Raw genomic sequence first — 114,689 nt, 5'->3', positions numbered from 1 at the left:
GCGCGTGATCAAGCCCTTCGAGGTCGCCGACCTCATTGCCCTGCTGCACGGCATCCTGGAGAAGAAGAAGGAAGTGGTCGCGCCGCGCGCGTAAGCAGTGCCTCGCCCCGGAGTCCGCCAGCCGCGCGGCTGGTCCCCAAAATCCTGAAAAATCCACGGAACCTTTTTCCCTGGCGTGCGTCTTATATACAAACCCCCAGTACCTCAAAGTGGGCATGTCGGGGTTACAAGCTTCGGCTTGCCCACCCCCTCTTTTTCCAGTCGTGCAGCGATGTTGCAGGACTGGAACCTCGCGTCAGCGGTGTGAGATTTTCTTCGCAGCTTTGGCCTTGTTCCGGCGCACCCAGCCGGGCTTGTTGACCTGGCGGCCGCGGGCGATGGCGAGCGCGCCCGCCGGGACGTCTTCCGTGATGGAAGAGCCGGCGCCGATGTAGGCGCCGCGTCCCACGCGCACCGGAGCTACCAGCGTGGTATCGCTGCCGATGAAGGCGCGGTCTTCGATTACCGTCACGTGCTTGCGCGCGCCGTCATAATTGCAGGTGATGGTCCCGGCGCCCACGTTGACGCCCGCTCCGATCTCCGCGTCGCCGAGATACGTCAGGTGGTTGGCCTTCGCGCCGCGTCCCAGGCGGGCCTTCTTGGTTTCCACGAAGTTGCCCACGTGCGCGCCTTCGCCCACGTCGGTTCCCGGACGCAGATGGGAATAGGGGCCGAGGATGGCGCCGCGGCGCACGCGGGACTGGTCCAGAATGCAACCGGGGCGGATGGTCACGCCGCTTTCGATCTCGCAATCGCTGATCACGCTGTAGGAGCGGATGCGACAGTCGCTGCCGATGCGCGTCTTGCCCAGTATCTGCACGAAAGGTTCGATGACCGTGTCCGGAGCGATCTCGACCTCGGCATCAATGACGCAGGTTTCGGGCTGGAAGATGGTCACGCCGGATTCCATGAGTCGCGCACACTTCTCGCGGCGCAGCAAAGCGTCGAGTTCGACCAGTTCCGCACGCGTATTGGCGCCGAGAACTTCCTCGCTGCTTTCGACGCGCAGGGCCACCACGCGCTCACCGGCCGCCGCCAGGATGGCCGCCATGTCCGTGAGGTAGAGCTCGCGATGATAGTTGGCCGTGGAGAGGCGGCCGATATGCCGGAAAAGCGGGGCCACGGCGAAAGCGTAAATCCCGGAATTGATCTCTCTCGCGTTCTGCTGTTCGGGAGTGAGCGCGCGGGCTTCCACGATGGCGGAGACCTCGTCACCGTAGCTGCGGATCACACGGCCGTAGGCGGCGGGGTCGGGAGGCTCGGCAGTCAGAATGGTCATGGCGGCGCCTTGGGCCAGGTGAAAGTCGCGCAGGCGAGCGATTGTTTCCGGACGCACCCGGGGGACATCGCCGGAAAGCACCAGCACGTGGGTGTACGCCGCAAGCGCGCGCCGAGCCACCATGAGGGCATGACCGGTGCCGCGCTGCGGCTGCTGCAGGACGAAGCGCACGCCGGTCGCCTCCACGGCCTCGCGTACGCGCTCGGCCTCGTGGCCGATGATGACGTGAATGTCGCGGGCGGGAACGACCCGGCGTGCAGCGTCAATCACGTGGGCAACGAGCGGCTTGCCCCCGACCGGATGCAGCACCTTGGGATGCTTCGACTTGAGCCGCGTCCCTTTGCCGGCCGCCAGAATGGCGACGGCGAAGCGCGCCTTGCCGCGTGTGGCCATGGACGCACTATCTTAGCAGGGGCTTTGTCCGGCACCGCTCGCGGCCACGACAAACCTTGGTCCTAACTTCACGCCCGTCGCTGGCGAACCAGGTCGAGCAGCAGGGCGGCAAGACGGCTGGAGCTGTGGCGGGCGACGCCGTCGGGCTCGAGCAGGTCGGCCAGCACGGGGCGAACGCCCAAGGCAGCGATGGCGTCCAGATCGTTGACCACCTGGGCCGCCCCCTCCAGCGCATAACGCGCGCGCAACTCCGGAGAAATCGGCTTGGAGTTGAGCACCGCGAGGTCGAAGATCTTCCTGCCGGCGTGCTGGAAAATGGCGCGGATGTGGTCGGCGGCGCTGAGGCCCAGGCTTTCATTGGCCTGGGTCATCAGATTGCCGACGTAGACCTTGAGCGCGGGCGCGGCGGCGATGGCTTCCGGGATGCCGTGCACGCACAGGTTAGGGATGAGGCTGGTGAACAGCGATCCGGGCCCCACGGTGATGAGGTCGGCGGCGGCGATGGCGGCCAGGGTCTGCGGCAAGGGCTGCGCGTCGGGCGGCACCAGGTAGAGCTCCTTGATGCGACGCGAGCTGGCGCTGATGGCGGTCTCGCCGCGCACGCGCGAGCCGTCGTCCATCAGCGCTTCGAGTTCGACATCGGCCGTAGTGGAAGGGAAGATGTGCCCGTGCGCCGCGAGGATGCCGGAAGAAAGCCGCACGGCTTCGGCGAAATCACCCGTGATTGACGTCAGGGCGGTGAGAAACAGGTTGCCGAAGCTGTGTCCTTCCAGGCCCGAGCCGGAGGCGAAGCGGAACTGGAACAGGCGGCTGAGCAGCGCCTCATCCTCGGACAGCGCCACCATGCAGTTGCGGATGTCGCCGGGCGGAAGCATGCCGAGCTCGCGCCGCAGACGGCCGCTGGAGCCCCCGTCGTCGGTGACGGTGACCACGGCCGTGAGGTCGGCCACCGGGAACGGCGAGCGCACCGGGGAGGTGGCGGTCGTGACATAGTGCTTCAGCCCGCGCAGGACGACGGAGAGTCCTGAGCCCCCGCCGAGCGCCACTACGCGGCAGCCGTGGGCGGCAGACGATTCCGTTGGTGCCGGGGAACCCATGCAGGGGAAAAAGGCGAGTGCCAGTTTACCGCCGGCGGCCCTCCGCCGGGAGTGGCGGCGGGAGGTCAACGCCTTCCTCTGGGTAGAGCAACTCCGTGAAGCGGGGATCGTCGAACAGGTTCTGAAAGTCGGGGTCGTTGCGGGCCTGCAGGCGATTGCCGGGGTTCATGCGGATGGCGCGATCCAGGTTGCGCAGCGAATCCTCCACCCGGCCGGTAAGACAGTCGAGCACAGAGAGGCCGTAGACGGCGTAGTCCGCCTTGGGGTGCTGCTTCAGGATCTTCTCCATGTGGCTGCGGGCCTCCTGGTAATTGCCGGCGTTCATCAGGGAGATGGCGTAGTCGTAGTGCTCCTCGGGCGTCTTGAAGCTGGTGCCGGCACGCGCCAGGTGCTGGCTGCAGGTGTTAAGGTGAACCGCGGCGCGATCGGCCAGCTCACGACTGGGACCCTTCACCACCTTCTCGAAGTAGGCCTTGGCCCGCTCAAACTTGTGTTCCTGCATGGCCTTCAGGCCGGCCTCATAATTTTCCACAATCTGCCCGAGCGCTGGGTCGTCGAGTTGGGCCACATGCTGGAGGGGTTGGGTCCGGGTGGTTTGGGCATGGCCCTTTGCACGCACAGGCCCATTTGTTTTCTTGCGCTTAGGTCCGGAACGCTTGAGTTTTCCTGCGCTTTTTCTTTTCATCTCAACGCTTTCCGTAGGGAAGCTGCAATTATGCGCGTGTGCACGGCTGTGGAAAACCGGCCGGTGCAGCGCACCCCTCGAGCACGGTAAGGAACCAGCGAGGAGCCCTTATACGCGCAAGCAGGCGGACGCGTCAACTGCACAACAAATGGTGCAACTCTATTGGGCGGAGCCGGCCTTCTGCAGATCGATCTGCTGCCAGTCGCCGCGGATGATGCCTTGGCGAATCTGGGCCGCTGTCTTCTTCTGCCTGACCATCTGGTCGATGTAGAAGACTTCTTTCATGCAGGTGGCGCAGTGAGCGCCGTGCGCGCTCTCAAAGCAGGAGCGCAGGCTGCCGTGTCCGACGCTGCGGTCGCAGAAGCAGTAGCAGGGCTCCTGGTAGAGCACGCTGCTGTGCTTTTCCGCCAGCTCGTAGGAGCGGGCCTGGAAGGGGTAGCGGAAGTTGTCGCCCACGCGCTCCGCGGCCGGAAGGATGGGCGGCAGGTTCGCGCTCTTTGCCGGAGGCTGCGCGTGGTAGGCAGGGATGTTGGAGGCCTGGCTGGTCCACTGAGCCGAAGTGGCGGCAGCGACCAGAGCCACAAAAGCAAGCGTCAGGACACGTCGCATGAGGGGCTCCAAACGGTCATTGTACTGCAGGCTTAGATGAAAGCGGAAGCTGAACGGTTACCAAAAGGACAGGCCTGCCGGGATTACCTTTGTGCCGGCGAATTCATCTAAAATCAAGCGGAACCCATGACCCAAGAAGGCGGCCATTCGGAAGCCCAGTCGGCGACGGCGCCGAAATCCATCTGGCGCACCTGGGTACGCGATCTCCTGATGGCCTGCGGCATTGCCGCCTTCATCATCCTGTTCCTGTACCAGCCGGTGAAGGTGGAAGGCAACAGCATGCTGCCCAGCCTGGAAGACCAGCAGCGCATCTTCATCAACAAGTTCGTGTACCGGCTGGAGGCCATCCATCGCGGGGACATCGTGGTGTTCCGGTATCCGCGCGATCCCTCGAAAAGCTACATCAAGCGCGTGATCGGCGTACCGGGGGACCGGGTGCAGGTGGTGGCCGGACGGGTGCTGCTGAACGGCGCCTTGCTCGACGAGCCGTATGTGCCCAAGCAGTATTGGGATTTTCGCTCGTATCCCGAGGTGCTGGTGCCGCCAAGGGCGTACTATGTCCTGGGGGACCACCGCCTGATGTCGAATGACAGCCGCGAGTTCGGTCCGGTCACCGAGGACCAGATTTACGGCAAGGCGGTGTTCGTGTACTGGCCGGTGGCGCGACTGGGCGCGCTGCACTAGCAAACACCGCAGTCCGATGGCCCAAGACGACGCACTGGGGGAATTGTGGCGGACGAACCGCAAGCGGGACAGCCGGAGCAGACTCAAGAGCAGGTCCAGGATCAAGAACAGGAACGCCGCGGCCAGGGCACGGTGGTCGGCGCCCTGATACTGGCGATCCTGGGCGCGTTCCTGTCGTTCTTCACTGTCGTGCTGATTACCCTGCTGGGGCTCTTGCTCACCATACGCGATACCTCCCAATGGGCAACGCCGATTCGCAACGTCATCGTGCAGGTGGCAGGACCGACTGCACTGGTCGTGTTCTTCATCACCCTGGTACTGATGCTGCGCCGCCTGCGCTGAGCAACGGCTTGGCGCTTCCGCGATTGCCTGCTAGAATTCATAAAATCCAGTTCCCGGAGCGCGAATGGAGGCCATCCTGGCGCTGGAAGACGGACGCGTCTTCCGCGGCAAAGGGTTCGGTGCAAAAGGCGAGTGCTACGGGGAAGTCGTTTTTAATACCGCCATCACCGGCTACCAGGAGATCTTCACCGACCCGTCCTACGCCGGGCAGATCGTAGTCCTCACCAACCCTCAGATAGGGAACTACGGGACCAATCCTGACGACCAGGAGTCCACGCGGCCCTACATCGAAGGGCTGGTGGTGCGCGAGTTCTCCCGCATCAGCTCCAACTGGCGCTCGCAAGAAGTAGCGGAAGAATACCTGGAGCGCTTCAAGATTCCCGTCATCGCGGAGATCGACTCGCGCGCCGTGGTTCGCCACCTGCGCGAGCATGGCGTGATGCGCGGGGTGATCTCTTCGCTTGAGACCGACGCCGAAAAGCTCATTGCCAAGGCGCTCTCCATCCCCAAGATGGATGGCCAGGATCTCGCCAAAGTGGTCACCACGAAACAGCGCTACGTCTGGGAAGTGGGTGAGCGCTCCCACGAGCCGACGGAAGTAGTCGGCGTGAAGGACGAGCCGGCGCGCTTCCACGTGGTGGCCTACGACTACGGCATCAAGCACAGCATCCTCAGGAAGCTGGTGGCCAACGGCTGCAAGGTCACGGTGGTGCCGGCAGAGACACTCGCCGAAGACGTGCTGGCGCTCTCACCGGACGGCGTGTTTCTCTCCAACGGCCCCGGCGACCCGGAGCCGTGCACGTACGCGCAGGAGAACATCCGGCGGCTGGCGGGGCGCGTGCCCATCTTCGGCATCTGCCTGGGACACCAGTTGATCGGCTTGGCCCTGGGCGGCAAGACCTACAAGCTGAAGTTCGGCCATCACGGCGGCAACCATCCGGTGAAGCAACTGGCGACGGGAAAGGTGGAGATCACCTCGCACAACCACAATTTCGCCGTGGACCCGGACTCGCTGCCGGCGAACGAGGTCGAGTTCACGCACATGAACCTGAACGACCAGACGCTGGAGGGCCTGCGCCACAAGAACCTGCCGCTGTTCTGCGTGCAATACCACCCCGAAGCGGCGCCGGGCCCGCATGACTCGCATTACCTGTTCGGGGATTTCGTGAGGATGATGGAGGAGTGGAAGCAGTGAGGAACCGGGCCCTTGTCGTTAGGGCGGCAATATTGGCGCTTGCTTCTGCTGCGTTGAACTCTGCAGTTTCGCAGAATACCCCGAGTGGAACAGACTCGGATGAAATCAAACTTCTGGACTTGGGGCCGTGCGAGGGCATTCACCTTGGGAGCTGTGTGAAGCTAAGTTGCACGACGATCCGTGTCGTAGACGAAAAGGGCGTGGTCATGAAGGGTCAGAAGCTGCGACTGCGCACACTCATGATCACGTGGCCCACAAAGGGTATTTCAGCCTTCCAAGTCGGCATGAGCAAGCCCATTGCGAAGCTAAGGACAGACGAAACAGGAAATTTCAGTTTGGTCAGAATTCCCGAGGGCAAGTACCTGCTCGAGGCTCCCACGCCGAACGGGTCTGCCTTCATTACGCTTGTTCTGGAGAGGCAGCGAACATCCGAGGAGTGCTCTGTACGCCTACAGTTAAACAAGGGGAAATCGACTCTCACAATCTTGGAACCATGCTAATGCCGCGTCGCACGGACATCTCGAAGATCCTGATGATTGGAGCGGTACCGGTTGTACCTCAGCGGCTAAAGCCGCAGATTGGGGGCGGCCGTATCGGCGGGCCTGAAGGCCCGCCCTTTCAAGAAGTAAGGGAGTCCGACCGGGATTGCCTCATGAAGTTCTTGACGGACAGGGCGGGGAGATTTGAAAGGGCGCGGCTTCAGCCGCGCCGTAAGGGCGGGCGAGGTGGACGGCTTTAGCCGCTGAGGGAAATGAGACCAAAGCGAGAGCCAGCGACGGAGAACCGGCAGACCTACATGGTCTCCTCGACCACTTGGGGTCGACGGGGCCTTTTTCGGGCCGAGCGCTGGGCCGTGCTGCTTGTCGATACTCTCTACCACTATCGCGGATCGGCGTATCTGCTGCACGAGGTCGTGGTCATGCCCGACCACTTCCACGCCATCATCACTCCTTTGACCAGCCTGGAGAAGGCAGTGCAGTTTATCAAGGGCGGGTTTTCGTATCGGGCGAAGAAAGAGCTTGGGTCGAACATGGAAGTCTGGCAAAAAGGTTTCAGCGATCATCGGGTTCGGGATGAGGCGGACTATGCGGTGCACGTCGACTATGTTCATCAGAATCCAGTGAAGGAGAGGCTTTGCGCGAATCCCGAGGAGTATCCCTATTCCTCCGCCTATCCGGGATTTGCCTTGGACCCGATGCCCCAGCGGCTAAAGCCGCAGATTGAGGGTGGCTCTTGCGGCGCGGCTGAAGCCGCGCCCTTTCAAAGCGAAAACCCTGGGCGGCGAAAGCCGTGCTCCGAAAGGGGCAGTTACGGCGCAGCTAAAGCTGCGCTTTTTCAAGGACTAAGCAGCAATGGAGAAGACCGCTGAATGCCCCGTCGTACTGACATCTCGAAGATTCTGATCATCGGCTCGGGGCCGATCGTCATCGGGCAGTCGGCGGAGTTTGATTACTCCGGGACGCAGGCGTGCAAGGCTCTGAAAGCTGAAGGATTCGAGGTGGTGCTGGCGAACTCGAATCCGGCCACCATCATGACCGACCCGGAGTTCGCCGACCGCACCTACATCGAGCCGCTCACCAAGGATTACCTCGACGAGATCATCCGCATCGAGGCGGAGATGTGCGCTGGGCGCGGCTTCGCGCTGCTGCCCACAGTCGGCGGACAGACGGCGCTGAACTTGGCGGTGGAGCTGGCCGACTCAGGGATCCTCGAAAAATACAACGTCGAGCTTATCGGAGCGCAGCTCAGGGCCATCAAGATGGCCGAGGACCGGCTGCTGTTCAAGGACGCGATGACCCGCATCGGCCTCGACGTCCCGAAATCGGCGCTGGTCAACAACCTGAAGGACGGCTTGGAGTTCAGCGGCAAGATCGGGTTCCCGGTCATCATCCGTCCGTCGTTCACGCTGGGCGGCACGGGCGGCGGCATCGCCTACAACCGCGAAGAGCTGCTGGAGTTGCTGGCGCGCGGGCTCGACCTCTCGCCGGTGCACGAGGTGCTGATCGAGGAATCGGTGCTGGGCTGGAAGGAGTACGAGCTGGAGGTGATGCGAGACCTGGCGGACAACGTCATCGTCATCTGCTCCATCGAGAACTTCGATCCCATGGGCGTGCACACCGGCGACTCCATCACCGTCGCTCCCGCGCAGACGCTCACCGACCGCGAATACCAGGCCATGCGCGATGCCGCCATCGCGGTGATCCGCGAAGTGGGCGTGGAGACCGGCGGGTCGAACATTCAGTTCGCCGTGAACCCCGCGACGGGGCGCATGGTCGTGATCGAGATGAACCCGCGCGTCTCGCGGTCCTCGGCGCTGGCTTCCAAGGCCACTGGGTTCCCCATCGCGAAGATAGCGGCTCGCCTCGCGGTGGGCTATTCGCTGGATGAGATCCCCAACGACATCACGCGCAAGACGCCGGCCTGCTTCGAGCCTACGCTCGACTACGTGGTGGTGAAGATTCCCAAGTGGCAGTTCGAGAAGTTCCCCGGCGCGGATGAGACGCTTGGGCCGCAGATGAAGTCGGTCGGCGAAGTGATGGCCATCGGGCGCACCTTCAAGGAAGCGCTGATGAAAGGCGTGCGCTCGCTGGAGACGGGCAGGCGGCCGGGCTCAGAGAAGATCGAGCCGCGCATCCTGACCCAGCGTCTGGTCACGCCCCATCCCGAGCGCCTGAGCTACCTGCGCTATGCGCTGCGCCAGGGGCACACGGTCAAGGAACTGGCCAAGATGACCGCCATCGATCCGTGGTTTCTCTATCAACTGAAAGAGATCACGGAGATGGAGATGGAGGTGGAGAAACACCCGCTGGAATCGCTGCCGGCTCGGGTGCTGGCGGCGGCCAAGCGCGCCGGGCTTTCCGACGCCCGGCTGGGCGTGGCGTGGCGCATCCCGGATGGCCAGGCCGCGGCCAGCAAGATCCGCCATCTGCGCAAGAAGCATGGGGTCGCGCCGGTGTACAAGCGCGTGGACACCTGCGCTGCCGAATTCGAGAGCTACACGCCCTATCTCTATTCGACCTACGAGGAAGAGGACGAAGCCACGCCCACCGACCGCAAGAAGGTAATCATCCTGGGCTCCGGGCCGAACCGCATCGGGCAGGGGATCGAGTTCGATTACTGCTGCTGCCACGCCTCGTTCGCGTTGCGCGAGGACGGCTACGAGACGGTGATGGTCAACTGCAATCCGGAGACGGTCTCCACCGACTACGATACCAGCGACCGGCTGTACTTCGAGCCGCTGACGCTGGAGGACGTGCTGGCGGTGTACGAGCACGAAGCCTCGCGCGGCGCGCCGGTGGGCGTGATCGTGCAGTTCGGCGGGCAGACGCCGCTCAACCTGGCGCTGCCGCTCAAGGCAGCGGGCGTACCGATCATCGGTACGTCGCCTGAGTCCATCGACCTGGCCGAAGACCGCAAGCGCTTCGGAAAGCTGCTGGAGGAACTCGATATCCCGCAGCCGCGGGGCGCCACCGCCACCAGCGTGGAGCAGGCCGTGGCAGCGGCGAATCAGATCGGCTACCCGGTTCTGGTGCGTCCGTCGTACGTGCTGGGTGGGCGGGCCATGGTCATCGCCTACGACGACGACTCCGTCATCCGTTACATGAAGGAGGCGGTGGACTATTCGCAGGAGCGACCCGTGCTCATCGACCACTTTCTCGAAGACGCCACCGAAGTGGACGTGGACGCGCTCTCCGACGGTGAAGACGCGGTGATCGCCGGCATCATGCAGCACATCGAGGAGGCCGGCATCCACTCCGGCGATTCCTCCTGCGTGCTGCCTGCCGTGGATATCCCGCAGGCGGCCATCGAAACCATGCGCGAGTACACCTTCCGCCTGGCGCGCGCGCTGCATGTCGTCGGGCTGATGAACATCCAGTTCGCCATCCAGCGGGAGAAGGTGTACGCGCTGGAGGTCAACCCGCGCGCCTCGCGCACCGTGCCCTACGTTTCCAAGGCCACCTGTGTGCCGCTGGCCAAGATTGCGGCGCGGCTCATGGTGGGCCGCAAGCTGCGGGAGTTCCTGCCCGAGCACGTCGAGCGCGGTACGGACCTCACGACCAGCGGGTGCTACTTCGTGAAGTCGCCGGTGTTCCCGTGGTCGAAGTTCCCGGGAGTGGATACCGTCCTGGGTCCGGAGATGAAGTCTACGGGCGAGGTGATGGGCGTGGCGGACACGTTCGGGGAGGCCTTCGCTCGCGCGCAGCTCTCCGCTGGCTTGACGCTGCCTACGGCGGGCACGATTTTCCTGAGCGTTACCGATCGCGATAAGCCGGCTGCCGTGCCCATCGCACAGCGCTTTTCCGAACTAGGCTTCCGCATCGTGGCCACGCACGGCACCGCCGACGCGCTGGAGCAGGCTGGGCTGGTGGTGGACCGCGTCTACAAGGTCAAGGAAGGGCGCCCCAACGTGGTGGATCTCATCAAGGGCGACAAGATCCAACTGGTCATCAATACACCGCACGGCGCTGAACCGTGGTTCGACGAGAAAGCCATCCGCCGCGCCGCCGTGACTCACCACGTACCGACCATGACCACGCTCTCGGCGGCCCGCGCCGCCGCGGAGGGCATCGCCGCCCGCCAGCGGGGCGAGATCAGCGTGCGGGCCCTGCAGCAGTTGCATGCCGGGCGGGAAGTTGAGGCGCTTGCGCGGCGTCTGAGCCGCGCGCCGAAATCCTGAGCGAAGCCAAGGACCTACCCAAGTAATTCCTCGCCACAGAGGCACAGAGACACAGAGCGTTCTTCGCTTGTCCCGAGCGAACGAGGGACCGCTAGTCCTGTACAGTTCCCCGGGATTGTTACAATCGGCGCCTCGTGAGGTGGTGCATGAAACGTGTGCTCTTGATCGGAATACTGCTGGGCGTCTCTGGTGCGGATTTGGCTGCGCAGCAAACGTCGCCGCGGCCCTTGCGCCCTGTCTCCACCTACTCCATCGTGGCTCGCGATCCGCAGACGGGAGAGATGGGCGTGGCGGTGCAATCGCACTGGTTCTCGGTGGGGCAGATCGTCCCGTGGGCGGAAGCCGGTGTGGGTGCAGTGGCCACGCAGTCGTTCGTCGATCCGAGCTACGGCAAGTTGGGGTTGGAGTTGATGCGGGCGGGGAAGAGCGCGCCCGAGGCCCTGCGCGGGTTGCTGGCGGCGGACGCCGGCCGCGAGGTGCGCCAAGTAGCAATGATCGATGCCCAGGGGCGCGTGGATGCCTACACCGGCAAAAATGACATTCAGGCGGCGGGGAACATCGTTGGGGCGCAGTTCTCCGTCCAGGCCAACCTGATGGCCAACGACAAGGTCTGGCCCGCCATGGCCAAGGCATATCAGGAAACCAAGGGCGACCTGGCCGACCGCATGCTGGCGGCTCTGGAGGCGGCGCAGGCGGTGGGCGGAGATATCCGCGGGATGCAGTCGGCGGCGCTCATCGTGGTCAAGGCCAAGTCGTCCGGCAAGCCCTGGGAAGACCGCATCTTCGACCTGCGCGTGGATGACAGCGTGGAGCCGCTCAAGGAGCTGCGGCGCCTGGTGACGCTGCAGCGCGCCTACAACCACATGAACGCTGGAGACCTCGCCGTCGAGCACAAAGACAACGAGGCCGCGCTGCGCGAGTACGCCGCCGCAGAAGCGCTGGCGGCGAACGCGGAGGGCATCCCCACAAGCCGCCTGGCGGAGATGACCTACTGGCATGCCGTGGCGCTGGTCAATATGAAGCGCGTGCAGGACGCGCTGCCGCTGTTCGAGAAGGCCTTCAAGCTGCAGCCAAGCTGGCGCGAGCTGACGCCTCGGCTGCCCAAGTCCGGCCTGCTGCCGGATGATCCGCAACTGATCGAACGCATCGTGGGGCTGCCGCCGCTAGCCGAGTTGCAGCATCCGCCAGGACTAGCCGTATGTAGGGTCCTGCCGCACAAGAACTGCTACGGCGGGATGGGGCAGGATCGGGCAGGCCGGAACTTCCACTTCTGTACCTGCTAGGTTGGCGCTATTGTTCCTGCACTCCCGGCGTCTCTTCCAGCAGGTTGATTCGCTCCGGTTCGCCCTCGATTTCGACCTCGAGGATGTTGTATTGCCATTCGCCGGCTTGCTTGACCGCGTCCACGTGGATGGTGCCCTTGCCGCGCGGGCCAGAAATGGGAATGCCGATCTTGGCCTCGCCGTGCTCGGGCGTGACGTTGAACGAGCCGGTGAACATCCAGCCTTCTTCGATGGGTGTGCCCAGCTTCTGCACGACGGCGGGATTGGCGCGCGCTCGCGCCACAGACTCCTTGTAGATCTCCTCATTCTTCATCGAGCCGAACACCACGGCGAGGATGAGGGCGACGAAGGCGAAGATGAGCACGATGAAACCGAAGCAGCCCACGGGGACGACCCACTTCCAATTGCGTCCCAGCCAGCTCTTCTGGGGCACGCCGGGCAGGCCCGGCGAGACCGGACCGCCGGCAGGCTTTTCGCTCAGCAGGCGCCCGCAGCCGGGGCACACCGTGGAGCCCGCAGGAATGTCGATGCTGCAACTGGGACATTGCATGGGTCACCGCCCTCAAAAGGATGGGGCCGGACTGTACCGCGAATGGGGCCCCGAAGCAATGGGCGCATTGGTTTCGTGGACCTCTCTGTGTATGCTGGATATGCGGCGCAGCCGTTAGTGACGACTGACGACCGAAGACGACAACTGTGCTCCTCCACGGCATTTTCCCACCCATCACCACGCCGTTCTATCCGGATGGCGCGGTGTACTTCCGCAAGCTGGAGGCCAACGTCGAGCGCTATTCGAAGACTCCCGTCGCCGGGCTCGTGGTGCTGGGCTCGACGGGAGAGGCTCTGATGCTCAGCGACCAAGAACGGCGCGAGGTGCTGCGCGTGGCGCGCGAGGCCGCGGCGCCGGAAAAAGTGCTGATTGCGGGCACGGGGATCGAGTCGGCGAGCGAAACGCTGCGACTCACCGAATACGCCGCCGGGCTGGGCTACGACGTCGCCATGGTGCGCACTCCGCACTACTACAAGCGCCAGATGCAGCCGGCCAATATGCTGGCCTTCTATCGCACGGTCGCGGACCGCTCGCCGCTGCCGGTAATCATCTACAACTTTCCGCAGGCCACGGGGTATGACATCCCGGCGGAAGTGGTCATGGCGCTGGCCGAACATCCGAACCTGATCGGGATCAAGGAATCGAGCGGCGACGTAGCCAAGGTGAAGGCCATGGTGGAGGGCACTCGCCACGTGCGGCGTACCGCAACGGTGACCGAGGTCTTCGCCGCAGTGACGGGAAGGATGCTGTCGTCGCCGGCCGCGGCAGGAGACGCGGGGTTGATTGCAGCTTCGGTCCTCACGGGCGAGGGCGGAGGCGCAGCCGTCCAGGCGCCTCCGATTCGGAAAACCCGCACAAAAGAGGTCGGCTTCCAGGTGCTGGTGGGCTCGGCGCAGACCTTGAAGGATTCGCTCGACGTAGGCGCCGTGGGAGCCATCCTGGCGTTCGCCGACTGCGCACCCACCGCCTGCTACGAGATCTACACCGCCTGGAAGGAAGACGACCAGGCGCTGGCCAAGGAGAAGCAGCAGCGCATCGCCGAGGCGGCGAAGAAGATCGTGGGTGAGTTCGGGATTCCCGGCGTGAAATACGCCATGGACTTCAACGGCTACTACGGCGGGCCTCCGCGGTTGCCCCTGCTGCCGCCCACGGCGGATGTCAGGCAAGAGATTGAGCGGCTGCTGGCCGGGATCAGGAACTGAGCGTGGAGCGCCGACCTAAGGCCACACGAACGAATGTGCTGCCCGCCACCCCGCGCCGCCGGATGTCTCCAGGCGCGAACCGGCCGGTCCTGTTGCCGGTTTCCCAGGAGATGAAGCACTGGGCGGCCATGCTGGGCGGAGAACTCGAAACCTGGCCCGGCGTAAGCACCAAGCCCATGTTCGGATTCCTCAGCTTCTATCGCGGCAAGACCATCTTCGCCGCCCTGCCCAAGACGCGCTCCGTGGGCTCGTCCCACTCGTTCATGTTCCGGGTAGGTGAAGACTCCCGGCTGAAGGCCAGGGCCGCGCAGGATTCGCGCATCGGATCAGCGGACATCTCGAAGTCGCGCTGGCTGACCTTCGAGGTGCAGTCTGAGGCCGACCTGCGGGATGCCCTCACCTGGCTCGACCAAGCCTACCTGGCGGCCGGCAAGCCGCGCTTGACGAAACGGGGACGCAAGGCCTAGAATATCGAACGTTCGTTCGAGTAGCCTTGCCCACTGCTGCCACTCATCGCTCCGAATCTGCTGTCCTCGCCGACCGCCGGTTTGACCGGCGTCTTGCCGAAATCCTGGCCCACGCCACCGAGGTCTTCTGCCAGAAGGGCTATGAAGGCGCTTCCATGCGCGACCTCTCCCGCGCCACGGGCACGTCGCTGGCCGGCCTCTATTACTACTTCGAGAGCAAGGAGAAGCTGCTCTACCTCATCCAGAAGCACACCTTCTCCACCATCCTGGAACGTTTGCAGGAGCGCCTGGAAGGGGTGAAGGATCCGGAGCAGCGGGTGCGCGTGCTGGTGGAGAACCACCTCGACTATTTTCTGGCGAACGGGGCGGCCATGAAGGTGCTCTCCCACGAGGCCGATGTGCTGAAGAACGCCTACGGAGCCGAGATCGCCGCCATCAAGCGCCAGTACTACCGCACGGCGATGGAGCTGCTGGAAGACCTGAAGCGCTCCCAGGGGCTAGAATTCAATGCGCGCATCGCGGTGCTGAGCCTGTTTGGCATGATGAACTGGATCTACACCTGGTATAACCCGCGCGTGGACGCCGGCGCCGGAGCACTGGCCCGGCAGATGGGCGATCTATTCTTGCGCGGCATTCTGGGCTCTGGTCGCGCCCGGCGCAACGGCCGGCGCTGAGCGACATTTCCACCCTGGATACAGGGAATCTTGGGAAGGAGTTTTTCGATGGTGACCGCAACGGAAACTGCAGCGAAGCCGCTCATCAATTATCGCGTGGAGCAGGGCGTGGCTGTGATCGAGATGAACGATCCCCCGGCCAACACCTACACCTACGAGATGAACCGCCAGCTCGACGAAGCCATCCTCAAGGCGCGTATGGCGAACGACGTCCACGTCATCGTCCTGACCGGCGCGGGAGACAAGTTCTTCTCCGCGGGCGCCAACATCAAGATGCTGGCCAGCGTGGATCCTGTTTTCAAGTATTACTTCTGCCTGCATGCCAATGAGACGCTGCTGCGCCTGGAGCACACGCCCAAGCTGGTGATCGCCGCGCTGAACGGGCACACCGTGGGCGGCGGCCTGGAGATCGCCATGGCTGCGGACCTGCGCATTGCGCGGCGCGATGCCGGCAAGATCGGCCTGCCGGAGATCAACCTGGGCGTGCTGCCTGGCACCGGCGGAACGCAGCGGCTGTCGCGCATCGTCGGCAAGTCCAAGGCCATCGAGCTGATGGTGACCGGCAACACCTTCTCCTTCGAGGAGGCCAAGGAGTTGGGCCTGGTGAACGACATCTTCGAGCGCGAAAACTTCATGGAGAGCGTGATGGAATACGCCCGCCAGTTCTGCCCGCCCAACAAGGCGGCCATGGCGGTGGGCCACATCAAGCGCTCGGTGCAGACCGGCTGGGAGATTCCGCTGGAGTCGGCGCTGGCCGTCGAGCGCGAGCTGCAATCGCTGCTGTTCAAGAGCCAGGACGCCAAGGAAGGCCTGAACGCCTACGTGGAGAAGCGTCCGGCGGAGTTCAAGGCAAGGTAGATGAAAGCCTTCACAGTCTCCTTGAATGGCAGGAGGTTGTGCACCGCGGGCGTGGGCGGTGACGGCGTCCTGACTGCGATAGTGGCTTTCGTCGCTGGCCACCGCGACGAAGAGTTGAACGTGAGCGTGGGCGGCCTGCGCACTGCGGGCCAGCACGCACACGTCGATTGGGTAAAGAAAAACCTGAAGGTTGGCGACGAAGTACACGTGAAGATTGTCGAGACAGTCTCCATAGACCGCCCCGTCCGAACGAAGCGTCGGAATCGCGCAGCGGAGATGAGGGCCGACAAGCGCTTCGTTCGGGAGGGCGCTAAGAAGTACGGATGGAAGATCGTCAAGAGGACGGCAAGTTCCCACTGAAAGGCAAGTGAATGATTGCAGCCACCAAAGCGAAGCTCGAGCCCGGCAAGCTGCTCATCGGCGGCGAGTGGCGGGACTCTTCCGACGGCAAGACGTTCGAGACCGTGAACCCCGCCACGGGCGAAGTGCTCACGCACATCTCCCAAGGGACAGTGCAGGACGTGGACGCGGCGGTCGCGGCGGCGCGCAAGGCCTTCGACGACGCGAACGGCCCGTGGCAGAAGATGACGGCTAGCGAGCGCGGCAAGGTGCTGTGGCGTATCGCCGACCTCATCGAGCGGGACATCGACGAGATCGCCGAGATCGAAACCCTCGATAACGGCAAGCCCATTTTCGAATCCCGCTACGTGGATGTGCCCACCGTGGCTGAGGTCTTCCGCTACTACGCCGGCTGGGCTACGAAGATCCACGGCGAGACCATCAACTCGCGCGCCAACGCTTTTACCTACACCCTGCGCGAGCCAGTGGGCGTGGTGGCGGCCATCGTGCCGTGGAACTTCCCCCTGCTGCTGGCAGCCTGGAAGATCGCTCCGGCGCTGGCGACTGGCAATACCGTCATCTGGAAGCCGGCCACGCAGACGACGCTTTCCGCGCTGCGCATCGGGAAACTGATGCTGGAGGCCGGTGTGCCCGCGGGTGTGGTGAACATCCTGCCGGGACAGGGCTCGGTAGTCGGCATGGCCCTGGTGAAGCATGCCGGCGTGGACAAGGTCGCGTTCACCGGCTCGACCGTGGTGGGCAAGGAAGTGATGCGCAGCGCGGCCGACACCGTGAAGCGTCTGACGCTCGAACTGGGCGGCAAGTCGCCGAACATCGTCTTCGCCGATGCCGACATGGAAGCCGCCATTCGCGGCGCCGCCAACGGCATCTTCTACGGCAAAGGCGAAGTCTGCGCCGCGGGTTCCCGCCTGTTCGTGGAGAAGAAGGTCCACGACCAGTTCATGGAGAAGCTGGTGGACCGCACCAAAAAGCTCAAGCCCGGGGACCCGCTCGATCCCAAGACCCGCCTGGGCGCCATCGTCAGCGAACAGCAGATGAAGACTGTGCTGGGCTACATCGAAAAGGGCAAGCAGGAAGGCGCCAGCCTGGTGGCCGGCGGCAGCCGCGCGTCCGTGGACGGCGGCCAGGGCTACTTCATCGAGCCCACGATCTTCGATGCCGTGGATAACAAGATGACCATCGCCCAGGAAGAAATCTTCGGTCCGGTGCTGGCCACCATCAGCTTCGAAGATCCCGAAGAAGTCGCTGCCATGGCCAACCAGAACATCTACGGTCTGGCGGCAGCGGTCTGGACCAACGATATCAAGAAGGCGCACACCGTGGCGCGCCGGCTGAAGGCGGGCACGGTATGGGTGAATGCCTACAACCTGTACGACGTGGCGCTTCCGTTCGGCGGTTACAAGCAGTCCGGATTCGGCCGCGAGCTGGGCATGCACGCCATCGAGCACTACACGGAGCTCAAGAGCGTGTGGGTGAATCTGTAATGTAGGAACTGTAGAGACGTTGCTTGCAACGTCTCCGCGAGAACTGACGGTAAGGAGACGCAGCAAGCTGCGTCTCTACGAAGAAAGAGGATAGAAAGCCAGATGCCGGGAAGAGTCTTCAAGATCGGAACCTTCAGCGATTGGGCGGGCCTGTTCGAGGAGTGGCGCAAGGAGATCGGCGTCAACCCCAAGGAGATCGCCGAGTTCAAGTTCGAGACCCTGTACGGGGCCATCGAGACCAACGAGATCCAGTTCGGCCACTACAAGGGGCGGCCGAAATGGGAGAACGTGCGCCAGATGCCCACGCAGAACATGCGCGACGCCCTGCTGAACATGATCGTCTACCAGGGCGACACCGAGTTCGCCAGCGTCGAGCAGCAGCGCTTCCTGTTCGAGACCGCGCCCAGCGACTACGATCGCAAGGCGCTCACCCGGGTGATGATCGAAGAAATGCGCCACGGGTGGCAGATGTGCGCCCTCCTGATCGAGCACTTCGGCCAAACCGGCAAGGTGGAAGCGCAGAAGATGCTGGAGCGCCGCGCCTTCGAGAACAAGCGCCTGCTCAACGCCTTCAATGAGAACGTGGACAACTGGATGGACTTTTTCACCTACACCGACTTCGTGGACCGCGACGGCAAGTTTCAGCTCCAGATGCTGAAGTATTCCGGCTTCGCTCCGCTGGGACGTTCCATGTCCTACATGCTGCGCGAGGAGGCTTTCCACATGGGCACCGGCAACGACGGGATCCGCCGCGTGGTGGAAGCCGGGGTCGTGCCGGGCTGGTTGATTCAGAAGTATCTGAACAAGTGGATATCGGAGTCCTACGATCTGTTCGGCACGGACAACTCGTCGTCCGCGCACTGGGCGTACGTGTGGGGCATCAAGGGACGCTATGACGAACCCGCCAACAAACTGGAGCCGCAACTGGACGACCTGAACGACTACAACCGCCAGCTCTACCGCGACGAGGTTGCCGGCCTGGTGGCGCGTTTCAACAACAGTCTGAAGCCGGGACAGCCGAGGCTCTACGCGCCGCACATCAGGTTCAACCGCACCATCGGGCGCTGGGCCAACCAGAGGTTCCACCCGCAGACCGGCGAGCCGGTGGAAGAGAAGGCCTACGAACAGCAGCTTCCCGAATGGCTGCCCACGGCAGCGGACAAGAAGCTGCTGCTGGAGATCATCGGTTCGGAGAAGGGCTGGATTGCGCCCAAAGAGGGCGGCCGCGACCCGCTGGCGACCATCGGGGAAGTGCGCAAGGCCGCGATTCAGTAACGCGCCGCGAGGACCGGGAAGCTGAGGGGCACGGCACGGTCCGTGCCCCGTTTCACAAGGCAGAGACAAGATCGGCCGTGACCACGACTTCCATTCCCGACGTCTCCGCCCGCTCCGGCTACACGCTGGGTGAGCTGATGGTGGCCGCGGCAGCGCGCGAGATCCGCGACGGCGAGATCGTCTTCGTCGGCATGCGCCTGCCGCTCATCGCCTTCGTGGTGGCCAAGAAGACGCACGCTCCCAGCGCCATCGGCCTGTTTGAGAATGGCGTAGTGCGCTCCACCCCGGCCCAGGAGCTTATCTACACCATGGCCGACCCGCCCAATCTGCTGGGCGCAACCCAGTGCCTGGATATGCTGAGCGTGATGAGCCTGCTGCAATCGGGACGCGTCGACCTGGGCTTCCTGGGCGCAGCCGAGGTGGACCGCTTCGGCAACCTGAACTCCACCCGGGTCGAGAACAAGAACGGCTTCGTGCGGCTGCCGGGTTCGGGCGGAGCGTGCGACATCGCTTCGCTGGCGCAGCGCTTCGTCGTCCTGCTGGAACACGACAAACGGCGGCTGCCGGAGCGCGTCAGCTATGTGACCAGCCCAGGCTACGGAGACGGCCGCGGGTGGCGCGAGCGCGCCGGCCTGCCACGCGGAGGTCCCAGCGCCGTCATCACCAGCAAAGCTGTGCTGCGCTTCGGCGAGGACGGTGAGGCCTTCCTTGACTCCGCGCATCCCGGCGTCACCGTGGAGGACGTGCGGGCGAACACTGGGTGGAACCTGCGTGTCGCCGAGCGCATATCCGTCACCCCGGAGCCCTCGGCCGCCGAGCTCAAGGCGATTCGCGAGTACGATAAGAAGGGATTCTGGACGAGGTAACTGACATGGCCGCAACCCCACTGACCCGCATGACCCACACGAAGATTTGCCTCGAGCTGGCGCCGCCCGTGGCGCGCATCAAGCTCAGTAATCCGCCGCTCAACGTCATCGACATCCCCATGATGGATGAGTTGAAAGAGGCGCTGGCAGAGATCGAGCAGCGCGCCGACATCAGCGTAATCGTCTTTGCAGGTTCGGAGAAGGCCTTCTCCGCCGGCGTGGATGTCGCCGCGCACACCCCGGAAAACGTGCGTGACATGCTGACCCGCTTCCACGCCGCCATCCGCGCCATCGTGGCCAGCCGCAAGGTCACCGTCGCCGCCGTGCGCGGCCTGTGCCTGGGAGGCGGCGCCGAGCTGGCCATGGTCTGCGACCTGGTCTACACCGCGGACGGCGCCACCTGGCAGTTCCCGGAGATCAAGCTGGCCTGCTTCCCGCCGGTGGCCGCTGTGGCCCTTTCGGCGCTCATCGGCCAGAAACGGGCGGCGGAACTGGTGCTGACCGGCCGTTCGCTCAAAGGGCCGGAGGCCGCGGCCATCGGGCTGGCCAACGGCGTCACTGCCGAAGACGACCTCGAGGCGATGGTCCAGCAGGCCGTCCATCACCTGGAGCAGTTGAGCCCGGCCGCGCTGGCCGTGACCAAGAAGGCTTTCTACGCCTGGGACGCCATCCACTTCGACAAAGGTCTGGCCAAGGCCGAGCAGGTCTACTTCGAGGAACTGATGAAGACCGAGGATGCCGTTGAGGGCATCCAGGCGTTTTTGGAGAAGCGCAAGCCGGTGTGGAAAGGGAAATAGGTGACGCGTAGGCGAACAATCGTCGTCGATTCTGACGCCATCACGACGAGTATGTTCGCAGCGCTTTTCGTGCTCACTGTACTGGCGATGGTTTCGAGTGTTTGGGAGCTGATTGACGGGGTATTCCCGATACGATCCGTAAACAAGAATACGTACTTGAGTGCGGTGGTTGGCCTGTTTGGGTTGTACGGCTTTAGACACTCTCGCTTACTTCAGCTCGCATGTGGTCTGATGCTCGTCGGCGCGTCTGTAAGGCTGGCGCTTCACTGGGCAGGTGCCTCTGGCGACGCGCAGAAGCTCGCTGCCGCTGGCCTGACCCTCCTCAGCATTATGCTATTCATGACGTTTTCGAGCTTTTTCATTCAGTACTTTAGAGCGAGAGTTCGCGTGGTGAACGATTCTGACGAGGGGCTGAATTGAGCAAGCTCTTCCCCCTGCACGATGCCATCGCCGAGCACGTCCCTGACGGCTGCTCGCTTGCCATGGGGCTGCAGCTGGAGCAGATGTTGAGGCGGTTTGCGGGCGTGAGCATAGCCGAAGGCGAAGCGGGAGCCCGCAGCCGAAATCCTGAGCAGAGCGAGGGAACTCTATCATGTCCAAGCTGATGACGATGCGCGAGGCGATAGCCGAGCACATCAGTGATGGAACCCACATCGCTTTTGGCCTGCAGTTGGAGCAGATGATTCCTTTTGCCGCTGGCCACGAGATCATCCGCCAGAAGAAGCGCGGGCTGACGCTTATCGGGCCGATTTCGGATGTGCTGTTCGACCAGCTCATCGGCGCCGGTTGCGTGGAGCGCGTCATCGCTGCCTGGGTGGGCAACGTGATGATGGGTTCGGCCTACAACTTCCGCCGCGCCGTCGAGTCGGGCAGCGTCAAGGTCACAGATATGACCAATTTCGGTGTCGCGCTGGCTCTCCAGGCGGCCGCCATGGGAGTTCCGTTCCTGCCCGCGCGTACCGCTCTGGGCTCGGACGTCGCCCGTGACAACGAATTCTTCACGGAGTTCAACTCGCCCTTCACGGGAGAAAAGCTACACGCGGTTCGCGCTATCGTCCCGGATGTCGCCATCGTCCACGTGCAGCGCGCCGACGCAGAGGGCAACGCCCACTGCTGGGGCAACTTCGGCGTGATGCTGGAAGGAGTAAGGGCGGCACGGCGCGTCATCGTGGTAGCGGAGAAGATCGTCGAGCCGGAAGTGATTTCGAGCGATCCCAACCGCACCGTGATCCCCGGCTTCCTGGTCAGCGCCGTGGTCGAGTGCCCCTACGGGGCGCATCCTTCGCCGGTGCAGGGCTGCTACAAGCGGGACGACGCAGCTTTCCAGCAGTACCACGAGCAGACCAAGACTCCGGCAGACTTTGCGGCGTGGCTGGAGCGCTGGGTGCTAAGCGTTGCGGATCGAGGCGAGTACATGAACCGCATCGGCGCGTGTCGCCAGCAGGAGCTGGCGGTGGAGAAGCATGCCTACGCGGCACAAGTGGATTTTGGATATTAACGCTTGTCATTCCGAGCGAAGCGAGGAATCCCTCTGCTCGGAACGGCATGGCGGGAGTAGGGATCCCTCGGCTGCCTGCTTCCTCGCAAGGCTCGGTCGCAGGCGCTCGGGATGACAAGGGAACGAAAACGGACTTCGAGATCACACCCGAACAAGTGAAGGCCCTGGCCGAAAACGGGTCACGGTTCACGCTGCTCGACGTGCGTGAGCCCTGGGAAGTGCAGACGGCGAGCATCGCCGGCTCGACGCTCATCCCCATGTCGGACGTGCCCGCGCGGGCCCACCGGGAACTGGACCCGGAGGAGCACATCGTGGTCGTATGCCATCACGGCATCCGCTCCGCCAACGTATGCGCCTGGTTGCGGCAGCAGGGATTCGAGAAGGTGCAGTCCATGCGCGGCGGCATCGACCAGTGGTCGCGTACCATCGACCCCAAAGTGCCGCTCTATTGATTCTGAGAACTGAGAACCGAGAACTGAGAACTTGAAGAAGGAACTCATCGAACTGCGCGTGAACGGGCGTCGCCACGAACTGGCGGTCGAGCCCTCGAAGCTCCTGCTCGACGTCCTGCGCGAAGACCTGAAGCTTACCGGCTCCAAGCGCGGCTGCGACGACTCTTCCTGCGGCGCCTGCACCGTGCTGCTGAACGGCGTGCCGGTGCTTTCCTGCACCATGCTCGCCGGCAGTTGCGCCGGTGACGACCAGGAGGTGACGACCATCGAGGGCGTGGCCGAGCACGGCGCGCTGGCCGCCATCCAGAAGGCCTACGGTGACTGGGGCGGCGCGCAGTGCGGCTACTGCACTCCGGGCTTCCTGATGACCGTGAAGGCGCTGCTGGCGGCCAACCCGGAGCCCACCGACGACGAAATCCGCAACGCCCTCAGCGGCAACCTCTGCCGCTGTACCGGCTACACGCAGATGTACCAGGCGGTGAAGGCGGCAGTGGAGGCGGAGCAGAAGGGGAGAGAATCGGCGGTGAACCCATGACCTACGTGGTGGTCACCATCAAGAAGATTAAGGACCTCGAGGCGTTCCGTGAATATGCCGGCCGCGTGCGACCGCTCATTGAGCGGCACGGCGGCCGTTATGTCGCCGTGGACAGGGCGCCTGTCGTGCGCTCGGGCGAGTGGCCGTTTGTGCGCACGGTGATTGTTGCCTATCCCGATTTTGCGGCGGCACAGAGATGGTACGACTCCCCGGAGTACCAAGAGATCATTCCCATACGCATGCGGGCGATCGACGCCAACATCGCCATGGTGCGCGATCCCGAAGAGGCGGGAGTCGACATGGATCCCCGGAAGAGCGGAGCATGAGCCAATCTGCCATCAGCGAAAAAAGGGAAGTAGAGACGTTGCTGCAACGTCTCCCGGAAGACGCAGCGAGCTGCGTCTCTACGAGGGGCCAATGCCCGTAGCGGGTGTCGAGCGTTGAGCTGACAGCTAGTAGCCAGCAGCTAGGAGCTAGAGGCCGTAAAGCCAAGAGCCCGAAGCTAATGGCTCACAACCAAACGGTTAAGTCAAGATCGAGCAGAACATGAGCGATTTCTCCATCATCGGCAAATCCGTCGCGTTCGTGGACGCAGCGGAAAAAACCACCGGCTCGGGCAAGTACACGGACGACCTGTCGCTGCCCGGCATGCTGATCGGCAAGATCCTGCACTCGCCGCATCCCCACGCCCGCATCAAGCGCATCCATGCCTCGAAGGCCCTGGCGCTGGAAGGCGTCGTCGCGGTGGTGACCGGCCAGGATGCGCCCAACAAGTACGGCATCCTGCCCGTCGGCCACGACGAAACCGCGCTGGCCGTGGACAAGGTCCGTTACATCGGGGACAACGTGGCCTGCGTCGTCGCTGTCAGTGAGGCGGTGGCGGAACAGGCGCTGGAGCTGATCGAAGTCGAGTACGAAGTCCTGCCCGCGTATTTCGATCCGGAAGAATCCATGAAGGCCGAAGCCGACCTCATCCACGATCACAAGCCGCACAACATCGAGAAGGATTACCACCACGTCTTTGGCGATCCGGAAAAAGGCTTTGCGGAAGCCGATCACATCGCCGAGGCTCGCTTCATCGCCAACGAGGTGACGCACGCGGCCATGGAGCCGCACTCCACCCTGGCCTCGTTCGACTTCGACCCGCACACCGGCAAGCCCGGGCGCTTGACGGTGTGGTCTTCGACCCAGGTGCCGTACTACCTGCAGCACAAGCTTTCCATCGTGCTGGAGATGCCGATGGCGCAGATCCGCGTCATCAAGCCGCTGGTAGGCGGCGGCTTCGGCGGCAAGAGCGAAGTCATCCCGCTGGAGATCATCGCGGCGGTAGCGGCGCGCGCAGCCCGCGCGCCGGTCAAGATCACCTACACCCGCGAGGAAGTGTTCTGGGCGCACCGCGGTCGTCCGCGCACCATCATCGATCTGAAGACCGGCGTGAAGCGCGACGGCCGCATCACCGCCGTCGCTGCCAAAGTGATTCAGGATGGCGGTGCCTACTGCTCGTATGGCGTGGTGACCATCCTCTATTCGGGCGCGTTGCTGGGCGCGCTCTACGACATCCCCAACATCCGCTATGACGGCTATCGCGTGCTCACCAACAAACCCGCCTGCGGGGCCATGCGCGGCCACGGCACCGTGAACGTGCGCTTCGCTTTCGAGTCGCAACTGGATGAGATTGCCGCGGCGCTCAAGCTGGACCCGGCCGAGATCCGCCGCGTCAACCTGCTGCGGCCGCCTTGCATCACGGTCAACGGGCTGCGCGTGCAGAGCTACGGCCTGCCGGAATGCATCGAGAAGGTGGTAGAGCGCTCGGCCTGGCGGGAGCGCCGGGGCAGGCTCGGCCGCGGGCGCGGCCTGGGCCTGGGTTGCAGCCACTACGTCAGCGGCGCGGCCAACTCCATCATCCGTTCGGACATGCCACACTCCACCGTGAACATCAAGGTGGACCGCGACGGCGGCGTTGTGGTCTACACCGGGGCGTCCGAAATTGGCCAGGGGTCGGACACCATGACCGCGCAGATTGCCGCCGAAGTCCTGGGCTGCTCGCTCTCGCGCATCAAGATCGTCGCCGCCGACACTGACCTTACGCCCATCGACATCGGCTCGTACTCCAGCCGCGTTACTTTCATGGCCGGCAACGCCACCATGCGCGCCGCCGACGAGGTGAAAAAGCAGATCGTCGCTGCCGCCGCGCGCAAGATGAACTGCGCCCCCGAAGACGTCGTGATGCGCAACGACCTGGTTTTCAAGAAAGGCATGGCGGAAAGCGCGGCGCAAACCGAGGCTCGCATCGCCCGCGAGCAGGCGGCCGGCCGCGTGGAAGAAGGCCAGATCCTGCGCGGCTCCCTGCAGCAGAAACGCAAGGAAGAAGGCCCCAAGGACTGGATGACTTTCGAGGAAGCGGTGGTTGCAGCCATCGACTTCCACGGCGCTCTCACCGGAACCGGTTCCTATGCGCCGCCGCAGGAAGCGCGCGGCGGCAAGCACAAAGGCGCGGGCGTGGGGCCGTCGCCGGCCTACTCCTATGCCGCGCAGGTGGCCGAGGTCAGCGTCGATGAAGAAACCGGCGTCGTAACCGTGCACAAGATCTGGGCCGCGCACGATTGCGGACGCGCCCTCAACCCCGTCTCCGTCGAGGGCCAGGTCATTGGGTCCGTCTGGATGGGACTGGGCCAGGCGCTCCAGGAAGAAATGGTCTGGAAAGACGGCCTGCTGATGAATCCCGGCCTGCTCGAATACCGCTCACCCTCGGCAGTGGAGTCGCCGGAGGTCGAATGCATCATCGTGGAGAGCGTGGACCCGGAAGGTCCCTTCGGCGCAAAAGAATGCAGCGAGGGCTCTCTGGCCGCGACCATTCCCGCCATCGCCAACGCCATCTACGACGCCGTGGGCATTCGCCTGCATGAAGCGCCGTTCACGCCCGAGCGGGTGCTGGCGGGGCTGCGCGCCCAAAAGGGCGCAAAGAAACTCGACCTGACGGAAGGCGTCGACCCCGCAGCTCCAACCAGGTTCCGCGAGCACGGTGGCGCATTGTGGTATCGCGGCAAGGGCCCGGAGCGCCACCCGGACGATCCGGCACGACGCTTGCAGACAACAAACGAGTCGACGGGCGAGTAGACAATGGGTCCCTCAACTATCGCGCTACTGAAGGCGTACCTGCCTGGTTTCGAGCCGGAGGTGGTCACTGGGCCACACGGCTGGGAGACAGTGTACCTGCCACGCGCTTCAGGAGCCGATTATGCGTTCTCGGTTCATGAGGAACCAGGTGGGGAGCGGCAGATCGGAGCGGATAGGACAGGCGGCAGGCCCGGGGAATACTTCTGGTGGTATCCGTTCGAGATGGCTCAATTCCGTGGTGATGCCGAGGAGCTAGCGGAGGCGTACCTGGATGCATTGAAGCGGTTGATCTGTCACGAAACCCAGATAGTTCAGAAAAAGGGGCTAGTGTGGTGGAGCCTTGCCTGCGAGTACCTCGAAGACGGGAAGTGGAAGAAGCTCAGTGGCCACTTGGGGCTTCGTTTGTTCATTAGTGCTCCTACTATGACAGGACGAGTCGCAATCTATCGGTCCATGCCATTGGCGAAGGGCATGCACGCATGAGCCTCCCTGAATTCAAGCTGCTGCGCCCTCGCACCATGACTGAGGCGGTCGACCTGCTCGGCACGCACGCTCCCGACGTCCAGATCATTGCTGGCGGCACCGACCTCATCCCCTCGCTGCGCCAGCGCCTGTTCGCCCCGCGGTACGTGCTCGACATTCGCAGCATCGCCGAACTCAACGGCATCCGCGTCATTCCCGGCCAGGGCGTGGAGATCGGAGCGCTCACCACGCTCACCGCGATCGAAGACTCCGAATTTCTGCGCCGCAACTATCCCGTGCTGCGCGAGGCGGCCATTACCGTGGCTTCGCCCATCCTGCGCAACATGGGGACCATCGGCGGGAACATCTGCCTGGACACGCGCTGCCTCTGGTACAACCAGTCGCTCGCCTGGCGCAAGTCTTGCGGTTTCTGCATCAAGAAGGATGGCGACCTCTGCCACGTGGCGCCCGGCGGCGCCAAGTGCTGGGCGGCGTTCTCGGGCGATACGCCTCCCGCACTGCTTTGTTTGAGTGCAGAGATCGAGCTAGCGAGCCCGCGCGGCACCCGCCGCTTACCACTGCGAGATTTCTACACCAACCTGGGCGATGCGCGCATCCAATGCGAGCGGGACGAGCTGCTCACCCGCGTGTTCCTGCCGGAGACTATGGCGGGCTGGCGAGGCGCCTACATGAAGCTGCGTATTCGCGGTTCTATCGACTACCCGCTGGCGGGCGTCGCGGTGGCGCTCAAGAAGTCGAACGGCACGGTCGAGGACGCGCGCGTGGCCATCACCGCCGTCAATCCAGCGCCGTTGCTGGTGCCGCAAGCCGGCGATGCCCTGGCCGGGAAAAAGGTGGATGAGCACGTGGCCGAAGTGGTCGGCGAGCTGGCGGCCCGGATTGCCAAGCCGCTCACCACCTCGGCGCTGACGCCGGAGTATCGCCGCGAGATGATCCGGGTATTCGCCAAGCGTGCTGTCCTGGCCGCCGCCCGGGGTTAGAGGGGATAACCGTCGCACTAAATGTAAGGAGGAGAGTCGTGGACGCAAGCAAGCAGTGGAAGTTCTGCAGTTTTGCAATCTTGATGGTGCTGGTGCTTTCGACCCTGGCCGCGGCGCAGGATTCGCCTGTGTCGGACCCCACCGTGCCCGCGAACTATGACAAGGAATTCGCCCTCCGCTATCTGGCCGAGACGCGGGAGAAGTTCCTGGCCTCGATCAACGGCCTGAGCGAGGCGCAGTGGAAGTTCAAGCCTGCGGCGGACCGCTGGTCGGTGGGTGAAGTCTCGGAGCACGTCACCAAGGCGGAGGAGATGTTCCAGGGCATGGTGCGCAAGATGATGGAGTCGCCCGCGGACCCAGCCCAGGCGAAAGAGGCCACCCTCAAGGAGGCCAATATCGTTAAGATGGTTCCCGATCGTTCCACCAAGTTCCAGGCGCCGGATCCGCTCAAGCCGACCGGCCGCTGGCCGACGCAAACCGCACTGGTCGCCGATTTCGAGCGCATGCGCAAGGAAAACGCCGACTACCTGGCCGCAAATTACGACGGGATGAGGCAGCGTGTGCAGGCCGGCCCGCCGGGCACCATGGACGGCGTCCAGTGGATGGTCTTCATGGCCGCTCACCTCAAACGTCATACGGCGCAAATCGAGGAAGTGAAGGCCGACCCCGCCTTCCCGAAGAAGTAAGTGCTAGGATACCGGCGCCCGGGCTGCACTATGCCGGGCGCCGCCACTCTTATGGGGTGACGGTTTTTCTAACCACTGACCACTGACCACTGCCTTGATCACTGACTGCCACGTCCACATCATGCCCATGCACCTCTTCAAGCCGGAGGCCATGGCTGCCATGAAGAGGAAACGCAGCGACTTCGAGCACATTGAAGCCCTCTGCCGCTCGCCCAAGGCCTTCCTCGAGCATCTGGACGCAGTGGGCGTGGAGCGCGCCGTCCTCATCAATTACGTAGCGCCGGAAGTCATCGGGCTCACCTCGGAGGTCCACCATTTCGTCGCCCAGTATGTAAAAGAAGACCCGCGGCGGCTCATTCCCTGCGGCGGGTTGCATCCGCGCCACAGCGCCAACGTCCTGCGGGATGTTGAAGAACTCCTGCGGCTCGGCATCCGCATGTTCAAGATCCACCCCCCACACCAGCTCCTCTATCCGAACGATTACCTGAAGGGCGTCAAGGAGCTGGAGATCATCTATCGCGCCGCCGAGGCCAACGGCATCCCGGTCATGGTCCATACCGGAACTTCCATCTTCCCCGGCGCCCGCAACAAGTACGGCGACCCTATTTACGTGGACGATGTCGCGGTCGACTTCCCCAAACTGAAGGTCCTTTTGGCGCACGGGGGCCGCCCCCTGTGGATGGAAACGGCCTTCTTCCTGGTCCGGCGGCACCCGAACGTTTATCTCGATATCAGCGGCATCCCGCCCAAGGCCTTGCTGCGCTACTTCCCGCGCCTGGAGGAAATCTCTTCCAAGACGCTGTTCGGCACAGACTGGCCCGGCCCGGGCGTCCCGGACATGAAGAAAAATCTCACCGACTTCCGTGCCTTGTCGCTCCCGGAGGCTGTCAAGGAGCAGATTCTCAGCCAGACCTCACTCGCCATCTGGCCCGGCTGAGCAGGGTGGGGAAACGGGGTTGCCACGGTGGGAGAGCGGGGCTTGGTGGCTCGGGCCTTTAGGTCCGACTCGCGCAGCGACCCCGCGTCCCGAGCGCATGAAGAAGGGCTTTAGCCCGGGGATTTGCAGATCTGTCCTTCGTGGAAAACCCTACTGCCTTCGCGTCCTTCCCCTCCGCGCCGGCCTCGGTTTCACGCCCAGCAGTTCATCCGCCAGCCCGGTCGCTCCATACACCTTGCGCAGCGCCTCCTGGATGGCGCGAACGTCCACGGCGATGGCCCTTCCCAGCTTGTCGGAGTAGGCGAAGTTCCACGAAAGGGAATAGATGTTGCCATCGAAGATGATGCCCACGAGCTCTGCGGCGGTATTCACCACCGGGCTGCCGGAGGAGCCGCCGATGATGTCGGCCGTCGAAACGAAGTTGAACGGCGTGGCCGCCCGCAGCCGGGCACGGTTCTTGGTCCAGCTTTCCGGCAGCTTGTAGGGCGGCTGGTTGCCGTGGTCGGCTGCATGCTTGAACGCGCCGCCGATTGTGGTGAAGAAGGGAACCGGCTTGTTGTTCTCCGTGTAGCCGCGCACCGCGCCATAGCTCAGGCGCAGGGTAAAGGTGGCATCGGGCGGCTCGGCCGTCCCGCTGATGCTGAAGCGCGCCTTTGCCAGACGCGCTCCCGCCTGGCGCAGCACGGAGTCCACATTGTCGTCGTAGGTCTTGCGGGCGGCCCGCGCTTCACGATCGATGTCCCGCATCAGGACGATCAGCGGATCTTTGCTGTCCTCCACCGCCTTCTTGCCGCCTTCATAGAGCTGGCGTCGCACGTTCACGTCCTGCAGCTGCGTGCCTTCGATGGCCGCGTGCGCCACCTGCTCCGGCGACTGTCCCTTCAGCACCCGCTCCACCACCACGTTGCGTGCGCCCATCTGCTCCCGCATCTCGTTCAGCGAATGGGCGAGCATCGCCGTCTCCAGAGACTTGTAGACGGGTGCCGTGGAGAACAGGTCCAGCTCCAGCGAAGGCAGGGCGGAATCGCGGTACTCCCGCAAGCGTTCGCTGTTGGGCCGCGGCCGCTCGCTGGCTGCACGCACCAGGGTGCGCGCGTAATCGGCCAGTTTCCCGCGGAATCCGGCCCGCCGCTCCAGGAAGATGTAGGAGAGAAAGATGGTCCGGTAGGTGTCCATCGCGCGGTCGATGTCCTTCCACGCGTCGCCCACTTGTTTCTTCAGCTCCGGGTTGGCGTCAATCGCCGCGCGCAACCGGTCTTCGTCGGCCTGCTTGGCGGCCATGATTTCCGCATTGTTCAGTCCGTCCTGGTAGCCGGTCACCGCCTTCAGTGAGTTCTCCAGGCTGTCCAGGTCGTCCTTGGCGATGCGCGCGTTCTCCTCCGACTCCGACGAAAACTTGCGCAGCATCTCGATGCGTCCCCGGTAGGACGCCAGACTGAACGGGTAGAAGACGTCACGCAGGAATTCCAGCTCGTCCATGGCCTTCAGGCGCCCGGTCGAGCCGGGATGCCCGGAAACGAAGATGAGATCGCCCTCCCTCAACGGCTTCGCTGACCACTTCAAGTAGTGGTTCAGGACGACGGGCTTATCGTCCTCATAAACACGGAAAAAGGCCACGTCCAGATCGTATCGGGGGAAATTGAAGTTGTCGGGGTCCCCGCCGAAGAACGCAATGTCCTGCTCGGGCGCGAACACCAGCCGCACATCGGTGTACTTGCGGTAACGATAAAGGTGATACGCGCCCCCGGAGTAGAAGGTCACGACGTCGCAGCGCAGGCCGGTCTGCTTGACGCAATCGGCCTCAAGGGTTGCCATGGCCGCTCGCTGCGCCCGGCCCGCCTCGGCGTCGTTCATGCCCGGCTTGACGGCGGCGTTCACCTGCGCCGTCACATCCTGCAAGCTGCCCAGTACGTTGAGTTCCAGGCCCGGGCACTTGGCCTCTTCCGCCCGGCTGCGCGCCACGTACCCGTTCTTCAGGAAGTCCTTGCCCTCCGACGAGAGCTGGTGGATGCACTCCGCCGCGACGTGATGGTTGGTGAATACCAGCCCATCGGCCGAGACGAACGAGCCCGACCCGCCGTTGTTGAAGCGCACCGACGATAACCGCAAATGGTCCAGCCATTCCTGGCTCGGCCTGAACTTGTGCCGCGCCTGGAGCTGTTCCAGGGGCGGCGCGCTGAACAGCCACATCCCTTCATCGGCCACGGCTGCGGCCGGGAGCAGGCCAAGACAGAGCAGGCAGGCGACGATTCTCATAGGGGATTCCCGACTCGGCATCAGGGTTTGCGCCTCCGGGGAGCCCACTATACAGGGCCTCCAAACAGCCTCGCAAACAGGGAGAACACAGGCCTGTGACTGCCGTCACTTCGCGAAGTGCCCCGATTTGGAGTATAAAAAAGGGAGTAGCGCAGCGCCCGATTGCGCGCTCGAGCTGAGGCAACGTTATGACTACCGCAACGGCGGCCAAAGGGCTGGAAGGAATCGTCGCAGCCAATTCCAGCATTTGCTATATCGACGGGGAGCGCGGCATCCTCGCGTATCGTGGATATGACATCCACGACCTCGCCGACAACTCCTCCTTCGAAGAGACCTGCTACCTGTTGTGGTTCGGCAAGCTGCCCACGCGCAGCGAGCTCGACGACTTGAAGGCGCATCTTGCGGCCGAACGCAAGCTCGACCCGGCCATCATCAGCCTGTTGCGGCAGGCGCCGCGCAGCGCCGTCCCTATGGAGGTGCTGCGTACCGCGGTCTCCGCGCTCTCCTTCTACGATCCGGACGCCCACCACAACGACCCGGTCGCCAATCTGCGCAAGACCTATCGCCTCACCTCGCAGATCGCCGAGATCGTCGCCGTCTACGATCGCGTCCGCAAAGGGCGCGCCGTGGTCGAGCCCGACCGCTCCCTGTCCCATGCCGCCAATTTCCTGCTCATGCTCAATGGCGAGAAGCCTTCTCCCACCGCCGAAAAGGCCATGGATGTGGCTCTCATTTTGCATGCCGACCACGAGCTGAACGCCTCCACCTTTGCTGCCCGCGTCACTGCGGCCACGCTTTCCGACATGCATTCCGCTATCACCTCGGCCATCGGCGCGCTCAAGGGGCCGCTCCACGGCGGCGCCAACGAAGAGGTGATGAAACTCTTGCATGCCATCGACGAGGCTGGCGAAGACCCGGTCGAGCACGTCAAGGCGATGCTGGCCAGGAAGCAGAAGGTGCCTGGCTTCGGCCATCGCGTCTACCACACCGAAGACCCGCGCGCTACCCATCTGCGCCAGATGTCCGACGATCTCGGCCGGTCCAGCGGCCAGCACAAGTGGTTCGAGATGTCCCGCAGGATCGAGGAGTTCATCAACCGCGAGAAGAAGCTCAACGCCAACGTCGACTTTTATTCCGCCTCCACCTACACGGCGCTGGGCCTCGATATCGACCTGTTCACGCCCATCTTCGCGGTGTCGCGCATCAGCGGCTGGACCGCCCACGTGCTGGAGCAGCACGCCGACAACCGCCTCATCCGCCCCCGCGCCGAGTACCAGGGCCCGCTGCCGCCGGTCCCGTACGTCCCCATCGACCGGCGCTGAGTAGCCGCGCCGGTCGCGCTTCAAACCCGACTCTCCGGGCGACCGTGTCAAAATATCCGGGTCAGACTGAACGGGAGTTGAGCCGCAGGAGAAAGCGATGAAGCGTACGTGGACCATCATCGGTGTTGCTGATGTTGCTCGCAGCTTCAAGTGGTACCAGGCGCTGTTTGGCCAGCCGGAAACGAATCCTGAACATGAGGACTTCGGGCAAATCCTGGACACCGATGGAACGGTCTTGCTTTGCCTTCACCAATGGGGAGCTCACGGACATCCGCCACTGACCAGTCCCGATCATGCGCCGCCTGGCAATGGACTGCTCCTGTTCTTCCGTGTGGACGACTTCAATGAGACGCTGGTTCGAGCGCGCGCCCTTGTCACTCGACTGGACGAGGAACCCCATTTGAACCCCAATACCGGCACCCGGGAATTCGCACTCCGTGATCCCGATGGGTATTACGTCATGGTCAGTGCGCTCGCTGCCGCCTAGCCTACATGCAAGCCGACGCCACTTCCCCACTTGGCTGCTTTGCGGCTTCAAGAATTCGGGACGGGCGCCGCGTCTCTGCGCATTGCCGTTCCGGCAAGGGTGGGAGACGAGCTGGCGCGAAGGCCGACGGGCACCGCGCGACCTCGCAGCGATTCCTCTTGACACCTTACGCTCATCGTGCTAATATTCAAGTGTTTGTATTATCTAGGAGAATACATCGAGGTGCACGACCTCTAACCCGTTTCCTTTGACTATTTTGCCTCTAACCCCTTTGCCTTGAATATTTTGCCAAACCCAAATCGGCCAAGCCCTTTGTTAAGACGATTTTGCAGAGAAATAGGGAGGGGGGAGGGTCACCAGCCGGGCCAGCCCCGCCGGGCGTAGAATATGAGCATGCGCCGCGTCTATCTCGATAACAACGCCACCACCCCCGTCCTGCCCGAGGTGTGGGAGGCCATGCGTCCCTATTTTGCCGATCAGTTCGGCAACGCATCCTCCATCCACCGTCACGGCCAGCAGACCCGGGCGGCGGTGGAACGGGCTCGGGAATCGGTCGCCGTGCTGCTCGGCTGCCGCCCCGCCGAGGTGGTTTTCACTTCCGGCGGCACCGAGGGAGACAACTTGGCGCTTTTCGGCCTGGTTGAGCCGGGCGATCATCTGGTCACTTCCACCATCGAGCATCACGCCGTTCTGCATTCCGCCAGGCAACTGGAGCAGCGCGGCTGCGAAGTCACCTTCGTTCCGGTGGATGGCCGCGGGCTGGTGGACCCCGACGACGTACGCCGGGCACTGCGGCCGAATACCAAGCTCATCTCCATCATGATGGCCAACAACGAAACCGGCGCCATACAACCAGTCGAGGAGATTGGCCGCATCGCTGCCGAAGCCGATGTCTACTTCCACACCGACGCTGTGCAGGCGGCCGGGAAGATTCCCCTTAATGTGCAGAAGATCGGATGCGACCTGTTGACCATCTCCGGCCACAAGATGCACGCCCCGCAGGGAACCGGCGCGCTCTACGTACGCCGCGGGACGCTGTTGCGCCCGTTGTTTTACGGCGGCAATCACGAGCGCGGACGCCGCGCCGGCACCGAGAACGTGCCCGGCATCGTCGGTCTGGGCCGGGCGGCCGAGCTGGCCGGCGACAGCCTGCGCAACGGTCAGATGGCGCGCCTCCAGGAACTGCGCGACCGCATCGAAACCACCATACTCGCGGAATTCGAGGGCGTGGGTGTGAATGGCGCCGGGGCGCCGCGCGTCCCCACTACGACCAACATCTTCTTCGATTGGATTGAGGGCGAAGCCCTGGTGATTGCGCTCGACCTCAAGGGCCTGGCGGTTTCCACCGGAGCCGCATGCTCGTCTGGTGCGGTCGAGCCTTCCCACGTGCTGACTGCCATGGGCCTTGCTCCCGAGCGGGCGCGCGCCAGCCTGCGCTTCAGCTTGGGGAAACAGAACACGGCCGAGGACGTGGACTTTGCCCTTTCCGTCCTGCCGGAGGCCCTGGCGCGGCTGCGAGAACTCTCACCCGTGTACCAGAAGCGCCGGGCAACCGTCAGCACTTAGCAGTTAGCAATTAGCGCCTAGCCCTGGAGCGCAGGTGGCAGCCCCGGTCCCAGTCCCGGACATTAGAATGAAAGCTTAGGGGCTAAATGCTAACTGCTAATTGCTAATTGCTAGTTGCTTATTGCTTTTTGCTTATGGCTGCATCCACCATCGCCGTCGCCATGTCGGGCGGAGTCGACTCCTCGACCGTCGCAGCCTTGCTCCGCTCCGAGGGACACTCCGTCGTCGGGCTGACCATGCAGTTGTGGGACCAGCGCCGGCTGGCCGGATATCCCGGAATGCCGGAAGCTGTGCACGGGCGCTGCTGCTCCATCGACGACGTGCATGACGCGCGTCGTGTCGCCGAGGAGCTGGGGATCCCGCACTACGTTGTGAACCAGCAGGCGCGCTTCGAGCGCGATGTCGTCCGGCCCTTCGTCAACGAGTATCTGGCCGGACGCACGCCCATTCCGTGCAGTCTGTGCAACAACCACCTGAAGTTCGACCAGTTGCTGATCGTTGCGCGGCAGATCGGCGCCGAGCTACTGGCCACCGGCCACTACGCCCGCGTCGAGTTCGATTCCGCCGGCGGCCGCTGGTTGTTGCGTCGCGGCGCGGACGAAACCCGCGACCAGAGTTACTTCCTCTTCGGTCTCACCCAGGAGCAGTTGAGCCGCACGCGCTTCCCCTTGGGCAGCCTGCGCAAGACTGAAGTCCGCGAGCTCGCGCGGCGTCACGGCCTGGCCGCCGCTGATAAGCCGGATTCCCAGGAGATCTGCTTCGTTCCCGGCGGTGACTACAAGCGGTTCCTCGAGGCCTATCTCGAGGAGCAGGGAGAGCCCCTGCCGGATTCATCCGGCGAGCTGGTAACGTCGGACGGAACCGTGGTGGGGCACCACGCCGGTGTCCACCAGTTCACCGTCGGCCAGCGCAGGGGCCTGGGTGTGGCCAACGGCTCGCCGCTCTACGTGCTGTCCATCGACCGGCGGACCCGTTGCGTCACCGTGGGCGATGAGTCCAAGCTCTACTCGCGCACATTGCGCGCCCGCGACGTGAACTGGATCGCCATGGCGAGGCCTGCCGGTCCGCTGAACGCCGCGGTGAAGATCCGCCACCGGCACGAGCCTGCTCGCGCCCGCATCGAGCCGGTCGGCGAAGGCGAAGTCCTGGTGACCTTCGACGAGCCGCAGCGCGCCATTACTCCCGGCCAGGCCGCCGTGTTCTACGACGACGATATCGTCATCGGCGGTGGCTGGATCGCCTGAAGCAGCACTTAGCAGTTGGCATGTGGCACTCAGGCAGCAGGAGCCGCGCCATGGCGGCCTTGTTCCGCAATGGAGGATCGAAGCGGGAAGGGAACGAACGATTTGTTGGCCAAATGCTAACGGCTAATCGCCAACTGCACGATTCTAGATGAACATCTCTTCTTCCTGCGCGTCTCTCGCCGCCTCGCGGGGCGCGCCGCGACGACGGGAGCGCCCGAAGAACGTGTCGATACCCACGCCCAGTCCCTGCACCAAGGCAGCGAGCTGTCGCACGGGCGAAATGACCGTTTCGTGCATCAGGTCGGTAGTTTCTTCCACTTTGTCCAGCGCCCGGGAAACGAGTTGGTCGGCGCGGATCACCTGCAGCCGTGTGCGGTCGAGGGCGTCTTCGGCCAGTTCGTCCAGGCGTCCCGCTTGCTCCTTCAACGTCGCGGTGGCAGTGGCTAGGTCGCTCGTGATCGAGGCGAGGTTGGGCCGAACTTCCTGCAGAATTGCGGTCGCGCCGTCCAGCAGGGGAAGCCCGCGCTTCTGGATCTCATCCGCCAGCCCGTCGATGCGGGCGGCGGTGCGCTTGACGCTGAGGAACAGTCCGATGAGGATCCCCATCTGGATGACGACGGCGATGGAGGTCGCCGCCACAAACAGCATGAGCAGTGTCTGCGTGGACTGATCCATGGGGATGCGCCCAGTTTGTCGCCGGCCTTTGCCGGCACCTCACCAGCTACGAGGACTTCTTGCTCGCGCCCTCGGTCACACTCTCGCGGTACGCCTGCTTGCCGGCCTCAACCGCCGCGGCCAGTTGTTCCTTCTGCCGCGCCACGGCTTCGCGTCCGCGCTCGGCCCACTGTTCAGCCTGCTCGCGCGCCTGGCGTCCGCGAGTGATCAGGTAATCCCGTCCTTCTTCTGCTTTCAGGCGGAGCGATTCCCGGGTCTCCTCGCCCGAGCGGGGAGCGTAGAGAACGCCCAGGAGGGCTCCCAATCCGAGTCCTGCAATGAACCACATGAAGCTGTTGCCGCCATTGTCCTGCGCCATGACTGCCTCCTCGAAAAGAGCTGGGAAGGCCATGCTAGCACCCGTCCGGACCTTTTACAAACGCGCCCGTCACGGCTTCTGGGTCGGCCGGATGAGGACCTCGCTGGTGAAGGCCTGCGGCGACTGCGTCACCATCATGGCCACCACGTGGGCGATGTCTTCCGGCTGCAGCAGCCGGGCAGGATCCTTGCCGGCGTGCGGGCCGAGCTCGGTGTGGGTGGAGCCGGGGCAGATCAGGGCCACGCGGATTCCGTATGCGCGGAGTTCCTCGGCCACGGAGATGCTGAGCCCGTTCAGGCCCCATTTGGAGGCGGCATAAGCGGCGCCTCCGGGGAGCGGGTTCTTGGCGGCCAGCGAGGAAATGTTGATGATGTGACCGCGGCGGGCGCGGATCATCAGCGGGGCGAAGGCCCGGATGGTGAGGTAGACGCCCCGCAGGTTGGTCTCCAGAATACGGTCCCATTCCTCGGGATGCAACTCGTGCAACGGTTGGCCGAAACCCCCGACTCCGGCGTTGTTCACCAGGACGTCAGCCCGGCCGAATTCAGCTTCGACGCGAGCAGCCAGCGACTCGACGGACTGCCGCCAGGTGACATCGCACTCCACGGCCAGGGCGCGGCCGCCAGCCGCGTGGATGGCCGCCGCGGTAGCCTCCAGGGATGCCCGCGACCGCCCGCAAATCACGGCCGTCGCTCCCATAGCTGCCAGGCGGCGGGCAATGGCGGCGCCGATGCCCCGGCCACCTCCGGTTACGATCGTCACCTGCTCCCCCAGTGGTTTCGCGTTCGCCATGTCCGTGGCCATCCCTGCGGTGTCCATAGCTTAGCGTAAGGGCGGATGGAGGAATGATCCCGGCCATCTTCGGCCGGTGCAAGGGCATCTTATCTTGCGTGAGACCTGCTGATGTTGCTTGCGCCGGGCGGGGCGGGTTCCTATAATGTCGCATCCGCGGCTGGCCCGCGCACGGCCGGGAGGGGCTGGCAGGCCGGCAAAGTCGGGTCCGGTTCCCGGTCTCGAATCGCGGGGTCCCCTTGCGGCGACACGCCCAGGGCGGAAGCCATCGCCGCATTTCCCAAGTCCGAAGGAGCACCGATGAAGAAGTCGTACGTGAGATTTGCGCTGGCCCTGACGGTAGGCCTGTTGGCCGTCGTGGCGGAGCCGGCGCGGGCCCAGAGCATCAAAGACCCCGCCGAGTACAACGCTTATGTCGGCGCTCTGAACCAACAGGATCCCCAGGCGCGCATCAGCGCCCTGGAAGGCTTTCTGATCCAATACCCCAACACCGTGGCCAAGGAAGACGCCCTGCTGGGTTTGCTGGGAGCGTACTTCCAGACCCAGAACCAGGCCAAGGCCATCGAGACTGCGAACCGGCTGGTGGCCGTGAACCCGAACAGCCTTCGAGGTCTGGTGGTGCTGGTTTCCACCAAGCGGGCCGCCGCCCAGGCGAACCAGAACCCGCAGCAGAATCTGGCCGAGGCCAGGCAGCTCGCCGAGCGCGGCTTGCAGGCCCTGCAGACGGCCAAGCCGCGAGAGGGCGAACCGCCGGCAGACTTTGAGACGCTCAAGACCCAGGCCGGCGCCATCTTTCATGGCGCCATCGGACTGGCGGCCATGCAGGAGAAGCAATACGACGTTGCGCAGAAGAACCTGCGGGCGGCGGTGGAGGCCAATCCGAACGACGTGAACGACGTCTACGCTCTAGCCACTGCATACCTTTCGTCCAACCCGCCGGACGAAGTGAACGGGCTCTGGTTTACGGCGCGCGCCGCCAACCTGGTGGCGGGTTCGCCCGCGGAAAAGCAGATCTCCGACTTTGGCCGCAAGCGCTATCGCCACTACCACGGGAGCGAGGAAGGCTGGGCGGAACTGCTGGCGCAGACCAAGTCCACGGCGATGCCGCCGGCAGGATTCACCATCAAGCCCGCACCCACGCCGGCCGAAATGGCGCAGCAGATGGTGGACAGCAAGAACGTGCGGGAGATGAACTTCGCCGAGTACGAGTTCATCCTGGGCGTGGGCGGGGCTCCGGCGGACAAGGTGTGGGCCGAAATCCAGGGCAAGCCGCTGCGCTTCCAGGGCAAAGTCATCGCCGCTTCGCGGACCGTGCTGCGGCTGGCGGCCACCCAGGATGCCATTGACGAGAACCGGGCCGACGTGGAGTTGACTATGGCGGGCGCCATTCCACTCCGCCAAGTGCCGAAAGCGGGCGCGGACATCGCTGTCGAAGGCGAGCCGACCGCGTACGAGGCCAAGCCGTTCGTGATGAAGATGCAGAACGGGGCCCTTCTGCAAACCGGCGGAGCGGCTCGTCCCCGCGGCCGCTGAGCCAGCGGGATACGCAAACGGCAGCCCTGGCGGGCTGCCTTTCTTGCTGCAGCGCAAAGCAGTCTAGCGAGCCGCCTTGCGTTCGATAGGAGCCGGCCGGGCGCTGCGCGGAGGGCGGCGGACGCCGTTGCGCAGAGCGCGAATGTCCAGCTTCAATTCCTGGATGGTGCGGGCCAGCGTGTTGCGGTGCATGCCCAACTGGCGGGCCGCCCGGCACTGATTCCCCTGGTTCTCCATGAGGACGGTAAGGATGAAGCGCTTCTTGAACTCACGCACGGCTTCCGAATAAAAGATCCCGCTGTGGTACATCTGCGAAACCAGAGCTTCGAGTTGGTCTTTCACCTCGGGCCTCTCTTTCCCATGGGCTCGGTTGCAGCAGCGAACTCGGTCACTTCCTGTTCGAATCCTGGCCGCGACCTTCTTCCCGGTTCCCGCCGCCAGCGACTTTCAGAAAGCGCTCGCGGACTTCTTGCGGCGCCACTCGGGCCACCATGCGTCCGGCCTTGAGGACGTACGGTCCGAAGACCGAGCCGGCCAGCACGCGGGACTCGGGCACGAATGCCGCCAGCACCATGATCACGACGGTGGCCACCACGACGCCGCGTACCAGGCCGAAGACGGCGCCCAGCAGACGGTCGATCCAGCGCAGGCCGGTTTCCTTCATCATCCCGCTCAGAAATCGGCCCAGCATCCCGGCCAGCACCATCACCAGCACGAACACGGTGAGGAATCCGGCGGCGTCCGCGACGGCGTCGCTTCTCACGTGGGGAGCGAACCACGCCGCCACCCGCGCGTGCTGCCAGGCGGCCAGCCAGTACCCCACCACGGCCCCGCCGAGGGAAAAGAGCTCGACGAACAAGCCCTGACCCGCGGCCATCAGAACTGAAACCAGCACAACCGACAGGATGAGCCAGTCCAGACTGGACACCGGCGGCTACACCTCCAGCTCGCGGCCGGTCAGTCGGCGATAGGCCTCCTGATACTTTTCGCTGGTCTTTTGCGCCACATCGGCGGGCAACGCCGGCGCCGGCGGCTGCTTGTTCCAGCGAATGGACTCCAGGTAATCCCGAACATACTGCTTGTCAAACGATTCCTGCGGGCCGCCCGGGCGATACTTGTCCGCGGGCCAGAACCGGGAGGAATCCGGCGTCAATACTTCATCCGCCAGCACCAGCCCGGCGGGCGTGCGCCCGAACTCGAACTTGGTGTCGGCAATGAGAATGCCGCGTTCGGCGGCGTAGTCGGCCGCCTTGCGGTAGATGCGCAGGGTCAAGTCGCGCAGGGTTTCACTGAGTTCCGGCCCGGCGCGCTTCACCATTTCAGCGAACGGAATGTTCTCGTCGTGTCCGCTGGTGGCCTTGATGGCCGGGGTGAAGATGGGCTCCGGAAGCTTGTCGGATTCACGCAAGCCGTCACGCAGCTTGATGCCGCAGACCGAGCCACTCTGCGTGTATTCCTTCCAGGCCGAGCCGGAGACATAGCCGCGCGCCACGCACTCGATGGGCACCATGTCGGCCTCGCGGACCAGCATGGAGCGGCCGCGCAATTGCTCCGCCCAGGGCTGCACGGCGGCGGGATAGTCCTTCACCTGGGCCGTGATCAGGTGGCTGGGCACGAGGTCCTTCAGAAACTCGAACCAGAAGAGGGAAAGCTGGGTCAGTACTTTGCCCTTGTGGGGAATGCCGCTGGCCAGCACGTAATCGAACGCGGAAATGCGGTCGGTGGCGACGAACAGCAGCGTACCGTTGAGGCGGTACAGGTCGCGCACCTTGCCGCTGGCATGCAGCGGCAATCCCGGAAAGTCGGTGCTCAACAGAACGTCTGGTTGTGAGGTTTGCGTGGTCACGGTCGGAAGAAACTCAGCAGGAAAAACGAAGCGTATTCTAGCCTTCGAGAAAGATTTGTCAACGGAAGCGCGGAAAATCTTGACCCCGCGCGTGACCCGCACAGGATGAAAAACAGTTGACAGAAGCGCAGGAGTGGTGCGAGCCGCGTCCAAAGCGGCTGCACTCCACCCCGGTGCTGTGGAAAACTCAGGCCGTGCGGGAGTGGACCAGGTGGTCCCCGAATTTCACCGAGACCAGTTTCGAGACGCCCGGCTCCTGCATGGTGACGCCGTACATGGTCGGCGCCATGTCCATGGTCCGCTTGTTGTGGGTGATGATGACGAACTGGGTCTGCGCGCTCATCTCGCGCACCAGTTCGGTGAAGCGTCCCACGTTGGCTTCATCCAGCGGCGCATCCACTTCATCGAGCACGCAGAACGGGCTGGGCTGATACTGGAAGATGCCCACCAGCAGCGCGAAGGCGGTGAGCGCCTTCTCGCCGCCGGAGAGCAGGAGCACGTTCTGCAGGCGCTTGCCGGGCGGCTGGGCGACGATGTCGATGCCGCTCTCGGCGGCGTTCTCCTCGTCCGTCAGCCGCATGAAGCCCTGCCCCCCGCCGAAAAGCTTGCGGAAGGTCATCTGGAAGTTCTCGTTAATGCGTTCGAAAGCCTCCTGGAACCGCTGGCGTGAGAATTCGTCGATCTCGCGGATGGTGTTCTGCGTGTTCGCAATCGATTCCAGCAGGTCTTTGCGCTGCGACTCCAGGAAGGCGTGGCGCTCGGCGGTCTCCTTGTATTCATCCAACGCCATCATGTTGACCGGGCCCATGGCCTCCAGGCGGGCGCGGAGCTCACGGTGGGCGGCGTCTTCGGCAGCCAGCGCTTCGCCGCTCAGGCGGACGAGAGCGGTATCGGCGCGGAGGTCAGCGGCGCTGACGCCCAGTTCATTGAGGCAGGTTTCCGCCAGATGTTCGGTGTCGGAATTCAGCTTGGCCAGCAGGGCGGACACTTCGCCGCGGCGGTCGCGGGCGGCGTCCAGGGTGTGGCGGGCGGCACGCAGCTCCTGGTCGATGGCCAGCAGCCGTGCCCGTGATTGCTCGGCTTCGGTGCGCCAGACAGCTTCGCGCGCCGCGAGTTCCTCCCGCTCCGCTTCGAGCGCCTGGACGCGCGCCGCCAGTTCGACGTTTTCGGCTTCGCGTTGCCTGCGCTCCGCAAGACCAGAGGCGATCTGCGCCCTGAGGCCCTCGACGCGGGTTGCCATCTCGGCAACCAGAGCCTCGATGCGGCCGACGGATGCGGCCGCTGCCACGCGGCGCTCCTCGAGTCCGGCGACGCGCACCGCCATTTCACCCGCTGCCTGGGCGGAGCGGTCGCGGGCCGCCTTCAGGGACTCCAGTTGCGTCTGAGCCTCGGCCAGTTGCCGCTCCAGGAGGCTGCGCCGGGCTTCCGCCGTCTCCAGCTCCTTAGACCGGGCGGCCAGTTGCGTTGCGACCCCCGAGATTTCGCTCAGGCAGCGATTCCGCTCGGCTTCGTAGGTGGCTCGTCGTTCGGTCAGCCGGGCGACTTCGGAGTCCACCTGCTGCAGCGTGTGACCGGAGGTCAGCGCCTGACGTTCGGCTTCGCGCCGCTCCTCTTCCAGTCGATCGAGCAGGGAAGCGAGCGACGCGGCTTCGCGAGTGAGTTCGGCCAGCCGCCGTTCCTCCTGCGCGATCTCTTTTTCCATGTGGCGCAACTGCCGTTCCAGTTCCCGCAATTCACGCTTGAGAGTGAGGGGACCCTGGGCGGAGGGTTTCCCGCCGGTGACGGTGACGTTGTGGAAGCACTCGCCGGCCGGAGAAAGGAAGAAGGCGTTGGGGTTCTCCAGCGCCAGGCTGCGGGCCGCAGCAGGGTCGGGCGCGATATAGCCGTCGCGGAGCTTGGGCAGAATGACTTCGAGCGAGTTGCCGAAGCCGTTCAGCACGCGGATGCAACGGGTGAGGGGAACGATGGAGCCCCGTGGCGGGGCGGGCCGCGTGGCTTCGTCCACCGCGAAGGAGAAGCGCGCCTGGGCGTCATCCGGATGCACCAGGAAAGTGGCGCGGCCGTCGACGTCGCTGCGCAGCAGGCGCAAACCCTCATCGGCGGCGTCCCAGGACTTGACCACGATGTAGTTCAGTTCATCGCGCAGAAAGTCTTCCACCACGCGTTCATGGGCATCGTCCACCTCGAGGAAATCGGCCAGGACGCCCACCGGCCGGAAGTCGCTGGTGCCGCCGGAGCGCATCAGACGTTTTACCGACTCGGTGGAGTAGGTGTGTTCGTTGATGACGGCCTCAAGCGACGAACGGCGACCCGTGGCGGCAGCGAATTCCGCTCGCAGCCCGTCCAGACGCGACTTGGTCCCAATTTCAGCGGCCCGCAGTTCTTCCAGACGGCGCCGGGACTCGTCGGCTTTGAGAGTGAGGGCCGCCACCCGCGCGCCCGCCGACTCGAACTCCAGGGCCAGTTGGCCACGGCGTGCCGCGAAGGCGTCCAGATCGGTACGGGTGATGGCAAGGTCCTGTTCCAGACGGCCCAGCTCGCGCTCCAGCGCCGCTCGGTGCTCGGAGGCCTGGGCCATCTGGTTGCGCACTTCTGACGCAGCGGCAATCGTCTCCAACGTCCGCGCGCGACGCTGTTCCTGCAACTGCTCCAAATCGGCGAGAGCGGCGGCGGCGGCCAGCGCCTCCTGCTGGCAGGCGGCGGCTTCCTGCTGGGCCGCCAGCGCATGGTCTTCGGCGGACTCGAGGATGGCGCGGTTGGAGTCGCGCTCCGTTTCGAGCGCAGCCAGGTTGGCCATGGTCGGAGCGAGCTCCGCTTCCGCCTGGACGGCCCGTTGCTCGAGGTCGGCACAGCGTTCACGGTTGTGACTCTGCTGGGCCAGGGCGCGGTCGATCTCCAGAGCGATGGCGCCGGCTCGTTCGCGCGCTTGCGCCGTTTCCCGATCCACGGCGTAGCTGCGCTCGGTGAGCGCGGTGTGTTCATTCTCGAGCCGGTCGACCACCGCTGCGGTGGCATTCATCTCGGCCGCGATGGTTTCCAGCTCTGCGCCGCGGGCGGCCGTCTCCTGCGCAAACTGCGCCAGCTTGCTGGCCAGCACCACACGCAGGCGAGCGCGCATCTCCTCGCGCAGCCGCACGTAGCGCTCGGCCTTCGAGGCCTGCCGCTTCAGCGAGTTCATCTGGCGCGTGACTTCTTCGAAGATGTCATTCACCCGGGCCAGGTTTTGCTGCGCCTGCTCCAGCCGGGCCTCAGCCAGCCGCTTCTTGGTCTTGAACTTGGTGATGCCGGCCGCTTCTTCCAGGATGGCGCGCCGGTCGTGCGGCTTGCTGCTGAGGATCTGCCCGATGCGTCCTTGTTCAATGATGGCGTAGGACTCGGGGCCCAGGCCGGTTCCGAGGAAGATGTCCTGGATATCGCGCAGCCGCGCCAACTTGCCGTTGATGAGGTATTCGCTATCGCCGGAACGAAACAGGCGGCGTGTCACTACGATCTGTCCGGCGCGCGTTTCCAGCTTCTTCAGGCGACGGCGGCGCACCTTGAGCACGACCTCCGGCGGAGCGCTGCCGTCAAGGTCCGCGCCCACTTCGGGGTCGTCTTCTTCCCGGGCTTGACCGGGTTGCAGTTGGCGCGTGAAGGTCTCGGTCTCTTCGGCAGCGCGGGCGCGCAGCGCGGCTTCGTCCCAGTCGTCGCAAGGCAGCTCATCGCGCACTTCCACTTCGACTTCGGCGGCCAGATCCGTCAGCGGGCCTTCGTACACCTCGGGATCGATCAGGGTGAGCGAGACCTCGGCCATGCCGTTGGGTTTGCGGTCGCGCGTGCCGGCGAAGATCACATCCTCCATGCGCGAGCCACGCAGCGTCTTGGCGGACTGCTCGCCCAGCACCCAGGAGATGGCGTCCGCGATGTTGGACTTGCCGCAGCCGTTCGGCCCGACGATGGCGGTGACGCCCTCGCCGTCGAACTTCATCTCCGTGCGGTCGCAAAAGGACTTGAAGCCGAGAATCTGCAGCTTCTTCAGTTTCAGCAAGTTTCACTCCTTGGCCCTAACTCCGGGCCGGAACCCTGGGCAGCCAGCGCCAGGCGGCACGCCCGCGTAAGTGCCGCTCGGACGGGCGCTTGACCCGCACGACGGCTCTGCCGGGGGGAATCCAGAAGGCCCCAAATGCACCTAACTGTAGCGGCTAAGTCTCGGGTGGTCAAGCAATAAGCGCCCAAGATATTGGGGTCATCGACCGGATACCACAATACATTGCACAGAAAACGGTGCACTCAGACCTGCTGCTGGCTTGCGGTGGGAATGAAGGTGCAGGAAACCGCCAGAACGCTCTAGAGCATAGCGCGTCCCCACTGTGGAAGCAAGCGGCAAGCGGCCCGAGAGCAGTTCTGCCGGACCGTTCCGCTTATTACATGAAAAGTAACGGCGGACACCACGGTAGCGGCGCTGGGCAGCGGCGCCTATCCCAGCTTCTGGAAGAAGCGAATGATGCTCTCGATGCCCCGGTAGAAGTTCTGGATATGGAACTTCTCGTTGGGGGCGTGGATGTTGTCGTCAGGGAGTCCGAAGCCCATCATAACGGTGGGAATCTTCAGGAACTCTTCGAAGTCGGCGACGATGGGGATGGAGCCGCCGCTGCGGATAAACACCGTTTCCTTGCCGAACACTTCCTTCATGGCTTCCGTCGCCACGCGGATGTAGTGGTTGTCGGTGCGCACCACGCTCGCCGGCCCCGCCGAGTGTTTCTTGATCCTGACCTGGATGCCCTTGGGGACGATGGAGCGGACGTACGTTTCGTACTTGTTCCAGATGTCGGCGGGATCCTGGTCGGGCACCAGGCGCATGGAGATCTTGGCCGAGGCACGCGCCGGGATCACCGTCTTGGCTCCGGCCGAGGTAAAGCCTCCGGGCATGCCATGCACCTCGAGCGTGGGCCGCGCCCAGGTGCGGTAGAGCACGGAGTATCCGGCTTCCCCCGTCAGCACTGTGGATCCCACTTCCGTCTTGCGATAGTGCTCTTCGTCAAAGGGGAGCTTTTCCCAGGCTTGCAGCTCTTCGGGCGTGGGCGCCTTGACCGCGGCGTAGAATCCGGGGATGAGGATGCGCCCGCCGTCATCCTTCAGTTTGCAGATGATGCGCGCCAGCGCCTCCAGCGGATTGGGCGCCGCGCCGCCATACATTCCCGAGTGCAAATCGACCATGGCGCCCTGTGCTTCGATCTCCGTGTAGACCAGGCCGCGCAATCCGACGCACAGCGTGGGCAGGTCGGGTGCGAACATCTCGGTGTCCGAGACCAGGGCGACATCCGCCTTCAGGCGCTCCGGATGTTTGCGCACGAAATCGGCGATGGACTCGCCCCCTACTTCCTCCTCACCCTCGATGATCATGCGGAGGTTGACCGGCAGTTTGCCGCCGCCGGTCTTCATCAGCGCCTCCAGCGCTTTCAAATGCATGTACATCTGGCCCTTGTCGTCCACCGCGCCGCGCGCATACAGATTCCCGTTGCGCTCGGTGGGCTCGAACGGCGGTGACTGCCATTCCTCCAGCGGGTCGGGCGGCTGGACGTCATAGTGCCCGTAGCACACCACGGTGGGCTTGCCTGGAGCATGCAGCCAGTCGGCGTATACCAGCGGATGCTGCGGAGTCGGGATGATCTCGACGTGCTCCAGGCCGATGCGCTTCATCTCGTCGGCGATGAAGCGCGCTGCGCGCTGCACGTCATCCTTGTGCTCGGGCAGCGTGCTGACGCTGGGGATGCGGATCAGGTCCTTCAGTTCACTGAGGAAACGTTGCTGGTTTTCGCGGGCGTAGGCAATGGCGGGAGAAGCCATTCGGATGATTGCTCCTGGCAGAAGTTCACGACGACCACCATTTCAGTATATACCGCGGTTCCGCTCACCGGCCCCCACCGGGAAGGGCAGCCTCCTAACCCTCAAAACGCCGAGGGGAGAACGACCCCAGGTCGAAGGAAGGAGTCTTGCCCGTCAGCATTTCCGCCATGACCTGGGCCGTGGCCGGCGCCAGCAGGATGCCGTCGCGGAAATGTCCCGTGGCGACGAAGTAGCCGGGCGTGGCGGTCTCGCCCAGGATGGGAAGCCGATCCGGAGTCCCTGGTCGCAGGCCGGCCCACGCTTCCAGGATGCGCACGTCGCGCAGCGCGGGAAGCAGTCGAACGGCCGTGTCACGCAGGCGCTGGATAGTCGCCGGTTCCACGCGCTTGTCGAAACCGGCTTCTTCCACCGTGGCGCCGATCAGAAGGCGACCGTCGCTGCGCGGCACCAGATAGACCTCCGGCGTGCGCACGATATGGCCAAGCCAGCGCCGGTCGCGCATGGCCACAGCGAGCATCTGTCCCTTCACCGGACGCGTGGGAAAGCGATGGGGTCCGAGCTGGCCGGCCCACGCGCCGCAGCAATTCACCACCGCGGCGGCGGGGAAGCGGGTCTGCGCAAAGGTGACCCCGGCGATCCGGCCCTGTTCCGTCCATATCCCGGTCGCGGGCGCGCCGGTGGAGAGCGCCACGCCGCGATGCCTCACGGCCGCGGTGAGCGCGGCAACGAGGGCGCGCGGATCGACGCTGCGGTCTGGCAGTTGCACCGCCTGCAACTCCGGCGGCTCGAGGCGCGGTTCCAGCTCGTGAATCTCGCGCACGGCCAGCGGCACGAGGGGTGCCGCAACATCCAGGGCTGCGAGCTCATCGGCGCCGCCGAAGAACAGCGTACCGTCGCGGCGCAGGTCGACGCGCATGCCCGACTCGTCCTCGATTTCGTGGACGAACTCGGCGTACAGCACATCGCTGGCCCTTTTGAGCGCCTGGAGTGCAGAAGTCGCGGCCGGTTCGCTGACGGCCAGCATGCCGGCGGCCGCGTAGGAGGATTCGTGGCCCGGCCTGCCGCGCTCGACGACACGCACGGCTGCGCCTTGCTTGTGCAGCTCGCGAGCAAGGGAGAGGCCGATCACGCCCGCGCCCAGCACGACCACGTCGGCATGCCGCATGGCCTGATTGTACGGCGGCGCCGATGGCAGATGACGCGGCGGCTTCGCCCCTGTTTCCTGTTGCGACGCGCTCGCGAACGATGCTTAAATTCTGCCGACGCTTGAACAACGGAAGCCGAGGTTGCCCTGGTCATGGCGATGTGTCCGCGCTGCCGGTTATCGGTTCCAGCCTTCTCCCGTTGCGACCACTGCGGTTTGATGCTGGGTTACAACGGGCTTACGGTTCTGATCGAGTGCGACGAATCCGGCGCCCTGGAGCGTGCGCGCACACTGGCGCAGCGCCAACCCTCCTGCCGCGAATACCAGGAGGAAAGCGGCCGTCGCTACCTGCGGGTCACCTACAAGTTTTCCGAACTGGATGAGTACAACCGCCTGGTCACAGCGGCCGCCGGACTTCCGCGCAAGCACGCGTTCATCAACGGACTGGAAGTTCCGTGGACCAGGCTGCGCGCGCGTCAGCTCCCCGGCAACTCTTCGCGCTCGCGGGGACGTGCTGCAAACCGGAGGCGCTCGCTGGAGGCGTAGCTTCGCTGATCAGGTTGCTGATTGACACGCTCCGCTTCCGGGCCTGACAATCGAGATGCACCGCATCCACCCTCCAAAGGAACAAGGACTATGAATGGCAGCGACTCCCCCGGCGGCTCCGGTGGCGGGCTGAAAATCGTCCTGCTGGCCGTAGCCGGTCTTTACATTCTTGCTTCGCTGTATCTGTTGTTCGACATGCGCGGCCGCATCGGCACGCTGGAAGCCTTCCAGGCCACGTCCAGCGCGGCCCAGAAGCAGCTTACCGAGCGCATGGAATCCGCCGACGCCCGCATGAAGGCCACCCTCGAGGCCCTGGAAGAGAAGCTTGGCATCACCGAGAAGGAACTGGAGGCCCGCACCGCCGAACTGCAGCGCGCCCAGAAGGCGCAGGCGGCCAGCCTGCGACAGGAGCAGAAGGCGCAGATGGAGGCGGTCAGCGGCCAGGTCGAGAGCGTAAAAACCGAGGTCGGCGGCGTGAAGACGGAAGTCGCCACCACCCGCACCGAGCTGGAAGCTACCAAGGAGAAGCTGGAGCGTACCATCGGCGACCTCGGTATCCAGAGCGGACTGATCGCCAAGACGCGCGAGGAAGTCGATGAGTTGCGCCGCCGCGGCGAACGCAACTACTACGACTTCACCCTGATCAAAGGCCAGAAGCCCACGCCGGTGGCCACCGTCAGCCTGCAGCTCAAGAAGGCCGACGCCAAGAAGAGCAAGTTCACGCTCAACGTGATCGCCGACGACCGCACCATCGAGAAGAAGGACCGCACCATGCTGGAGCCCCTGCAGTTCTACACCGGCAAGGACCGCCAGCTTTACGAACTGGTGGTGTTCACCGTGGATAAGAACAAGGTGGTGGGCTACCTGAGCACGCCCAAGGGCCACATCGCCAAGGCCCAGTAAGCCGGGCAAGGATACCTGGGGGCGGTGCTTCAGCCGCCCCTACGGCTTCTTTTCCACGAGCGTCAGCGGCCTGCGGTCGTAGAGGTCCAGCATCACCGTGAACGCCTTGCGCTGATCAAAGCTCTCGCGAGTAACGGGAAAGGCGAACACCAGCATTCCCTCCTGGGTCGCGCCGGGGGCAATGCGTTCTTCCATGCGCAGGGGAGCGATGCGGTACGTCGCCAGGTCGGGAAAAGCCTGGAAGTAGCGGTCGTGATCGACTACCGACGCGGCCTCGTCTTCCAGCATGCCCGTCTCCGAGCCTGAGGCGACCTCCAGACGGGCTTTGGCGTTGTGCAACACCAGAGGCTTGTCGACCAGGTTCTCCACCTTGACGTGCACGACCACCAGAACCTTGTCTTCGGGCAGGGCCACGGCGGCCACGCGGGTGATGGTGCCCGTAGTCCCTGGCTTGGCTGCCTGTCGTGAGTAGATTCCCACCAGCACTGCGAGGACGATGGCGGCGGCCAGCACCGGCAACACCGGCGGCAGCGTGCGTCGGGCGCTATCCATCTCTTCGCCCATGGGCAGGTGCCCGGCATCCGGCGGCGGCGGGGGAGCGGAGGGTTTCTGCGGCTCGCTGCTCATGCCGCCTCCTTCATGGCAGCGGCGAAGTTTTCCGCCTGCAGCGTGTTGAGGACGTCCTGCGGCGTCAGCCAGGCGCGCCGGGCCTGCAACACGCCGTATTTCATTTTTTCCAGGTGCGACGTGTGATGGGAATCGGTGTTGATCACAACCTTCAAACCGTGCTTCAGGGCGAGCCGCAGGTGGACGTCGCACAAGTCCAGCCGCTCCGGATACGCGTTCAGCTCCATGGCCACGCCTCGTTTCGCAGCCTCGCGGAACACGCTCTCCATGTCGAACTGGTAGCTGTCGCGGCGCAGCAATAGCCGTCCCGTGGGATGCCCGAGGATGCAAGTGTTGGGGTTGGCGATTGCGCGCAGCAGTCGATCGGTCATGCGCGCCGGCTCCTGATTGAAATGCGAATGGACACTGGCGATGACCACGTCCATCTGTTCCAGCACGGCATCGGACAAGTCGAGCGCGCCGTCGGCCAGGATATCCACTTCGATTCCGGCCAGAACGCGGATGTCGTCGTACTTCTTGCCCGCGGCGCGGATGCGGCGGATGTGGGCTTCGGCGCGCTTGTCGTCCAGGCCGTTGGCCATGGCCAGGTTCTTGGAGTGGTCGGTGATGGCCATGTACTGGTAGCCGCGCGCCCGCGCCGCTTCGATCATCTCCTCGATGGTGTTCTTGCCGTCGGTCTCGACGGTGTGCATGTGCACGTCGCCACGGATGTCGGAGAGTTCCACCAGGCGCGGCAGCTTGTGCTGCTCCGCCAGTTCGATCTCGCCAGTGGCCTCCCTCATTTCCGGCGGGATGTAGTCCAGTTGCAGCTTGGCGTAGATCTCCTCCTCCGTGCGCCCGGCGACCGGCTTCTCGCCCTTCAGTTTCGCCAGCGAATACTCGTTGAGCGTGTATCCCATCTTGAGCGCCCGCTGCCGCAGCAGGATGTTGTGCGCTTTTGATCCGGTGAAGTAGAGCAGGGCGGCGCCGTGCGATTCCGGCGGGAGCAGGCGCACATCAACCTGCATGCCGTTGTGCAGCTTGAACGAGATCTTGTTCTCGCCGCGCAGCAGGACCTGCGCGATACCAGGAAAGGCCGTCACCCGGTCCGCGATGGCGTCCAGTTGTCTCTGGCTGGCCTTGGCTTTGTAGGTGATGAGCAGGTCGAGGTCGCCCACGGTCTCCCTTCCCCGCCGCAGCGAACCGGCCGGAGTCACGGCCTCGACACCCGGCGTTCCGGCCAGGTGCGCCACCAGCTTCTGGGCCGTGTGGTCGGCTTCCTCGATGAGGAAGCGTCCCGAGATGCGGCGGTAATCCTCGATGGCCTTGAGGATCTTGGCCTCGTGTTTCTCGCCCATCCGCGGCAGCACGCGCAGCTTGCCCTCGCGCGCCAGTTTCTCCACGCCGTCCACGTCGCACACGTGGTACGCGTCCCAGATCAGCGCGATGGTCTTCGGTCCCAGGCCCTGGATCTTCAGCAATTCCAGGATGGTGGGCCGGTACTTCTTCAGCAGGTCTTCGCGCGACTTCAAGCGTCCGGTCTTCAGGATCTCCTTCAGGTGCTCGAGCATGCTCTTGCCGATGCCGGGGATCTCCAGCACTTGCTTGGGGTCGCGGATGAGGTCGGCGATAGCTTGCGGATGGCTGGCGATGGATTCGGCGGCCCGCCGGTAGGAGCGCACCCGGAAGGAATCCTCGCCGTGGATCTCCATCAGGTCGGCGGTCTCGTCCAGGATGGCGGCGATGCTCTGGTTGTCCAGCGGCATGGCGGATGGGCGCTGGAGGGAATTCTAATCTGCGCAGCGGCTCCGCGAACAGAACAAGGCCCAGCCACAGGGCTGGGCCAAAGCGGCGAGCGCGGGCTCGCTATCCGGAGGTGACTTTCGACACCTTGTCGGCCTGCGGGCCTTTTTCGCCCTGGACGATCTCGAATTCCACGTCGTCGCCTTCCTGCAGGCTCTTGTAGCCCTCGGTGATGATGGCGCTGAAATGCACGAAGACGTCCGGGCCGTCGCTGCGCCCGATGAAGCCATACCCCTTGGCGTTATTGAACCACTTCACCTTGCCCCTGATGCGTGCCACGCCTCTGTACCTCCCCTTGGATCAACCGCTCCTGCTGTGCCTCGATCGCTTTCGCCCCGGCGAGCGCGTGAGTTGGCGCCATTCTGAGATTTTTCCCGGTCAAGGTCAACGCAAATCGGACCTTGAGCCGGTCTTTTTTTGAACCAGCCAGAGCAGGCCGGCGATGGTCTTGCCGTCGCGGATGCGGCCTCGCATCACCATCTCCACCGCCTCCGCCAGCGGCCAGAACCGCTGCTCGATGACTTCATCCTCCTCCGGCTGCGCGTCCCCGTGGCGCAGCCCCTGGGCCAGGTAGATGGCCATGGTCTCGTCGAGAAAGCCGGGGCTCGGGTAGAAGAACAGCACGCGCTTCCAGCGCCGGGCGGCAAGGCCAGTCTCCTCCGCCAGCTCACGACGCGCCGCCGCTGGTTCGGATTCCCCGGCGTCGATTCGTCCCGCCGCCAGCTCCCACAGCGCCCGTCGCGCCGCATGACGATACTGCCGCACCAGCAGCACCTCAAGCCGACCCCGCCGGCGCCGCACCGGCATGATCACCACCGAGCCCGTGTGCCGCACCACGTCGCGCCTTGCCGTGATGCCGCCCGGCTCGCGGACATAGTCGGTGGTGACGTGGAACACCGGCCCGCGGTAAACCACCTTGGACGAGATCACCTGCGCTAGCACCTTTTTCGAGTTCGACATGAGAGCAACTGTAGCCTGTCCCACTAACCACTAGCCACTGACAAATGCATCTGGCTGGGCGCTGGTCCCTGGCCACTGGCCACTGACTTCTGGCAACTGCTATTCTCGCCCTCCATGCCTGCCAAACCTTCCATCGCGCTGGTCGGACCGGGAAACCTGGGGTCGGCCCTGGCGGTTGCGCTGCGCCGGGCGGGCTACCGTATCGACGAAGTCATTTCCCGTGATCAGCCGGCCTCGCGCCGCCGGGCCCGCAGCCTGGCGCGCCGGGTCGGAGCGCGCGCGACCACGTTGGAGAGCGCCCGTCTCCGCGCCCCCCTGCTCTGGATCGCGGTCACTGACGATGCCATTCCGGCCGTGGTGCGCACCCTCGCGCCGCGGACGAACTGGAAAGGCATGGTTGCCCTCCATTCCAGCGGCGCGCTCTCCAGCGACCAACTGCGACCGCTGCGCCTGCGAGGCGCGTCGGTCGCGACGCTGCACCCCATGATGACTTTCGTGTCCGGCGCCCAACCCTCGCTTCGAGGCGTGCCCTTTGCCGTCGAGGGAGATCCCCGGGCGGTGGCTGTTGCCCGCCGCATCGCCCGCGATCTCGGCGGGTTCGTCTTTCCCATCCCTAAGCGCAACAAGCCCCTGTATCACGTCTACGGCTCGTTCTCTTCGCCGCTGATCGTCGTGACGCTGGCAACAGCGGAGCGCATTGCTCGCGCCGCCGGAGTCCCGGCAAAATCCGTGCGCCAGGCCATCGCCCCCATCGTCCGCCAGACGGTGGAGAACTACTTGCGTCGCGGGGCCGCCGCCGCGTTCTCCGGACCCGTGAAGCGCGGTGATGTGGGCACCGTCCGCCGACATTTGAAGGCGCTCAAGAAGATCCGGGGCGCGCGGGCGGTATACGTCGCCTTGATCGGCGGTGCGCTGGAGGTTCTGCCGTCCGCCAACAAGCCTGGAATCAAGCGATTGCTAAGGGGCTCTTAGCCAACACTTTCAGTTTTTTGCACTGAGACCTGAGACCTGCCACCCGAGACCCAAAAACCTGCGCCCGCTACTCCACCTTTGTGATCAGGTGTCCCATTTTTTCTTTCTTCACGCGCAAGTAGTTTTCGGCATGAGCATGCGGATCGACCTCGCACGGCACCCGCTCGACTACGCGGATGCCGGCGGCCTCCAGCGCCGCCACCTTCTCCGGGTTGTTGGAGAGCAGCCGCACTTCTTTCACGCCCAGCGCCTTCAGGATTTCTCCCGGCAAGACGAACCCGCGGTGATCGGCCTTGAAGCCCAGGCTCTCGTTGGCCTCTACCGTGTCCATGCCCTGGTCCTGCAGCTCGTAGGCGCGCAGTTTGGCCATCAGGCCGATGCCCCGGCCTTCCTGCTGCTCATACACCAGCACGCCCGCTCCGGCCTGAGCGATGAGCGAAAGCGCCAGCTCCAGTTGCTGGCGGCAGTCGCAGCGCAGGGAGCCAAAGACGTCGCCGGTCAGGCACTGCGAGTGCACGCGCACCAGCGGCGGTCCGGCTTTCAAGTCGCCCATCACCAGCGCGACCGCAGCCTCACGCCGCGGCCCGTTCTCACTCGCCACGTCGCCTTCGAAGCCCAGGATGCGGAAGTGTCCCCAGCGGGTAGGGAAGTCGGCCTCGGCGGTCTTGTGCAGATTCGCGGACATGCTCATCAGCGATTATATGCCCCAGCCGCATGGCGCGCTGGCCTGCTGCATCCGTGCTAGATTTACGCCAGAGCTTCCATGGACCAGCGCCTCATCCTCGTCTCGCTTTTGCTCAAGCTGGGCGTTGCCGCCGCCGTGGCCAGCGCCCTGGCACGCTCCCGCTATTTCCAGTCGCTGCTGTTCCGTGAGGACCGCACCACCGAACAAAAGGTCCATCTGGTCCTGTTCATCGCCATCCCCTTCGCGCTGGGCGTGATCATCCGCGGGCAAGTGCGCAACTTCCTGGCTGCCGACCTGAGCCTGGAAGCCGCCATCGTCATGGGCGTGATGGGCGGACGCTTCGCCGGCGCGGTCGGCGGAGCCCTGGTTTCCCTCCCGGCGCTCATCTACGGCGAGTTCCTGGCCATTCCCTTCACCATGGCGGCGGGAGGCGTGGCCGGCGTGCTGCGCCATCTCGCCTCCAACCACGAGGAGATCTGGTCGTTCTCGCCTTTCGTGGACCTGGGCGTGTACCGCTGGATTCGCCGCGCGCTGCGCCGCCGCTTCGTTGACTGGCAGACCGGCTTCTTCCTCTGGGTGCTGGGGATGGAGTTGGTGCGCGTGTGGCTGGCGCGCTTGTTTCCGGGGCGCTTGTTCGCGCTCGATCCGTCGCAGTGGCTCACGCTGCTGGCCACGCTCGCCACCACCGTGGCCGTAGTCGCCATCCCGCTCAAGATCTGGAACAACACCCGCATCGAGCTGAAGCTGGAAGAGCAGGAGAAGCTGCTGCTGCAGGCGCGCATGGAGGCGCTGCAGACGCAGATCAATCCGCATTTCCTGTTCAACACGCTGAACTCGGTGTCGTCGCTGGTGCGCTTCGATCCTGAACAGGCGCGCGAGCTCATCGTCAAGCTGGCCAGCATCCTGCGGCGCTTGTTGCGCAAGAGCGACAGCTTCGTGCAGTTGCGCGAAGAAGTCGAGTTCATCGACGACTATTTGGACATCGAAGTCGTCCGCTTCGGGCGCGACAAGCTGCGCGTGGTGAAGGAACTCGAGCCGGCCTCGCTCGACGTCCTGGTGCCCAGCATGCTTCTTCAGCCGCTGGTGGAGAACTCGATCAAGCACGGCCTTTCACCCAAGGTGGAGGGCGGCTCGATCATTCTGCGCAGCCGCATGGCCGAAGGGAAGGTCATCATCCAGGTAGTGGATGACGGCGTGGGCATGGCGGACCCGGCCGCACCCAGCGGTACGGGCACAGGCATCGGCATGTCCAACGTGGCCGAGCGCCTGCAGGTGCTCTACGGCGATGCCGCCGTGATGCGCGTCGAGAACCGCGACGCCGGCGGCACCGAAGTCACCCTCGAAGTGCCCATCCTGCAGGTCGCCGACCTCGGCCCGGAAACCAACTCCGTGGCCTCGGCGGCCTACGAGGCGCGTTCCAGCACCCATCGGTAAACCAACCCTTTCGCCGCGGATGCACGCGGACTATACGCGGATGAATACGATATTCACTCGTTACATGGTTTGCGTTCCGATAGCGGAACAGAAGTGAAATCCCTGAGCATGCCACGTTGCTGGCCGCGTACGATCCCCCAGATGCCGTCATCCCGAGCGAAGGAGGGACCCGCGCGAATTCATCAGCGCGCGAGACCCGAGCGAGGGACCTGGGGGTAGGGTCCAGCGGAAAGGGGACGCTATAAATGTTACTGTGCCCGTTCCAGCACCCAGCGGTAGAACTCCTCATACTGCTTAAGAATGTCGGACGCGCAGAAGCGGCCGGTGGCGGCGGCGCGGGCGCGGCGGCCCATGGCCTTCAAGGCGGCTTCGTCACCCAGCAGGTCAATGGCGTAGCGGGCCATGGTGTCGACGTCGCCTACCTCGGCCAGCATGCCGGTCTCTCCGTGGTCGATGACTTCAGGAATCCCGCCCACGCGGCTGGCGACGCTGGGGACCTCGCAGGCCATGGCCTCGAGCGCTGCCAGCCCGAAGGACTCCAGTTGGCTGGGCAAGAGCATCAGGTCGGCCACGGCCAGGATTTCGTTCACACGCTCCTGCTTACCGAGGAAATTCACCTTGTCCTGAATCCCTTTGCGACGCACCAGCCACTCCGCCGGCGAGCGCTCCGGCCCGTCGCCAATTAGCAGCAGGCGGGCCGGCAATCTCTTCTGCACGCGGTCGAAGATCTCGATCACATCGGGCACGCGCTTGACCGGGCGGAAATTCGAAAGATGGACCAGAATGCGCTCGTCCTTCTGCGCGTACTCGGCGCGGCGCTCAGCGGCGTGCGCGTCGCGGCAATACGTATTGCAGTTCACGAAGTTGTGGATGACGCGGATGGAGTTCTTCAGCTCGAACTCCTTGAGCGTCCGCTCGCGCAGGTAATGGGAGATGGCGGTGACGCCGTCGCTCTGCTCGATGCTGTAGCGCGTGATGGGCAGGTATGAGCGGTCCGCGCCCACCAGCGTGATGTCCGTGCCATGCAGCGTGGTGACGAACGGCAGCTTGCGCGGCGGATTTCCGGCAGCCAGCATCTGGCGCGCCAGCATGGCGCTCACCGAGTGCGGGATGGCGTAGTGCACGTGCAGCAGGTCCAGGTCGTAATTCACCGCCACTTCGGCCATGCAGGTGGCCAGCGCCAGGTCGTAGGGCGGATACTCGAACAGCGGATACTGCGAGACGTCCACCTCGTGATAGTGGATGTTCGGCTGCGGCTCGGTCAGCCGGATGGGCGGCGCGTAGGTGATGAAGTGCACCTGGTGGCCGCGCCGGGCCAGCTCCAGCCCCAGCTCCGTGGCCACCACGCCCGACCCGCCGTACGTGGGATAACAAGTGATGCCGATCCGCAACTCCGCCCTCCGCTATGCGCTCTCCGCCCAAGGCCGCCGGCCGCAAGCCGCCGGTTGAAGATTCGATGATACGGGAGTGCGTGGCGATTCCGCCGTCGCAGTGAGTACCTGAAGGTGCCCCATGTCTGCGCCACGCTGTTCGGCGCAGACGTGGGAGTCGTCAGGCCGTCCTCACGCAAAGCGGAAGGCGGACAGCGCGTAAGAAGACATGGCGGGGACGACGAGATTCGAACTCGCGACCTCTGCCGTGACAGGGCAGCGTTCTAACCAGCTGAACTACGTCCCCGCATCCTGGGACCGCGCCCTGCGGCGCGGTGAGAGCGGTAGGCCATGGAGATGGTGGGCAGTGAAGGGCTCGAACCTTCGACCTCCTGCTTGTAAGGCAGGCGCTCTAACCAACTGAGCTAACCGCCCTCGGCACCGCACGGCACCCGGGCGGGTCGGAAGATTCAGAGCCGTTGCCGACGGCGCTCGTCTCCGATTCCGAGTATACGGGAGGAGGCCGGATTCAGCAATCAGCGGCGGGCCGGCTTCAGCAGCAGGTCCTGGAAGTCGAAGCTGAAGTCGGTTTCCGGCGAAACGGCCTTCATCTTGGCTTGGTCGATGGAGCCGTCGGGATGGAGGGCGAACGTGACATAAGCGTCGGCGCGCAGTTCGCGGTCGCGCCAGCGCACGATGAAGGTGTCGTGCTGCCAGGGTTCGAGATGGCCCACCAGCGATGGCGTGCGCGTGAAGCGCAGCGTCAACTTGCCGTTCGCGTGGGTGATTTCGATGTCGCCGTACCAGTCGTCACGATACGTGCCGGCGTATTTCTCGAGCGGCAGGGAAGGCTTCGACGTAGCATCGCGCTCCGCCGCCGCCTTCTGAACGGTGGCGGCGTGCTTCTGCTCCGTGCGTATGCGCACCTTGTCGAACGCCTCGATCCAATCGGTTGCCGGCGCGCCCAGGTAGAAATCAACCACCCTCCAGGTCAGCGCGTTGAACGACTCGCCGGCCTCCTGATTGGTCAGCACCGCCACGCCTAGCTTCATCTCGGGAATCCAGGTTACGCGGGAGACGTAGCCGGGCAGCCCGCCGGTGTGGGTGATCACTTTCTTGCCCCGGTAATCGCGCACCCCAAGCCCCAAGGCGTAGCCCAGAAAGTTGGGATTCAATGCCGCCAGTTCCGGCTCGGGATCGGCGATGGGGATAGGCGTCACCAGCGAGGTGAGTTCGCGCGCCGTCTTTTCCGAATACAGACGCGAACCGTCCGCCAACCGGCCTTGGTTCAGCAGCACCAGCATCCACTTGGCCATGTCGCGAGCACTGGAATTGATGCCTCCGGCGGGATTGGTGTTGTCGCTGGCGAATGGAGCGATCACGCGCACCACGCCCTCGATGCGAGCGTGCGTGGCGGCCACGTTGCCGCCGTTGGCCGCCGACGAATGGCGCACGTTGCTGTCATTCATCCCTACCCGCTTCAGGATGCGCTCGCTGACAAAGTCCTCCCAGCTCTGCCCGCTCAGCTCTTCGACCACCTCCCCGGCGACCAGGTAGAGCACGTTGTCATAGGCGTAGGCGCTGCGGAAGCTGGTGGCCGGGCGGAGGTACCGCAGGCGGCGTGCGATCTCGCGGCGGTTGTAGGTCGAAGGCGGCCACCACAGCAGGTCGCCGGCGCCCAGCCCCAGCCCGCTGCGATGCACCAGCAAGTCGCGAATCGTCATCTCACGCGTGACATACGGGTCCCACATCTGGAACCAGGGCAGGTACCGGACCACGGGCGCGTCCCACTCCAGTTTGCCTTCTTCCACCAGCATCCCGAGCGCCACTGCCGTGAACACCTTGGTGTTCGAGGCGATGCCGAACAGCGTCCCGGCATCGACCGGCGCCGCTTCTCCCAGCTTGCGCACGCCGTATCCCTTGGCTACCACCACCTGCCCGTCCTTCACGATGGCCAGCGACAGGCCAGGCACTTCGAACGTCTTCATGGCGCGCGCAACGTCGGCGTCGAGATTGGGCGGGGCCTGCTGTGCACAGGCGCCGCATGACAACGCGATGAGAACTAGCAGTGGAGAGAAGCAGCGACCGTATCGAGTCATGGAGTTCGCGGATCGTACCCGGGATTTCGAGAAGTGCGCTATTGTGCCACAGCGGAGGCCGGGCGCTACTCGGCTGGCATGCGTTGGAACACGATGAAGGCCGTGATCAACGCCGCGCAGACCGAAAGAAACACCACCAGGAAGACCAGCATCTCGGCCTTGGTGAACAGCCCGCGCTTTGGCCGGTTCTCTTTCGGCGTCGAGGGCGGGGAGGCGCGCTCGAAGGCGCGGTCGAATTGCGGACGCTCAAACGACGCCGTACCGAAAGCTTCCGGCGCCTGCGGCGAACGATCCTCAGGAGCGGACACGACGCCCGCCGGCGCGCTCCCGTAGGCCTTGGCGCGCCAGGCCTCCAGGCTGGCCTGGAAGAACGCACGATACGCTTCCTGGCCCACCGTGCCCAGCTCTCGGTACTTGGAACTGAGCACTCCGCAAACCCATTCCAGGCTCTTGCCCTGGCGCACGTATTCATCGGCCAGGGCGAACAGGCCGTCGTCGATGGGCTCGGGCTCGAACGGCAGGTTGCCCAACTGCAGCTTGAAGGTGTGCGAGCCGCTGATCTCGCCGGAAGACGATGTCGCAGGACTTGCGGTCTCCGTGGGGGCGTTGCCGATGCGCAGGGTGTACGTCTTCACCGGGCCCTGCTCGAACTTCTTCAGTTCGATGTCCAGCAGGTCGTCTTCGCTCACAGTCCTCCGCGTGACCGCCAGTTGCCCGAAGGCCCAAAACATGAAAATCAGGAACAGGATTCCGAAGTAGAAGGTCAGAAAGCCGCGGAAGGCGTCGTTCTGGATCTTGAAGTAAAGAAAGATGGCGAACACCGTGACCACCGCGATGACGGCGATGATGATGGAGCGATAAACGGTCAGCAGGCCGCGCCGGGTGTCATCCAGCGTCTTGAGGAAGTCCTTTTGCTCTTCAGGAGAATGAGCCATCCACGGCTCCCACATCGCCATTCTAACCCTGCGAGATTGGACCGGCACCCACCGGCCCGGTCAGGGCGAGGCCTTGACGGAAGCGGTTTGGTTCAACGCAGCCCGCAGACCGCGGGCCAGGGAGACGGCATCGTCCACCGCCCAGAAGTGCAAAAAGTATAGGCGCGGAGTCTCGTGGAGCATGTGGCTGTGCAACGCCGTCACCGCGATGTGCGCCTTGCCCAGCGCGCGGATCACCGGGTTCACCTCCGCCGCTAGGAGCACAAAATCGCCCGTGATGGCGGCTTTCCCGTTGGCCGCACTCTGGAAGTTCAGGGCCGTGGCGATACCCATGGGGTTCGGGACGGCAGTGCCGTGCTCGCGGATGGTCTCCGAGCGCGGCACGGAGAACTGCAGCACGCCGCTGTTGACCTTCCCTTTGTATCCGAGCGCCTGCTCGATTGCGGCCACGTCCAGCCCGAGGTCGACCGTCGCTGCGCTGGCCGCAGCGGCGGGCGTTCCGGTCAGAGCGAGGGCAGTCTTCACGGCGGAAGCAAGTTGCGCGGCATCGCCGTGACCATAGACGTGCATGTAAAGAACTCGCGGCGACTCGTGCAGCAGATGGTTGTGCAACGCCGTGATCTGCAGGCCGCCGTCTTGCAGGCTAGCCATGACGGGCGCGACTTCATCCTCGGTCAGGACAAGGTCTCCCATCATGCGCCCGTTGGCTCCGGGAGCGTCGAACGCCACCCACGAGCCCAGCGCAAACGCTGGCCTGAGCAGAACGCCGGCGGCGGTCACGTTAAGGTCCGCACGCGGCATGCCGAACTTCATCACGCTGTCGGCCTGCAACTGTCCCTTGCGTCCCAGCGCTTCCTCGATGGCTTCCCAACTGGGCCGCGCTGACTGCGAAACGGCAAAAAGAGGGAATAAGAGAAAAGTCGCGAGGATGAAAACCAACTTGATTCGGTGCATAGGAACTGCCGGAAGAATGCTAGTCAATCCGGAGGTTCGGTGGCAAACGCGGCATGGGCCTGGGCGCGTGACAAGATATGATACGTGGCGATTCTCGTACCCGAGGGGGCATCCTTGGTCCAACACAACATGACAACAACGGCCTTCGACCTCGAGGGCTACCGGATCGTGCGCAACCTGGGCGTAGTGCGGGGCATCGTGGTGCGCTCACGTTCAGTGATCGGCACTCTGGGTGCCAGCCTGCAGACCCTGGTCGGCGGCAACATCACCTTGTTCACCGAGCTGTGCGAGAAGACCCGCGCCGAAGCCTTCGTGCTCATGCTGCAGCACGCCGCCGAGATCGGCGCCAATGCCATCGTGGGCGTCCGCTACGATGCCACCGAGGTCATGCAGGGCGTGACCGAAGTGCTCTGCTACGGCACTGCGGTGGTGGTCGAGCCGGCAGGGAAGTAGCTCAGGCCGAGCGAACGGAAAACTTCCTGGCCAGCTCCGTCATGCGTGCCAGGTGGTGGTCGTCGTGCTCGGCCACGAACCAGGCCATGTCGATGACCCGCATGGGCTGCTTCAGCCGGGGGTGGATCGCCGTCAGTCCCCGGCGCTCGGGATCCCACGTCTCCAGCCGCTCGACGAAGCGCAACCGCTCCTTACGGAAGGCCTGAGTGAGTTCCGCCATGGTACGCCGGTTGTGGTTCGCCTCCGTCGTCTTGCGATTGGTAATGTCGGCAGGCCGCAGCACTTCAGCGCCCGCCAGGTAGTCGTCCAGCCGCCCGGCGTGCAGTTCGTCCAGGTCCAGCAGATGTCCCACGTGCTCCTGGATGGACCACTTGTCGCCGTTGCGCCGCGTCAGCACGTCCGCCGCGATGCCCGCGACCTTCTCCTCGATCCGGCCCGGTGTGCCCCGCAGCCGCTCCACCACTGCCGGAAACAGCTCCACCGGAAGATCAAAACGGGAAGCGCGCTCCACCCAGCGCATGTGTCGCCCCTTTCTCAGAATGAAATATGATGGTTCCACTCTGGGAATCTTCCTGAAAAGGGAGAGGCGCCACCCCAGAGCGTTGTTTGCAGGCAGGCGGATGCCGCCATTCCGCCTATCCTGTGCTTTCGATGTTTCCAGGAGGCGCATGGATTCAGCCTCGGGCGCCGTGGACGCCGGCAAACGCGTGCTCTACAGCGTGCGTCGCCGCGAGCCGCGCGTCACCCGCCCCCTGACGGTGCGGCTTTGGGGCCTGGACAGCGCCGGTCGTCCCTTCGGATCCACGGCCACCACCCTCGACATCAGTCCCGCCGGCGCTTGCGTGCACGGAGTGCGTGGCCAACTGGCCGCCGGGGATGTGGTCGGGCTCCAATACGAGGACCGCAAAGCCCGCTTCTCGGTGGCCTGGGTGGGCGAGCCCGGCAGCGAGCGCGAAGGGCAAATCGGTCTCAAGTGCCTGGAGCCGGAAAAGAAAGTCTGGGGCAAAGCGCTGGAGGAGGAGCCGCCGGCGCCACCGCCTGCTGCGCCCGCAGCGGAAGGTCCGCCGCACGGCATCGAGCGGCGGACGACCGGCGACCGTCGCAGAGAGGAGCGGCGTCGCAATCCCCGCTATCGCGCCAGCGGCGGCGTGCAGATGTACCCCGCCGGATCGGACGTGCGCGTCTGGGGCACGCTGACCGATATCAGCCTGGGCGGCTGTTACGTCGAGAGCATGTCGCCGCTGCCGGCGGCCACCGAAGTCGCTCTGGAGCTGGAGTCGGACTCCGACCGCTTGCGTGCCCGCGCCGCGGTCCGCGTCAGCCATCCCGGTTGCGGCATGGGCCTCGAGTTCCTGGCCATGGAAGAGGAAGACCGGCGCACGCTGCAACGCATTCTTGAGCGCGCCGCCGCTGCCGCCCAGCCCGCCCAGCAAGGCTGGAGCCGCATTGGCGCTACCGCTGCCGGCGATGCTGCCCACGCAGCCGCGGCGCCTTCCCCTGAAGCCAGCCGGCTCCTGCAGGAGTTGCTGCTCTTTTTCCATGAGCGCGACGCCATGACGCGAGAAGATTTCCGCCAGGTGCTGGAGCGCTCGCGCGCGCGCAGGTAGCCGGTCGTTGCGCCCGGTTCAGCCCCTTGATTTAGACTGCTCGCGTGAACGTGCGTGACCTGGTCCCCTTCGGCCTGGCCTATCCCAACAAGCCGCGTCACTTCCGCGAGATGGCTCGCGCCGCCTGGGAGAACCGCGACCATCTCGGCTACGCCTGGCGCATCCTCAACCACGGCGTCTGCGACGGCTGCTCGCTCGGCCCCTACGGCCTGAAGGACAACGTCATCTCCGGCGTCCACCTGTGCATGACCCGCCTGAACCTGCTGCGCCTGAACACCATGCCGGCGGCGCCGGATGCCGCCCTGGCCGATATCGACGTCCTGCGCTCCATGTCCAACGAAGAGCTGCACAAGCTCGGCCGCCTCGCCTATCCCATGGTGCTCCGTCGCGGCGACCGCGGCTTCCGCCGCGTCACCTGGGACCAGGCCATGGACGTCATCGCCGGGGAACTCCACGGTATCCCGCCCGAGCGCATGGGCTTCTTCGCCACCTCGCGCGGCCTCACCAACGAGGCGTACTACACCTTCCAGAAGCTGCCGCGGCTTTTGGGTACCAACAACGTGGACCTGTGCGCGCGTCTCTGCCACGCCGCCAGCGTCTACGGATTGAAGCAGACGCTCGGCGTCGGCGCGCCTACGTGCTCACTCTCCGACTTTATTGGCGCCGAACTCCTCATCCTGTTCGGCACCGACCTCGCCAACAACCAGCCGGTCACCACCAAGTACATGCATTACGCGCGCAAACAGGGAACGCGCATCATGGTCGTCAACCCGTACCGCGAGCCCGGCCTGGAGCGTTACTGGATCCCCTCCGTCGCCTCCAGCGCCCTGTTCGGCTCGCGCCTGATGGACGATTTCTTCCAGGTCCGCGTCGGCGGCGACATCGCCTTCCTCAACGGCGTCATGAAGGTCATCGTCGAACAAGGCATGGAGAACCGCGAGTTCATCGCCCGGCAGACCTGCGGTTTCGAGGAGCTGGCCGCGCATCTGCGCGCGCTCTCCTGGCCTGCTATCGAGGAAGGCTCTGGCATCGCGCGCCCCGAGATCGAGCGCTTCGCGCGCATGTACGGCCAGGCGAAGACCGCCGTCCTCTGCTACTCCATGGGGCTCACGCAGCATCGCTTCGGCGTGGAGAACGTCAAGGCCATCGCCGACCTCGCTCTCATCCGCGGCAACCTCGGCCGCGAGAAGTGCGGCATCATGCCCATCCGCGGCCACAGCGGCGTGCAGGGCGGCGGCGAGTGCGGCGTCGATCCCGATAAGTTCCCCGGCGGCTTCGAGGTCAACGCCGAGAACGCCCGCCGCTTCAGCGAACTCTGGCAGGCGCCCGTGCCCGCCTCCACCGGGCTCAAGACCGGCCAGATGATTGAAGCCGCCCACGCCGGCCAGCTCGACGCCCTGTACACCATCGGCGGCAATCTGCTGGAGACCATGCAGGACCGTTACTTCGTCATGGAGGCGCTGCGCCGCGTGCGCGTCCGCATCCACCAGGACATTGTGCTCAACACCTACTCCACCTTCGAGGGCGGGGAAGTGCTGGTCGTCCTGCCGGCCCAGACCCGTTACGAGTCCGGTGGAACTTCGACCTCCACCGAGCGCCGCATCCGCTACTCGCCTCCCATTCGCGGGCCCCGCATGGGCGAGGCGCGACCGGAGTGGGAGATTCCGTGCCTCATCGCCCGCCGCCTCATGCCCCAGCGTGCCGCGCAGTTCGCCTACGCCACCGATGCCGACGTCCGTCGCGAGATGGCCGCCGCCATGCCCATCTACGCCGGCATCGAGAAACTCTCGAACGAAGGTGACTGGGTGCAGTGGGGCGGTCCGCAGCTCTTCACCGAGGGCTTCCAGAAGATGCCCGGTGGCCGCGCCCGCTTCGTTCCTGTTTCCATCCCCGAGGTCGGCGTCCCGCCCGGCAAGTTCTACGTCACCACCCGCCGCGGCAGGCAGTTCAACTCCATGACCTTCGGCCCTTCCGACCCGCTCACCGGCGGCCAGCGCGACGACATCTTCATCAACCCGCGCGACGCCGCCCGCCTCGGCATCAACGAGGGCGACATCATCCTGCTGCGTTCCAACACCGGCGAGTTCGCCGGCAACGCCCGCTTCGCCGATATCCGCGAAGGCAACCTCCAGGCCTACTGGCCCGAATGCAACGTGCTCATCGAGCGCCGCTACGACCCCGTCTCCTCCGAGCCGGACTACAACGCCGTCGTGGACGTCATCCCCATTGCGGCTACGAAACCCGCCCAGCGAGCCGGCTAGGCCCGAGCGGTAGAAACGCAGCTGGCTGCGTCTCGAGACGTTGCAAGCAACGTCTCTACCATCGACGGTCGCCCCCCGAGGGGATTTCCTCGTTTACAATTGCGTCCCCCTGTTCGGTGGGGGCATCCAAGAACGTACGCATGCGAATCCTTACCTGAAGGAGAAGACCATGGCTAAAGTCGCTCGCGATCTGGTGCAGAGGGCCGGTATCGACCTGAACAAGCTGCTGGACATGCTGGTGCGCAACGCCGCCGCCGAACTCACCACTTTCTATTACTACACTATCCTGCGCGTGAACCTGATCGGGCTCGACGGCGAAGGCCTGAAAGAGATCACCGAAGATGCGCGCATCGAAGACCGTAACCACTTCGAGGCGCTGGTGCCGCGCATCTACGAGCTGGGCGGCAAGCTGCCCGCGAAGATGAACGATTTCCACGACATCTCCGCCTGCCCGCCCGCCTCGCTGCCCAAGAACCCCAAGGACATCAAGGCCATGCTCAAAGTGCTGGTCAACGCCGAGCGCTGCGCCGTGCACGGCTACACGCAGATCTGCAACTACACCGCGGGCAAGGACCATCGCACCTACGATCTGGCGCTGGCCATCCTGCACGAGGAGGTCGAGCACGAAGCCTGGTTCTCGGAATTCCTGGGCGAAGGCCCTTCGGGCCACTTCCGCCGCTCGGGAACCGGCTCAGAGCGCAACTCGCCCTACGTGTCGAAGTTCCTGCCGCACTGAGAAAGGCATAGCCCCGTGAGGGGCGTTGGATTTGCAGCCCACGGCGCAAGCCGTGGGTTTAGGTTCAAGAATTCGTCCAGCCCCGTCGTAGGCTCGAAAGAGGCCGCGTCATCGGCTTGGCTGCGCCCCCCTGTCCCCTTATCAAAGAGCTATGAAATATTTTCTTTTTGCCTCCTCCTCGTTTTCTCTGTTAAGTCCTTTCCTTCGAGGGGCTTAACCGCTTCCCGATTCGGGAAATCCTTGTCAAGCTCTCGACCTTTAACTATTGTCGGCAACACATTGAAAACAAATGCAATAAAGTTACTTTAAGTTTTGTACATTGGTTGCCTCGAAAATGCTATGCTGAACTTAGATAGTAAGGAAAGGGAGCGCGGGCGCCTCGCCCGCGCTTTGCTGTTGGATATCACGTAGCGCCGGTGTCTCGCCTGCCCCCGGACGCTTTCACCTCGAACCTGCCGCTCTTACTGCCAGAGCTGTCCGAGAAACGCTAGACGAATCCCATGTCCCGTCGCAGCCTGCCCAAAGCCCAGGGCGACGCCGCCGAGAGCCTGTTCTTGCACCGCGCTATCTCTCTCGGCCTCACCGTCTCCAAGCCTTGGGGCGACAACTCGAAGTACGACTTCATCGTCGATAACGGTCGGCGCCTCATCCGCGTCCAGGTCCGCTCCGTCTCCCTGCCGCAGGACGACGCCTTCCGCGTCTCCACCGGCTGCGGCAACCGCTCCAAGATCCCCTACACCCCTGCGGACATCGACCTGCTCGCCGCCTACGTCGAGCCCCACCACGCGTGGTACCTCATCCCCGTCGAGACCTTCGCGCCTGTCACGTCCATCTGGCTCTTCCCGCACCGCACCAGCAGTCGCAGCCACCGTTTCGAACGCTTCCGCGAGGCGTGGGATTTGCTGAAGGAATAGCATAGGCGCGCGACTGCTCCTGGTCTGCTTGGTTCTGGACTAACCTCGACGGTGCCCCATGTCTGCGCCATGCTGTTCGGCGCAGACGGGGGATAAGAGATCGCGAAGGGCTCCCGAACCCAAAAAGACTCGCGTCCGTGACAGGCGCGCACCCACCGCTTCGACGCTCTCGGGAGACTTAGGACTTGTTCACAGAGCGCAAGGAAAAAAGCGGGCGGCCTTCAAACCCGCCGCACTGGCCACTGACCACTGACCACTGACCACTGCTTCTACATCTCCCGCCGCCCCTCCATCGCCTTCAGCACCGAGACTTCGTCCACGTACTCCAGGTCGCTGCCGGCGGGAATGCCGGTAGCGATGCGCGTCACCTTGAGCCCCGGACGCTTGAGCTGGCGCGCCAGATAGACCGCCGTGGCCTCGCCTTCGACCGTGGGGTTTGTCGCCAGGATCACTTCGTCCACCTCACCTGCCTCGATGCGCTTCAGCAGGTTGGCGGTACGCAACTGCTCCGGACCTACGCCGTGCAGAGGCGAGAGCGACCCGTGCAGCACGTGATACACGCCGTTGTAGTGCTGGGTCTTCTCGATGGCGGCAATATTGGTGGGCTCCTCCACCACGCACACCAGGCGCGGGTTGCGGGTGGCGCTCGAGCAATACACGCAGGGATCGACGTCGGTGATGTTGTTGCACCGCGAGCACAGCCGCAGCTTTTCCTTGACGTCATGGATGGCGCCGGCCAGCGCCTCGGCGTCCCCGGCCTCCGCGCGCAGGATGTGGAAGGCCAGCCGCTGCGCGCTCTTCGCGCCAATGCCCGGCAACTTCTTCAGCTCCTCGATCAGGCGGGCCAGCGGTTCGGCAAAACTAGACACGGAACTACTCCCATTTGGTAATTGGGAAATTGGGTAATTTGGGAATTTGAATTCCGCGGGAATCGCCGACGCAGGCCAGCACTCTGTTCAATTTCCAAATTACCAAATTACTCAATTACCAAATCGCTCTGTCGCCGAATCTCTCAATCACCAATTCCCAGCATCCCTCCCAGCCCCATGCCTTTTTTCATGGCTTCTTCCGCCTTGCGGGCGGCCTCATTCACGGCGGCAAGCACCAGGTCCTGCAGCATCTCGACGTCGCCGGAGCGCACCGCCTCGGGATCGATGGCCAGGCTCAGGAGCTGCTTGCGGCCGTTCATGCGCACAGTGACGGCGCCGCCGCCGGCGGAGGCTTCGACCACGGTCTCTTCCATCTTCTTCTGCAGTTCGGCGTATTTCTCCCGCGCCAGCGTGAGCATTTCCTGGAGCTGGCCGGGGTCGAACTTCAACGGCGCTTCTCCCGGTGGTCGATGACGCTGCGGATCTCCGCCCCGAACTTCTCCTGCATGCGGCGCACGATCGGGTCTTTGGTCGCCCGAGCGCGGCCGTTGGCGGCAGGCTCGCTGTTTGCGGGAGCGGCGGCGGTGGACGCCGAGCCGTTGGCCGCGCCCGAGCCTTCGACGCGCAGCTTCAGCGGGCGTCCGGCGGCGCGCGCCGCAGCGGCCGTCGCGATGCGGCGGACTTCGCCGTTCAGCGCCAGCTCCGCCATCTTGGCCGAACCCGTCACGCGGACAACGATTTCCTCCTGCGACAGAGTCCACTCGCCGGCGTCGAGCATGGAGGCCACCATGCGCTGGCTCCCTTGTTCGAGTGCGCTGACCACCGCTGCGCGCACATCGCCCTCAGGGCCGGGCGCGGTCCGCTCCGCCACCGCCACGGCAGCAGATGACGAGGACATTTCTTCCTTCGGCGCACTCTGCTTGCGCGCACGGTCGGCCTCGAAGGGTGAGACGCTCCGCGGTCGTGAGGGCGGCTCAGGCGGTGGCGCTGAGCGCGCCGGAGCAACGGCCGCCCGTGGTTTCCCTTCGCCGGCGGCTCGGGGTGCAGCCTCCGCGCCACTCAGCATTTCCTCGAGGGGCAGCAGGCGTTGCGCGTGCACCAGCTTCAGCAGTCCCAGCTCGAGGTGGAAGCGCTGCTCGCGCTTGTAGCTGAGTTCGCCGTGCGTGCGCAGCAGAATCTGCAGGAAGCGCGTGAGGTCCTCTTCGCTGAAGAGCGCCGCCACGCGCAGCACGCGCCGGGCTTCGTCGGGAGCCACCTGCAGCAACCCAGGGTCTTCGCCCGCCACTTTGGCCACGATGCAGTTGCGCAGGAAGCGCACCAGTTGCCGCGTCAGGTGGGCGGGATTGTGGCCTTCGGTCAACACCCGGTCGGCCAGCCGCAGCACTTCTTCAGCGGAGTTGCGCGCGACTGAATTCAGTAGCTGCTCGAAGATGTCGGAGGAAACCCAGCCCACCAGTCCGCGCACGGATTCGGCGGTGATGCGGCCGCCGGTCGAGGCCACGGCCTGGTCCATCAGCGAGAGCGCGTCGCGCATGGAGCCGTCGCCCGCTTCGGCCAGCAGGGCCAGGGCGTCGTCGTCGGCCGCCAGGCCCTCCCGCTTTGCAATGTCGCGCAACTGGCTGACCATGTCCGCAAAACGCACGGCGTGGAAGCTGAAGTGCTGGCAGCGCGAGCGGATGGTCTGCGGAATGTCCTCCGGCTGCGTCGTGGCCAGCATGAAGATGACGTGCCCGGGCGGCTCTTCCAGCGTCTTCAGCAGGGCGTTGAAGGCGGCATCGGTGATCTGGTGGGCCTCGTCGAGGATGTAGACCTTGAAGCGGTCGCGCGCCGGGCGGTAACGGACGGCGTCGCGCAGTTCGCGGATCTCGTCGATGCCGCGGTTGGTGGCGGCATCGATCTCGATTACGTCCACGCTTCCCCCGGCGCGGATCTCGGTGCACGATTCGCAGGCGCCGCAGGGATCGGGCGTGGGCTGCGGGAACGACCGGCAGTTCAGGCACATGGCCAGGATGCGCGCCACCGTGGTCTTGCCGATGCCGCGGTGTCCGCTGAAGATGTAGCCGTGCGCGATGCGCTGCTGCGCGATGGCGTTCTCGAGCGTGCGCGTGACGTGCTCCTGCCCGATGACGTCCGCGAACCGCTGCGGGCGGTACTTGCGCGCCAGCACCTGGTAGCTCATGACCAGAGGCGATTATACGTGAGGGTATTCCGAAGGTGCCGGCGGTGCCCCATGTTTGCGCCGCGCCGTTCGGCGCTTGCCAAGCGACCGCGCACGGGTTTAGGCTTCTCGACTGTTTCGCGGCGCTCTTATCCGCTGGGAGGTTCTCATGGCCTTGAAGCTGAGTGTCAAGAAAGTGGGCGATGTCGCGGTCGTCTACTGCAACGGTCGCATCGTCTTCGGCGACGAAGCCTCCGAACTGCGGGAGAAGGTGAAGGCCCTGATCGCCGAATCCTCGAAGATCGTGCTCAACCTGGGCGGCGTCAGCTACATCGATAGCGGTGGCCTCGGGACGCTGGTCGGGCTGTACACTTCGGCGCGCGGCGCCAGTGGCGACATCCGGCTGGCCAATCTCACGCAGCGGGTGCGCGACCAGTTGGCCATCACCAAGCTGGTGACGGTGTTCGAATCGTTCGACAGCGAAGACGCGGCGGTCGCCTCCTTCGCCAAAGCGGCTTCGTAACTCCTTCCTCCTCGTTGAGCGTGGTTCCGGCTGCAAATCTTGGGCGGAAGCCCCGGAAGTCCCTACTCCTGGCAGCCGTGTTCGCGCAGGTGCTGTTCGATCCGGGCGGCCGTGTGCGCGATCTTGCGGCTCAGGAACTCCTCCCAGTCACGGCGGCTGCCGCTTGCGGCAACGTTGTGCTCAGCCCATTGCCGCGCCAGCCGCTGCTTTTCCTTGAGCTGCGACTGCAGCTCGGCAATCTGCTGCCGCAGCCGGCCGAGTTCCTCACAGGGCATGGCGCAGGAGTATAGCGCGGGGGATTGCTGGGCTACGCCTGCGGGAAAGTCCGCAAGGAGAACCGATGGTGGAGGCGCCCGGAGTTGAACCGGGGTCCGAAAATGTTATCAGCCAAGAGCCTACATGCGTAGTCGCGTTCCCGCTTCCCGCTGAGGCAGGAAACCTTCGCCGCCCGCGCTCAGAACGGACAAGAAACGCGGAAGGCTAGCCCGATGATCTCGCTTCCGGCGCACGGGCCGAGCGCCGGAAACCAGCCCGCTGTGCGACGTCCTTCCGCAGCCCGCGGGCGAAGCCGCGGAGGACGGCTACTTAATCAATTAAGCAGCGTATGCCAGCTCAGTGTTGGCACTTGTGTGTTTGCACGCGATCACGGGTGCATGCACCCCGGCATGCCTCTTGGCCGCAAGCATTTCCGTCGAAGCCGTGACGCCCCCACGATGCCGGCGACACTTTCCATTGTGGGGGCGGGCACGGTCGAAGTCAATGAGGGCAGGCGAGACGTGAACGCCCGGACGCGCCCGCTCAGGGAACGGCCAGGGGGGCAAGGACGCTCCCCATGCGGCCGGAGATATTGTCACGGACGACGAAGCGCACGCTGTACTCGCCGGCTGGGAGTGCAATGGCACCGTTGTAGGTAATGCCGCTGCCACGGATTTGCTCGAGCGCCTCAGGGGAAAGATTGGCGTCGTAACCCTTGCGGAACTGGCCAGAGGTTTCTCCCTTCTGACTTCGTGCCACCCCGGCAAACTCGAGGCTCAGGTGATTGCTGTCGGACTCGGCCACCGATGCGACTCCGGCGTCGAGGACGATCTCGAAGCGCGCGTTGCGCTTGCCTCCACCGGATTTGTTGTCAATGCCCGTCCAACGCACGGTGACGGGAAGGGCGTTATAGTCAAGGGGACTGCGCAAGGCGGTGACTAACTCCAAGTCGCGTCCGGGATCGCCGGGCTTTTCGGGCAGGGCGAAGAATCCGTTGCGGGCACGAACCTTGAGATCCGGCCGCAGGACCCTCACCTTGAGCGGGCGCCATTCCGCCTTGCTGACTTTCTGAGTAAGGTAATAGCCAAGCATGTAGTAAGAGGCGGACTCGTTCGCTGCTTCGCGGAAGGATCCGGGGAGGTCATTGGTGTTGTAGAAGGCCTGGCCGCCGGTCATTTCAGCCACGGTATCCAGAGTGCTGAGGCTGGAGTGGAGGGTGTAGTCGTTTGTCTGGATGTCGCGTACGCCTACAGTGCTGAAACCCAGCCCACCACAGCTTGTGCAGCCGCGAATGTCGCCGAAAGAAGAGCCAGCCAGCCCGCGGATATCCACGGGATAGACGGCAATGTTGGCGTCGTTAAGGGCCTTGAAAGTGCGCTCGTATATGGCGGCCTGGCGGCTGTCGAGGATGTCGCGGGCTTCCAGCAGAATGAAGGGGAAGCTGCCCGTGGCCCAAATCAGGGACTTGCGACCAGGAACCATGGCGAAAGTACGCGCAATATGCTGGAAGGCATCCATGGTGAGTTCCAGAGAGGTGAAGCGCTCGTATTCCGAGAGCCCGGCATCGGGACTGGTCATCATGGTGAGGAAGCGGTTGGCGGAGTCGGCTACCTGCTGTTCGGTCGGAGGTCGGTAGGCGTCCGGGGAAGTGACGGCCGGAGCCTCGCCCTCGGGAAGGCTTGGTCCAGTTCCGACCAAGGCAACGGGCAGGGAACGGCCCGGTGCCGTCCCGGGAGGAGTTTCGCCCTTGATGCGGCGTACGGCGGCGACGATGAGCGCGGGATCCTGAGTGAAGTCGTGGACCAGACGCACTCCGTTACGGTGCATGACCAGGAGGGCAATCGGCGAGCCGGGAACCAAGGTGGAGGAAAGATACTCGATCATCGCGTGGCGACCTCGAGCCTGGTCCGTGAAGCCGGTGTTCACAAGATCCACGACAATGATGATGAGCTGCTTGGCGGTTGGTGCTCCGCTGGCCGCCGCGTTGGTGAACTCTCCCGGGCGATGCCGGATCACAAGGCGTGACACGTCCTTGGAGGCAGTGACCTCCTCGAAGGTGGCGATCTTCTGAACCTTGCCCTTTTCCGTTATTTCAAAGTCGGCGGCGGTCAGGCCGGAAACGTGTTTCCGGTTCTTGTCCAGGACGACCACCGGAACCAGAACCAGCTCCGCCGCGGTGCGAAACTGAGCCGGCTCCGGACGAGCTTGACGGTCGCCCTGCAGCAATGGAGTGCCGTGCACGACTAAGGCGATGGAGATAAGACAAACAGCCATTCCAACTGCGAGCCCAAATGTTCGAAGCTTCCTGCACATAATTCCCCCAGGAGCGCGAAGGTCGTGGCCCGAGCGAGACGCCGAGGGCGTCTACAGGACAACGTCCATGACGGGGAGCCGAATTTGTGCATCCTTTGGCGGCATGAGTTATCCATTCTCCTGCGCCCTGTAGAATGGCGGACGAGGAGAAGCTGAACCCAGTGTCGACGGACTGTCTGCCCTACAGCACGATCCCCCACACGTCGCGCCTGTTCGCAGAGTATACCTCGAATCACGAGGCGGTACGGGAGTTCTACCCGCGACCTCCGTTTTCCAGGAATTGGCTGGCGGAGGAGGCGAGGACAATCCGTTACGACACGGAGCGGCGCCAGCGGGTGGCCGACGTTCTGCAGCGCCAGAACCGAGAGTGGGGCGCGTCGAAGGCGACGCTGGAAAGCCTGGCGCGCTTCCGCGCCGGGGCCGCGGCGGTGGTCACCGGGCAACAGGTGGGATTGTTCGGCGGGCCACTGTTTTCGATCTACAAGGCGCTGACGGCCATCCGACTGGCGGTGGAAGAGTCGCAGGCCGGGGCTGACTGCATCCCAATTTTCTGGCTCGCCACCGAGGATCACGACCTGGCCGAGGTGAATCACGTCACCTTGCTCAATGCCGAGGGAGACCTGGAACGGATTGAGACCTCGTCGCGGGGCGGCGAGAACGCACCCGTCGGTTCGATACGACTGGGCGCCGAAATCGAAGAAGCCGTGCGGGCGGCGAGCCGCGTGCTGGGAGATTCGGAGGCCTGCGAGTTCCTTCGCGAAAGCTACCGGCCAGGGGAGACCCTGGGCGGGGCGTTCGCGCGCCTGTTCTCGCGGCTGTTCCGCGACTCCGGGATCGTGCTGGTGGATGCTTCCGATCCGGAACTGCATCGCATCGCGGAGCCGGTGCTGCGAGCGGCGGCGGTGGCTGCGGCCGACCTTGACCGGGCGCTGCTCGAGCGCAACAAGGCACTGGAAGCCCGCGGCTTCCATGCGCAGGTGAAGGTGACGCCCGAGTCCACCCTCCTGTTTCATCTGCAGGGCGGGGCGCGGTTGCCGGTGCACCGGGGGAATGGGGGGTTCCAGGCGGGCCGGCAGAAGATGAGCCCGGATGAATTGGCGAAGCGCATCACCGAGCATCCGGAAGAGTTCAGCGCCAACGTGCTGCTGCGGCCGGTGGTGGAGGATTACCTGCTACCCACCGTGGCCTACGTCGGAGGTCCGGCAGAGGTGGCGTACTTCGCGCAGGCGGCGGTGGTCTATGAAGAGTTGCTGGGGCGGGTGACGCCGGTGGTGCCACGCTTCAGCGCGACCCTGGTCGAACCACGCATCCAGCGATTGTTAGGCCGCTACCAGGTGGGCCTGGCGGATACGTTCCACGGTGTGGAGCACCTGCGCGAGGCCCTAGCCAAACGATGTATCCCGCCCGACCTGGCTGCGCACTTTGACTCCGCCTCCGATGCCCTTACTGCATCGCTCGACGCCATCTCCGCTTCCCTGAAACAACTGGATCCCACGCTGGTGGCGGCCGCTACAAAAGCCCGGTCCAAGATGACGCACCAACTGGAGCGATTGCGAGGACGCGCAGCACGCGCCCAGTTGCGTCGCAATCAGGAGATCGTGCGGCATGCCGGGCAGCTCAACAATTCGCTCTATCCGCACAAGGCGCTGCAGGAGCGGGAGATCGGCGGGATCACCTATGTGGCGCGCTACGGCACGGGTTTGCTGCTCAGACTGTATGACGCCGCGCAGTTGGGATGCGCTGGGCATCAAATGATCAACCTGTAGTCCACCTTCCCAGTGTCTGGGGTATGATTCCCCTGATGGCCAAGAACCCACAGCCCTTCGAGGTTCCGTGTCCGTGCTGCGGCGCGTTGCTGAAAGTAGACGCGGCCACCAAGGCGGTGATTGCGCACACGCCGGCGAAGGCTCCCAAGACCTTTGAGGACCTGGACCAGGCCGCCCGCGCGCTGAAGGAACAGGACAGCCGGCGTGAGTCCATCTTTCAGCAATCGGTGGAGGCGCAGAAGCATTCCGCGGACCTGCTGGAGAAGAAGTTCCAGGAAGCCATGAAGCGCGCCAAAGAAGCTCCGGACAAGCCCCTCATCCGCGACATCGACCTGGACTAGCCCTTGCCGCAAGCCTTTCCGCCCGCCGGCAGCGCGGTGAAACGCGCGCAGCGACCCTTGCTGCTCGGGCATCGCGGGGCCCGGAAGGCCGCTCCCGAGAACACGCTGGCGGCGTTCGACCTGGCTCTGGCCCACGGGTGTGACGGCTTTGAGTTCGACGTCCGCCGCACGGCCGACGGCGAGGCGGTCGTGGTGCATGATGCGACCGTGGCCGGGATGGAAGTCGCCGCCACCGCATATGAGCAGTTGCGGCAAGCGGTGGGCGGCAAAGAAGGGCCGCCCACGCTCGAGCAAGTGCTGGCGCGTTACGCGGCCCGAGCGGTCCTCGATATCGAGGTGAAGGTCCGCGGACTCGAGGAGCGCGTAGCCAGGCTGCTGCGCCAATATCCACCGCAGAGGGAGTACGTAATCTCGTCGTTCCAACCGGAAGTGCTGGTGGCGCTGCGGCTGCAGCAGGCCGACCTTCCGCTGGGGTACATCAGCGACCGCGCCTACGCCCTGGTGGCGTGGCCCAAGCTGCCGGTACAGTACGTGATGCTGCATCTCGACCTGCTGACTCAGAAGCGCCTGGAGAAGCTGCAAGTCGCGGGGAAGAAGGTCTTCGTGTGGACAGTGAACGAAACGAGAGACATGGTACGGCTGGCGGAAGCAGGGGTGGACGCCATCATCTCAGACGACACGGAGTTGCTGGTCAGGACAATGAAGCTTCCGAGGTAGTCGCGAATGTCCTGCATGGCGGCGGAAGGGATGCCACCGCGACGGCCGGCGGGGCGCCGGCGCTACAAAGTACGCGCGGCGAGTTTGGCATCGCTCAGCAACTCGGTTAGATTAGTTGCCCATGCCTCCAACGCGGGGAGAACGCTTCGAACGCGCGGTCGAAATCATGGAGCGGCTGCGCGCGCCGGGCGGCTGTCCGTGGGACCGTGAGCAGACCTTCGATTCCATCAAGCCCTACACGCTCGAAGAGACCTACGAGGTTCTGGAAGCCATCGACAAGCGCGACTGGCAGGAGCTGCGCGGCGAGCTCGGCGACCTGCTGCTGCAAGTTCTTTTCTATGCCGAGATGGCCCGCGAGGCCGGACACTTCACCATCGATGAGGTGCTGGAACGGCTGAGCCAGAAGCTGGTGGACCGGCATCCGCACGTGTTCTCCGATGTGAAGGCGGAAACGCCGGCCGATGTGCTGCGCAACTGGGAAGCGCTGAAGGCGGCGGAGCAGAAGAAGCGCTTGGAGGAACGCGCCGGTCTGGGGGAGGCAGGGAAGGAAGAGGAGCCGCGGTCGGTGCTGGCCGGCGTGTCGTCGGCGATCCCGGCGCTGCTGGAGGCGCTGAAGTTGAGTTCGCGCGCGGCGCACGTCGGTTTCGACTGGCCCACCATCGAAGGCCTGTTCGAGAAGCTGGAGGAGGAGACCGGAGAGCTGCGGCGCAACCTGGAACAGTATCCGGCGCCGGGTCCAAGGCCGGAATCGGCGGCAGGCGTGGCCGGCGCGCGCGGGGCGAAAATCCCCGAAGAGCTGCGACAGCGGCTGGAGGACGAGATCGGCGACCTGCTGTTCGTGGTGGCCAACCTAGCGCGTTATCTCTCGCTCGATCCGGAGTCGGCGCTGCGCAAGACCAATCGCAAGTTCAAGCGGCGCTTCCAGTGGCTGGAGGAGGAATTGCGCCGCCGAGGACGCCGCCCGCAGGAGACGCCGCTGGAGGAACTGGAAGCTCTGTGGCAGCAGTCCAAGGAACGAGAGCGGGGAGAGGCGGCGCCGTGAGCCCCGAAGTGATCGTGCGCCCGTGCCGCGGGCTGGAGGAATATCGCGGCTGCATCGACCTTCAAAAGGAAGTGTGGAACTTCTCCGATCTGGACGTGGTGCCGCTGCGGCTGTTCGTGGTGGCGGAGAAGGTAGGCGGGCAGATCATCGGGGCGTTCGATGGCGAGCGCATGGTGGGGTTCGCCATGTCGGTGCCGGGAACCCGTGGCGGGCATGCCTACCTGCATTCCCACATGCTGGCGGTCAAGGAGAGCTACCGCAACTCGGGACTGGGAAGGCGGTTGAAGTTCGCGCAGAGAGAGGATGCCCTGGCGCGCGGCTTCGAGCTGATCGAGTGGACCTTCGATCCGCTGGAGATCAAGAACGCGCACTTGAACATCGAACGGCTGGGCGCTATCGCGCGGCGCTACACCATCAACCAGTACGGCACGACGTCGTCGCCGCTGCATGGCGGCCTGCCCACCGACCGCCTGGTGGCGGAGTGGTGGCTGCGCTCGCGCCGGGTGGAGACGCTGCTTTCAACCGGCAGGCGGCCCGACTTTGTCACCGAAAAGATCATCGAGGTTGCGGGCAAGATCTACGAGTGGAAGGCTTCGCCGTCCGACCGGGAGAAGGCTCGTGACCTGCAGCAGCGCAACCGGGAAGAGTTCCTGCGCGCGTTTTCGAGCGGCCTGGCCGTTCTGGGGTACGAGCGCGACGCGCAGGGCAACGGCCGGTTCCTGCTGGGACGGTGGGACGAGCAGTGGTCGTACGCGAGCAAATAGCCGTCGGCAGTCAGCAATCAGCCAAGGCAAGATCGAACGAGGCTGGACTCCGGCACTCATGAAGGTGAAGTCCATCACGCTACGCGAGCTCCGCATGCCGCTGGTGCATTTCTTCGAGACCAGCTTCAGCCGCGTCACGGAGCGGCGCATCGTGCTGGTGACGGTAGAAACGGATGGCGCCGAGGGCTGGGGCGAGTGCGTCGCGGGCGAGGACCCGTTCTACAGCGAGGAGTCGGCCGAAACGGCGTGGTACGTGCTGACCAAGTACCTGGGTCCGGCGCTGGCCGGAAAGGAGCTGGCGACGGCCAGGGATTGCGTGCCGCTGTTCGCGCGGGTGCGCGCGCATCGCATGGCCAAGGCGGCTCTGGAGAATGCGCTGTGGGACGCCGAGGCGCAGATCAAGGGCGTGCCGCTGTGGAAGCTGGTGGGCGGGACGCGGCGCGAGATCGCGTGCGGCGTCTCCATCGGCATCCAGGATTCGGTAGAGCAGTTGCTGGAAAAGATCGAGAAGGAGCTGGCGGCGGGCTACCGGCGCATCAAGGTGAAGTGCAAGCCGGGATGGGACGTGGCAGTGTTTGCGCGCATCCGCGAGCGCTGGCCGGAGATCCTGCTGAGCTGCGACGCGAACTCAGCCTACACGCTTGACGACACGGAGCACCTGAAGCGCTTCGACCAGTTCCGACTGCTGATGATCGAGCAGCCGCTGTGGAATGACGACTTCTACTTTCACGCCAGGCTGCAGAAGCAACTGCAGACCGCGATCTGCCTGGATGAAGGCATACGCAGCGCGCGCGATGCGCAGGCGGCACTGGAGCTGGGCGCCTGCCGCATCATCAACATCAAGGTGGGCCGCGTGGGCGGGATGAGCGAAGCCATCTGCGTCCATGACACGGCGCGGGCGCACAACGTGCCGGTGTGGTGCGGCGGGATGCTCGAGTCGGGCGTAGGCCGGGCCCACAACGTGGCGCTTTCAACGCTCGAAGGGTTCTCGCTTCCGGGAGATGTCTCTGCTTCCAAGCGGTATTGGAAAGAGGACATCATCGAGCCCGACGTGGAGGTTTCGCCGCAGGGGACGATTGCGGTTCCCGATCAGCCGGGGCGCGGGTATGAGGTCAAGCAGGCGCTGGTGGAGAAGCTGACGGTGCGCAAGGAAGTGCTTTCGGCTTAGTGCTCCTGCCGCACAACCTGGAAAAGCACGATTCCGCGGCTTCGCCGAGGAATGACCATCTAGGCCACACTTATTTCCCCGCCACAATCCCATTCTGCTTGCGCAGCAGGGCCACGCCTTCGGCGAGGGAGAGGCCGGCGGGGGCAGGGCGGAAGTCGGTGATGGTCTGGCGCGACTGGATCTTCAGCGACTTGAAGAGGAACGCGCGGCCGGTGAAGTCCAGCGTCATGGAAGTGGTTTCCCAATTGCCGTCGGGCAGGCGGGTCTGCTCGACGATGAAGCGCCCACCCTTGTTGAGGTGGGCCAGCAGTCCCCAACCCACGTTGACGTCCTGCACCAGGGTGGCGTCGAAGCGGGCGATTCGATGCTCGTCTTCGTCGATGAGGATGGTTCCCTCCGCGCCCTTGAAGGCGATGGTTTCGCGCGTGGGCGGGTCGAACTCCGGATTGGGGCGGAACTTCAGGCGAATGAGTGTGCCGCTGGGGCCCTGCTCCTGGCCGTCTGGTTCGTACAGGAAGGCCTCGGGCAAGGCGCTGAGCATGCGGCGCACCCGCGCGCGCTCTTCCTCCTGCTGGCGGCGGCGCCTGGCCTGCTCGCGCGGATCGGAAAGCAAGCGGGAGATGCGGGCGTCGTCGCGAGCGCGCTGCTCGTCGGTGAGCGGGCGATCGTTGAACGCGACGAGGCGGGCGACGAGTCCGTCGCGGGTCATCACGATGTCCCGGGTTTCGCTGTTCACGCCCGGGCGTTCGCGGCGCAGGCGGTAGATGTAGGGCGCGTCGCGGTCGCCGTCTTTCAGCGTGTTGTCAACAGCTTTGCGTACGAGTTCCTGGGGAGACACCGTTCCGTTGGGCTGCGCCCGTGCCGGAGAGCAAACGGTTAAGCAAAAGGACAACAGGGTGGCTGCCCGAAGTGCGATTGACGCGAGTTTAAGGGCCATATAACGGCTACGAATTAGACGAACCCGGTTGGCTCGCGGTTGCATCGCGGGTAATAACGCCGGGCTTCATCCCCGGAATTTCTCCCCACCGGATTGCTCCCGGCCGAAGGCTTGGGTATAGTTCCCCATAAGCTATTCTATTCTGGCATCTTGCATAGAGGGATGAAGGAGTTCCGGAAAAGTGTAGCGCACCCTGATCGAGTTGGAGAGTGTCGATGTGGAAAACCCGCAAAGAGGATGAAAAGCCGCCGTTCGCAGCAACGCCCTCACAGCCGGTGACGACGCCGGCTGCCGCGGTCCCAGTTCCACCCAAGGAGACGCGTCCCATGGAAGCACCGAAGACCCCGGAGAATTTTCGAGCTGATGTTGCGCATATCGGGAAGTCCGTCGTGGTGAAGGGCGAGCTTTCCGGAAGCGAAGACCTGTACCTGGATGGCGAAGTGGAAGGCAGCATCGAGCTGCGCGACCACCACCTGACGGTGGGGCCGCACGGCCGGGTGAAGGCCAACATCCATGCCAAAGACGTGGTCGTGCACGGCAAGGTAGAAGGACAAGTGCACGGCACCGAGCGCGTGGAGCTGAAGAAATCGGCTGTGCTGGCGGGCGACATCGTCACGCAGCGGATTGTGATCGAGGATGGCGCCTATTTCAAGGGAGCCATCGACATCCAGAAGGAACAGCCCGCCAAAGCGACCGCCACCCGGCGGGAGAGCGTGACGGCGGCGCCGACTACGTCGGTTTCCTACGGCGTGCCGACGGCCAACGCGGCGCCCGGCAGCGGACCCGGACTTTCCGCTCCGGGTGTCGGGGGGCCGCAGGCGACGCTGAAAGACCCCGCCAAGGAGTAAGCTAGTCAGCCGGGCAACGGGGCGCGGTGACACGCGCCCCGTCCGTCCGCGCGCCGATGACCGAAAGCTTCCGCAACGCCAGTCGCAGCGCCGAGCCGCAAGCGAGCGCCGCACCTCCGCCATCTCCGGGGGCAGGGCGGGTTCCGCGGCATTCTACCGGCCTGGCTGAATTCAGCCGCTACATCGAGGGGCAGGAGCACTTGCGTGTGCTCGACCTGGGCGCGACCTCACCCGCCAACATCAGCTACCTGATCGGGCTGGGGCACAAGGTGTACAACGAGGACGTCCTGCTGGCGGCTTCCGATGCCCGCTATCGCGTGAAGGATGAAGAAGGGAAGCCCACGGTGGATGCCAACCGCTTCCTGGCCGAGAACCTGGACTACATGGCCGGACTGCTGGATGCGGCGCTTTGCTGGGATGTTCCCGACTACCTGCCGGAGGTGCTGGTTCGTCCGGTGGTGGCGCGATTGCAGCGCGCCATGAAGCCGCGCGGCGTGCTGCTGTTCTTCTTCCACACCCGGGACGCGGGACCGGACGCCCCTTATTACCGCTATCACCTGCGTGACCGGGAGAACCTGGAGCTGCAGCGCGGCCCGGCTTTCCGCCTGCAGCGCGTCTTCCAGAACCGGCACATCGAGAACCTGTTCCGCGATTTTTCCTCGGTGAAGTTCTTCCTGGCGCGCGACAACATCCGCGAAGTCGTAGTCGTCAAGTAATCGTCGGGATGCGGGCGCGGGTCCGGTCCACCAGCAGGCGTGCCACCGGAGGCAGGCGCAGCGCTCCTGAGAGCAGCCTGCGCCAGGGCTGCGCCATCTGCGTGACGCGCCGCAGGTGCGCGGCGTTGCGGAAGGCTGGCCGGAAGGCGCGTTGGTAAGAGACCTGGTATCCCGCCGCGGCTTCCGCCAGGCTCTGCTTGCCGGACCAAACGCCCTGCAGGGCTCTTGCGGCCATCATGCCACTGCAGAGCGCGATGGAAATACCGTCGCCGGCAAAGGGATCGATGAAGCCGGCGGCATCGCCCGCGTAGAGGATGCCTCCCCGCTCCGGCATCGGCGGGCGGAAGACCAGCGGCGCGGTAGCCACAGGGTCGGTGGCAGGCTCCCAGCGGCGGCGGCGATGCCACAGCCCAGGATGCCGCGCGAACACCTGTTCCAGTGTGCGAGCCACATCGCTGCGCACCATGGCGCACGCGTTCACCCGATCGCCGCCCACGGGCTGCACTCCGCAGTAGCCGCCTTCGAAGAAGTAGAGGTCCACGCAGGAAGGCGCGTCCACTTCCCGGAAGTGCGCTTTCAGACCGATCCAGATGGCGGCCGAAGCCGGGCTCCCTTCGGGCTGAAACGGCGTGAGTGCTGACCAGCGGCCCGAGGCGTCAATCACGCTGCGCGCAAGGAAACTGCCCGCCGAAGTCACGACCTCAAAGGGAGCGGGGCCTTCGATGGCACTGACCGCAATGGAGTCGCGGGCATCGGCACCGCGTGTTCGCGCCACTTCCCACAGCGTGGCGTCAAGGTCAATGCGCGGGATGGAAGCAGCGCGGGGCGCGAGCGAAGCGTCCCAGTCGTGGCAGTCGAGGAAGAAGCGGGCCCGTGGGATGCGCGGTGCGCCGAGCAGCAACTCCATGGCGGAAGGGCAGCCGGCACAAAGGCCTTCCAGCAGGAGCAGGCCTTCCGGGGAGATGAACTCTCCGCACACCTTGTGGCGAGGGAAGCGGCCGCGCTCCAGCAGCAGCGTGCGCGCGTCCAGGCGAGCCGCCGTGATGGCGGCTGCGGCCCCGGCGGGTCCGCCACCGATTACGACCAGGTCGAACAGCTCTGTCCGCTGCCCTAGTTGCGCCATGCGATGGCCCCGATACGGAACAGGTAGTAGCGGCTGATTTCGACGCGGGCCGCGCGGGTGCGAGCGAGGAGCTCAGCCAGCTCCTGCGGCGTATACGAGCGCCAGACGGAGGCCACGCTGTCATGGCGAGTCAGGCGGCTGCGAAACAGCGGCCATCCGGCGTAGATGAGCGCCAAATGGATGGGGTGTCGCCGCAGATCGTTAATCAACACCGCTCGCCGGGTCACGCGCAGTCCTTCGTTGACAAAGGCGATGATTTCGTGCGGCTCCAGGTGATGGACGAACAGCGAGCAGGTGACCAGGTCGAAGCTGGCGTCGGCGAAGGGCAGGGCGAGCGCATCGCCGGCGACGTAGCGTCCGTTCGCCCGCATGTGCGAGCGGGCTCGCTCGAGGAGCGTGATGGACGTGCGTATGCCACGCCGAGCCAGGTGCTCGGCGACCGAGCCGGGCACGTCGCCGGAAGCAGAGGCCACGTCGAGCAAAGAAAGCTCAGGTGACGAATCTACAACACGGTCCACCAATTGCAGTGTCGTGCGGATGCCGCCGAACCAGCGATTCACCAGCCGCAGGTCGGCGAGGGAGGCTGCGACCTCGGCGGGCGTGCCGGCGTCGGAATCGAGGAGCTCCGGCTTGACCAGCCGCCTCATGGCAATCCCTAGACGCTCGCCAGTTCTTCCTCGAGCAGTTGCTTGTTGTAGAGGTCGGTGTAATAGCCGTTGCGAGCCAGAAGCTCGTCGTGGGTGCCGTATTCGACGATGCGCCGGCCGTGCAGCACGGCAATGCGGTCGGCATTGCGGACGGTGGACACGCGGTGGGAGATGAAGATGGTGGTGCGTCCCTGCATGATCTCGCGCAGGTGGTTCAGGATGCGCTCTTCGGTGTAGGTGTCCACGCTGGAGAGCGCATCGTCGAGCACCAGGATGCGCGGATTACGGATGAGGGCACGGGCGATGGCGATGCGTTGTTTCTGCCCGCCGGAGAGGGTGATGCCGCGCTCACCCACCAGCGTCTTGTACTTCTCCGGGAAACTCTCGATCTCGGCGGCGATACTGGCGCCTTCGGCGGCCCGGCGCACGTCATCGTCGGTCGCCTCCTCGGTTCCGAAGGCGATGTTCTCGCGCACGGTCTCGCTGAACAGGAAGGTCTCCTGCGGGACGAAGCCGATGTTGCGGCGCAGTGTCTCGAGCGGAAAATCGATGATGGGACGGCCGTCGAGCAGGACGCTGCCGGGAGGCGCGTCGTAGATGCGCGGAATCAGGCTCACCAGCGTGGTCTTGCCCGAGCCTACAGGGCCAACGATGGCCAGGCTGGAGCCCGCGGGAATGCGAAGGTTCACATCCTCCAGCACGGGCACGCCGTTGTACGCGAAGGAAAGATTGCGGAACTCAAGTTCGCCGCGGACTTCGCGGGGAGCGTCCGGGCGGAGCGCAGCAGTGGAATCGACGATGGTCGGCCTCTCGTGCAGGATCTCGTTCAGCCGGCCCAGGGAGGCCATGCCGCGCTGAAAGATGTTGATGACCCATCCGAAGGCGATGATGGGAAAGGTCAACTGCACCATATAGATGTTGTAGGCGACGAAGTCGCCCACGCTCATGCGGCCCAGCAGGACTTCGCGCCCGCCCAGCCACAGCACCAGCACGATGGCAAGACCGAGCATGGCCTCGAGCGTCGGCCACAGCATGCCCATCAGGCGGACGAGCTTGAGGCTGCGCGCAATGTACTCGCGGTTGGCGCGCTCGAAGGCCGCAATCTCGGCTTCTTCCTGGGCGTAGGCGCGGACCACGCGGGCGCCGGCAAAGTTTTCCTGGGCGCGGGCCGAGATCTCGGAAAACATCGCCTGGATGCGTTCAAAACGCTCGTGAATGCGATGGCCGAAGTACTGCACCACGATGCTCACGATGGGCAGCGGGAGCACGGCGTACAGGGTGAGCCGGGGACTGAGGGCGGCCATGAACACCAGCGCTCCGGCGGTGAACACCACGGTGTTGGCGGTGTACATGATGGCCGGGCCCAGCAGCATACGCACGGCGTTCAGATCGTTGGTGGCCCGGGCCATGATGTCGCCGGTGCGGGTCCGCTGGTAGAAGGAGTACGACAGGCCCTCTAGATGACGAAAAAGGTCGTTGCGCAGATCGAACTCGATGTCGCGTGAGATGCCGATGACCACCCAGCGGGTAAGGAACTGGAAGATGCCCTTGGCCAGGGCCACGGTGATGATCAGCAGCGACCATTGCAGCAGCTTTTCGCGGGTGATGCCGAGTTGCAGGTCGTCCATGGCGCGACGGATGACCTGCGGGAACATGATCCAGATGCCGTTCTGCAGCAGAACGGAGAGGGCGCCGAAAGCCAAGCCGCGCCGGTACTTCAGCAGATAGGGCAGCAGCGGTCGCAGACTCTCGGTCATGTGCACTTCCCGGTCGATTCTAACAAGGACACCATGGGAGCTCCGGAGGCCGTGCTCACGTAGGCAGTCGCAGTATCAAGTATCCGCCGAGCAGGCCGAAGAGCAGGTCGGGCGACCACGCGGCCAGGAAGGGAGGCAACTGGTTGACGTTGCCCACCGCTTCCAGAAGTCCGGAAGTCACCCAGTACACCACGGCGATAGCCAGGGCCATGGCCACGCCGCCCAGCGCGCCCCGGCGTCCTACGGAAAGCGCGAAGGGCACGGCCAGCACCGCCATGACGAAGGTGATGGCGGGAAAAGCAAACTTCTTGTGCCACTGCACGCGCAGGCGCACTACGTCGAAGCCGCTCTGCTCCAGGTCTCGGATATAGGAGCTGAGCTCGCGAAAATCCATCTCCGAGGACTGCTTCACCTCCTTGCGGAAGTAGCTGGGCGGCTCGTCGAGCGCTTCGAAGGTAGCCACGTCGAAGGTGCGGTACTCCTCGATGGCGGCTCCGCGGAAAGCCCGCGTCCATCCCTGCTTGAACAGCCACTTGGCGAGCTTCGGATCCCATTCGGCGCGTGCGGCGTAGACCCGGCGCGTGATCTCGAAGGTGGACGGATCGAACAGGAACACCGAGACGCCGCCCATCTGGAAGCGGTCCGGATCGAAAAACTCGTAGTAGTAGATGCTGGAGTGCTGGCCGAAGATCCACTTGCGGTCCGGACGCAGGTAGGTTTGCGCGGGCTTGCCCTTGATCTGGTTCCAGAGGGCGTCCTGGCGGGTGTTGGCTTCCGGGAGATAGAAGTGGTCGAAGAAAAACAGACCTGCGGAAAGCGCCGCCGCAAAAATGAGAACCGGCATCGCCACGCGATAGACGCTGATGCCGGTGGCCTTGATGGCGACGATCTCGCTGTTGCGTTCGAGCAGGGCAAAGGTCACCAGCACCGCGATGAGCACCGCCAGCGGAGTCATCTGGTACACGAGCGAGGGGACGAAGTTCACCACGAACTCGGCCACGGTGGCGACCGGTACGCGGTTGCGAAGGACGTCGCTCCACATCTCGAAGAACGTGAACACCACGCCCAGCACCAGAAAGCCGGCCAGCACCAGCAGGAAATAGGCGAAGAAGTCGCGCAGCACGTAGGTGTCGAGGAGCTGGGGGAAATCCAGGTCGAACACGCGCCAGCGGCTGGGCGCGGCGGCCGGGCGGACTTCCGCGGCAACCGGCTTGGGACGGAACCGGTGCACCAGGCTGCGCCAGACGAGCTCGAGGGGCTGGTGGTCAACGCGCCAGAGCAGGACAGCGCCACCCGCGAAGAACACGAGGTTGGCCAGCCATGCACCCAGTGCCGGCGAAACCGTTCCCTGTCGTGCCAGCGAGACGCCGAACAGCGAGACCACGTAGTAGAGGAAGACGAGAATGATGGTCAGGACGAAGCCGGTGGATTTGCCGCCCTTGTGGGCGGCCAGACCCAGGGGAATCCCCACCATCGCCAGCACCAGGCAGGCAGCCGGCAGGGCAAAGCGGCGGTAAAACTCGATGAGCCACACACGGCGGCGGCGCTCCTCCAACTGCTGCGCCTGTTGAAACAGCTCCATGGTACCCATCTGCGCCAGCAAGCGATTCTCGCGGGGTTGCGGAGCCCGTTGCGGCAGCAGCAGGGGGAGATCGGACACGGAAAAGTTGGTGATGGAGTATTCCTGGGGCCGGCGCGGGTCGGTTTCATGCTGCGCGCCGTTGCGCAAGTGCAGCCGGATGCGCTCCGTGCCATCGGTGACAGCGGTGCCTTCCGCCGCCAGGGTGATTTTGGGGGCGGAGGGTGTGGAAACATCGGCCAGGAAGAGCCCACGCCACACGGCCGTGTCCCCGGCGCGCGCATCCTGGACGTAGAGCACGTGGTTGGGGATGTTCTCGTAAAACACGCGGGGCTGCACGGCGTAGGCTGCTTCGGAAGTCTTCAGCCGGTCTTCCAATTCCGCCAGGGCTGCCGAGGCCCGGGGAGCGACCACCGCAGTGTTCAGCGAGGCGAGCAGCCAGGCCGAGACAGCGAAAATGGCCACGATCGAGATGAACGTGGTGGCGCCGATGCCCCCGGCTCGCATCGCCGTTACTTCGCTGTCGGCGGCCAGCCGGCCCAGACCGATGAGGATCCCCACCAGCACGCCCATGGGAATGGTGAAGCTTAGGGCGGAGGGCAGCGTCAGCAGGAAAACTTCGGCGATGCTGGGGAGAGGGGCGCTGTTGCGGACCACCAGCTCCAGAATGCGGCCCACGTCGCGCATGAAGAGCACGAACGTGAACAGGGCCGCCCCCAGAGCGGCGTGCGCCAGCACTTCGTGCAGGATGTACCGGGTCAGGATGCGCACGGCGAACCGCTGATCCCTTGCAGTCTAGCATGCGGAAATCCCGCTGGGCGGCGTCTTGCCGTCCCCGGAAGCGGCTTGCGCCGGCTCCCTCCCTTCAGGTACTACTGCCAAGGAAAGGACCTGCCTACCGGCCTCCATGGCCCGCTTGCGCGTCGTCTTCCTCTGGCACATGCACCAGCCCTTCTACAAGGACCTGGTTGCGGGGGAGTACCGCCTGCCGTGGGTGCGGCTGCATGCGCTGAAGGATTATTACGGCATGGTGAAGCTGCTGGAGGAGTTTCCCGCCGTCCACCAGACCTTCAACCTGGTGCCCTCGCTGGTGGCGCAGCTCCAAGACTACGTAGCCGGCACCGCCCGTGACCCGTTCCTGGAGGTGGTGGCAAAACCCGCCACCGAATTGACGCCGGAGGAGCAACGGTTCGCCCTGGAGTATCTCTTCCAGGCCAATCCTACACACATGATCGGTCGCTATCCGCGCTACCGGCAGCTCTGGGAGAGCTTCCGCTCCGCGGGCGAGAACGCGGAGCGCGCCGCCAAGGCCTTCAGCGCGCAGGATTTCACCGACCTCCAAGTGCTCTCCCAGTTGGCCTGGTTCGACGAGTTCTTCCACGAGGAACCCGACGTCCGGGAGCTGGTGAAAAAGGGGAGCGGTTTCGATGCCGGCGATCAGCGATTCATCGTGGAACGACAACGTGAGCTTATGAGCCGGGTGCTGCCCGCCTACCAGGAGGCGGCCCAGCGGGGAAGCATCGAACTCTCCTGCTCGCCCTTCTATCACCCCATTCTGCCGCTGCTGTGCGATACCGAGGTCGCACGCGCGGCCTCCCCGGGCCTGCCGCTACCCCAGGAGCGGTTCCGCCATCCGGAAGATGCGGCCGAGCAGCTACGGCGGGCCATAGAATTCCATGAAAAAACCTTCGGCACACGACCCCGCGGCGCGTGGCCTTCGGAAGGCAGCGTTTCCGAGGAGGTCCTGGCCCTGGCGCATGAGGCCGGGCTGGAGTGGATGGCCACCGATGAAGGCATCCTGGCGCGCACTCAGGGAAGCGGATTTCCGAGAGATGGGTCGGGACGGCTGCTGACGGGAGGTGCGGAGCGGCTCTACAACATCTACCGCTATGAAAAGGACGGCGCCAGCCTCCACCTGCTTTTCCGCGATCACACCGTTTCCGACATGATCGGGTTTGTCTACGCCGGGGTGCCCGCCGAAGTGGCGGCCGTAGAACTCATCCGAAGGATCAAGGAATCGGCACAATCGGTTCTGAATGCGGGACGTGATGCGGTGGTGTCCGTCATCCTGGATGGCGAAAATGCGTGGGAATACTACCCGCACTCGGGGCGCGAGTTCCTGCGGCGACTCTACGCCGGCATCAGCGGCGACCCGGTGATGGAGGCGGTGACGGTCTGGGAAGCGATCGAGCGCCACTCCGATTTCGGGCGCCTGGGCGGAATCGCCCCGGGCTCGTGGATCAACGCCAACTTCGAGGTGTGGATCGGCCCGCCGGAGGACAACCGCGCGTGGGAATATCTCTCGGCGGCGCGCAACTTCTACCAGGAGGCGGCGCCTGAAGCCGCGGAGGACGACCGCCGGCTGGCCTGGGAGGAGATCCTGATTGCCGAGGGCAGCGATTGGAACTGGTGGTACGGGCCGCATCACCACTCCGCCAACGACCGGGAATTCGACGAGCTGTATCGCAAACACCTTTCCAACGTGTATCACCTGCTGGGGGCGACGCCGCCGGAAGCGCTGGCCCAGCCCATCGCCCGGGTCGAGGTGCGTCCACACCTGGTCGGGCAGACGGCCTTCATCCGCCCGACGATCGACGGCGAGCTGAGTTCGTACTTCGAGTGGTTGGGCGCGGCGTCGTGTGTGGCCGACCGCCGCACTTCCGCCATGCACGGCAAGCAGTACGTTCTGGGCTCGATCCATGCCGGCGTGAACGACACCATGCTCTTCGGCCGGCTCGACTTCGTGGGCGGTGTGCCGCCCGGAACATTGGAAGTGGTGATCAAGCTCGAGTCCACGGAAGCGGGCTCAGATCAGATCCGGCAGAAGCTTCTGCTGGAAATCGCCGTCGAAGAAAGGGTCATCAGCGGCTGGAGCGTCCGGCGGGGCGAGGAACATCCCGGGCATGAAGAGGAAGCGACGCAGCCGGCTTCCGGCCTGGTGGTCCGGCTCAGCAAGGTGCTGGAGTTTGCGCTGCCGCTTGCGGAGTTAGGCGCGGCGCGCGGCAATCGGATCCGGCTGCGGTGCAGCGTCTGGCGCGACCACCTGCCGGTGGACGCGCTGCCGCTGGAAGGATGGCTCGACCTCGACGTGGTCAGCGAGGAAGAACTCGCGGCGCGGGCCTGACCACCCGGCCGCGAGTTTCCGATATCTACTTGCCCTCGCTCGAAGCCGTGATCAGCATGGGCCGGCTGAGTTCCATCACGATCTCCGAGCCCGCGGGGAGTTCGGCCGTCTTGCGCTTGGTGAGCCAGTGAGTCACGGTCGCCGCTGCGCCGATGGTGGCTCCCACCAGCGCGCCCTTGCCGCCGCCGGCGATGGCGCCGATGGTCAGGCCCGCTCCGGTGCCCGCGGCCATTTCGATCTTGTCACCCTTGCTTGCGCCCTGACCTTTGATCTGGCCTTCTTCGGTCACCTCCGTTTTGGTGGTGCGGTCGGTATCGACCACGACGGCGTTGAAGTCGTAGCGTTCGCCGTTGGGCAGGGTCAGCAGGTTGGGAAGCAGATGGATGGTCGGGCGTCCCTTGATGCGGCGCGGCTCGGAGACCGAGACGATGCGGCCTTCGATCGCGGAGCCCACCGGGATGACGGTCTTGCCGTCCAACACCACGGCCTCGGTCACACGCCCGGCAAAGGTGTCGCCGGCCTTGCTGGCGGAAGTGGAGATGGTGGTCTCCAGCTTCATGCGGACGCCGGTGCCGGATGGCAGGGAAAGAGCTTTCGGGGTTTCCTGGGCGATGGCGCACGGAATCATCAATCCCAGAAGGAGCAGCAGAGCAGCCAGCTTTTTCATTCCTGACCTCCTAAGGTCGGCTTCGAGAGTTGGGTTGGGAAGCGTCGATTCGTCGGGCCGCCTCCAGAAAATCTGCCACGGGGGAGCGCTCGTGCTGATTGCCGCCCACAAACGCGTAGCGAATCGTTCCCGAGGGTTCGACGACGAAAGTCGCCGGGCGGGCGATATTGAAGGCATCCACTCCGATGCGGTGGTAGATGCCGTAGGCTTTGGTGACGCGCCGGTCTTCGTCCAGGAGGAACGGGAAGGAGACCGGGTGCTCTTTGAGATACTTTTCCGGCTTGAACATTCCGCCGCGCTTCTCCGCTGCGATGTAGAGCAGGGAAGCGCCGGTGGCCTCGATCTCCGCTTTGCGCGGCTCCAACTGAGCCATGCGTCTGGCGCAGTTCGGTCACCATGTGCCTCGCAGGAATTCCAGGATCACGGGGCCGCGGGCGAGTTCAGCCGACAGCGAGAATTGGCCAGGGCGATTTGCCGCCGCCAGGGTGAAATCCGGCGCGCGGTCGCCGACCGCGAGGGTCTCGGAGGAGAGAGCCATCTGGCGCCGACTGTAAAACACCCCTGAAACCAGGACAATAGCCAAAGAAATCTGTGGAACCAAGCAAGACAACTCCGGGGAGCTCCTCCGCTTTGGAACAAATCCTCCGCCGCGGCGCGGCGCGCCGCCAGGCGGTGGCCGTAGCATATAATCGGCCCCTTCCGGGAGGCGCGATGAAGAACTCCAATCCGACTGCGATTGCCGCCATCCGCGCGCGCGAGGTTCTGGACTCGCGCGGCAACCCCACTGTGGAGGCCGACGTGATCCTGAGTTCTGGCGCCATGGGGCGTGCCGCCGTCCCCAGCGGAGCCTCTACGGGCGAGCACGAAGCGGTAGAGCTGCGCGACGGCGACAAGCACCGCTACCTGGGCAAGGGCGTGCAGAAAGCGGTGGAGAACGTGCGTCGCGAGCTGGGGCCGGCGCTCGAGGGCATGGACGCTTTTGAGCAGCGCCGGCTCGACGAGCGCATGCTCGAACTGGACGGTACGCGCAACAAGTCCGGCTTCGGCGCCAATGCCATCTTGGCGGTGAGCATGGCGGCAGCGCGCGCGGCGGCAGCGCAGCTCGGCGTTCCGCTCTATCGCTATCTTGGCGGCCTGAATGCCAGCCTGTTGCCCGTGCCCATGATGAACATCCTCAACGGCGGCGCCCACGCCGACAACAACGTGGACTTCCAGGAATTCATGGTCATGCCGGTGGGCGCGTCTTCGTTTCATGAGGCGCTGCGCTGGGGCGCGGAGACCTTCCACACCTTGAAGGGCGTGCTCAAGAAGCGCGGCTACAACACGGCCGTGGGCGATGAGGGCGGCTTCGCTCCTTCGCTGAAATCGAACGTCGAAGCCATCGAGTTGATTCTGGAAGCCGTCCAGGCGGCCGGCTACAAGGCGGGCGAACAGATTGCTATCGCACTCGACCCGGCCGCGAGCGAATTCTTCTCCGAGGGCAAATACGTTTTCAAAAAATCAGATAAATCGGTAAAGACCAGCGAACAGATGGTGCGCTTCTATGCGGACTGGGCGAAGCAATACCCCATCGTGTCACTCGAGGACGGCCTGGCCGAGGACGACTGGGAAGGTTGGAAGATGCTGACCGACGAACTGGGCGACCGCATCCAGCTCGTGGGTGACGACCTGTTTGTCACCAGCACGGAGCGGCTCGAGCGCGGCATCGAGCAGGGCGTGGCCAACGCCATCCTCATCAAAGTGAACCAGATCGGAACGGTGAGTGAGACGCTCGACGCCATCGAGATGGCGCACGGCAACGGCTACACGGCGGTCATCTCGCATCGCTCCGGCGAAACCGAAGACACCTTCATCGCCGACCTGGCCGTGGCCACCGGCGCCGGCCAGATCAAGACCGGCTCGACCTCGCGCACCGACCGCATCGCCAAGTACAACCAGTTGCTGCGGATCGAGGAAGAACTGGGCCGTGCGGCCCGGTTCCTGGGGATCGAGGCGGTGAACTACGGCGGGGAAGCCGCCTGAAGAGCGGACTTCGCATGGCCCGACCCAAGCCACTGGTTCTCGTGATCCTCGACGGCTGGGGTTACGCTCCGCCCTCGAAGGCCAACGCCATCTCGCTCGCCCGCAAGCCCAACTACGACCGGCTGCTGGCGGAGTATCCCAACACTCTTATCCACACCAGCGGACGCTACGTAGGTTTGCCCGAGGGACAGATGGGCAACAGCGAAGTCGGGCACCTGAACATCGGCGCCGGGCGCATCGTGTACATGGACATCACCCGCATCGACCGCATGATCGAAAGCGGCGATTTCTTTTCTCACCCAGTGCTCCTGGACGCCGTCAAGCACGCTCGCTCCGGCGGCCGGCGCCTGCACCTGTTCGGCCTGCTTTCCGACGGCGGCGTGCACTCGCATCAGAACCACCTCTACGCGCTGCTGCGCCTGGCCAGGCGGAACGGCGTGGATCGCGTGTTCGTGCACTGCTTCATGGACGGGCGCGACACCCTGCCCACCAGCGGCGCCGGCTACATCCAGCAGTTGCAGCAGAAGATGCGCGAAATCGGGGTAGGCAAAGTCGCCACGGTGAACGGCCGCTACTACGCCATGGATCGCGACCGGCGCTGGCCGCGCATCCACAAGGCATTCTCCGCCATGGTCGCGGGCGACGGAGAGGCCGGCCGCTACATCGATCCCGTGCAGGGCGTGAAGGATTCATATCATCGCGGGGTCACCGACGAGTTCATCGTGCCCTTCGTCGTGACCGACAACCGCGGCGAACCGCTGGGCCGCATCCGCGACGAGGACGCCTGCATCTGTTTCAATTTCCGCGCCGACCGTGTACGCCAGATCACGCGCGCGCTGGCACGCAACAGCGGGCTGACCGCGGAAAACGGTCTCGACCTGCCCGACGCCGCCGGCCTCGACGCTGAGATTCCCCGCGATCGCGTCCCCCGCAGTCTCAAGTACGTCTGCATGACGCAGTACGACAAGAAGTTCACGCTGCCGGTCGTGGTACCGCCGGAGTCGCTGGAGAACATCCTGGCCAACATCATGGGCAACCAGGGCTTCCGCAATCTGCGCGTGGCAGAGACGGAGAAGTACGCCCACGTCACCTATTTTTTCAACGGCGGGGTGGAGAAGCCGTTTCCCGGGGAAGAGCGCATCCTGGTGCCGTCGCCCAAGGTCGCGACCTACGACCTGAAGCCGGAGATGAGCGCTGCCGGGATCGCCGATGAGGTGGTGAAGGCCATCGAAGGCGGCACGTTCGACGTGATCATCGTGAACTTCGCCAACGCCGACATGGTCGGACATTCCGGTCAAATCGAGCCCACCGTGCGCGCGGTAGAAACCGTGGACTCCTGCCTGGGGCGTATCTACCAGGCGCTGCGGGCGCGCGGCGGAGCGCTGATGGTCACCGCCGACCACGGCAACGCCGAGCAGATGATCGATCCCGTTACCGGCGGGCCGCACACCGCGCACACCACCAACCCGGTGCCGCTCATTGTCGTGGCCGAGAACCGTAACCGGTTCCGCCTGCGCAATGACGGCGCGTTGCAGGACATCTCGCCCACGGTGCTCGGCTTGCTGGGCATACCCCAGCCCCAGGAAATGACCGGCAAAGACCTTCGCATTCCGCTGGACAAGGACAAGACCTGAGGGAACGGGCATGAAGGTCGTGATCGCCCTCAGCCATCCCTTCGAGCTCTGGAACGCACCCGCCTGGCTGGCGGAGCGGTTGGGTCGGGATTTCCCTAAAGTGTCCTTCCGGGATCTGGGCGGCTATGAAGGGCTCGATCGTGAAATCGTGGACGCCGAGGTGCTGTTCGGCTGGTCGCTGCGTCCGCAGCAGCTCGCGGCAGCCCGCACGCTCCGCTGGGTCCATTCTCCGGCCGCGGCCGTCCACCAATTGATATTTCCGGAGATGATTGCCAGCGCCGTCGTGCTCACCAACGCCCGCGAGGTACACGGGCCGGTGGTCGCCGAGCACGCTATTGCGCTGGTGCTGGCACTGGCCAAGCGGCTGCCCTCGGCCATGCGATGCCAGCAGCGGCACGTGTGGGGCCAGCAGGAAATGTGGCAGGAGCGTCCCCGGCCGCGCGAGGTCCAGGACGCCACGCTGGGATTGATCGGACTGGGCTCGATCGGACGCGAGGTCGCGAAGCGTGCCAGGGCGCTGGGCATGCGCGTGGTCGCAGTGCGCGAGCATCCGCAGAAGGGAAGCGATGGCGCAGACGCCGTCCACGGCCCCGCGGAGACCGACCGCATGCTGGCGCAGGCGGACTATGTGGTGATTGCCGCGCCCATCACCAGCGCTACCCAATTCTTGTTCGACGCGGAGCGGCTGGCGCACATGAAGCCGGACGCTTGTCTCATCAACGTCAGCCGCGGGCAACTGGTGGACGAAGCCGCCTTGGCGGATGCTTTGCGCCGGAAGAAGATCGCGGGCGCGGCGCTGGATGTCTTTTCTGTCGAGCCGTTGCCGCCAGAGTCGCCGCTCTGGGAGTTGGACAACCTGCTCATCACGCCTCACACCGCGGCCGTCACGGAAAAGCTCTGGGAGCGCCACTACGCGCTCATGCGCGAGAACCTGCGGCGCTACCTGGCCGGAGAAGCGCTTCTCGGCATGGTGGACAAGCTGAAGGGATACTGAGGCAGGTGGTCATCCGGTCATCTAGTCATCGCGTCATCTGTAAAGCCCCGTGCCGGTAGAATTGTGTGGTCCAAGCATCCGTTTTCGATGACGAGACGACCACATGACTCCATGACGAGATTTCCATGACCGTCCGCCGCATGAAGACGTACACCGGTGAAACGGGGTATGTCTACCAGTACTACTTCGTCGGTAAGCGCGCGGCGCTGGAAGGCGAACCGGAAGCTCCGGCTACCGAATTCATTTTCGATGTCAGCGCAGACCGCAAGACCACGTTCGCAGTCAGCGTCTTCCTCAAGCCGGAAGCGCTCCGAGCTTGGGAGGGGACGCACGGCCGGGCGTTGACGGAAACCGAACAGTACGCCGCGGGCAAGATGCGCCTGTTTCGCGCCTTCGACCAGATCGAGCACATGCGCGACCAGGGGCGCCGGCTGCGCATCGACGCTGCCGATATCGAAGACCTTCTCGGGGCCCTCGGTTTGGAGTAACCGGACTGCCCCGGCCTCCGGCCTTATAATCAATGGAGTCGATGCCTCTCTTCTGGCTGCGAGTCGCGCTGGTTTTTTACGGTTTTGGCCTGCTGTACGCCCTGCTCACGCTCACGGGCCGGGGCCGCGCGCTGGTCCGGCTCACCATTCCCGCGGTCGCCACGGGCGTGGTGTTCCACTTTGTTTCTCTGGCGGAAGCGGCCATGGCCACGGGCCAGTGGACGCCGGTTTCGCTCTATCATTCGGAGTCGCTGCTGGCCTTCCTGGTGATGCTGTTTTTCTTCGCCGTCTACTGGCGCTACCAGACCACCGCGCCGGGCATCTTCGTCTTCCCGCTGGCCTTCCTGCTGACTTTTTCGTCCGCCATCGGGCAGCAGCCGCCGGAGTTCGCTTCGCCCCTGATGCGCAGCGGCTGGATCGTTACCCACATCGCCCTGATCTTCACCGGATACGCGGCGCTGTTCCTGAGTTTCGCGGCCAGCTTGCTCTACCTGCTGCAGGAGCGCAGCCTCAAGGCCAAACGCACGGAGGGAATCCTGGCCCGCCTGCCCGCGCTGGAGGTCATCGACGAAATCGGCTACCGCTCGCTGCTGCTCGGCTTCCCCTTCATGACCCTGGGCCTGCTGGCGGGCTCGGTGGTGGCGGCGCAACAGTTCGGACCCTCGTATCTGCTCGATCCCAAGGTGCTGCTGTCGCTGGTGATGTGGGCGCTCTACATGATCCTGCTTTACACGCGCTGGAGCGCCGGCTGGCGGGGACGGCGGGCGGCCTTCCTCTCCACCGCGGCCTTCGTCGTGGCAGTCGGCGCTTGGGCGGCCAACTACTTCAGCGAGGTGCACCGGTTCACGCCATGAAGTTCCAGCTCCTCGGCGTCAACCATCGCACGGCTCCGGTAGCGGTGCGGGAACGGCTGGCCGTCCCCGAATCCCGCCTGCCGGAAGCCATGCGCCGCCTCGCCGTACATCCCGGCGTGGACGAAGGGCTGGTGCTTTCCACCTGCAATCGCGTCGAACTCCTCACGCGGTGCACCAACGGCCGCGCCGACCTGCGCGGCTTCCTCGCTGATTTCTTCCAGGTGGATCTTGCCGCCTACGAGCCGCACCTTTACGAGTACGAGGACATGGACGCGGTGCGCCACGTGTTCCGGGTTGCCGCCAGTCTCGATTCCATGGTGGTGGGCGAACCCCAGGTTCTGGGACAGGTGAAAGAGTCCTACGCTCTGGCGCGGGCCGTCGGGGCCGTGCACTCGCACCTGGATGCGCTGATGACCCGCGCTTTCGCCGTGGCCAAGCGTGTGCGCACCGAGACCGCGGTGGGCAGCTCCTCGGTCTCGGTGGCCTCCGCAGCCGTGGAGCTGGCTGGAAAGATCTTCGGCAGCCTGCGGGGCAAGCACGTCTACCTGGTGGGGGCCGGCAAGATGAGCGAACTGGCGGCGCGTCACCTGAAGGCGCAGGGCGCGGACGCTATCTTCGTTGCCAACCGCACCCACGAGCGCGCCCTGGAAATGGCCGCCCGCATCGGCGGCCAGGCCATGCTCTTCGAGCAGCTCTACGACACCGCCGACCGTGCCGACATCATCATCACCTCCACCGGCGCGCCCCACCACATCTTCCGGCGCGAGCACGGCGAGCTATTCCTGGCACGGCGCAAGAACCGTCCCATGTTTTTCATTGATATCGCTGTGCCCCGCGACGTCGATCCGGAAATGAACAAGCTGGATGGCATCTTCGTCTACGACATCGACGACCTGGGCGCAATCGTGGCCTCGCACGTCGAAGGCCGCCGCCGCGAGGCCGAGCGCGCCGAGAGCATCATCGAGACGGAAGTGGCGCGCTTCCACGCCCGCCTGGAAACGCTGCAGGTGGTTCCCACCATCGTTTCGCTGCAGGACCACCTGGAAGCCATTCGCCAGGCGGAGATCGACCGCGTACGCGGGCGGCTGGGCAAACTGACTCCGGAGCAGGAGAGCGCCATCGAAACCCTAACCCGCGGAATCGTCAACAAGGTTCTGCACACGCCCGTCACCACCCTGAAAAGCGCGGCCGGGCAGCCCGAGGCTACGACGCTCGTTGACGTCGTCCGGCGGCTGTTCAACCTGCGTGACCAGAACCCGGGACCCAAGGCGTAATGGCGCGCCTGCGCATCGGCTCCCGCGGTTCGCAACTCGCGCTCTGGCAGGCCAACCACGTGGCCGGCTTGCTGCGCCAGCGCGGGCACGACGTCGAGATCGAAGTCATCCGCACCACCGGCGACAAGATCACCGATGTCGCTCTCGCCCGCGTGGGCACCAAGGGCATGTTCATCAAGGAGATCGAGGAAGCGCTGGCGGAAGGCCGGGTGCAGCTTGCCGTGCACAGTCTGAAAGATCTGCCCACCGACCTGCTGCCGGATTTCACGCTGGCCGCGGTGATGGAGAGGGAAGACCCGCGCGACGTCTTTGTTTCCAAGCGCTTCGCTCGACTGCTCGACCTCCCGCAGGGAGCGCGGGTGGGCACCAGCAGTCTGCGCCGCGAAGCGCAAGTGCGTGCCCTGCGTGCTGACCTGGTGGTTCATCCGCTGCGCGGCAATGTGGATACGCGCCTGCGCAAGCTGGAAGCCGGTGAATTCGATGCCATCCTGCTGGCCGCTGCCGGCGTGAAGCGCCTGGGCCGTACCCAGGTTGTGCGCGAGGTGCTGCCGATCGCCACCATGTGTCCTGCGGCTGGCCAGGGAGCGTTGGCCGTCGAAGCCCGGGCTGCGGACAGGGAAACGCTCGCCCTGCTTGAGTTCCTGGATCATCCGGCCTCGCGGCACGCGGTCCTCTGCGAGCGCGCTTTGCTTCGAACTCTCGGCGGAGGCTGCCAGGTGCCCATCGGGGCCTGCGCCGAACCGGACGGCGACGGCCTGCGCCTGACCGCTGTGGTCGCCCGGCCGGACGGCTCCGCCGTCTTGCGTGAGACGGCTAACGGCCCGGACGCGGAAGAGTTAGGACGCAGCGTCGGCCAGCGCCTGCTGCAGAAAGGCGCGGCTGAGATTCTGCGCGACGTTTACGGCGCCTCCGCCGCGGTGCCGCAACAGCCGTGAGCGGAGCGAGGAGAACGCGCGGGAAGCTTGCCGGTTGCCGCATCCTGGTGACCCGCGCGCGTCACCAGGCAGGATCGCTCTCCAGCGCCCTGCGCCGCGAAGGCGCCACCGTCCTCGAGATACCCAGCATCGAGATTCGCCCTCCGCGTTCCTTTCGCCGCCTGGATGGTGCGCTTCGTCGCTTGAATCAGCAGGATTGGCTCATCCTGACCAGCGTGAATGGAGTGGAAGCGCTGTTCGCACGATTGCGAAAGCTGCGCATTTCTCCCGCTCGGCTCCGGGGCCTGCACGTGGCCGCCATTGGACCGGCCACCCGCAGGGCGATTCAGGAGCGAGGCTTACGTGTGAGCGTGATGCCACGCGAATATGTCGCCGAAGCCGTGGTGCGGGCGCTACGCCACCGCGTGGCAGGGAAGCGTGTGTTGCTGGTCCGCGCGCGAGTCGCCCGGGACGTGATCCCGCGCCAACTGCGTCGTGCCGGCGCGCAGGTTCAGGTGGTCGAGGCCTACCGCACGGTAGCGCCGGCGGGCTCTCGCACGCGCCTGCATGCCCTGCTGCGGGATGCGAACCGGCGCCCTCACTTCGTCACCTTCACCAGCTCCTCGACGGCCCGCAATCTGGTTGCGCTCCTGGGCGGCAAGCAGCGCGCGCGCCGCTGGCTGAAGGGAATCCGGCTCGCGTCCATCGGGCCGGTAACCACCGGAACCCTGCGCGAACTGGGACTGCGGGCGCACGTGCAGGCGAGATCGTTCACGATTCCGGGCTTGGTGGATTCTCTGGTCCGGGTAGGAAGGGACTGGTCTCTCTGACTACCTGCGGCTACTCAGTCCTGGCCAGCCTGCCGTGGTTGCTGTCGTACCTGCAAACGAATGTAAACGGAAAGCGCCACGATCGAGAGCAGAGACACTCCTATCAGGACCCGGTGAACCGCTTGCGAGCCGAGAAGCTTGGCGGCCATCGAGGCCCAGAAAGTGACTTGCTGTAAAACAAGCAGAAAGCTCAGTCGCCTGACTTGTAGCTGTTGCGGCACCTGCGTCCAGGCCATCAAGGCAACACTGGCCCAGAAGCTGGCGATGAACAACAGCGCCGCGTCAGCGCTTTTGATCATCATGAGTGCCGCGAGGGAACTCCAAAAAACCAGGCAGGCACTGATGATGCAGAAGATGCGTCCGGAGCCATGGGACTTGCTCACAGTTTGATTCCTACGGCTTCGCCGCCTTGTGCACCTCGACCGTGGACCAGGTCTTGTCGGCGGCGTGGCACAGGTTCTCCAGGCGGCACTCGACGCAGCGCGGCTTGCGGGCCACGCACACCTTGCGCCCGTGCCAGATCAGTTGGTGGGCGAACTCGATCCACTTCTCCCGCGGGATCACGCGCATCAGATCCTGCTCGATCTTGGCCGCGTCGGTCTCTTTTGTTAGCTCCAGCCGCCGCGCAATGCGCTGCACGTGCGTATCCACCACCACGCCCACGGCCTTCTTGAACCACGTCCCGAGGACGACGTTCGCCGTCTTGCGGGCCACGCCCGGCAGCGTCAGCAGCTCTTCCATTGTGTCCGGGACTTTCCCGCCGTACGCGCTCACCACGCGCTGCGCCGCTCCCACGATGGACTTGGACTTATTGCGGAAAAACCCCGTCGAGCGGATATCCGGCTCCAGCTCTTCCGGCTTGAGCGCCGCGAAATGCCGGACGCTGGGGTATTTTGCGAAGAGCAGCGGCGTCACCTTGTTCACGCGCACGTCTGTGCATTGGGCGGAGAGGATCGTGGCCACCAGCAGGTCCCAGGCGCTCCTGTGCTCCAGAGCACAGGTCGCGCCGGGATAGTCCTGGTCGAGCCGCTTGAGAATCTCCCGGATGCGCTCCGGCGCCACCGGATCGTACTTCCCGCCGGCTCTTGGCTTCCCCTTGGGCCAGTGAAGCGCGATGGTCCGTGACGCTTGTGCCGGCATCCCCTTGACCGATCGGCGTGTTCCGTCGGAAGGCCGTGCCACACGCTCATGGCGTCCGCTGCGCGACGGCTGCCGGGTCACCATTCCTCTCGCCATGTACGGGCTTCTCCAGTTCCGTTCGTAGAGACGTTGCTTGCAACGTCTCCGCTTATCCTTCCAACCCTTGCGCGATCCGGCCGGATTCACGACTTCCCGCCGAGCCGGTACAATTGTAACTTTCGTACGGAGCACCCATGGCATCGCGTAGCAGACTCGCGGTTCCGGCGGCGCAGGGCGAGCTGTTCGCCGTCCCGCTGACCCTTGAAGGCTCAAGCGTCCTGCACCAGATGCTGCGTTTCCGCTGGTCGGCGTGGCGTGAACTGCCGCAGGCCGACAAGTCCGCCATTGTCGACGAAGCCTCCGCCACCCTGACCGCTCTGGAGCGCTCGAACAGCGCTCTCTACTCGCTGCTGGGCCACAAGGGCGATCTCATGCTGGTGCACTTCCGCGATTCCTTCGACCAGCTCAAGCAAGCCGAGCTCGCCCTCTCCGGCCTGCGCCTGTGGGACTTCCTTGAACCCGCCACTTCCTACCTCTCGGTCATCGAGCTCGGTCTTTACGACTCCTCCACCAAACTCTATCGGCAATTGCAGGAGCAAGGGGTCGAGCCGCACTCACCGGAGTGGAAGGCCATCATTGAAGAGACCCTTGAGCGCCAGAAGGAGGCCATGCGCCCGCGTCTCTATCCGGAGATTCCGGCGGCACGCTACATCTGCTTCTATCCCATGGACCGCCGTCGCGGCGAGCACAAGAACTGGTACACACTTCCCATCGAGGAGCGCGCCCGCCAGATGGAGGAGCACGGCCTGGTCGGCCGCCGCTACGCCGGCACCGTACGCCAGATCATCACCGGCTCCATCGGCTTCGACGACTGGGAGTGGGGCGTCGACCTCTTTGCCGACGACCCGCTCATCTTCAAAAAGCTCATCTACGAAATGCGCTTCGACGAAGTCAGCGCCGTCTACGCTCTGTTCGGCCACTTCTACGTCGGCCTGCGCGTGTCCGCCGGACGCCTGGGCGAACTGCTCTCCGGCACGCTGCCCGCCTATTCGCCAGAGAAGTAGACAATCCACCCGCCCATGTGCCGTCGGGTACCGGACTCTCCGGGACCGCAGGTGTCAGGCTCGGTATTCTAGCGGCCGCCGCTTGCGATTGACGCGGCGCCCGCCGCTGGTTAGTCTGGAGGCGATGTCGGTGAAAGCCATTCAGCTCGGCCAGGTCTGGCGCAACGACTCCGACGGCCGCAACTACCTGGTCACCAAGCTCTACAAGGAAGTGTTCGCGCAGTTCGCCATGCTGCGCACCGCCGACGCCAGCGCCGCTTCCGGCGATACTGTCCGCGTCAAAGTGGAAAAGACCGCCGACGGCTTCACCCTGCCCGGCTACACCTACACGCAGGAATCCCAGGAGTTCTGACGGGCCATCGATGGTGGCCATCCCGCAGGTCCTCACCCTTATTGCTTCTGCTCCGCACCATCGCGGAGCCCCGGGCCGCCGCGCATGATCGCCCGCGTCCTCGGCTGGCTGAGCAGCTTCGTTATCTGGACCATCTCAAGCACGGGATATCTGGGCATCGTGATCCTCATGGCCATCGAATCGGCCTGCATCCCGCTGCCTTCGGAAGTCATCATGCCGTTCTCCGGCTATCTGGTGTATACGGGGCGCTTCAACCTGTGGTGGGTAGCTACTGCCGGCGCCGTCGGCTGCAACGTGGGCTCGGTCCTCGCCTACGAGCTGGGCTACTACGGCGGCCGGCCGCTGGTCGAAAAGTACGGCGCCTACGTGTTGCTCAGCCATCGCGAGCTCGAGTGGGCCGACCGCTTCTTCGCCCGCTATGGCTCCGCCGCGGTGTTCATCGCGCGCCTGCTGCCGGTCATCCGGACTTTTATCGCGCTGCCCGCCGGCATCGCCCGCATGCCCCGCGTGCCTTTCCACGTTTACACCTTCCTCGGCTCCTGGCCGTGGTGCTTCGGTCTCGCCTGGCTGGGAATGAAGGCGGGGGAAAACTGGAACTACCTCGGTCCCTACTTCCACGAGTTCGACGCCGTCATTGGCGTGCTGCTGGCCGCCGGAGCCATCTGGTTCGTCTGGTCGCGCTGGAAGCACCGCGTGCGCGCCGCATAGCATGAAGTAACGGCAGCGCCTCGCTGGCTGTCGCGCGAGCACCTCGCCCGCTCTCGCACCTGAGCCAACGGCCACTCCCAAGGTTTGTATCAGGGCACGGTCTTAGCCGTGCCGATTCGATGCCCTCCTTTAGCAGTCATCCCGAGCGAGGGAGGGACCCGCGCGCTTACGCAACGTCCCCATTGCGCATCGCGCGATGGGGAAGGTCGTGCGCGGGAAGCCCGAGTCGAGGGACCTTGGGGTAGCTTTTTTGGCGAGAGTAGCCGGGTAGCCACCACGTTTCACGCGACCCGTATCGCTTTCGTGATCAGCTGCTCATACACCTTCCACGGCAATAGCGCCTTGATCCACGTCATCATGTGCGCATCCGGGCCTACCAGATAACGCAGCCGCGGGTTGGGATCATCCGCGATATCGGCGATCTTCCGGGCCACTACACGCGCGTCGCGTTTGACTACCTTGGTCTTCACATACTCCGCGTAGCGTCTCCCTCGTTCCGCGTTGGGCGAGGCGGGATCGAACACCCGCTCGCCGATCTTCGCGTTGCGGTCCCAAATGTCGGTCTTGTAGGCGCCGGGCTCGATCAGCACCACTTTGACGCCGAGTGCCAGCATCTCCATGCGCAGCGCCTCGCTCCATCCTTCCAGCGCCCATTTCGACGCCGAATACGAACTCACCACCGGCGTCGCCGCCCGCCCATTGATGGAGGAGATCATCAGGATGTGCCCGCTTCTCTGCACCCGCATCACCGGTAGCACCGCTTTGGTCATGGCGACATGACCAAAGAAATTGGTGTCCAGTTGCTCGCGTATCTCTTCCAGCTTCAGGTCCTCGATGAACCCGGCCATGGCGAACCCGGCGTTGTTCACCAGCACGTCGATGCGCCCATAGTCGCGCACAATGCCTTCGACCACCTGTCCGACGGCCAGCGTCTCGGTGACGTCGAGCCGGCGCACGTCGATGCGCTCGGCGACGCCCGCCTCGGCCGCCGCCTCGTCCAGCAGCCCCCGCCGCTCCAGGTTGCGCATGGTCGCCACGACCCGATATCCCCGCCGCGCCATCTCTACCGCCGTCAGCAACCCAAAGCCGCTCGAAGACCCTGTGATAACCGCTACCCTCGCGTTTGCCACGTTGCGCTCCTGGCCAGAAACCGATTCGTATCAGGGCACGGCTTCAGCCGTGCCGAAAGGCCGCTCATGAATGCGGGCTTTAGCCCCTGAGGAGCAACACCAATTTGCAAATCCCCATTCGATACGAGAAGATACTTGGTTTGTCCATCCCGTCCAAATTCACTAGGTAGGACCCGCTCGCATGGCACGTGTTTCCGCTCCGAAGAAGGACGCCCGCCGCCCGGCCTCGATTGCCCCGGCCAGGGGCAAGCTGGGTGTGATGATTCCCGGCATGGGCGCCGTCGCCACCACCTTTGTCGCCGGCGTCGAGGCCATCCGCCGCGGCCTGGCCGCCCCCATCGGCTCCCTCACCCAGATGGGCACTATTCGCCTGGGCAAGCGCACCGAGGCGCGCACTCCCGCCATCAAGGATTTCGTCCCGCTCACCAACCTGCCTGACCTGGTCTTTACCGGCTGGGACATCTTCCCCGACGACATGTACGTAGCCGCCTCCAAAGCCGGCGTGCTCGAGCAGTCACTTTTGGACCGGGTCAAACCCTTCCTGCAATCCATCAAGCCGCGCAAAGCGGTTTTTGACCGGCGCTACGTCAAGAAGCTCGACGGCCCCAACGTCAAGAAGGGCCGTAACAAGATGGAACTGGCCGAGCAGGTGAGGGAAGACATCCGCCAGTTCCAGAAGACCTCCGGCGCAGACCGCCTGGTGATGATCTGGTGCGGCTCCACGGAAGTCTTCCTCACGCCCGGCCCCGCGCACGCCTCACTCGCTGCTTTCGAAAAAGCGCTGCAGAAAAACGACGACAGCATCGCGCCCTCGATGATCTACGCCTACGCCGCCCTGCAGGAAGGCGTGCCCTTCGCCAACGGCGCCCCCAACCTCACCGTGGATATCCCCGCCATGCACGAGCTGGCGCGCCGCCACCAGGCCCCCATCTGCGGCAAGGACTTCAAGACCGGCCAGACGCTGCTCAAGACCATCCTCGCGCCCGGCTTCAAGGCCCGCATGATCGGCCTGCACGGCTGGTTCTCCACCAACATCCTGGGCAACCGCGATGGCGAAGTGCTCGACGACCCTGAATCGTTCAAGACCAAGGAAGAATCCAAGCTCTCCGTCCTCGAGCAGATCCTCCAGCCCGAGCTTTACCCCGCGCTCTACCAGGGCTTCCACCACAAGGTGCGCATCAACTACTACCCGCCGCGGGGCGACAACAAAGAGGGTTGGGATAACATCGATATCTTCGGCTGGCTGGGCTACCCCATGCAGATCAAGGTGGACTTCCTCTGCCGCGACTCCATCCTGGCCGCTCCCATCGTGCTCGACCTCGTCCTCTTCCTCGACCTCGCCCAGCGTGCCCCCGCCCTCCGTCGCCTGGGCATCCAGGAATGGCTCAGCTTCTACTTCAAGTCGCCGATGACCGCCCCGGGCCTCTACCCCGAGCACGACCTGTTTATCCAGTTGATGAAGCTGAAGAACACGCTCCGCCACCTGAAGGGCGAAGCGCTGATCACGCACCTGGGGCTGGAGTACTACGACTAGGTTCCGGGGTGGCCCGGGTGGCTGACGCCCCACGCACCAATACGGAATCTGAGGGTGCCCCATTTTTCGCGCAGCGAAAAGTGGGCGAGGCTGCGACCCGTTCAGCAATTTCGGGCTTGACAATCTCCCGAATCAAATGCTAACCTATTATAGTGTTGATTAGCTCACTGCAACAAATATGACGGTCGCTCAGGCGATACGCTCTAAGTTCTTTCACAACTAGACTTTGCGGGAATTGGATATCGTAACTCATTGATTCCATTCGCCCGTGTCCATTGCCATGAGAGCTAAGTCCTTTGCCTAAGAGACTTTACCTCTAAGTCCTTTAGATTCCGGGACCGGCCGGGATCTCGCTCCGTAACCTCATGATTCCACTAGAGGGTATAGGGGGGAGGGGTATCCACTTGCCGCCGACTCCCGGCCGCCAGCCGCGAGCTGGCCTTACCCCCTGCATCCTGCCGCCTGCATCCTGCCACCTTACGCGTGGGCCTTGCGGTACTCGTCGAGCTTCTCCACGAACCGGTCCACGTCCTTGTGCAGGATGTAGTAGGGCGTCGAGAGGCGGAGCTTCGAAGGGTCGCCGCCGCGGATGCGCACCTTGTGCTGCTTCCATAGCCAGTTCTCGAGCTTCATGCGCTCGACGCCGGGCACGTTGACCGTAACGATGCCGCATCGCAGCGCCGGATCGGGCGAGGTCCAGCTCTCCGCCCCGCGCTTCACCATCTTGGCGTGGATGTAATCGGCCATCTGCCGGTGGCGCTTTTCGATGCGCTCCATGCCGATCTTTTCGGCAAACTCGATGGACGCCTTCAAACCCCAAAGCGACGGCACATTCGACGACCCGATGCGCTGGAAGCGCTCGGCGCGGATCTTCACGTCGTCCCAGCCTTCAGTGGCGATGGTGTTCCACACTCGGTCGATGACCTCGTTGCGGACGTACAGGAACCCGCTGCCCTTGGGCGCTTGCAGCCATTTGTGCGGGCTGGCGCTGTAGAAGTCGCAGCCGATCTCGCCGATGTTCAGGCGCATCATGCCCGGCACGTGCGCCCCGTCGAGCGCCGAAAGGATGCCCCTGGAGCGCGCCAGCGCGCAGATCTCCTTCACCGGCAACACGACGCCCGTGACGGTGGTGATGTGGCTGACGAAAATCACCCGCGTCCGCGGCGTGATGGCGTCGTTGATCAGGTTCAGGATCTCAGCGGCATTCTTCGGCGGCTTGGGGAGCGTGAACTTCTTCACTACGATGCCGTAGCGCTTGGCGCGAAGCTGCCACGGATTCTCGCCGCCGGGGTGCTCCTGGTCGCTCATCAGGACTTCATCCCCGGCTTTAAGGTCCACGCCGTTGGCGATGTAGCTATTGGCCTCTGTGGCGTTGCGCAGCAGGGCGATTTCATCGCGGGTGGCGCCCACGAACGCGGCCAGCGGGTCGCGGAACTGGTTCCAGGCCGCGTAGCCCCAGATCGGGTAGTCCTCGGGATCCTCCTGCGTCATCTTCTCGGTCTCCTGGTAGCCGTCAAAGATGGCCTTGAGCACCGGAATGGGGCTGGAGCCGACGGTGCCGTTGTTCAGGTAGATGGTGTCCTCGGGGATGAGGAACTGGCGGCGCAGGGCCGCCCAGTACGCCTCTTGGTCGCGCCCATAGAGATCGGGGGAGGGCAGGGGTTCGCTGGGCAACTGGGCCAGCAGGCGGGGTGAGACGGCCATCGTGGCGGCCAGCCCGGCTCCCAAATGCAAAAACGACCGGCGGTTCAGCATGAGTGCCTCCGAATCCGACCGCCATGCTACGGGCATTGCCGGAGCGGCTCAAGAAGATTGTGGGCCGGTCGGGAAACGCGCCGGCCGCAGCCTGAATCTAATGGGCCAGAAGGGAATCTGCCTCGGGAGAGGCGGCGTATAATCCAAGCAGATGTTGGGCACGGCATCGCCAAGGAAGGTTCTATGAAAGCTCGTGCGTTCGCGCTGGCGCTGGCCCTGATAGCAGCTTTGGTCACGGCCCCCAGCGCATGGGCAGACTGCCCCTCGAACATCGAGGCCATCGGCAACCGGAACATCGGCAAAGGCGGAGGCCTGGGCAACTGGTACTCACTGGACAAGGAGATCCAGATCGGCAAGGAATTCGCTGCCCAGGTGGACCAGAGTTCCCGCATCGTCCAGGATCCCGTGGTCGCCGAATACGTGAACCGCATCGGGCAGAATCTGGTGCGCAACTCGGACGCCCGCGTGCCCTTCACCATCAAGGTGATCGATTCGGATGAGGTCAACGCCTTCGCGCTGCCCGGCGGATTCTTCTACGTCAACACCGGGCTGATCCTGGCGGCCGACGAAGAAGCGGAGCTGGCCGGCGTGATGGCGCACGAGATCGCGCACGTGGCCGCGCGCCATGCCACCCGCCAGGCCACCCGCGGGCAACTGCTGAACCTGGCCTCCATCCCGCTCATCTTCGTGGGCGGCGGCCTGGGGTACGGCATTCGCATGGCGGCTGGATTGGCGCTGCCCGTGACTTTCCTCACCTTCTCGCGCGGATTCGAGCGCGAAGCCGACTGCCTGGGCATCCAGTACCTCTACGCCAGCGGCTACGACCCCCAGGCCTTCGTGCAGTTCTTCGAAAAGCTGCAGGCCCGCGAAAAGAAGAAACCCGGCACGCTGGCCAAGGCGTTCTCCACCCATCCCCAGACGCCCGACCGCATCGCCAAGTCGCAGGACGAGATCGCCAAGGTCCTGCCGCCTCGCGACCAGTACGTGGTCACTACATCCGAGTTCGACGACGTGAAATCGCGGCTGGCCGCCTTGCAGAACCGCCGCAAGCTGGCCGACCAGGAGAATGAAAAGGCGCCCAGCCTGCGCCGCACCAAGACGGCGGACAGCAAGGACGGGCAGGACGATTCGAAAAAAGAGGACGACGACGCGCCCGTTCTGAAGCGCCGCGACGAATAAGGAAGGGAAGTGTGCGACCACCGGCGGCTGCGACCGCCGGTTTTGTTTTCAGGGCCCCGTTCTCGATCTCTTGACCTCGTCCACGCGCGCGAAGAGCAGGCGCGTCAGTTCGAGGGCGTTGCCGGCATCGTGGGGATAGTTGACGAAAGCGCAGGTCGCGACCAGGGGCTCTTCGCCGTCCTTGCCCGGGATGCGGATGCGCGCCAGATTCTCCTCTATCTTGCGCAATACGACCGCCATGCGGTCGCGGTCGGTTTCCGGCAGCACCAGCGCGAAGCGGTCGCCGGCGTAACGGCAGAGCACGTCCATGCTGCGCACCTGGGAGCGCAGCAGTTGCGCCACCTGGCGCAGGATGGTATCGCCGCCTTCGAAGCCCAGCGAACTGTTGACGTCGCGGAAGGCGCGCAGATCGAGCATGGCCAGCGCGAAGGGCTTTCCGTAACGCTTGGAGCGCGCCAGCTCCTGCGACACGGCGGTGTGGAAGTAGCGCTGGTTGTAGACGCCCGTGACGAAGTCGGTGTGCGCCACGCGACGCAGCTCCTCGGCGAGCTGCACGTTCTTGATGGCGGTGGCGCAGACATCGGCCGCAGCCTGCGCGATGGCCCGTTCGTCCTCGCTGAAGAAGCCGGAATGCGGATGCGAGACCACCACCACGCCCAAGGTCTCGCCGAAGCTGACCAGCGGCGCGCACAGCTCCGAGCCTGCGCCGGGAAGACATGCAGGCCATCCCGCTTTCGCGCGGATATCGTTCACCACCACGTGCTGGCGTGCGGCGAAGCCCTGGGCGATGATGCCCGACCGCTCGGACTCGGCAAACCTTGCGTCCGCCAGACCTTCAGCGCCGGCGCTGGCGCGCGGACGGAGTGAGCCGTCGGGCTCGCGCAGGAGGATGACGACCTCGGCGCCCTCGAAGCTATCGCCGATCAGCTCGGCGAGGGTGCCGAGAAACTGCTCCAGTTCGGCGGCCGAAGCGGCGGAACGGGCGATCAGGTTGATGAGCTCGATCTGGCGGACACGGCGGCGCTCGCTGGCGAACAGCCGCGCGTTCTCCAGAGCGACCGCGGCCTGGCTGGCGAACAGGTTGAGCAGCGCGCTGAGGTCGGGCGAGAAGTAGTCCAGTTCGGAGCTTTCAGCCGCGAGTACGCCCACCACCTGTTCCCGGACGATGAGGGGGAGAGCGAGGGTGCTGCGGACGTCAGGGCTGCCCGGGATGTAACGAGGTTCCTGGCTGACGTCCGGAACGCACAGAGGCGAACGGGCCTGGGCCGCGGCGCCGACAACGCCATCCACGCCGATGCGCAGGCGGTGCGCGCTGATGGAATCGTCATAGCCGATCTGCGCGCGGCAGTAGAGTTCGCCCGCGCCGCGGTCTACCAGGAACACGGCCGAATGAGCCACGCCGAAGTAGTTGCGCACAATGAGCAGGATCTGGTGCAGCACGGTGTCGACGTCGGTGCTGGCGAGGATCATCTCCGTGGCTTCCTGCAGCACGGCGATCTCGCGCACGCTGGGATGGACTTCCTTCAATGCCGGGTCCGCCGGCCAGCCTGGCTGGCCGAGAACGCGTATTATACGGAGTTTTTTCCGGAGGGCGGTGAAGCCTACGGAAGGCTCGAATTGAGAGGCGAGCGTGGCTCTGCTACAATGCGCCGCCATACCGCCGGGTGGATGCCGCGCAGGTACCGGGGGAGGACGCGATGCTGGTACGCGAATACATGACCACCAAGGTCACGACGTTGCCTGAGGATTCGCGCTTGCTGGACGCCGCGCTGATCATCCGGCGGAGCGGCAAACGGCACGTTCCCATCGTCAACAGCGAGGGCACTGTGGTCGGCATGGTCAGCGATCGCGACGTGGCCCGCGTGGCCCCTTCGATGCTCAGCCGGATGACGCCGGAAGAGTACAACCAGGTCTTCGAGTCGACGCCCATCAACATGGTGATGAGCACCAACGTGATCACCGTTTCGCCCAGCGATGAAGTGTCCGTCGCAGCCTCGCTGCTCTACACCAAGAAAATCGGCGCCCTGCCGGTGGTGGAAGACGGAAAGCTGGTGGGCATCGTTACGGGAACGGACATGCTGGCGCTGCTGAACGAACTGCTGGGCAAAACCGCGGCGTCGCCGGCTTCGGACTAGGTTACGGCCCGTTCCTGGGAACGTTCCGCAAGCAAACTCGAGATTCCTCGCAAGAGTTCTCCGCGCCGGGAAAGTCGCGCGAGTGACTCTCTGCGCTCGGGATGACGCATGAAAAGCGAGATCAGCTCAGGACTTCTTGGTGGAGGACTTGCACTTGGAGATGATGGCGGCCTGCAGTTTGAGGCGCAGAGGCTCAGGCAGGTCGTAGGGCTGGCGGTCGCGGTAGATCTGGATGGTCTTCTTGGTGGTGTCGCAGACGACGTAGCAGTTGTGACACCAGACCAGGTGTTCTTCCAGTTCAGCGCGGGTCTCGGTGTCGAGCGTGCCGTCGAGATAATCGGCGAGTTCCTGAAGGAAACGGGTGCAGTTCACTTCTGTGCGTCGTCACTCCTGTTCTTCTTGAAGTACCGGCTGAGGCGATCGCGAAGCTGAAGCCGCGCCCGCAGCAGCCGCGATTTTACCGCAGGAATGCTCAAGCCGAGCGCTTCCGCCGTCTCGTCGGTGGACAATCCCTCGACGTCCCGCAGCACGAAAACGGTGCGAAAGCTGGCCGGCAGGCCCTGAATGGTGCGGCTAAGGATGTCGGCCAGCTCCTCCTGGCGGTACAACTGCTCGGGATTTGGGGCCCAGTCGGCCACCTCGCGGGGCATCGAGCTTTCCTCGGTCTCGACGCTTTCATCGAGGGAAACCGTCTTATCGCTGCGCCGGCGGCGCAGCTTCATCAGCGACTCGTTCACCGCAATGCGCACCAGCCAGGTGTAGAACTTGGAGTTCCCCTGGAAATCTCCGAGGTGCGTGTAGGCCTTCAGGAACGCCTCCTGAAGCACGTCTTCGGCGTCCTCGCGGTTCTGCGTGATGTGCTGCGCCAGGCGGAAGATGTTACGGTCGTAGCGTTTCACCAACTGCTCGAACGCGCCGACATCACCGGCCTGCGCAGCCTGCACCAGCGCCAGCTCATCGCCGGCAGCTTCCGTCACTTGGGATTGGATGGGCGTCACGGTGTCCCGATGCAAAATGTTTGCCGCAAAAGTGTATTGTACCTGTTCGAATGCCCAAAGCATCCAAAAGAGAAGCAAACGACCTATGATTCGACGTTTGAACCCGCGATTTGTTGCATGGATTACAGCGGCCCCAATCCTTTTCCTGCTGCCGGGGATGGAGGGTTGCTCCCGATTCTCCAGCAAGCCGGTGCGGATCGATATCACCGCCCGAAAGTACAAGTTCGAGCCCTCCGAGATCCGCGTGAAGCGTGGCACGGTGGTCGAGCTGCATATCACCAGCCAGGACGTGCAGCACGGTTTCGACATTCCCGACCTGGGAATGAAAGAACCGATTCCCAAGCTCGGAACCGCGGTGGTGCGCTTCCATGCCGACAAGCGTGGCGAGTTCCGGATCGCCTGCGGCATCGTGTGCGGCCCCGGACATGACGACATGCAGGGCCGCATCATCGTCGAGTAAGGTGCGGTTGACTCTGGCGATTCCCGAGCGCGGCAACCCGGCGTTGACAGTGCATCTTCAGGCCCTATAATCGCCTGCAGGCGCGGAACTGGTTGCACGCAGCCCGTCGCGGGGTGGGCTGCCTCCGCACATCTCCCAATGGCCGACCCAGGCGAAGTCCGGAGCATCGTCGAACGGGTGATTTCTGAGGCGCTGGAGGCGCACGTCTCGGAGCTGCGGCGCGAAGTGGCGGAGCGTGTGCTGCAGGAGATAGAAGCGCTGCTGCAAGCCGCCCCCGGAGAATCCACGACGCCCGGCGGCGCACCGACGGATGTGCTGAACTCGGCTATCGCAACCATTCAGGACGTCAGTTCGCAGAGCGACATTCTGCGGACGCTGCTCGACGGCGCCGCGCGGTTCGCCGGCCGGGTGGCCCTGTTCGTGATCCGTGGCGGCACGGCCACCGGATGGCAGGGACGGGGATTCGCGAACGACGACGCCATCAAGGGCACGAGCGTCGATCCAAGCCGGGGCCTGGCCGCGCGTGCCATGCAGGATCGCATGCCGGCAGCGGCGGCTGCGGCGGAATTCTCCTCCAACTTCGTCGCGTCGTTCGGCAACCCTGCCGATGGCAACGCGGTAGTGCTTCCGCTGGTCGTGAAGGACAAGGTTGCGGCGCTGCTCTACGCCGACGTAGGAACTGGCGCGGACGGGAGGATCGACCCGTCGGCGTTGCATGTGCTGGTGCGGTCGACCGGACACTGGCTGGAACTGCTGTCGCTGCGGAAGACAGCGGGCGCAAGCGAGGCGGCTCCGGCGGAAGCGCCGGAAGCACCGCCACCCCCTTCCGTCGCCGCACCGCCCCCACCGCCGCCGCCCCCCCCGCCGAAGGAGCCCGCCCGCGTGGAGGAGCCGGTCATGAGTCCGGCCGACCAGGAATTGCACAAGAAGGCCAAACGCAAGGCCAAGGTGCTGGTAGAAGAGATCAAGCTGTACAACCAGGCCAAGGTGACCGAGGGGCGGAAGCACAAGGATCTCTATGACCGTCTGAAGGAAGACATCGAGAAGAGCCGCGCCGAGTACGAGAAGCATTTCGGCAAGACAGCTGCCGCGGACGCCAATTATTTCGTGAAAGAGCTGGTACGGATTCTGGCCGATAACGACGAGTCGGCGCTGGGCAACAACTTCCCCGGATAGTCAGTGATGGCTGTGCGCACCCTAATCCTGGCAGCAATCCTGTTGACGGTGGCCCAGGGTGACCATGCCGCCTCCATGAGGTCCGCTGCAGGTTCATCCCCTCAGAAGGGAAGCAGCAAGGCGACGGGGAAACGGAGGCCAGCGGCCGATCGCAAGCCGCTGCCGCCGCGGGCAGAGGCAGCCGCGCAAGCCGCCGCCAGGAGCACGGACTTGCGGCCGCTGGCGGCACAACTGCTGAACGGCCGCACGGTCGCCGCATATGCCGCAGTGGAGGACTACGCCGCGGATCATGCTACGGATCCGGCGGGCGCACTGGCGTGGTTGGTAGCCGGATACGCCCTGATCCTCGACGGCGAGTATCGTGCGGCTGCGACCAACCTGGAAAAAGCGCAACTGCGAGCAGGCGAACTGGGCGACTATGTGGACTACTTCCTGGCGCTGGCTTACGGGAACTCCGGGCAGCCCGCCCAGGCCGCCAAGGCGCTGGACGGATTTGGGGCGCGATATCCTGAGTCGTTGTTCAAGCGGGATGCGGCGCAATTGCACGCGGAATCACTGAAGGCCATCGGCAAGTCGCGTGAAGCCATCGCCATCCTGGAAGGCATTCGCGAGCCTGCCAGCGTCCAGGTGGAGCTGGACCTGGGTCAATCCTATGCCCAGGCGGGGCGGTTCAAAGAGGCAGTGGAGGCGCTGCGACGCGTGTACTACGGCTGGCCGGCATCCACGCAGGCCAAGACCGCCGAGCAGGAATTGGAGAGCCTTGGCCGCACACAGAAATTGCCGCCGCCCACCAGACAGCAGCGCAAGCAGCGGGCCGATCTGTTGCTGGAGGCCCGCCAGTACGCCGAGGCGATCTCCGCCTATCGTGAGCTGACCCGGGAAGCTCAAGGGGCCGAACACGCC

At 64.5% G+C, this 114,689-nt stretch carries 108 protein-coding genes, 2 tRNA genes, 1 other RNA gene and 1 pseudogene (2 of these 112 running past the window's edge); 65 read left to right on the top strand and 47 right to left on the bottom strand.

All coding sequences use genetic code 11. From position 1 onward, the window contains the following. Positions 1-94, top strand: the 3' end of a protein-coding gene (locus VNK82_07100; protein HXE90714.1) for a GAF domain-containing protein. The gene continues 3,434 nt to the left of window position 1, outside the view; the window shows 94 of its 3,528 coding nt (coding positions 3,435-3,528); its start codon lies beyond the left edge, outside the window; the stop codon is at positions 92-94. A gap of 201 nt (positions 95-295) precedes the next feature. Here the strand turns inward: VNK82_07100 and glmU are convergent, their stop codons facing one another. The 4 genes from glmU to VNK82_07080 form a co-directional block, all read right to left on the bottom strand. Continuing rightward, positions 296-1,711: a bifunctional UDP-N-acetylglucosamine diphosphorylase/glucosamine-1-phosphate N-acetyltransferase GlmU gene (glmU, locus tag VNK82_07095; GenBank protein HXE90713.1), complete on the bottom strand. Its 1,416-nt coding sequence runs from the start codon at positions 1,709-1,711 to the stop codon at positions 296-298. A 68-nt stretch (positions 1,712-1,779) separates the two neighbouring features. Continuing rightward, entirely contained in the window at positions 1,780-2,757 is a 978-nt protein-coding gene (yvcK, locus tag VNK82_07090; GenBank protein HXE90712.1) for a uridine diphosphate-N-acetylglucosamine-binding protein YvcK, read from the bottom strand. 76 nt (positions 2,758-2,833) lie between these two features. Continuing rightward, positions 2,834-3,376: a tetratricopeptide repeat protein gene (locus tag VNK82_07085; protein HXE90711.1), complete on the bottom strand. Its 543-nt coding sequence runs from the start codon at positions 3,374-3,376 to the stop codon at positions 2,834-2,836. 276 nt (positions 3,377-3,652) lie between these two features. Further along, positions 3,653-4,102 (bottom strand): PCYCGC motif-containing (lipo)protein, encoded by a 450-nt coding sequence (locus VNK82_07080; GenBank protein ID HXE90710.1) that lies wholly within the window; start codon positions 4,100-4,102, stop codon positions 3,653-3,655. A 126-nt stretch (positions 4,103-4,228) separates the two neighbouring features. On the opposite strand from VNK82_07080, the gene lepB reads away from it, so the two are divergent. The 6 genes from lepB (at position 4,229) to VNK82_07050 (ending at position 12,284) form a co-directional block, all read left to right on the top strand. Next, the gene (gene lepB, locus VNK82_07075) at positions 4,229-4,786 is read left to right on the top strand and encodes a signal peptidase I (protein ID HXE90709.1); all 558 of its coding nucleotides are present in this window, start codon (positions 4,229-4,231) and stop codon (positions 4,784-4,786) included. A gap of 45 nt (positions 4,787-4,831) precedes the next feature. After that, a complete protein-coding gene (locus tag VNK82_07070) occupies positions 4,832-5,128 on the top strand; it encodes a hypothetical protein (GenBank protein HXE90708.1) in 297 nt (98 codons plus the stop codon). A 64-nt stretch (positions 5,129-5,192) separates the two neighbouring features. Next, positions 5,193-6,323: a glutamine-hydrolyzing carbamoyl-phosphate synthase small subunit gene (gene carA, locus VNK82_07065; GenBank protein ID HXE90707.1), complete on the top strand. Its 1,131-nt coding sequence runs from the start codon at positions 5,193-5,195 to the stop codon at positions 6,321-6,323. A gap of 853 nt (positions 6,324-7,176) precedes the next feature. After that, positions 7,177-7,692 (top strand): transposase, encoded by a 516-nt coding sequence (locus VNK82_07060; protein ID HXE90706.1) that lies wholly within the window; start codon positions 7,177-7,179, stop codon positions 7,690-7,692. Beyond that, on the top strand, positions 7,693-11,001 hold the full coding sequence (gene carB, locus VNK82_07055) for a carbamoyl-phosphate synthase large subunit (GenBank protein HXE90705.1): 3,309 nt from the start codon (positions 7,693-7,695) through the stop codon (positions 10,999-11,001). It begins immediately after the preceding gene. 146 nt (positions 11,002-11,147) lie between these two features. Then, positions 11,148-12,284, top strand: coding sequence for a DUF1028 domain-containing protein (locus VNK82_07050; protein ID HXE90704.1), 1,137 nt, complete (start codon positions 11,148-11,150; stop codon positions 12,282-12,284). A gap of 7 nt (positions 12,285-12,291) precedes the next feature. Here VNK82_07050 and VNK82_07045 read toward each other — a convergent pair whose 3' ends face one another. Next, positions 12,292-12,834 (bottom strand): cytochrome c oxidase assembly factor Coa1 family protein, encoded by a 543-nt coding sequence (locus VNK82_07045; GenBank protein HXE90703.1) that lies wholly within the window; start codon positions 12,832-12,834, stop codon positions 12,292-12,294. A 146-nt stretch (positions 12,835-12,980) separates the two neighbouring features. Between VNK82_07045 and VNK82_07040 the strand changes: the two genes are divergently transcribed. The 17 genes from VNK82_07040 to VNK82_06960 all read left to right on the top strand — a co-directional run bounded on the left by VNK82_07040 (position 12,981) and on the right by VNK82_06960 (position 29,505). Then, positions 12,981-14,036, top strand: coding sequence for a dihydrodipicolinate synthase family protein (locus tag VNK82_07040; GenBank protein ID HXE90702.1), 1,056 nt, complete (start codon positions 12,981-12,983; stop codon positions 14,034-14,036). Positions 14,037-14,038: 2 nt separating this feature from the next. Then, positions 14,039-14,503, top strand: coding sequence for a hypothetical protein (locus VNK82_07035; protein ID HXE90701.1), 465 nt, complete (start codon positions 14,039-14,041; stop codon positions 14,501-14,503). A gap of 26 nt (positions 14,504-14,529) precedes the next feature. Continuing rightward, on the top strand, positions 14,530-15,177 hold the full coding sequence (locus tag VNK82_07030) for a TetR/AcrR family transcriptional regulator (GenBank protein ID HXE90700.1): 648 nt from the start codon (positions 14,530-14,532) through the stop codon (positions 15,175-15,177). A 48-nt stretch (positions 15,178-15,225) separates the two neighbouring features. After that, positions 15,226-16,035 carry an enoyl-CoA hydratase/isomerase family protein gene (locus tag VNK82_07025; protein ID HXE90699.1) on the top strand — a complete coding sequence of 270 codons (810 nt, stop codon included), beginning with the start codon at positions 15,226-15,228 and terminating at the stop codon, positions 16,033-16,035. Then, the gene (locus VNK82_07020; protein HXE90698.1) at positions 16,036-16,395 is read left to right on the top strand and encodes a hypothetical protein; all 360 of its coding nucleotides are present in this window, start codon (positions 16,036-16,038) and stop codon (positions 16,393-16,395) included. It begins immediately after the preceding gene. A gap of 11 nt (positions 16,396-16,406) precedes the next feature. Further along, positions 16,407-17,879 (top strand): aldehyde dehydrogenase family protein, encoded by a 1,473-nt coding sequence (locus VNK82_07015; GenBank protein ID HXE90697.1) that lies wholly within the window; start codon positions 16,407-16,409, stop codon positions 17,877-17,879. A 102-nt stretch (positions 17,880-17,981) separates the two neighbouring features. Next, the gene (locus VNK82_07010) at positions 17,982-19,154 is read left to right on the top strand and encodes a Phenylacetic acid catabolic protein (protein HXE90696.1); all 1,173 of its coding nucleotides are present in this window, start codon (positions 17,982-17,984) and stop codon (positions 19,152-19,154) included. Positions 19,155-19,231: 77 nt separating this feature from the next. Beyond that, positions 19,232-20,020, top strand: coding sequence for a CoA-transferase (locus VNK82_07005; GenBank protein ID HXE90695.1), 789 nt, complete (start codon positions 19,232-19,234; stop codon positions 20,018-20,020). A gap of 5 nt (positions 20,021-20,025) precedes the next feature. After that, positions 20,026-20,817: an enoyl-CoA hydratase/isomerase family protein gene (locus tag VNK82_07000; GenBank protein HXE90694.1), complete on the top strand. Its 792-nt coding sequence runs from the start codon at positions 20,026-20,028 to the stop codon at positions 20,815-20,817. Between the two features lie 592 nt (positions 20,818-21,409). Next, positions 21,410-22,315: a CoA-transferase gene (locus tag VNK82_06995; GenBank protein HXE90693.1), complete on the top strand. Its 906-nt coding sequence runs from the start codon at positions 21,410-21,412 to the stop codon at positions 22,313-22,315. 47 nt (positions 22,316-22,362) lie between these two features. After that, the gene (locus VNK82_06990; GenBank protein HXE90692.1) at positions 22,363-22,767 is read left to right on the top strand and encodes a rhodanese-like domain-containing protein; all 405 of its coding nucleotides are present in this window, start codon (positions 22,363-22,365) and stop codon (positions 22,765-22,767) included. 31 nt (positions 22,768-22,798) lie between these two features. Then, positions 22,799-23,302 (top strand): (2Fe-2S)-binding protein, encoded by a 504-nt coding sequence (locus VNK82_06985; GenBank protein HXE90691.1) that lies wholly within the window; start codon positions 22,799-22,801, stop codon positions 23,300-23,302. Continuing rightward, on the top strand, positions 23,299-23,628 hold the full coding sequence (locus VNK82_06980; GenBank protein ID HXE90690.1) for a DUF1330 domain-containing protein: 330 nt from the start codon (positions 23,299-23,301) through the stop codon (positions 23,626-23,628). Before VNK82_06985 ends, VNK82_06980 begins: the two co-directional genes overlap by 4 nt. 220 nt (positions 23,629-23,848) lie before the next feature. Then, positions 23,849-26,419 (top strand): molybdopterin cofactor-binding domain-containing protein, encoded by a 2,571-nt coding sequence (locus tag VNK82_06975; protein HXE90689.1) that lies wholly within the window; start codon positions 23,849-23,851, stop codon positions 26,417-26,419. A 479-nt stretch (positions 26,420-26,898) separates the two neighbouring features. Next, positions 26,899-27,882 (top strand): FAD binding domain-containing protein, encoded by a 984-nt coding sequence (locus VNK82_06970; protein HXE90688.1) that lies wholly within the window; start codon positions 26,899-26,901, stop codon positions 27,880-27,882. A gap of 38 nt (positions 27,883-27,920) precedes the next feature. Next, positions 27,921-28,568, top strand: a complete 648-nt coding sequence (locus VNK82_06965; protein ID HXE90687.1) for a DinB family protein — start codon at positions 27,921-27,923, stop codon at positions 28,566-28,568. Between the two features lie 94 nt (positions 28,569-28,662). Beyond that, positions 28,663-29,505: an amidohydrolase family protein gene (locus VNK82_06960; GenBank protein HXE90686.1), complete on the top strand. Its 843-nt coding sequence runs from the start codon at positions 28,663-28,665 to the stop codon at positions 29,503-29,505. Between the two features lie 150 nt (positions 29,506-29,655). On the opposite strand, the gene VNK82_06955 is transcribed toward VNK82_06960, so the two are convergent. Next, complete coding sequence (locus tag VNK82_06955) at positions 29,656-31,761, bottom strand: S46 family peptidase (protein HXE90685.1); 2,106 nt, start codon at positions 31,759-31,761, stop codon at positions 29,656-29,658. A 188-nt stretch (positions 31,762-31,949) separates the two neighbouring features. On the opposite strand from VNK82_06955, the gene VNK82_06950 reads away from it, so the two are divergent. From VNK82_06950 to mnmA, 4 genes are all read left to right on the top strand, one after another. Next, positions 31,950-33,083, top strand: a complete 1,134-nt coding sequence (locus VNK82_06950) for a citrate synthase (GenBank protein HXE90684.1) — start codon at positions 31,950-31,952, stop codon at positions 33,081-33,083. Between the two features lie 97 nt (positions 33,084-33,180). Then, the gene (locus VNK82_06945; protein HXE90683.1) at positions 33,181-33,570 is read left to right on the top strand and encodes a VOC family protein; all 390 of its coding nucleotides are present in this window, start codon (positions 33,181-33,183) and stop codon (positions 33,568-33,570) included. 393 nt (positions 33,571-33,963) lie between these two features. Next, positions 33,964-35,136, top strand: a complete 1,173-nt coding sequence (locus VNK82_06940; protein ID HXE90682.1) for a cysteine desulfurase family protein — start codon at positions 33,964-33,966, stop codon at positions 35,134-35,136. A gap of 134 nt (positions 35,137-35,270) precedes the next feature. Next, positions 35,271-36,380, top strand: coding sequence for a tRNA 2-thiouridine(34) synthase MnmA (mnmA, locus tag VNK82_06935; GenBank protein HXE90681.1), 1,110 nt, complete (start codon positions 35,271-35,273; stop codon positions 36,378-36,380). A gap of 144 nt (positions 36,381-36,524) precedes the next feature. On the opposite strand, the gene VNK82_06930 is transcribed toward mnmA, so the two are convergent. From VNK82_06930 to VNK82_06920, 3 genes are all read right to left on the bottom strand, one after another. Further along, positions 36,525-37,055, bottom strand: a complete 531-nt coding sequence (locus tag VNK82_06930) for a hypothetical protein (protein HXE90680.1) — start codon at positions 37,053-37,055, stop codon at positions 36,525-36,527. A gap of 46 nt (positions 37,056-37,101) precedes the next feature. Further along, positions 37,102-37,413: a YtxH domain-containing protein gene (locus VNK82_06925; protein HXE90679.1), complete on the bottom strand. Its 312-nt coding sequence runs from the start codon at positions 37,411-37,413 to the stop codon at positions 37,102-37,104. A gap of 69 nt (positions 37,414-37,482) precedes the next feature. After that, a complete protein-coding gene (locus VNK82_06920; protein HXE90678.1) occupies positions 37,483-38,217 on the bottom strand; it encodes an SDR family NAD(P)-dependent oxidoreductase in 735 nt (244 codons plus the stop codon). A gap of 288 nt (positions 38,218-38,505) precedes the next feature. On the opposite strand from VNK82_06920, the gene VNK82_06915 reads away from it, so the two are divergent. After that, entirely contained in the window at positions 38,506-39,738 is a 1,233-nt protein-coding gene (locus VNK82_06915) for a hypothetical protein (GenBank protein ID HXE90677.1), read from the top strand. Positions 39,739-39,801: 63 nt separating this feature from the next. Here the strand turns inward: VNK82_06915 and VNK82_06910 are convergent, their stop codons facing one another. From VNK82_06910 to thiO, 6 genes are all read right to left on the bottom strand, one after another. Beyond that, complete coding sequence (locus VNK82_06910) at positions 39,802-40,080, bottom strand: helix-turn-helix domain-containing protein (GenBank protein HXE90676.1); 279 nt, start codon at positions 40,078-40,080, stop codon at positions 39,802-39,804. A 46-nt stretch (positions 40,081-40,126) separates the two neighbouring features. Next, the gene (locus VNK82_06905; protein ID HXE90675.1) at positions 40,127-40,666 is read right to left on the bottom strand and encodes a CvpA family protein; all 540 of its coding nucleotides are present in this window, start codon (positions 40,664-40,666) and stop codon (positions 40,127-40,129) included. A 6-nt stretch (positions 40,667-40,672) separates the two neighbouring features. Then, on the bottom strand, positions 40,673-41,551 hold the full coding sequence (locus VNK82_06900; GenBank protein HXE90674.1) for a phosphoribosylaminoimidazolesuccinocarboxamide synthase: 879 nt from the start codon (positions 41,549-41,551) through the stop codon (positions 40,673-40,675). 220 nt (positions 41,552-41,771) lie between these two features. Beyond that, complete coding sequence (smc, locus tag VNK82_06895) at positions 41,772-45,611, bottom strand: chromosome segregation protein SMC (GenBank protein ID HXE90673.1); 3,840 nt, start codon at positions 45,609-45,611, stop codon at positions 41,772-41,774. A 428-nt stretch (positions 45,612-46,039) separates the two neighbouring features. Next, positions 46,040-47,410, bottom strand: a complete 1,371-nt coding sequence (locus tag VNK82_06890) for a dipeptidase (protein HXE90672.1) — start codon at positions 47,408-47,410, stop codon at positions 46,040-46,042. 94 nt (positions 47,411-47,504) lie between these two features. Continuing rightward, complete coding sequence (gene thiO, locus VNK82_06885) at positions 47,505-48,575, bottom strand: glycine oxidase ThiO (protein ID HXE90671.1); 1,071 nt, start codon at positions 48,573-48,575, stop codon at positions 47,505-47,507. Positions 48,576-48,707: 132 nt separating this feature from the next. Here thiO and VNK82_06880 point away from each other — a divergent pair, with 132 nt between their 5' ends. After that, positions 48,708-49,100 (top strand): hypothetical protein, encoded by a 393-nt coding sequence (locus VNK82_06880; GenBank protein HXE90670.1) that lies wholly within the window; start codon positions 48,708-48,710, stop codon positions 49,098-49,100. A gap of 90 nt (positions 49,101-49,190) precedes the next feature. Then, positions 49,191-50,003, top strand: a complete 813-nt coding sequence (locus tag VNK82_06875; protein ID HXE90669.1) for a hypothetical protein — start codon at positions 49,191-49,193, stop codon at positions 50,001-50,003. A 39-nt stretch (positions 50,004-50,042) separates the two neighbouring features. Here VNK82_06875 and VNK82_06870 read toward each other — a convergent pair whose 3' ends face one another. From VNK82_06870 to VNK82_06855, 4 genes are all read right to left on the bottom strand, one after another. After that, on the bottom strand, positions 50,043-50,630 hold the full coding sequence (locus VNK82_06870) for a hypothetical protein (GenBank protein HXE90668.1): 588 nt from the start codon (positions 50,628-50,630) through the stop codon (positions 50,043-50,045). Continuing rightward, positions 50,627-52,375, bottom strand: coding sequence for a DNA polymerase/3'-5' exonuclease PolX (gene polX / locus VNK82_06865; GenBank protein HXE90667.1), 1,749 nt, complete (start codon positions 52,373-52,375; stop codon positions 50,627-50,629). Before polX ends, VNK82_06870 begins: the two co-directional genes overlap by 4 nt. Positions 52,376-52,475: 100 nt before the next feature. Next, a complete protein-coding gene (locus tag VNK82_06860; GenBank protein ID HXE90666.1) occupies positions 52,476-52,691 on the bottom strand; it encodes a cold shock domain-containing protein in 216 nt (71 codons plus the stop codon). Positions 52,692-52,796: 105 nt separating this feature from the next. Then, positions 52,797-53,372: an NUDIX hydrolase gene (locus VNK82_06855; GenBank protein HXE90665.1), complete on the bottom strand. Its 576-nt coding sequence runs from the start codon at positions 53,370-53,372 to the stop codon at positions 52,797-52,799. A 114-nt stretch (positions 53,373-53,486) separates the two neighbouring features. Between VNK82_06855 and VNK82_06850 the strand changes: the two genes are divergently transcribed. Further along, positions 53,487-54,344, top strand: a complete 858-nt coding sequence (locus VNK82_06850; protein ID HXE90664.1) for a Rossmann-like and DUF2520 domain-containing protein — start codon at positions 53,487-53,489, stop codon at positions 54,342-54,344. 67 nt (positions 54,345-54,411) lie between these two features. On the opposite strand, the gene ribA is transcribed toward VNK82_06850, so the two are convergent. Continuing rightward, positions 54,412-55,029 (bottom strand): GTP cyclohydrolase II, encoded by a 618-nt coding sequence (ribA, locus tag VNK82_06845; GenBank protein ID HXE90663.1) that lies wholly within the window; start codon positions 55,027-55,029, stop codon positions 54,412-54,414. Between the two features lie 78 nt (positions 55,030-55,107). Here ribA and VNK82_06840 point away from each other — a divergent pair, with 78 nt between their 5' ends. Then, a complete protein-coding gene (locus tag VNK82_06840; GenBank protein ID HXE90662.1) occupies positions 55,108-56,463 on the top strand; it encodes a histidine kinase in 1,356 nt (451 codons plus the stop codon). Positions 56,464-56,711: 248 nt separating this feature from the next. Here VNK82_06840 and bshA read toward each other — a convergent pair whose 3' ends face one another. The 6 genes from bshA to VNK82_06810 all read right to left on the bottom strand — a co-directional run bounded on the left by bshA (position 56,712) and on the right by VNK82_06810 (position 61,821). Further along, positions 56,712-57,854, bottom strand: coding sequence for an N-acetyl-alpha-D-glucosaminyl L-malate synthase BshA (gene bshA / locus VNK82_06835; GenBank protein HXE90661.1), 1,143 nt, complete (start codon positions 57,852-57,854; stop codon positions 56,712-56,714). 209 nt (positions 57,855-58,063) lie between these two features. Then, positions 58,064-58,140, bottom strand: a tRNA-Asp gene (locus VNK82_06830). A 51-nt stretch (positions 58,141-58,191) separates the two neighbouring features. Continuing rightward, positions 58,192-58,268: transfer RNA gene (locus VNK82_06825), tRNA-Val, on the bottom strand. 101 nt (positions 58,269-58,369) lie between these two features. Beyond that, entirely contained in the window at positions 58,370-59,932 is a 1,563-nt protein-coding gene (locus VNK82_06820; protein ID HXE90660.1) for a serine hydrolase, read from the bottom strand. 65 nt (positions 59,933-59,997) lie between these two features. Then, positions 59,998-60,867, bottom strand: a complete 870-nt coding sequence (locus tag VNK82_06815; protein ID HXE90659.1) for a hypothetical protein — start codon at positions 60,865-60,867, stop codon at positions 59,998-60,000. Between the two features lie 60 nt (positions 60,868-60,927). After that, entirely contained in the window at positions 60,928-61,821 is an 894-nt protein-coding gene (locus VNK82_06810; GenBank protein HXE90658.1) for a DUF1259 domain-containing protein, read from the bottom strand. 129 nt (positions 61,822-61,950) lie between these two features. Here VNK82_06810 and VNK82_06805 point away from each other — a divergent pair, with 129 nt between their 5' ends. Beyond that, on the top strand, positions 61,951-62,274 hold the full coding sequence (locus tag VNK82_06805; GenBank protein HXE90657.1) for a YbjQ family protein: 324 nt from the start codon (positions 61,951-61,953) through the stop codon (positions 62,272-62,274). A gap of 1 nt (position 62,275) precedes the next feature. On the opposite strand, the gene VNK82_06800 is transcribed toward VNK82_06805, so the two are convergent. Next, complete coding sequence (locus VNK82_06800; GenBank protein HXE90656.1) at positions 62,276-62,794, bottom strand: DinB family protein; 519 nt, start codon at positions 62,792-62,794, stop codon at positions 62,276-62,278. Positions 62,795-62,942: 148 nt separating this feature from the next. On the opposite strand from VNK82_06800, the gene VNK82_06795 reads away from it, so the two are divergent. From VNK82_06795 to VNK82_06780, 4 genes are all read left to right on the top strand, one after another. Next, positions 62,943-63,881: a PilZ domain-containing protein gene (locus tag VNK82_06795; protein ID HXE90655.1), complete on the top strand. Its 939-nt coding sequence runs from the start codon at positions 62,943-62,945 to the stop codon at positions 63,879-63,881. A gap of 50 nt (positions 63,882-63,931) precedes the next feature. After that, the gene (locus VNK82_06790) at positions 63,932-66,142 is read left to right on the top strand and encodes an FdhF/YdeP family oxidoreductase (GenBank protein HXE90654.1); all 2,211 of its coding nucleotides are present in this window, start codon (positions 63,932-63,934) and stop codon (positions 66,140-66,142) included. Between the two features lie 169 nt (positions 66,143-66,311). Further along, positions 66,312-66,878: a DNA protection during starvation protein gene (dps, locus tag VNK82_06785; GenBank protein ID HXE90653.1), complete on the top strand. Its 567-nt coding sequence runs from the start codon at positions 66,312-66,314 to the stop codon at positions 66,876-66,878. A 500-nt stretch (positions 66,879-67,378) separates the two neighbouring features. Then, on the top strand, positions 67,379-67,792 hold the full coding sequence (locus tag VNK82_06780; GenBank protein ID HXE90652.1) for a group I intron-associated PD-(D/E)XK endonuclease: 414 nt from the start codon (positions 67,379-67,381) through the stop codon (positions 67,790-67,792). A gap of 269 nt (positions 67,793-68,061) precedes the next feature. Here the strand turns inward: VNK82_06780 and recR are convergent, their stop codons facing one another. The 3 genes from recR to dnaX all read right to left on the bottom strand — a co-directional run bounded on the left by recR (position 68,062) and on the right by dnaX (position 70,840). Then, the gene (gene recR / locus VNK82_06775; protein ID HXE90651.1) at positions 68,062-68,661 is read right to left on the bottom strand and encodes a recombination mediator RecR; all 600 of its coding nucleotides are present in this window, start codon (positions 68,659-68,661) and stop codon (positions 68,062-68,064) included. Between the two features lie 143 nt (positions 68,662-68,804). After that, a complete protein-coding gene (locus VNK82_06770) occupies positions 68,805-69,110 on the bottom strand; it encodes a YbaB/EbfC family nucleoid-associated protein (GenBank protein ID HXE90650.1) in 306 nt (101 codons plus the stop codon). Then, positions 69,107-70,840: a DNA polymerase III subunit gamma/tau gene (dnaX, locus tag VNK82_06765; GenBank protein HXE90649.1), complete on the bottom strand. Its 1,734-nt coding sequence runs from the start codon at positions 70,838-70,840 to the stop codon at positions 69,107-69,109. The genes VNK82_06770 and dnaX overlap by 4 nt, the downstream gene beginning before the upstream one ends. A 148-nt stretch (positions 70,841-70,988) precedes the next feature. Between dnaX and VNK82_06760 the strand changes: the two genes are divergently transcribed. After that, positions 70,989-71,342 carry an STAS domain-containing protein gene (locus tag VNK82_06760; protein ID HXE90648.1) on the top strand — a complete coding sequence of 118 codons (354 nt, stop codon included), beginning with the start codon at positions 70,989-70,991 and terminating at the stop codon, positions 71,340-71,342. Between the two features lie 62 nt (positions 71,343-71,404). Here the strand turns inward: VNK82_06760 and VNK82_06755 are convergent, their stop codons facing one another. From VNK82_06755 to VNK82_06745, 3 genes are all read right to left on the bottom strand, one after another. Further along, positions 71,405-71,617, bottom strand: a complete 213-nt coding sequence (locus VNK82_06755; GenBank protein HXE90647.1) for a hypothetical protein — start codon at positions 71,615-71,617, stop codon at positions 71,405-71,407. A gap of 66 nt (positions 71,618-71,683) precedes the next feature. Continuing rightward, positions 71,684-72,052, bottom strand: a transfer-messenger RNA (tmRNA) gene (gene ssrA, locus VNK82_06750). Positions 72,053-72,140: 88 nt separating this feature from the next. Continuing rightward, positions 72,141-73,871: a VWA domain-containing protein gene (locus tag VNK82_06745; GenBank protein HXE90646.1), complete on the bottom strand. Its 1,731-nt coding sequence runs from the start codon at positions 73,869-73,871 to the stop codon at positions 72,141-72,143. Between the two features lie 200 nt (positions 73,872-74,071). Here VNK82_06745 and bshC point away from each other — a divergent pair, with 200 nt between their 5' ends. From bshC to menC, 6 genes are all read left to right on the top strand, one after another. Beyond that, positions 74,072-75,676, top strand: a complete 1,605-nt coding sequence (gene bshC, locus VNK82_06740) for a bacillithiol biosynthesis cysteine-adding enzyme BshC (GenBank protein ID HXE90645.1) — start codon at positions 74,072-74,074, stop codon at positions 75,674-75,676. 35 nt (positions 75,677-75,711) lie between these two features. Then, positions 75,712-76,017, top strand: coding sequence for a hypothetical protein (locus tag VNK82_06735; GenBank protein HXE90644.1), 306 nt, complete (start codon positions 75,712-75,714; stop codon positions 76,015-76,017). A 36-nt stretch (positions 76,018-76,053) separates the two neighbouring features. Then, positions 76,054-76,734 carry a glycerophosphodiester phosphodiesterase gene (locus VNK82_06730; protein HXE90643.1) on the top strand — a complete coding sequence of 227 codons (681 nt, stop codon included), beginning with the start codon at positions 76,054-76,056 and terminating at the stop codon, positions 76,732-76,734. A 121-nt stretch (positions 76,735-76,855) separates the two neighbouring features. Next, positions 76,856-77,776: a nucleoside triphosphate pyrophosphohydrolase gene (gene mazG, locus VNK82_06725; GenBank protein HXE90642.1), complete on the top strand. Its 921-nt coding sequence runs from the start codon at positions 76,856-76,858 to the stop codon at positions 77,774-77,776. Beyond that, a complete protein-coding gene (locus VNK82_06720) occupies positions 77,773-78,540 on the top strand; it encodes a GNAT family N-acetyltransferase (protein ID HXE90641.1) in 768 nt (255 codons plus the stop codon). Before mazG ends, VNK82_06720 begins: the two co-directional genes overlap by 4 nt. A gap of 58 nt (positions 78,541-78,598) precedes the next feature. Beyond that, a complete protein-coding gene (gene menC / locus VNK82_06715) occupies positions 78,599-79,708 on the top strand; it encodes an o-succinylbenzoate synthase (protein HXE90640.1) in 1,110 nt (369 codons plus the stop codon). Positions 79,709-79,778: 70 nt separating this feature from the next. Here menC and VNK82_06710 read toward each other — a convergent pair whose 3' ends face one another. Then, entirely contained in the window at positions 79,779-80,546 is a 768-nt protein-coding gene (locus VNK82_06710) for a hypothetical protein (protein ID HXE90639.1), read from the bottom strand. Between the two features lie 425 nt (positions 80,547-80,971). Between VNK82_06710 and VNK82_06705 the strand changes: the two genes are divergently transcribed. After that, positions 80,972-81,493 (top strand): polymer-forming cytoskeletal protein, encoded by a 522-nt coding sequence (locus VNK82_06705; GenBank protein ID HXE90638.1) that lies wholly within the window; start codon positions 80,972-80,974, stop codon positions 81,491-81,493. A gap of 56 nt (positions 81,494-81,549) precedes the next feature. Continuing rightward, complete coding sequence (locus VNK82_06700) at positions 81,550-82,209, top strand: hypothetical protein (protein HXE90637.1); 660 nt, start codon at positions 81,550-81,552, stop codon at positions 82,207-82,209. Here the strand turns inward: VNK82_06700 and VNK82_06695 are convergent. The 4 genes from VNK82_06695 to VNK82_06680 are packed head-to-tail and all read right to left on the bottom strand — an operon-like array spanning position 82,202 to position 88,086. Beyond that, positions 82,202-83,332, bottom strand: a complete 1,131-nt coding sequence (locus VNK82_06695) for an FAD-dependent oxidoreductase (protein HXE90636.1) — start codon at positions 83,330-83,332, stop codon at positions 82,202-82,204. The genes VNK82_06700 and VNK82_06695 overlap by 8 nt on opposite strands. Beyond that, positions 83,320-83,979: a methyltransferase domain-containing protein gene (locus VNK82_06690; GenBank protein ID HXE90635.1), complete on the bottom strand. Its 660-nt coding sequence runs from the start codon at positions 83,977-83,979 to the stop codon at positions 83,320-83,322. Before VNK82_06690 ends, VNK82_06695 begins: the two co-directional genes overlap by 13 nt. 8 nt (positions 83,980-83,987) lie before the next feature. Beyond that, entirely contained in the window at positions 83,988-85,736 is a 1,749-nt protein-coding gene (locus VNK82_06685; protein ID HXE90634.1) for an ABC transporter ATP-binding protein, read from the bottom strand. A 55-nt stretch (positions 85,737-85,791) separates the two neighbouring features. Then, a complete protein-coding gene (locus VNK82_06680) occupies positions 85,792-88,086 on the bottom strand; it encodes an LptF/LptG family permease (protein HXE90633.1) in 2,295 nt (764 codons plus the stop codon). A gap of 136 nt (positions 88,087-88,222) precedes the next feature. Between VNK82_06680 and VNK82_06675 the strand changes: the two genes are divergently transcribed. Continuing rightward, positions 88,223-90,439 (top strand): glycoside hydrolase family 57 protein, encoded by a 2,217-nt coding sequence (locus VNK82_06675; GenBank protein HXE90632.1) that lies wholly within the window; start codon positions 88,223-88,225, stop codon positions 90,437-90,439. Positions 90,440-90,464: 25 nt separating this feature from the next. Here the strand turns inward: VNK82_06675 and VNK82_06670 are convergent, their stop codons facing one another. Beyond that, positions 90,465-91,106, bottom strand: coding sequence for a hypothetical protein (locus VNK82_06670; protein HXE90631.1), 642 nt, complete (start codon positions 91,104-91,106; stop codon positions 90,465-90,467). A 10-nt stretch (positions 91,107-91,116) separates the two neighbouring features. After that, positions 91,117-91,485, bottom strand: a pseudogene (locus tag VNK82_06665) (redoxin domain-containing protein). 332 nt (positions 91,486-91,817) lie between these two features. Between VNK82_06665 and eno the strand changes: the two are divergent. From eno to VNK82_06625, 8 genes are all read left to right on the top strand, one after another. Further along, the gene (gene eno / locus VNK82_06660) at positions 91,818-93,128 is read left to right on the top strand and encodes a phosphopyruvate hydratase (GenBank protein ID HXE90630.1); all 1,311 of its coding nucleotides are present in this window, start codon (positions 91,818-91,820) and stop codon (positions 93,126-93,128) included. Between the two features lie 14 nt (positions 93,129-93,142). After that, entirely contained in the window at positions 93,143-94,762 is a 1,620-nt protein-coding gene (gene gpmI / locus VNK82_06655) for a 2,3-bisphosphoglycerate-independent phosphoglycerate mutase (protein HXE90629.1), read from the top strand. A 10-nt stretch (positions 94,763-94,772) separates the two neighbouring features. Beyond that, positions 94,773-95,756: a D-2-hydroxyacid dehydrogenase gene (locus tag VNK82_06650; GenBank protein HXE90628.1), complete on the top strand. Its 984-nt coding sequence runs from the start codon at positions 94,773-94,775 to the stop codon at positions 95,754-95,756. Between the two features lie 125 nt (positions 95,757-95,881). Continuing rightward, on the top strand, positions 95,882-96,244 hold the full coding sequence (locus tag VNK82_06645; protein ID HXE90627.1) for a hypothetical protein: 363 nt from the start codon (positions 95,882-95,884) through the stop codon (positions 96,242-96,244). A 41-nt stretch (positions 96,245-96,285) separates the two neighbouring features. Beyond that, positions 96,286-97,098 carry a cytochrome c biogenesis protein CcsA gene (gene ccsA / locus VNK82_06640; protein HXE90626.1) on the top strand — a complete coding sequence of 271 codons (813 nt, stop codon included), beginning with the start codon at positions 96,286-96,288 and terminating at the stop codon, positions 97,096-97,098. After that, positions 97,095-98,372, top strand: coding sequence for a glutamyl-tRNA reductase (gene hemA / locus VNK82_06635; protein ID HXE90625.1), 1,278 nt, complete (start codon positions 97,095-97,097; stop codon positions 98,370-98,372). The genes ccsA and hemA overlap by 4 nt, the downstream gene beginning before the upstream one ends. Next, the gene (gene hemC, locus VNK82_06630; protein ID HXE90624.1) at positions 98,372-99,307 is read left to right on the top strand and encodes a hydroxymethylbilane synthase; all 936 of its coding nucleotides are present in this window, start codon (positions 98,372-98,374) and stop codon (positions 99,305-99,307) included. Before hemA ends, hemC begins: the two co-directional genes overlap by 1 nt. Further along, positions 99,304-100,116, top strand: a complete 813-nt coding sequence (locus VNK82_06625) for a uroporphyrinogen-III synthase (protein ID HXE90623.1) — start codon at positions 99,304-99,306, stop codon at positions 100,114-100,116. The genes hemC and VNK82_06625 overlap by 4 nt, the downstream gene beginning before the upstream one ends. A gap of 14 nt (positions 100,117-100,130) precedes the next feature. Here the strand turns inward: VNK82_06625 and VNK82_06620 are convergent, their stop codons facing one another. Further along, a complete protein-coding gene (locus VNK82_06620) occupies positions 100,131-100,499 on the bottom strand; it encodes a hypothetical protein (protein ID HXE90622.1) in 369 nt (122 codons plus the stop codon). A 10-nt stretch (positions 100,500-100,509) separates the two neighbouring features. Then, a complete protein-coding gene (nth, locus tag VNK82_06615) occupies positions 100,510-101,352 on the bottom strand; it encodes an endonuclease III (protein ID HXE90621.1) in 843 nt (280 codons plus the stop codon). Positions 101,353-101,489: 137 nt separating this feature from the next. On the opposite strand from nth, the gene hemQ reads away from it, so the two are divergent. The 3 genes from hemQ to VNK82_06600 all read left to right on the top strand — a co-directional run bounded on the left by hemQ (position 101,490) and on the right by VNK82_06600 (position 103,419). Then, positions 101,490-102,359: a hydrogen peroxide-dependent heme synthase gene (hemQ, locus tag VNK82_06610; GenBank protein ID HXE90620.1), complete on the top strand. Its 870-nt coding sequence runs from the start codon at positions 101,490-101,492 to the stop codon at positions 102,357-102,359. Between the two features lie 124 nt (positions 102,360-102,483). After that, positions 102,484-102,711, top strand: coding sequence for a hypothetical protein (locus VNK82_06605; protein ID HXE90619.1), 228 nt, complete (start codon positions 102,484-102,486; stop codon positions 102,709-102,711). Between the two features lie 84 nt (positions 102,712-102,795). Further along, a complete protein-coding gene (locus VNK82_06600) occupies positions 102,796-103,419 on the top strand; it encodes a DedA family protein (protein HXE90618.1) in 624 nt (207 codons plus the stop codon). Positions 103,420-103,700: 281 nt separating this feature from the next. On the opposite strand, the gene VNK82_06595 is transcribed toward VNK82_06600, so the two are convergent. Next, on the bottom strand, positions 103,701-104,549 hold the full coding sequence (locus VNK82_06595; protein HXE90617.1) for an SDR family oxidoreductase: 849 nt from the start codon (positions 104,547-104,549) through the stop codon (positions 103,701-103,703). 181 nt (positions 104,550-104,730) lie between these two features. Here VNK82_06595 and VNK82_06590 point away from each other — a divergent pair, with 181 nt between their 5' ends. Beyond that, positions 104,731-106,083 carry an inositol-3-phosphate synthase gene (locus VNK82_06590; GenBank protein ID HXE90616.1) on the top strand — a complete coding sequence of 451 codons (1,353 nt, stop codon included), beginning with the start codon at positions 104,731-104,733 and terminating at the stop codon, positions 106,081-106,083. 477 nt (positions 106,084-106,560) lie between these two features. On the opposite strand, the gene VNK82_06585 is transcribed toward VNK82_06590, so the two are convergent. Next, positions 106,561-107,838, bottom strand: coding sequence for an aminotransferase class V-fold PLP-dependent enzyme (locus tag VNK82_06585; protein ID HXE90615.1), 1,278 nt, complete (start codon positions 107,836-107,838; stop codon positions 106,561-106,563). 183 nt (positions 107,839-108,021) lie between these two features. Between VNK82_06585 and VNK82_06580 the strand changes: the two genes are divergently transcribed. Continuing rightward, positions 108,022-109,017 (top strand): M48 family metallopeptidase, encoded by a 996-nt coding sequence (locus tag VNK82_06580; protein ID HXE90614.1) that lies wholly within the window; start codon positions 108,022-108,024, stop codon positions 109,015-109,017. A gap of 48 nt (positions 109,018-109,065) precedes the next feature. Here VNK82_06580 and VNK82_06575 read toward each other — a convergent pair whose 3' ends face one another. Beyond that, complete coding sequence (locus VNK82_06575; GenBank protein ID HXE90613.1) at positions 109,066-110,544, bottom strand: GAF domain-containing protein; 1,479 nt, start codon at positions 110,542-110,544, stop codon at positions 109,066-109,068. Positions 110,545-110,714: 170 nt separating this feature from the next. Here VNK82_06575 and VNK82_06570 point away from each other — a divergent pair, with 170 nt between their 5' ends. Continuing rightward, entirely contained in the window at positions 110,715-111,152 is a 438-nt protein-coding gene (locus VNK82_06570; GenBank protein HXE90612.1) for a CBS domain-containing protein, read from the top strand. Positions 111,153-111,278: 126 nt separating this feature from the next. Here VNK82_06570 and VNK82_06565 read toward each other — a convergent pair whose 3' ends face one another. Both VNK82_06565 and VNK82_06560 read right to left on the bottom strand, forming a co-directional pair. Then, entirely contained in the window at positions 111,279-111,524 is a 246-nt protein-coding gene (locus tag VNK82_06565) for a zf-HC2 domain-containing protein (protein HXE90611.1), read from the bottom strand. Then, positions 111,521-112,165: a sigma-70 family RNA polymerase sigma factor gene (locus tag VNK82_06560; protein HXE90610.1), complete on the bottom strand. Its 645-nt coding sequence runs from the start codon at positions 112,163-112,165 to the stop codon at positions 111,521-111,523. The genes VNK82_06565 and VNK82_06560 overlap by 4 nt, the downstream gene beginning before the upstream one ends. 70 nt (positions 112,166-112,235) lie before the next feature. Here VNK82_06560 and VNK82_06555 point away from each other — a divergent pair, with 70 nt between their 5' ends. The 3 genes from VNK82_06555 to VNK82_06545 all read left to right on the top strand — a co-directional run. Continuing rightward, positions 112,236-112,610 carry a cupredoxin domain-containing protein gene (locus VNK82_06555; GenBank protein HXE90609.1) on the top strand — a complete coding sequence of 125 codons (375 nt, stop codon included), beginning with the start codon at positions 112,236-112,238 and terminating at the stop codon, positions 112,608-112,610. A gap of 138 nt (positions 112,611-112,748) precedes the next feature. Beyond that, entirely contained in the window at positions 112,749-113,786 is a 1,038-nt protein-coding gene (locus tag VNK82_06550; GenBank protein ID HXE90608.1) for a hypothetical protein, read from the top strand. 6 nt (positions 113,787-113,792) lie between these two features. Beyond that, positions 113,793-114,689, top strand: partial view of a transglycosylase SLT domain-containing protein gene (locus VNK82_06545; protein HXE90607.1) — the 5' end (the start) only. It continues 1,383 nt past the right edge of the window; 897 of the gene's 2,280 nt are visible here — the first part of the coding sequence; it begins with the start codon at positions 113,793-113,795; the stop codon falls past the right edge of the window.

It is taken from the genome of Terriglobales bacterium (assembly GCA_035573675.1).
GTDB lineage: Bacteria > Acidobacteriota > Terriglobia > Terriglobales > Acidobacteriaceae > DATMAB01.
This window is presented reverse-complemented; position numbering and strand designations above follow the sequence as displayed.

What these genes read in the sequence shown, in the direction of transcription:
- VNK82_07010 (HXE90696.1), top strand. Translation starts at nt 17,982, where the DNA reads ATGCCGGGAAGAGTCTTCAAGATCGGAACCTTCAGCGATTGGGCGGGC.
- VNK82_06820 (HXE90660.1), bottom strand. Translation starts at nt 59,932, where the DNA reads ATGACTCGATACGGTCGCTGCTTCTCTCCACTGCTAGTTCTCATCGCG.
- VNK82_06645 (HXE90627.1), top strand. Translation starts at nt 95,882, where the DNA reads ATGACCGTCCGCCGCATGAAGACGTACACCGGTGAAACGGGGTATGTC.
- VNK82_06755 (HXE90647.1), bottom strand. Translation starts at nt 71,617, where the DNA reads ATGCCCTGTGAGGAACTCGGCCGGCTGCGGCAGCAGATTGCCGAGCTG.
- VNK82_06695 (HXE90636.1), bottom strand. Translation starts at nt 83,332, where the DNA reads ATGGCGCAACTAGGGCAGCGGACAGAGCTGTTCGACCTGGTCGTAATC.
- VNK82_06735 (HXE90644.1), top strand. Translation starts at nt 75,712, where the DNA reads ATGGCCAAGAACCCACAGCCCTTCGAGGTTCCGTGTCCGTGCTGCGGC.
- carA (HXE90707.1), top strand. Translation starts at nt 5,193, where the DNA reads ATGGAGGCCATCCTGGCGCTGGAAGACGGACGCGTCTTCCGCGGCAAA.
- VNK82_06940 (HXE90682.1), top strand. Translation starts at nt 33,964, where the DNA reads ATGCGCCGCGTCTATCTCGATAACAACGCCACCACCCCCGTCCTGCCC.
- VNK82_07080 (HXE90710.1), bottom strand. Translation starts at nt 4,102, where the DNA reads ATGCGACGTGTCCTGACGCTTGCTTTTGTGGCTCTGGTCGCTGCCGCC.
- VNK82_06890 (HXE90672.1), bottom strand. Translation starts at nt 47,410, where the DNA reads ATGGCTTCTCCCGCCATTGCCTACGCCCGCGAAAACCAGCAACGTTTC.
- VNK82_06800 (HXE90656.1), bottom strand. Translation starts at nt 62,794, where the DNA reads ATGCGCTGGGTGGAGCGCGCTTCCCGTTTTGATCTTCCGGTGGAGCTG.
- VNK82_06840 (HXE90662.1), top strand. Translation starts at nt 55,108, where the DNA reads ATGGACCAGCGCCTCATCCTCGTCTCGCTTTTGCTCAAGCTGGGCGTT.
- VNK82_06700 (HXE90637.1), top strand. Translation starts at nt 81,550, where the DNA reads ATGACCGAAAGCTTCCGCAACGCCAGTCGCAGCGCCGAGCCGCAAGCG.
- thiO (HXE90671.1), bottom strand. Translation starts at nt 48,575, where the DNA reads ATGCGGCATGCCGACGTGGTCGTGCTGGGCGCGGGCGTGATCGGCCTC.
- VNK82_06980 (HXE90690.1), top strand. Translation starts at nt 23,299, where the DNA reads ATGACCTACGTGGTGGTCACCATCAAGAAGATTAAGGACCTCGAGGCG.
- VNK82_06580 (HXE90614.1), top strand. Translation starts at nt 108,022, where the DNA reads ATGAAAGCTCGTGCGTTCGCGCTGGCGCTGGCCCTGATAGCAGCTTTG.
- polX (HXE90667.1), bottom strand. Translation starts at nt 52,375, where the DNA reads ATGCCGCTGGACAACCAGAGCATCGCCGCCATCCTGGACGAGACCGCC.
- VNK82_06915 (HXE90677.1), top strand. Translation starts at nt 38,506, where the DNA reads ATGAAGAAGTCGTACGTGAGATTTGCGCTGGCCCTGACGGTAGGCCTG.
- VNK82_06555 (HXE90609.1), top strand. Translation starts at nt 112,236, where the DNA reads ATGATTCGACGTTTGAACCCGCGATTTGTTGCATGGATTACAGCGGCC.
- VNK82_06925 (HXE90679.1), bottom strand. Translation starts at nt 37,413, where the DNA reads ATGGCGCAGGACAATGGCGGCAACAGCTTCATGTGGTTCATTGCAGGA.
- VNK82_07000 (HXE90694.1), top strand. Translation starts at nt 20,026, where the DNA reads ATGGCCGCAACCCCACTGACCCGCATGACCCACACGAAGATTTGCCTC.
- VNK82_06670 (HXE90631.1), bottom strand. Translation starts at nt 91,106, where the DNA reads ATGAAAAAGCTGGCTGCTCTGCTGCTCCTTCTGGGATTGATGATTCCG.
- ribA (HXE90663.1), bottom strand. Translation starts at nt 55,029, where the DNA reads ATGTCCGCGAATCTGCACAAGACCGCCGAGGCCGACTTCCCTACCCGC.
- VNK82_07020 (HXE90698.1), top strand. Translation starts at nt 16,036, where the DNA reads ATGAAAGCCTTCACAGTCTCCTTGAATGGCAGGAGGTTGTGCACCGCG.
- VNK82_06810 (HXE90658.1), bottom strand. Translation starts at nt 61,821, where the DNA reads ATGCACCGAATCAAGTTGGTTTTCATCCTCGCGACTTTTCTCTTATTC.
- VNK82_07025 (HXE90699.1), top strand. Translation starts at nt 15,226, where the DNA reads ATGGTGACCGCAACGGAAACTGCAGCGAAGCCGCTCATCAATTATCGC.
- VNK82_06780 (HXE90652.1), top strand. Translation starts at nt 67,379, where the DNA reads ATGTCCCGTCGCAGCCTGCCCAAAGCCCAGGGCGACGCCGCCGAGAGC.
- VNK82_06650 (HXE90628.1), top strand. Translation starts at nt 94,773, where the DNA reads ATGAAGGTCGTGATCGCCCTCAGCCATCCCTTCGAGCTCTGGAACGCA.
- VNK82_06675 (HXE90632.1), top strand. Translation starts at nt 88,223, where the DNA reads ATGGCCCGCTTGCGCGTCGTCTTCCTCTGGCACATGCACCAGCCCTTC.
- dnaX (HXE90649.1), bottom strand. Translation starts at nt 70,840, where the DNA reads ATGAGCTACCAGGTGCTGGCGCGCAAGTACCGCCCGCAGCGGTTCGCG.
- VNK82_06690 (HXE90635.1), bottom strand. Translation starts at nt 83,979, where the DNA reads ATGAGGCGGCTGGTCAAGCCGGAGCTCCTCGATTCCGACGCCGGCACG.
- VNK82_06990 (HXE90692.1), top strand. Translation starts at nt 22,363, where the DNA reads ATGGCGGGAGTAGGGATCCCTCGGCTGCCTGCTTCCTCGCAAGGCTCG.
- VNK82_06705 (HXE90638.1), top strand. Translation starts at nt 80,972, where the DNA reads ATGGAAGCACCGAAGACCCCGGAGAATTTTCGAGCTGATGTTGCGCAT.
- VNK82_06955 (HXE90685.1), bottom strand. Translation starts at nt 31,761, where the DNA reads ATGAGAATCGTCGCCTGCCTGCTCTGTCTTGGCCTGCTCCCGGCCGCA.
- VNK82_06920 (HXE90678.1), bottom strand. Translation starts at nt 38,217, where the DNA reads ATGGCCACGGACATGGCGAACGCGAAACCACTGGGGGAGCAGGTGACG.
- VNK82_06945 (HXE90683.1), top strand. Translation starts at nt 33,181, where the DNA reads ATGAAGCGTACGTGGACCATCATCGGTGTTGCTGATGTTGCTCGCAGC.
- VNK82_06815 (HXE90659.1), bottom strand. Translation starts at nt 60,867, where the DNA reads ATGGCTCATTCTCCTGAAGAGCAAAAGGACTTCCTCAAGACGCTGGAT.
- VNK82_06600 (HXE90618.1), top strand. Translation starts at nt 102,796, where the DNA reads ATGATCGCCCGCGTCCTCGGCTGGCTGAGCAGCTTCGTTATCTGGACC.
- VNK82_06570 (HXE90612.1), top strand. Translation starts at nt 110,715, where the DNA reads ATGCTGGTACGCGAATACATGACCACCAAGGTCACGACGTTGCCTGAG.
- VNK82_06550 (HXE90608.1), top strand. Translation starts at nt 112,749, where the DNA reads ATGGCCGACCCAGGCGAAGTCCGGAGCATCGTCGAACGGGTGATTTCT.
- VNK82_06855 (HXE90665.1), bottom strand. Translation starts at nt 53,372, where the DNA reads ATGTCGAACTCGAAAAAGGTGCTAGCGCAGGTGATCTCGTCCAAGGTG.
- VNK82_06930 (HXE90680.1), bottom strand. Translation starts at nt 37,055, where the DNA reads ATGGATCAGTCCACGCAGACACTGCTCATGCTGTTTGTGGCGGCGACC.
- VNK82_06975 (HXE90689.1), top strand. Translation starts at nt 23,849, where the DNA reads ATGAGCGATTTCTCCATCATCGGCAAATCCGTCGCGTTCGTGGACGCA.
- VNK82_07050 (HXE90704.1), top strand. Translation starts at nt 11,148, where the DNA reads ATGAAACGTGTGCTCTTGATCGGAATACTGCTGGGCGTCTCTGGTGCG.
- VNK82_06795 (HXE90655.1), top strand. Translation starts at nt 62,943, where the DNA reads ATGGATTCAGCCTCGGGCGCCGTGGACGCCGGCAAACGCGTGCTCTAC.
- hemA (HXE90625.1), top strand. Translation starts at nt 97,095, where the DNA reads ATGAAGTTCCAGCTCCTCGGCGTCAACCATCGCACGGCTCCGGTAGCG.
- VNK82_06585 (HXE90615.1), bottom strand. Translation starts at nt 107,838, where the DNA reads ATGCTGAACCGCCGGTCGTTTTTGCATTTGGGAGCCGGGCTGGCCGCC.
- VNK82_06950 (HXE90684.1), top strand. Translation starts at nt 31,950, where the DNA reads ATGACTACCGCAACGGCGGCCAAAGGGCTGGAAGGAATCGTCGCAGCC.
- VNK82_07015 (HXE90697.1), top strand. Translation starts at nt 16,407, where the DNA reads ATGATTGCAGCCACCAAAGCGAAGCTCGAGCCCGGCAAGCTGCTCATC.
- VNK82_06875 (HXE90669.1), top strand. Translation starts at nt 49,191, where the DNA reads ATGAATGGCAGCGACTCCCCCGGCGGCTCCGGTGGCGGGCTGAAAATC.
- VNK82_06995 (HXE90693.1), top strand. Translation starts at nt 21,410, where the DNA reads ATGTCCAAGCTGATGACGATGCGCGAGGCGATAGCCGAGCACATCAGT.
- VNK82_06970 (HXE90688.1), top strand. Translation starts at nt 26,899, where the DNA reads ATGAGCCTCCCTGAATTCAAGCTGCTGCGCCCTCGCACCATGACTGAG.
- VNK82_06805 (HXE90657.1), top strand. Translation starts at nt 61,951, where the DNA reads ATGACAACAACGGCCTTCGACCTCGAGGGCTACCGGATCGTGCGCAAC.
- VNK82_06850 (HXE90664.1), top strand. Translation starts at nt 53,487, where the DNA reads ATGCCTGCCAAACCTTCCATCGCGCTGGTCGGACCGGGAAACCTGGGG.
- VNK82_06605 (HXE90619.1), top strand. Translation starts at nt 102,484, where the DNA reads ATGTCGGTGAAAGCCATTCAGCTCGGCCAGGTCTGGCGCAACGACTCC.
- eno (HXE90630.1), top strand. Translation starts at nt 91,818, where the DNA reads ATGAAGAACTCCAATCCGACTGCGATTGCCGCCATCCGCGCGCGCGAG.
- hemC (HXE90624.1), top strand. Translation starts at nt 98,372, where the DNA reads ATGGCGCGCCTGCGCATCGGCTCCCGCGGTTCGCAACTCGCGCTCTGG.
- VNK82_06685 (HXE90634.1), bottom strand. Translation starts at nt 85,736, where the DNA reads ATGACCGAGAGTCTGCGACCGCTGCTGCCCTATCTGCTGAAGTACCGG.
- VNK82_06590 (HXE90616.1), top strand. Translation starts at nt 104,731, where the DNA reads ATGGCACGTGTTTCCGCTCCGAAGAAGGACGCCCGCCGCCCGGCCTCG.
- gpmI (HXE90629.1), top strand. Translation starts at nt 93,143, where the DNA reads ATGGCCCGACCCAAGCCACTGGTTCTCGTGATCCTCGACGGCTGGGGT.
- mazG (HXE90642.1), top strand. Translation starts at nt 76,856, where the DNA reads ATGCCTCCAACGCGGGGAGAACGCTTCGAACGCGCGGTCGAAATCATG.
- mnmA (HXE90681.1), top strand. Translation starts at nt 35,271, where the DNA reads ATGGCTGCATCCACCATCGCCGTCGCCATGTCGGGCGGAGTCGACTCC.
- dps (HXE90653.1), top strand. Translation starts at nt 66,312, where the DNA reads ATGGCTAAAGTCGCTCGCGATCTGGTGCAGAGGGCCGGTATCGACCTG.
- VNK82_06760 (HXE90648.1), top strand. Translation starts at nt 70,989, where the DNA reads ATGGCCTTGAAGCTGAGTGTCAAGAAAGTGGGCGATGTCGCGGTCGTC.
- nth (HXE90621.1), bottom strand. Translation starts at nt 101,352, where the DNA reads ATGGCGAGAGGAATGGTGACCCGGCAGCCGTCGCGCAGCGGACGCCAT.
- glmU (HXE90713.1), bottom strand. Translation starts at nt 1,711, where the DNA reads ATGGCCACACGCGGCAAGGCGCGCTTCGCCGTCGCCATTCTGGCGGCC.
- VNK82_06880 (HXE90670.1), top strand. Translation starts at nt 48,708, where the DNA reads ATGGCGATGTGTCCGCGCTGCCGGTTATCGGTTCCAGCCTTCTCCCGT.
- VNK82_06745 (HXE90646.1), bottom strand. Translation starts at nt 73,871, where the DNA reads ATGGCTGTTTGTCTTATCTCCATCGCCTTAGTCGTGCACGGCACTCCA.
- VNK82_07045 (HXE90703.1), bottom strand. Translation starts at nt 12,834, where the DNA reads ATGCAATGTCCCAGTTGCAGCATCGACATTCCTGCGGGCTCCACGGTG.
- menC (HXE90640.1), top strand. Translation starts at nt 78,599, where the DNA reads ATGAAGGTGAAGTCCATCACGCTACGCGAGCTCCGCATGCCGCTGGTG.
- VNK82_06870 (HXE90668.1), bottom strand. Translation starts at nt 50,630, where the DNA reads ATGAGCAGCGAGCCGCAGAAACCCTCCGCTCCCCCGCCGCCGCCGGAT.
- lepB (HXE90709.1), top strand. Translation starts at nt 4,229, where the DNA reads ATGACCCAAGAAGGCGGCCATTCGGAAGCCCAGTCGGCGACGGCGCCG.
- ccsA (HXE90626.1), top strand. Translation starts at nt 96,286, where the DNA reads ATGCCTCTCTTCTGGCTGCGAGTCGCGCTGGTTTTTTACGGTTTTGGC.
- carB (HXE90705.1), top strand. Translation starts at nt 7,693, where the DNA reads ATGCCCCGTCGTACTGACATCTCGAAGATTCTGATCATCGGCTCGGGG.
- hemQ (HXE90620.1), top strand. Translation starts at nt 101,490, where the DNA reads ATGGCATCGCGTAGCAGACTCGCGGTTCCGGCGGCGCAGGGCGAGCTG.